This window comes from Streptomyces noursei, assembly GCF_016917755.1.
In the GTDB taxonomy this organism is placed as follows: domain Bacteria; phylum Actinomycetota; class Actinomycetes; order Streptomycetales; family Streptomycetaceae; genus Streptomyces; species Streptomyces yunnanensis.
The window spans coordinates 3,528,341-3,643,157 of the sequence record NZ_CP070326.1 but is presented as its reverse complement, the minus strand read 5'-3'; the positions used below and the strand labels follow the sequence as shown (position 1 = coordinate 3,643,157).

At 72.0% G+C, this 114,817-nt stretch carries 99 protein-coding genes, 3 tRNA genes and 5 pseudogenes (2 of these 107 cut by a window edge); 57 read left to right on the top strand and 50 right to left on the bottom strand.

The window, feature by feature from the left end:
• Positions 1–1,078, top strand: the 3' portion of a protein-coding gene (dusB, locus tag JNO44_RS16120) for a tRNA dihydrouridine synthase DusB (RefSeq protein ID WP_102924067.1). Its footprint begins 59 nt before the window's first position; only the last 1,078 of its 1,137 coding nucleotides appear in the window; its start codon lies off the left edge, out of view; its stop codon occupies positions 1,076–1,078.
• On the opposite strand, the gene JNO44_RS16115 is transcribed toward dusB, so the two are convergent.
• Positions 1,024–2,037, bottom strand: coding sequence for a helix-turn-helix transcriptional regulator (locus JNO44_RS16115; protein WP_240167558.1), 1,014 nt, complete (start codon positions 2,035–2,037; stop codon positions 1,024–1,026). The genes dusB and JNO44_RS16115 overlap by 55 nt on opposite strands.
• A 30-nt stretch (positions 2,038–2,067) precedes the next feature.
• Between JNO44_RS16115 and JNO44_RS16110 the strand changes: the two genes are divergently transcribed.
• The 3 genes from JNO44_RS16110 (at position 2,068) to ppdK (ending at position 7,546) form a co-directional block, all read left to right on the top strand.
• Positions 2,068–3,612 (top strand): MFS transporter, encoded by a 1,545-nt coding sequence (locus JNO44_RS16110; RefSeq protein WP_240167557.1) that lies wholly within the window; start codon positions 2,068–2,070, stop codon positions 3,610–3,612.
• A gap of 116 nt (positions 3,613–3,728) precedes the next feature.
• Positions 3,729–3,872, top strand: a complete 144-nt coding sequence (locus JNO44_RS16105) for a hypothetical protein (protein ID WP_205364858.1) — start codon at positions 3,729–3,731, stop codon at positions 3,870–3,872.
• A gap of 938 nt (positions 3,873–4,810) precedes the next feature.
• On the top strand, positions 4,811–7,546 hold the full coding sequence (gene ppdK, locus JNO44_RS16100; RefSeq protein WP_205364857.1) for a pyruvate, phosphate dikinase: 2,736 nt from the start codon (positions 4,811–4,813) through the stop codon (positions 7,544–7,546).
• Positions 7,547–7,776: 230 nt separating this feature from the next.
• On the opposite strand, the gene JNO44_RS16095 is transcribed toward ppdK, so the two are convergent.
• From JNO44_RS16095 to JNO44_RS16085, 3 genes are all read right to left on the bottom strand, one after another.
• Positions 7,777–8,355: a GNAT family N-acetyltransferase gene (locus tag JNO44_RS16095; protein ID WP_205364856.1), complete on the bottom strand. Its 579-nt coding sequence runs from the start codon at positions 8,353–8,355 to the stop codon at positions 7,777–7,779.
• A 10-nt stretch (positions 8,356–8,365) separates the two neighbouring features.
• Entirely contained in the window at positions 8,366–9,628 is a 1,263-nt protein-coding gene (locus JNO44_RS16090) for an NsdA family TPR-like regulatory protein (RefSeq protein WP_205364855.1), read from the bottom strand.
• A gap of 122 nt (positions 9,629–9,750) precedes the next feature.
• On the bottom strand, positions 9,751–9,999 hold the full coding sequence (locus JNO44_RS16085) for a hypothetical protein (protein ID WP_205364854.1): 249 nt from the start codon (positions 9,997–9,999) through the stop codon (positions 9,751–9,753).
• A 412-nt stretch (positions 10,000–10,411) separates the two neighbouring features.
• Here JNO44_RS16085 and JNO44_RS16080 point away from each other — a divergent pair, with 412 nt between their 5' ends.
• From JNO44_RS16080 to JNO44_RS16055, 6 genes are all read left to right on the top strand, one after another.
• Complete coding sequence (locus JNO44_RS16080; protein ID WP_205364852.1) at positions 10,412–10,948, top strand: class IV adenylate cyclase; 537 nt, start codon at positions 10,412–10,414, stop codon at positions 10,946–10,948.
• Positions 10,949–11,003: 55 nt separating this feature from the next.
• Complete coding sequence (locus tag JNO44_RS16075) at positions 11,004–12,113, top strand: radical SAM protein (protein ID WP_205364851.1); 1,110 nt, start codon at positions 11,004–11,006, stop codon at positions 12,111–12,113.
• Positions 12,114–12,297: 184 nt separating this feature from the next.
• On the top strand, positions 12,298–13,185 hold the full coding sequence (locus tag JNO44_RS16070; protein WP_205364850.1) for a helix-turn-helix transcriptional regulator: 888 nt from the start codon (positions 12,298–12,300) through the stop codon (positions 13,183–13,185).
• Between the two features lie 111 nt (positions 13,186–13,296).
• Positions 13,297–14,064 (top strand): SDR family NAD(P)-dependent oxidoreductase, encoded by a 768-nt coding sequence (locus JNO44_RS16065; RefSeq protein ID WP_205364849.1) that lies wholly within the window; start codon positions 13,297–13,299, stop codon positions 14,062–14,064.
• A gap of 71 nt (positions 14,065–14,135) precedes the next feature.
• Positions 14,136–15,725 carry an MFS transporter gene (locus tag JNO44_RS16060; protein WP_205364848.1) on the top strand — a complete coding sequence of 530 codons (1,590 nt, stop codon included), beginning with the start codon at positions 14,136–14,138 and terminating at the stop codon, positions 15,723–15,725.
• Between the two features lie 493 nt (positions 15,726–16,218).
• A complete protein-coding gene (locus tag JNO44_RS16055; protein WP_205364847.1) occupies positions 16,219–17,055 on the top strand; it encodes an ArsR/SmtB family transcription factor in 837 nt (278 codons plus the stop codon).
• 30 nt (positions 17,056–17,085) lie between these two features.
• On the opposite strand, the gene JNO44_RS16050 is transcribed toward JNO44_RS16055, so the two are convergent.
• The 4 genes from JNO44_RS16050 to JNO44_RS16035 form a co-directional block, all read right to left on the bottom strand.
• A complete protein-coding gene (locus tag JNO44_RS16050; RefSeq protein ID WP_205364846.1) occupies positions 17,086–18,033 on the bottom strand; it encodes a TauD/TfdA dioxygenase family protein in 948 nt (315 codons plus the stop codon).
• 300 nt (positions 18,034–18,333) lie between these two features.
• The gene (locus tag JNO44_RS16045) at positions 18,334–19,170 is read right to left on the bottom strand and encodes a carbohydrate ABC transporter permease (protein WP_205364844.1); all 837 of its coding nucleotides are present in this window, start codon (positions 19,168–19,170) and stop codon (positions 18,334–18,336) included.
• Between the two features lie 6 nt (positions 19,171–19,176).
• Positions 19,177–20,100 (bottom strand): carbohydrate ABC transporter permease, encoded by a 924-nt coding sequence (locus JNO44_RS16040; protein WP_205364843.1) that lies wholly within the window; start codon positions 20,098–20,100, stop codon positions 19,177–19,179.
• A complete protein-coding gene (locus JNO44_RS16035) occupies positions 20,097–21,353 on the bottom strand; it encodes an ABC transporter substrate-binding protein (RefSeq protein ID WP_180990168.1) in 1,257 nt (418 codons plus the stop codon). The genes JNO44_RS16040 and JNO44_RS16035 overlap by 4 nt, the downstream gene beginning before the upstream one ends.
• 345 nt (positions 21,354–21,698) lie before the next feature.
• Between JNO44_RS16035 and JNO44_RS16030 the strand changes: the two genes are divergently transcribed.
• Complete coding sequence (locus tag JNO44_RS16030; protein WP_205364842.1) at positions 21,699–22,253, top strand: DEAD/DEAH box helicase family protein; 555 nt, start codon at positions 21,699–21,701, stop codon at positions 22,251–22,253.
• 137 nt (positions 22,254–22,390) lie between these two features.
• Here JNO44_RS16030 and JNO44_RS16025 read toward each other — a convergent pair whose 3' ends face one another.
• The 5 genes from JNO44_RS16025 to JNO44_RS16005 all read right to left on the bottom strand — a co-directional run bounded on the left by JNO44_RS16025 (position 22,391) and on the right by JNO44_RS16005 (position 29,782).
• Entirely contained in the window at positions 22,391–24,277 is a 1,887-nt protein-coding gene (locus tag JNO44_RS16025; protein WP_205364841.1) for an APC family permease, read from the bottom strand.
• A 202-nt stretch (positions 24,278–24,479) separates the two neighbouring features.
• The gene (locus JNO44_RS16020) at positions 24,480–25,418 is read right to left on the bottom strand and encodes an oxidoreductase (protein ID WP_205364840.1); all 939 of its coding nucleotides are present in this window, start codon (positions 25,416–25,418) and stop codon (positions 24,480–24,482) included.
• A gap of 40 nt (positions 25,419–25,458) precedes the next feature.
• Positions 25,459–25,815, bottom strand: coding sequence for a nitrite reductase small subunit NirD (gene nirD, locus JNO44_RS16015; RefSeq protein WP_205364839.1), 357 nt, complete (start codon positions 25,813–25,815; stop codon positions 25,459–25,461).
• Positions 25,812–28,442 carry a nitrite reductase large subunit NirB gene (gene nirB, locus JNO44_RS16010; RefSeq protein ID WP_205364838.1) on the bottom strand — a complete coding sequence of 877 codons (2,631 nt, stop codon included), beginning with the start codon at positions 28,440–28,442 and terminating at the stop codon, positions 25,812–25,814. Before nirB ends, nirD begins: the two co-directional genes overlap by 4 nt.
• Positions 28,442–29,782 (bottom strand): NAD(P)/FAD-dependent oxidoreductase, encoded by a 1,341-nt coding sequence (locus JNO44_RS16005; RefSeq protein ID WP_205364837.1) that lies wholly within the window; start codon positions 29,780–29,782, stop codon positions 28,442–28,444. Before JNO44_RS16005 ends, nirB begins: the two co-directional genes overlap by 1 nt.
• A 109-nt stretch (positions 29,783–29,891) precedes the next feature.
• Between JNO44_RS16005 and JNO44_RS16000 the strand changes: the two genes are divergently transcribed.
• Positions 29,892–31,283 (top strand): sensor histidine kinase, encoded by a 1,392-nt coding sequence (locus JNO44_RS16000; RefSeq protein WP_205364836.1) that lies wholly within the window; start codon positions 29,892–29,894, stop codon positions 31,281–31,283.
• A gap of 35 nt (positions 31,284–31,318) precedes the next feature.
• Complete coding sequence (locus JNO44_RS15995) at positions 31,319–31,984, top strand: response regulator transcription factor (RefSeq protein WP_073442163.1); 666 nt, start codon at positions 31,319–31,321, stop codon at positions 31,982–31,984.
• A gap of 81 nt (positions 31,985–32,065) precedes the next feature.
• Here the strand turns inward: JNO44_RS15995 and JNO44_RS15990 are convergent, their stop codons facing one another.
• The 4 genes from JNO44_RS15990 to JNO44_RS15975 form a co-directional block, all read right to left on the bottom strand.
• On the bottom strand, positions 32,066–34,054 hold the full coding sequence (locus JNO44_RS15990; protein WP_205364834.1) for a glycoside hydrolase: 1,989 nt from the start codon (positions 34,052–34,054) through the stop codon (positions 32,066–32,068).
• A gap of 205 nt (positions 34,055–34,259) precedes the next feature.
• The gene (locus JNO44_RS15985; RefSeq protein WP_205364832.1) at positions 34,260–35,450 is read right to left on the bottom strand and encodes a M20 metallopeptidase family protein; all 1,191 of its coding nucleotides are present in this window, start codon (positions 35,448–35,450) and stop codon (positions 34,260–34,262) included.
• Between the two features lie 12 nt (positions 35,451–35,462).
• Positions 35,463–35,684, bottom strand: coding sequence for a DUF397 domain-containing protein (locus JNO44_RS15980; protein WP_205364830.1), 222 nt, complete (start codon positions 35,682–35,684; stop codon positions 35,463–35,465).
• The gene (locus JNO44_RS15975) at positions 35,681–36,511 is read right to left on the bottom strand and encodes a helix-turn-helix domain-containing protein (protein ID WP_205364828.1); all 831 of its coding nucleotides are present in this window, start codon (positions 36,509–36,511) and stop codon (positions 35,681–35,683) included. The genes JNO44_RS15980 and JNO44_RS15975 overlap by 4 nt, the downstream gene beginning before the upstream one ends.
• A gap of 210 nt (positions 36,512–36,721) precedes the next feature.
• Here JNO44_RS15975 and JNO44_RS15970 point away from each other — a divergent pair, with 210 nt between their 5' ends.
• Complete coding sequence (locus JNO44_RS15970; protein ID WP_205364826.1) at positions 36,722–37,024, top strand: hypothetical protein; 303 nt, start codon at positions 36,722–36,724, stop codon at positions 37,022–37,024.
• A 56-nt stretch (positions 37,025–37,080) separates the two neighbouring features.
• Here the strand turns inward: JNO44_RS15970 and JNO44_RS15965 are convergent, their stop codons facing one another.
• Positions 37,081–37,392 carry a hypothetical protein gene (locus JNO44_RS15965; RefSeq protein WP_205364824.1) on the bottom strand — a complete coding sequence of 104 codons (312 nt, stop codon included), beginning with the start codon at positions 37,390–37,392 and terminating at the stop codon, positions 37,081–37,083.
• Positions 37,393–37,525: 133 nt separating this feature from the next.
• A complete protein-coding gene (locus tag JNO44_RS15960; protein ID WP_205369884.1) occupies positions 37,526–38,446 on the bottom strand; it encodes an aldo/keto reductase in 921 nt (306 codons plus the stop codon).
• Between the two features lie 124 nt (positions 38,447–38,570).
• Between JNO44_RS15960 and JNO44_RS15955 the strand changes: the two genes are divergently transcribed.
• Positions 38,571–39,359, top strand: coding sequence for a sulfite exporter TauE/SafE family protein (locus tag JNO44_RS15955; RefSeq protein WP_205364822.1), 789 nt, complete (start codon positions 38,571–38,573; stop codon positions 39,357–39,359).
• A 64-nt stretch (positions 39,360–39,423) separates the two neighbouring features.
• On the opposite strand, the gene JNO44_RS15950 is transcribed toward JNO44_RS15955, so the two are convergent.
• Positions 39,424–40,221, bottom strand: a complete 798-nt coding sequence (locus JNO44_RS15950; RefSeq protein ID WP_240167556.1) for a class I SAM-dependent methyltransferase — start codon at positions 40,219–40,221, stop codon at positions 39,424–39,426.
• Positions 40,222–40,461: 240 nt separating this feature from the next.
• Positions 40,462–40,827: a cupin domain-containing protein gene (locus JNO44_RS15945; protein WP_205364818.1), complete on the bottom strand. Its 366-nt coding sequence runs from the start codon at positions 40,825–40,827 to the stop codon at positions 40,462–40,464.
• A 313-nt stretch (positions 40,828–41,140) separates the two neighbouring features.
• Here JNO44_RS15945 and cutA point away from each other — a divergent pair, with 313 nt between their 5' ends.
• Positions 41,141–41,515 (top strand): divalent-cation tolerance protein CutA, encoded by a 375-nt coding sequence (gene cutA, locus JNO44_RS15940; RefSeq protein ID WP_203232580.1) that lies wholly within the window; start codon positions 41,141–41,143, stop codon positions 41,513–41,515.
• A gap of 226 nt (positions 41,516–41,741) precedes the next feature.
• Positions 41,742–42,683 carry a trypsin-like serine peptidase gene (locus JNO44_RS15935; protein WP_205364816.1) on the top strand — a complete coding sequence of 314 codons (942 nt, stop codon included), beginning with the start codon at positions 41,742–41,744 and terminating at the stop codon, positions 42,681–42,683.
• Between the two features lie 39 nt (positions 42,684–42,722).
• Here the strand turns inward: JNO44_RS15935 and JNO44_RS15930 are convergent, their stop codons facing one another.
• Positions 42,723–43,415, bottom strand: coding sequence for a SanA/YdcF family protein (locus tag JNO44_RS15930; protein WP_205364813.1), 693 nt, complete (start codon positions 43,413–43,415; stop codon positions 42,723–42,725).
• 216 nt (positions 43,416–43,631) lie between these two features.
• On the opposite strand from JNO44_RS15930, the gene JNO44_RS15925 reads away from it, so the two are divergent.
• Positions 43,632–44,087 carry a gamma-glutamylcyclotransferase family protein gene (locus tag JNO44_RS15925; RefSeq protein WP_205364811.1) on the top strand — a complete coding sequence of 152 codons (456 nt, stop codon included), beginning with the start codon at positions 43,632–43,634 and terminating at the stop codon, positions 44,085–44,087.
• Between the two features lie 108 nt (positions 44,088–44,195).
• On the top strand, positions 44,196–45,206 hold the full coding sequence (locus tag JNO44_RS15920) for an adenosine deaminase (RefSeq protein ID WP_052286905.1): 1,011 nt from the start codon (positions 44,196–44,198) through the stop codon (positions 45,204–45,206).
• Positions 45,207–45,223: 17 nt separating this feature from the next.
• Here the strand turns inward: JNO44_RS15920 and JNO44_RS15915 are convergent, their stop codons facing one another.
• Positions 45,224–47,476, bottom strand: coding sequence for a molybdopterin oxidoreductase family protein (locus JNO44_RS15915; protein ID WP_205364809.1), 2,253 nt, complete (start codon positions 47,474–47,476; stop codon positions 45,224–45,226).
• A gap of 161 nt (positions 47,477–47,637) precedes the next feature.
• Here JNO44_RS15915 and JNO44_RS15910 point away from each other — a divergent pair, with 161 nt between their 5' ends.
• The 6 genes from JNO44_RS15910 to JNO44_RS15885 all read left to right on the top strand — a co-directional run bounded on the left by JNO44_RS15910 (position 47,638) and on the right by JNO44_RS15885 (position 56,247).
• Complete coding sequence (locus JNO44_RS15910) at positions 47,638–48,705, top strand: sirohydrochlorin chelatase (protein ID WP_205364806.1); 1,068 nt, start codon at positions 47,638–47,640, stop codon at positions 48,703–48,705.
• 162 nt (positions 48,706–48,867) lie between these two features.
• On the top strand, positions 48,868–50,202 hold the full coding sequence (locus tag JNO44_RS15905) for a deoxyguanosinetriphosphate triphosphohydrolase (protein ID WP_205364804.1): 1,335 nt from the start codon (positions 48,868–48,870) through the stop codon (positions 50,200–50,202).
• A gap of 224 nt (positions 50,203–50,426) precedes the next feature.
• Positions 50,427–51,689 (top strand): NAD(P)/FAD-dependent oxidoreductase, encoded by a 1,263-nt coding sequence (locus tag JNO44_RS15900; RefSeq protein WP_205364803.1) that lies wholly within the window; start codon positions 50,427–50,429, stop codon positions 51,687–51,689.
• A 9-nt stretch (positions 51,690–51,698) separates the two neighbouring features.
• Positions 51,699–52,751, top strand: a complete 1,053-nt coding sequence (locus JNO44_RS15895; protein WP_205364802.1) for a pyridoxal-phosphate dependent enzyme — start codon at positions 51,699–51,701, stop codon at positions 52,749–52,751.
• A 75-nt stretch (positions 52,752–52,826) separates the two neighbouring features.
• On the top strand, positions 52,827–54,743 hold the full coding sequence (gene dnaG, locus JNO44_RS15890; RefSeq protein ID WP_205364801.1) for a DNA primase: 1,917 nt from the start codon (positions 52,827–52,829) through the stop codon (positions 54,741–54,743).
• A 298-nt stretch (positions 54,744–55,041) separates the two neighbouring features.
• Complete coding sequence (locus JNO44_RS15885) at positions 55,042–56,247, top strand: RNA polymerase sigma factor (protein ID WP_205369882.1); 1,206 nt, start codon at positions 55,042–55,044, stop codon at positions 56,245–56,247.
• A 22-nt stretch (positions 56,248–56,269) separates the two neighbouring features.
• Here JNO44_RS15885 and JNO44_RS15880 read toward each other — a convergent pair whose 3' ends face one another.
• Together JNO44_RS15880 and JNO44_RS15875 are read right to left on the bottom strand one after the other, a co-directional pair.
• A complete protein-coding gene (locus tag JNO44_RS15880) occupies positions 56,270–57,739 on the bottom strand; it encodes an FGGY family carbohydrate kinase (RefSeq protein ID WP_205364800.1) in 1,470 nt (489 codons plus the stop codon).
• A 66-nt stretch (positions 57,740–57,805) separates the two neighbouring features.
• Complete coding sequence (locus JNO44_RS15875) at positions 57,806–58,105, bottom strand: YtxH domain-containing protein (protein WP_205364799.1); 300 nt, start codon at positions 58,103–58,105, stop codon at positions 57,806–57,808.
• Between the two features lie 215 nt (positions 58,106–58,320).
• On the opposite strand from JNO44_RS15875, the gene JNO44_RS15870 reads away from it, so the two are divergent.
• The 3 genes from JNO44_RS15870 (at position 58,321) to JNO44_RS15860 (ending at position 58,727) form a co-directional block, all read left to right on the top strand.
• A tRNA-Asn gene (locus JNO44_RS15870) sits at positions 58,321–58,393 on the top strand.
• A 5-nt stretch (positions 58,394–58,398) separates the two neighbouring features.
• Positions 58,399–58,471, top strand: a tRNA-Asn gene (locus tag JNO44_RS15865).
• A gap of 179 nt (positions 58,472–58,650) precedes the next feature.
• A tRNA-Ile gene (locus JNO44_RS15860) sits at positions 58,651–58,727 on the top strand.
• Positions 58,728–58,899: 172 nt separating this feature from the next.
• On the opposite strand, the gene JNO44_RS15855 is transcribed toward JNO44_RS15860, so the two are convergent.
• Positions 58,900–59,166, bottom strand: a complete 267-nt coding sequence (locus JNO44_RS15855; protein WP_205364798.1) for a hypothetical protein — start codon at positions 59,164–59,166, stop codon at positions 58,900–58,902.
• Here JNO44_RS15855 and JNO44_RS45160 point away from each other — a divergent pair.
• Positions 59,158–59,667, top strand: a pseudogene (locus JNO44_RS45160) (putative antirestriction adenine methyltransferase); the annotation flags it as partial. The gene JNO44_RS15855 and the pseudogene JNO44_RS45160 sit on opposite strands and share 9 nt — an antisense overlap.
• A gap of 104 nt (positions 59,668–59,771) precedes the next feature.
• The gene (locus JNO44_RS15850) at positions 59,772–60,209 is read left to right on the top strand and encodes a hypothetical protein (RefSeq protein WP_205364797.1); all 438 of its coding nucleotides are present in this window, start codon (positions 59,772–59,774) and stop codon (positions 60,207–60,209) included.
• Between the two features lie 206 nt (positions 60,210–60,415).
• Here JNO44_RS15850 and JNO44_RS15845 read toward each other — a convergent pair whose 3' ends face one another.
• The gene (locus tag JNO44_RS15845; protein WP_205364795.1) at positions 60,416–60,835 is read right to left on the bottom strand and encodes a DUF6841 family protein; all 420 of its coding nucleotides are present in this window, start codon (positions 60,833–60,835) and stop codon (positions 60,416–60,418) included.
• Between the two features lie 101 nt (positions 60,836–60,936).
• Positions 60,937–61,779 carry an SDR family oxidoreductase gene (locus JNO44_RS15840; protein WP_205364794.1) on the bottom strand — a complete coding sequence of 281 codons (843 nt, stop codon included), beginning with the start codon at positions 61,777–61,779 and terminating at the stop codon, positions 60,937–60,939.
• Between the two features lie 110 nt (positions 61,780–61,889).
• On the opposite strand from JNO44_RS15840, the gene JNO44_RS15835 reads away from it, so the two are divergent.
• The 16 genes and pseudogenes from JNO44_RS15835 to JNO44_RS15765 all read left to right on the top strand — a co-directional run bounded on the left by JNO44_RS15835 (position 61,890) and on the right by JNO44_RS15765 (position 78,001).
• The gene (locus JNO44_RS15835) at positions 61,890–62,483 is read left to right on the top strand and encodes a TetR/AcrR family transcriptional regulator (RefSeq protein WP_420882649.1); all 594 of its coding nucleotides are present in this window, start codon (positions 61,890–61,892) and stop codon (positions 62,481–62,483) included.
• A gap of 201 nt (positions 62,484–62,684) precedes the next feature.
• Positions 62,685–63,056 (top strand): annotated as a pseudogene (locus JNO44_RS15830) (SDR family NAD(P)-dependent oxidoreductase); the annotation flags it as partial.
• 764 nt (positions 63,057–63,820) lie between these two features.
• A pseudogene (locus JNO44_RS43470) lies at positions 63,821–63,975 on the top strand (IS5/IS1182 family transposase); the annotation flags it as partial.
• Between the two features lie 598 nt (positions 63,976–64,573).
• Positions 64,574–64,960, top strand: coding sequence for a peptidase inhibitor family I36 protein (locus JNO44_RS15825; protein ID WP_205364793.1), 387 nt, complete (start codon positions 64,574–64,576; stop codon positions 64,958–64,960).
• A 1,161-nt stretch (positions 64,961–66,121) separates the two neighbouring features.
• Positions 66,122–66,493 carry a beta/gamma crystallin domain-containing protein gene (locus JNO44_RS15820; protein WP_205364792.1) on the top strand — a complete coding sequence of 124 codons (372 nt, stop codon included), beginning with the start codon at positions 66,122–66,124 and terminating at the stop codon, positions 66,491–66,493.
• 216 nt (positions 66,494–66,709) lie between these two features.
• A complete protein-coding gene (locus JNO44_RS15815) occupies positions 66,710–67,267 on the top strand; it encodes a transposase domain-containing protein (protein ID WP_205364791.1) in 558 nt (185 codons plus the stop codon).
• On the top strand, positions 67,264–67,593 hold the full coding sequence (locus tag JNO44_RS15810) for a hypothetical protein (protein ID WP_205364790.1): 330 nt from the start codon (positions 67,264–67,266) through the stop codon (positions 67,591–67,593). Before JNO44_RS15815 ends, JNO44_RS15810 begins: the two co-directional genes overlap by 4 nt.
• A gap of 260 nt (positions 67,594–67,853) precedes the next feature.
• Positions 67,854–68,093, top strand: coding sequence for a hypothetical protein (locus JNO44_RS15805; RefSeq protein ID WP_205364789.1), 240 nt, complete (start codon positions 67,854–67,856; stop codon positions 68,091–68,093).
• Between the two features lie 507 nt (positions 68,094–68,600).
• Positions 68,601–70,442 carry an IPT/TIG domain-containing protein gene (locus JNO44_RS15800; RefSeq protein WP_338058568.1) on the top strand — a complete coding sequence of 614 codons (1,842 nt, stop codon included), beginning with the start codon at positions 68,601–68,603 and terminating at the stop codon, positions 70,440–70,442.
• A 378-nt stretch (positions 70,443–70,820) separates the two neighbouring features.
• Positions 70,821–71,747 carry a hypothetical protein gene (locus tag JNO44_RS15795; protein WP_205364787.1) on the top strand — a complete coding sequence of 309 codons (927 nt, stop codon included), beginning with the start codon at positions 70,821–70,823 and terminating at the stop codon, positions 71,745–71,747.
• Positions 71,748–71,999: 252 nt separating this feature from the next.
• Positions 72,000–72,824: an IS5 family transposase gene (locus JNO44_RS15790; RefSeq protein ID WP_240167555.1), complete on the top strand. Its 825-nt coding sequence runs from the start codon at positions 72,000–72,002 to the stop codon at positions 72,822–72,824.
• A gap of 302 nt (positions 72,825–73,126) precedes the next feature.
• Positions 73,127–73,597: a hypothetical protein gene (locus JNO44_RS15785; protein ID WP_205364786.1), complete on the top strand. Its 471-nt coding sequence runs from the start codon at positions 73,127–73,129 to the stop codon at positions 73,595–73,597.
• Positions 73,598–73,644: 47 nt separating this feature from the next.
• Positions 73,645–74,289, top strand: a complete 645-nt coding sequence (locus JNO44_RS15780) for a hypothetical protein (protein ID WP_240167554.1) — start codon at positions 73,645–73,647, stop codon at positions 74,287–74,289.
• A 307-nt stretch (positions 74,290–74,596) separates the two neighbouring features.
• Positions 74,597–75,247 carry a hypothetical protein gene (locus JNO44_RS15775; protein WP_205364785.1) on the top strand — a complete coding sequence of 217 codons (651 nt, stop codon included), beginning with the start codon at positions 74,597–74,599 and terminating at the stop codon, positions 75,245–75,247.
• 617 nt (positions 75,248–75,864) lie between these two features.
• The gene (locus JNO44_RS44445) at positions 75,865–77,157 is read left to right on the top strand and encodes a hypothetical protein (protein WP_205364784.1); all 1,293 of its coding nucleotides are present in this window, start codon (positions 75,865–75,867) and stop codon (positions 77,155–77,157) included.
• A gap of 427 nt (positions 77,158–77,584) precedes the next feature.
• On the top strand, positions 77,585–78,001 hold the full coding sequence (locus JNO44_RS15765; RefSeq protein WP_205364783.1) for a hypothetical protein: 417 nt from the start codon (positions 77,585–77,587) through the stop codon (positions 77,999–78,001).
• A 76-nt stretch (positions 78,002–78,077) separates the two neighbouring features.
• Here the strand turns inward: JNO44_RS15765 and JNO44_RS15760 are convergent, their stop codons facing one another.
• Positions 78,078–79,070 (bottom strand): helix-turn-helix transcriptional regulator, encoded by a 993-nt coding sequence (locus JNO44_RS15760; RefSeq protein WP_205364782.1) that lies wholly within the window; start codon positions 79,068–79,070, stop codon positions 78,078–78,080.
• A 94-nt stretch (positions 79,071–79,164) separates the two neighbouring features.
• Here JNO44_RS15760 and JNO44_RS15755 point away from each other — a divergent pair, with 94 nt between their 5' ends.
• Together JNO44_RS15755 and JNO44_RS15750 are read left to right on the top strand one after the other, a co-directional pair.
• Positions 79,165–80,694: an MFS transporter gene (locus JNO44_RS15755; RefSeq protein ID WP_205364780.1), complete on the top strand. Its 1,530-nt coding sequence runs from the start codon at positions 79,165–79,167 to the stop codon at positions 80,692–80,694.
• A 183-nt stretch (positions 80,695–80,877) separates the two neighbouring features.
• A pseudogene (locus JNO44_RS15750) lies at positions 80,878–81,213 on the top strand (IS5/IS1182 family transposase); the annotation flags it as partial.
• Between the two features lie 99 nt (positions 81,214–81,312).
• Here JNO44_RS15750 and JNO44_RS15745 read toward each other — a convergent pair.
• On the bottom strand, positions 81,313–82,143 hold the full coding sequence (locus JNO44_RS15745; protein WP_205364779.1) for a helix-turn-helix transcriptional regulator: 831 nt from the start codon (positions 82,141–82,143) through the stop codon (positions 81,313–81,315).
• A gap of 104 nt (positions 82,144–82,247) precedes the next feature.
• On the opposite strand from JNO44_RS15745, the gene JNO44_RS15740 reads away from it, so the two are divergent.
• On the top strand, positions 82,248–82,619 hold the full coding sequence (locus JNO44_RS15740; RefSeq protein ID WP_205364778.1) for a cupin domain-containing protein: 372 nt from the start codon (positions 82,248–82,250) through the stop codon (positions 82,617–82,619).
• A 386-nt stretch (positions 82,620–83,005) separates the two neighbouring features.
• On the opposite strand, the gene JNO44_RS15735 is transcribed toward JNO44_RS15740, so the two are convergent.
• The 6 genes from JNO44_RS15735 to JNO44_RS15710 all read right to left on the bottom strand — a co-directional run bounded on the left by JNO44_RS15735 (position 83,006) and on the right by JNO44_RS15710 (position 90,061).
• Entirely contained in the window at positions 83,006–84,796 is a 1,791-nt protein-coding gene (locus JNO44_RS15735) for a WD40 repeat domain-containing protein (RefSeq protein ID WP_205364777.1), read from the bottom strand.
• A 23-nt stretch (positions 84,797–84,819) separates the two neighbouring features.
• Positions 84,820–85,650, bottom strand: a complete 831-nt coding sequence (locus JNO44_RS15730) for a nucleic acid/nucleotide deaminase domain-containing protein (protein ID WP_205364776.1) — start codon at positions 85,648–85,650, stop codon at positions 84,820–84,822.
• A 12-nt stretch (positions 85,651–85,662) separates the two neighbouring features.
• Complete coding sequence (locus tag JNO44_RS15725; protein ID WP_205364775.1) at positions 85,663–86,292, bottom strand: SUKH-4 family immunity protein; 630 nt, start codon at positions 86,290–86,292, stop codon at positions 85,663–85,665.
• A 68-nt stretch (positions 86,293–86,360) separates the two neighbouring features.
• The gene (locus JNO44_RS15720) at positions 86,361–88,046 is read right to left on the bottom strand and encodes a nucleic acid/nucleotide deaminase domain-containing protein (RefSeq protein ID WP_205364774.1); all 1,686 of its coding nucleotides are present in this window, start codon (positions 88,044–88,046) and stop codon (positions 86,361–86,363) included.
• Between the two features lie 180 nt (positions 88,047–88,226).
• On the bottom strand, positions 88,227–89,102 hold the full coding sequence (locus JNO44_RS15715) for a glycosyltransferase family 2 protein (protein WP_205364772.1): 876 nt from the start codon (positions 89,100–89,102) through the stop codon (positions 88,227–88,229).
• A gap of 167 nt (positions 89,103–89,269) precedes the next feature.
• On the bottom strand, positions 89,270–90,061 hold the full coding sequence (locus JNO44_RS15710; RefSeq protein ID WP_073442136.1) for an oxygen-binding di-iron domain-containing protein: 792 nt from the start codon (positions 90,059–90,061) through the stop codon (positions 89,270–89,272).
• Positions 90,062–90,588: 527 nt separating this feature from the next.
• On the opposite strand from JNO44_RS15710, the gene trxA reads away from it, so the two are divergent.
• Entirely contained in the window at positions 90,589–90,993 is a 405-nt protein-coding gene (trxA, locus tag JNO44_RS15705) for a thioredoxin (protein WP_205364770.1), read from the top strand.
• A gap of 22 nt (positions 90,994–91,015) precedes the next feature.
• Entirely contained in the window at positions 91,016–91,612 is a 597-nt protein-coding gene (locus JNO44_RS15700; protein ID WP_205364768.1) for a histidine phosphatase family protein, read from the top strand.
• A 104-nt stretch (positions 91,613–91,716) separates the two neighbouring features.
• On the opposite strand, the gene mreB is transcribed toward JNO44_RS15700, so the two are convergent.
• On the bottom strand, positions 91,717–92,748 hold the full coding sequence (mreB, locus tag JNO44_RS15695; protein WP_039636803.1) for a rod shape-determining protein: 1,032 nt from the start codon (positions 92,746–92,748) through the stop codon (positions 91,717–91,719).
• Between the two features lie 324 nt (positions 92,749–93,072).
• Between mreB and JNO44_RS15690 the strand changes: the two genes are divergently transcribed.
• On the top strand, positions 93,073–93,210 hold the full coding sequence (locus tag JNO44_RS15690; protein ID WP_205364767.1) for a hypothetical protein: 138 nt from the start codon (positions 93,073–93,075) through the stop codon (positions 93,208–93,210).
• Positions 93,211–93,346: 136 nt separating this feature from the next.
• Here JNO44_RS15690 and JNO44_RS15685 read toward each other — a convergent pair whose 3' ends face one another.
• From JNO44_RS15685 to pgfA, 10 genes and pseudogenes are all read right to left on the bottom strand, one after another.
• Complete coding sequence (locus tag JNO44_RS15685) at positions 93,347–93,961, bottom strand: hypothetical protein (RefSeq protein WP_205364765.1); 615 nt, start codon at positions 93,959–93,961, stop codon at positions 93,347–93,349.
• Positions 93,945–94,802, bottom strand: a complete 858-nt coding sequence (locus tag JNO44_RS15680) for an FkbM family methyltransferase (RefSeq protein WP_205364763.1) — start codon at positions 94,800–94,802, stop codon at positions 93,945–93,947. The genes JNO44_RS15685 and JNO44_RS15680 overlap by 17 nt, the downstream gene beginning before the upstream one ends.
• A gap of 323 nt (positions 94,803–95,125) precedes the next feature.
• Positions 95,126–95,311, bottom strand: a pseudogene (locus JNO44_RS15675) (Trm112 family protein); the annotation flags it as partial.
• A gap of 123 nt (positions 95,312–95,434) precedes the next feature.
• On the bottom strand, positions 95,435–96,583 hold the full coding sequence (locus tag JNO44_RS15670; protein WP_240167553.1) for a DMT family transporter: 1,149 nt from the start codon (positions 96,581–96,583) through the stop codon (positions 95,435–95,437).
• A 283-nt stretch (positions 96,584–96,866) separates the two neighbouring features.
• Positions 96,867–97,676 carry a class I SAM-dependent methyltransferase gene (locus tag JNO44_RS15665; protein WP_205364761.1) on the bottom strand — a complete coding sequence of 270 codons (810 nt, stop codon included), beginning with the start codon at positions 97,674–97,676 and terminating at the stop codon, positions 96,867–96,869.
• Positions 97,673–99,427: a condensation protein gene (locus JNO44_RS15660; protein ID WP_420882648.1), complete on the bottom strand. Its 1,755-nt coding sequence runs from the start codon at positions 99,425–99,427 to the stop codon at positions 97,673–97,675. Before JNO44_RS15660 ends, JNO44_RS15665 begins: the two co-directional genes overlap by 4 nt.
• Complete coding sequence (locus tag JNO44_RS15655; protein ID WP_205364757.1) at positions 99,424–103,875, bottom strand: alpha-(1->3)-arabinofuranosyltransferase domain-containing protein; 4,452 nt, start codon at positions 103,873–103,875, stop codon at positions 99,424–99,426. Before JNO44_RS15655 ends, JNO44_RS15660 begins: the two co-directional genes overlap by 4 nt.
• Positions 103,872–104,597 (bottom strand): class I SAM-dependent methyltransferase, encoded by a 726-nt coding sequence (locus JNO44_RS15650; RefSeq protein ID WP_205364755.1) that lies wholly within the window; start codon positions 104,595–104,597, stop codon positions 103,872–103,874. Before JNO44_RS15650 ends, JNO44_RS15655 begins: the two co-directional genes overlap by 4 nt.
• A 7-nt stretch (positions 104,598–104,604) precedes the next feature.
• Positions 104,605–105,786, bottom strand: coding sequence for a glycosyltransferase family 4 protein (locus tag JNO44_RS15645; protein ID WP_205364753.1), 1,182 nt, complete (start codon positions 105,784–105,786; stop codon positions 104,605–104,607).
• A gap of 257 nt (positions 105,787–106,043) precedes the next feature.
• The gene (pgfA, locus tag JNO44_RS15640; protein ID WP_420882647.1) at positions 106,044–107,060 is read right to left on the bottom strand and encodes a cell envelope lipid trafficking protein PgfA; all 1,017 of its coding nucleotides are present in this window, start codon (positions 107,058–107,060) and stop codon (positions 106,044–106,046) included.
• A 329-nt stretch (positions 107,061–107,389) separates the two neighbouring features.
• Between pgfA and JNO44_RS15635 the strand changes: the two genes are divergently transcribed.
• Both JNO44_RS15635 and JNO44_RS15630 read left to right on the top strand, forming a co-directional pair.
• The gene (locus JNO44_RS15635) at positions 107,390–107,536 is read left to right on the top strand and encodes a hypothetical protein (RefSeq protein WP_180990165.1); all 147 of its coding nucleotides are present in this window, start codon (positions 107,390–107,392) and stop codon (positions 107,534–107,536) included.
• A gap of 11 nt (positions 107,537–107,547) precedes the next feature.
• The gene (locus tag JNO44_RS15630; protein WP_205364751.1) at positions 107,548–108,852 is read left to right on the top strand and encodes a PucR-like N-terminal domain-containing protein; all 1,305 of its coding nucleotides are present in this window, start codon (positions 107,548–107,550) and stop codon (positions 108,850–108,852) included.
• A gap of 178 nt (positions 108,853–109,030) precedes the next feature.
• Here JNO44_RS15630 and JNO44_RS15625 read toward each other — a convergent pair whose 3' ends face one another.
• Entirely contained in the window at positions 109,031–110,044 is a 1,014-nt protein-coding gene (locus JNO44_RS15625; RefSeq protein ID WP_205364749.1) for a TetR/AcrR family transcriptional regulator, read from the bottom strand.
• A gap of 180 nt (positions 110,045–110,224) precedes the next feature.
• Between JNO44_RS15625 and JNO44_RS15620 the strand changes: the two genes are divergently transcribed.
• Positions 110,225–111,841, top strand: a complete 1,617-nt coding sequence (locus JNO44_RS15620; protein ID WP_205364747.1) for an MFS transporter — start codon at positions 110,225–110,227, stop codon at positions 111,839–111,841.
• 2 nt (positions 111,842–111,843) lie between these two features.
• Here JNO44_RS15620 and JNO44_RS15615 read toward each other — a convergent pair whose 3' ends face one another.
• Positions 111,844–112,467 (bottom strand): mycothiol-dependent nitroreductase Rv2466c family protein, encoded by a 624-nt coding sequence (locus tag JNO44_RS15615; protein WP_067351929.1) that lies wholly within the window; start codon positions 112,465–112,467, stop codon positions 111,844–111,846.
• Between the two features lie 160 nt (positions 112,468–112,627).
• Positions 112,628–113,116 carry a MarR family winged helix-turn-helix transcriptional regulator gene (locus tag JNO44_RS15610; RefSeq protein WP_073442501.1) on the bottom strand — a complete coding sequence of 163 codons (489 nt, stop codon included), beginning with the start codon at positions 113,114–113,116 and terminating at the stop codon, positions 112,628–112,630.
• An 88-nt stretch (positions 113,117–113,204) separates the two neighbouring features.
• Here JNO44_RS15610 and JNO44_RS15605 point away from each other — a divergent pair, with 88 nt between their 5' ends.
• The gene (locus JNO44_RS15605) at positions 113,205–114,227 is read left to right on the top strand and encodes an NADP-dependent oxidoreductase (RefSeq protein WP_205364745.1); all 1,023 of its coding nucleotides are present in this window, start codon (positions 113,205–113,207) and stop codon (positions 114,225–114,227) included.
• A gap of 138 nt (positions 114,228–114,365) precedes the next feature.
• A protein-coding gene (locus JNO44_RS15600) for an ankyrin repeat domain-containing protein (protein ID WP_205364743.1) crosses the window boundary here: on the top strand, positions 114,366–114,817 show its 5' portion. It continues 13 nt past the right edge of the window; the window shows 452 of its 465 coding nt (coding positions 1–452); it begins with the start codon at positions 114,366–114,368; the stop codon falls past the right edge of the window.

Here is a 114,817-nt window from a genome sequence, read left to right as displayed (position 1 = left end):
GGCACCCATGGCCGGGATCACCAACGCCCCGTTCCGGACGCTGTGCCGGGAGTTCAGTGGCGGCAAGGGCCTCTTCGTCAGCGAGATGATCACCACCCGGGCGCTGGTCGAACGCAACGAGAAGACCATGCAGCTGATCCACTTCGACGCCAGCGAGCGTCCGCGGTCGATCCAGCTGTACGGCGTCGACCCGGTCACCGTCGGCAAGGCCGTCCGCATGATCGTCGAAGAGGACCTGGCCGACCACATCGACCTCAACTTCGGCTGCCCGGTCCCCAAGGTCACGCGCAAGGGCGGCGGCTCCGCCCTCCCGTACAAGCGGCCCCTGCTGCGCGCCATCCTGCGGGAGGCGGTCACCGGCGCCGGCGCGCTGCCGGTGACGATGAAGATGCGCAAGGGCATCGACGACGACCACCTCACCTTCCTCGACGCCGGCCGGATCGCCGTCGAGGAGGGCGTCACCGCCATCGCCCTGCACGGCCGCACCACCGCCCAGCACTACGGCGGCACCGCTGACTGGGACGCCATCGCCCGCCTGAAGGAGCACGTCCCGGAGATCCCGGTGCTCGGCAACGGCGACATCTGGTCGGCGGAGGACGCGGTGCGGATGATGCGGGAGACCGGCTGCGACGGTGTCGTGGTCGGCCGCGGCTGCCTGGGCCGTCCCTGGCTCTTCGGCGACCTGGTGGCCGCCTTCGAGGGCACCGGCGCCCCCAAGGCCCCCGGTCTGCGGGAGGTCGCGGACGTCATGGTGCGGCACGCCACCCTGCTCGGCGAGTGGTTGGGCGACGAGGCCCGCGGGGTGATCGACTTCCGCAAGCACGTCGCCTGGTACCTCAAGGGCTTCGCGGTCGGCTCCGAGATGCGCAAGCGGCTGGCGATCAGCTCGTCGCTCGCCGAGTTGGAAGCGGGGCTGCACGAGCTCGACCTGGACCAGCCCTGGCCGGCCGGCGCCGACGGCCCGCGCGGCCGGACGTCCGGCAACAACCGCGTGGTGCTCCCCGACGGCTGGCTGCGCGACCCCTACGACTGCGCCGGCGTCGGCGAGGACGCCGAGCTGGACACCTCCGGCGGCTGACCGACGCCGGCCGGCCGCTGCGCGGAGGGCCGGACCTCCGTGGGCGCCCGGTCCGCCGCCCCGGTGAGCAGGCCGGCCGCCCCGACCGCCCGGTAGCGGGCCAGCAGTTCACCGAGCACCCGCGCCGCGTCCGGGTCCGCCGGCGTGTAGATCCACAGCTTGGCGTCCGGCGCCTCGGCGCGGGTGAAGCCGGTCGCGACGATCGCCACCCGTCGGCCGTCGGCGGTCCGGAACGTCTTGCGGTGCGCGGCCGGCGCGGAGACGTCATGGCGCGCCCACATCTCCGCGAACCGCGGGGAGGCCGCACAGAGCCGGTGGACATACGCCTGCCACCGCGGATCATGGAGCCGGCGGCCGAATTCGTTCCGCAGGTGCCCCAGCATGAAGGACACCTCGTGTTCCCAGTCCACCAGTGGCTGGGATTCCTCGTCCGCGGTGAACAGCCGCCACAGCACGTTCCGTTCCGACGGCGGCAGCAGCGCCATCCGCGGATCGAGCGCGGCATAGGCGTCGTTGAAGGCGAGGACGTCGTAACGGGCGTCGACCAGGCCCGCCGGCAGCGGGTTCAGCGCGTCGAGGATCGTCTGGAGCGTCCCCTCGCCGGGCGGCGGGTCGGCGGGGGCGGGCGCGGCGGAGGCGGCGCCGGGGACGGCCGCGAGCCGGTGCAGATGCGCGCGCTCCGCCGGGTCGAGCAGCAGCGCCCGGGCGATCGCGTCCAGCACCTGCACGCTGGGGTTGATCGGGCGGCCCTGCTCCAGCCACGTGTACCAGGCCACCCCGACACCCGCGCGCTCGGCGACCTCCTCGCGGCGCAGCCCCGGGGTGCGGCGGCGCGGGCCGACGGGCAGCCCCACGTCCTGAGGGGCGAGGCGTTCCCGGCGGAGCCGGAGGAACGCGGCGAGTTCACCGCGCCGGGCGGCGGCGGTGACGGCGGAGCGGGCGGTGGGCGGCGCGGACACCGCACCATCATCGAGGACGCCCGCGGACGCGTGCCAGATACCACCGGTACCAGGATCACCGCGTCCTGGTACCGGCATCCGCCGCCGCTGATGATCGCCGTCATGAGCGGAACAACACACGTCCCCGGCAAGGGAATTGTCGACACCCCGCGGAATGCGCCGACGGCGCCGGACCGCGGGGCCGGAATTCTCGTCGTCGTCCTCGGCGCGGTCTTCATGGCGCTGCTGGACGCCACCGTCGTCAATGTCGCGACCCCGGCCATCCACCGCGAGCTGCGCACCACCGGCTCCGCGCTCCAACTGGTCGTCTCCGGCTACACCATGGCGTACGCGGCGCTGCTGATCACCGGCGCCCGGCTCGGCGCCCGGCACGGCTTCCGGACCGTCTTCCTGCTGGGCCTGGCCGTCTTCACCCTCGCCTCGGCCGCGTGCGGGCTGGCGCCGGGGGCGGCGGCGCTGATCGGTGCCCGGGTGGTGCAGGGGCTCGGCGCCGGGTTGATGGTGCCGCAGATATACAGCCTGATCCAGCTCACCTTCGAAGGGCGGGCCCGGGCCCGGGCGTTGAGCCTGTATGCGACGGCGATCGCGGCGGCCGTGGTGGTCGGGCAGGTCGCCGGCGGGCTCCTGGTCAGCGCGGACCTGTTCGGCACCGGCTGGCGCCCGGTCTTCCTGATCAACGTGCCGGTCGGGGCGGCGCTGCTGGCCGCCGCGGCCCGACTGCTGCCGCGCGAGTCGGCCCGGACGGCCGCGGGACTGGACCTGCCGGGGCTGGTGACGCTGACCGGCACGCTGCTGTTGCTGGTGGTGCCGCTGGTGCTGGGGCGCGAGCAGCACTGGCCGCGGTGGGCCGGGGTGTGCCTGGCCGCGGTGGTCCCGGCGGCCGGGCTGTTCGTCCTGGTCGAGCGGGCGGTGGCCCGGCGCGGAGGCACACCGCTGGTGCCCGGACGGGTGCTGAGCTCGCCGGACCTGGTGTGCGGCGCGGCGGCCCTGTTCTTCTGCATGGCAGGCTACGCGGGCTTCCTGTTCGCCCTCTCCCAGCACCTCCAGACGGGCCTGGGGGAGTCCGCGGTGCACGCCGGGCTGACCTTCGCCCCGTTGGCGGTGGGCGTGGCGGTGGGCAGCCTGACCTGGCAGCGGCTGCCCGCCCGGTGGCACCTGCCGATGATCGCCGCGGCCTGCGCCCTGGCCGCGGTGGGCTATCTCGGCCTCGGCGCGGCCCTGCGCGGCGGTGGTACCGGCGGCCCGGTCGTGCTGCTGCTCCAGCTGCTCTGGGGGCTGGGCATGGGCTTCACCACCAGCCCGCTGCTGACCCTGGCGCTGTCCGGGATCGCCCCGGCCGACGCCGCCGGCGCCAGCGGGGTGCTGACCACCGTCCCGCAGCTGGCCCAGGTGATCGGCGTCGCCGGCTACGGCAGCGTCTTCCTGGCCGGGGCGGCGGGCCCCGGTGGCCGGGCGGCGGCCTCGGCCGGCGCCCTGTGCGCGACCGCGCTCCCGGTGGCGGTCGGCAGCCTGCTCGCCGGGCTGGCGGTGCTGCCGCTGCTGCGGCGCCGGCGCCTTCCGGGCGGGGGCCGCTGAGCGGCGGCACGCGCACGGGGGACCGGAAGCGGGCTCTGCCCACGACGGGCCGTCAGTCCCGCGCCACCGGCGGAAAGTGACGGCCGTGCGCGCTCCCGGCCGTCGCGCACGACCACATGTCCGGTGTCGGCCACGTCGGCGAGCGGCCGGTCGAGCGGGGCCGTCGGCTCGACGAGCTGCCGGTCGTGCCGGCCGCGCGGTATACGACTCCGGACGCCGAGGTGGCGTTCCCGCCGGCGGCGAACTATGGCCTGAACTGACGCTCGGTGCGCCGGGGTCGGTGGCCCGCCGCAACGCCCGGATCGAGGCGGAACCGAGGCGGAACCGAGGCGGAACCGGCACTGCCGCGCACCGCCCACGCCGCCGGTGTCCGGGTGCCGGGGATCCGCTCCGGCGGGCAGGCGCCGGCCGCCGCGTCGGGCGGGACGTGGAGCCGGCACCCCACTTCGAGCTGGGCCGGAGCCGGATCACCACCGACGCGCCCGAACGGGTGCGGCCCGGGCCGTGGTTCCCGCTCCAGGGGGACCGCTGGCGGCTGCGCCGGTGCCCGGGAGCCGGCCCGTAGCGAGGTCGGCTCGCGGGCTCTCCCACTCTCGGTTCCGTTCTGGCGGGAGGTACCCCCACGTCCGTGGCCGGTCGCCGGGCGCGCGGTGCCACCTGGAACCGACGTCGGAGGCGCTGCGGGCCTGGTTCGAGGGGGTCGGTCCCGTGCTCCCGGTCCGCGCCGGCGCCGACCCGGAGCGGCGGGTGGCCGAATCGCGCGCCGCGCTGCCCACCGCGCGCGAACGGGCCCGCGTTCCGGTCGACGCGTTCCTTGATCACATCGCCGTGGCGGGTCCAAATGATGGGACCACCTCACACATGAGCGCGTGATTCTCGCCACCCCTGATAGGGGTTGCGCTCAGATGAGCGCCAGCGAGCGGGCTCCACCTCTCGCAAAGGTGGCACCCGGTGCCACCCTCCGTCCGTTCAATCCATCAAGTGAAACGTAGCGGTCAGTAGCAATCATTGCCCGTTCGACTGCGGTGCGCAGTGATGCGTTCAGGTAGTAAACGATGGTCGAAATGCTTGATCACTTTCGATCTGCTGGCTGACGCCCGGTTACGCACACATGTCGACCAAGTGGACGTACCCATACGCCTTCGATCTGGGTATGTTCCTCGCCGTCAGGGCAGCCCGTCGGCGAGGAGTCAGACCCGTGCCGGAAACACAAGATCCCCACGTAAGCCAGTCTTCTTCCGTGAAGTTCGTCTACGACTTCACCGAGGGCAACAAGGACCTCAAAGACCTCCTCGGTGGCAAGGGCGCCAACCTTGCGGAGATGACCAACCTGGGGCTTCCCGTCCCGCCCGGCTTCACCATCACCACCGAAGCCTGCAAGGTCTACCTGGAGAGCGGCAGCGAGCCCGCGGCACTGCGTGCCGAGGTCTCCGAGCACCTCGACGCCCTTGAGCAGAGGATGGGGAAGAAGCTCGGCCAGGCCGACGACCCCCTGCTGGTATCGGTGCGTTCCGGTGCGAAGTTCTCCATGCCCGGCATGATGGACACCGTCCTCAACATCGGCCTCTCCGATGCGTCGGTTTCCGGCCTCGCCACGCAGGCCGGCGACGAGCGTTTCGCGTGGGACTCCTACCGCCGCCTCATCCAGATGTTCGGCAAGACCGTGCTGGGCGTCGACGGCGAGCTCTTCGAGGAGGCCCTGGAGAACGCCAAGCACACCAAGGGCGTCACCGTCGACGTGGACCTGGACGCCGCCGACCTGTGCGCGCTCGTCGACAGCTTCAAGCAGATCGTCACCAAGGAGACCGGCCGGGACTTCCCGCAGGACCCCCGCGAGCAGATGGACCTCGCCGTCCGCGCGGTCTTCGACTCCTGGAACACCGACCGCGCCAAGCTCTACCGCCGCCAGGAGCGCATCCCCGGCGACCTCGGCACCGCGGTCAACGTCTGCTCCATGGTCTTCGGCAACCTCGGCCCCGACTCCGGCACCGGCGTCGCCTTCACCCGCGACCCGGCCAGCGGCCACCAGGGCGTCTACGGCGACTACCTGCAGAACGCGCAGGGCGAGGACGTCGTCGCCGGCATCCGCAACACGGTCCCGCTCGCGGACCTGGAGTCGATCGACAAGGCGTCGTACGACGAGCTGATGCAGATCATGGAGACGCTCGAAACGCACTACAAGGACCTGTGCGACATCGAGTTCACCATCGAGCGCGGCAAGCTGTGGATGCTGCAGACCCGGGTCGGCAAGCGCACCGCCGGTGCCGCCTTCCGGATCGCCACCCAGCTCGTCGACCAGGGCCTGATCGACGAGGCCGAGGCCCTCCAGCGGGTCACCGGCGGGCAGCTGGCGCAGCTGATGTTCCCCCGCTTCGACCTGGACGCCAAGTCCGAGCTGATCGGCCGCGGCATCGCCGCCTCCCCGGGCGCGGCGGTCGGCAAGGCCGTCTTCGACTCCTACACGGCCGTCAAGTGGTCCCGCTCCGGCGAGAAGGTCATCCTGATCCGCCGCGAGACCAACCCCGACGACCTCAACGGCATGATCGCCGCCGAGGGCATCCTCACCTCCCGCGGCGGCAAGACCTCGCACGCCGCCGTCGTCGCCCGCGGCATGGGCAAGACCTGTGTCTGCGGCGCCGAGGAGCTGGAGGTCGACACCAAGACCCGCAAGCTGACCACCAAGGACGGCACCGTCATCGAGGAGGGTGACGTCGTCTCCATCGACGGCTCCACCGGCAAGGTCTACGCCGGTGAGGTCCCGGTCGTGCCGTCCCCGGTCGTCGAGTACTTCGAGGGCCGGATGCACGCCGGCGCCGAGGACGCCGACGAGCTGGTCAAGGCCGTCCACCGGATCATGGCGTACGCGGACCGGGTCCGCCGCCTGCGCGTCCGGGCCAACGCCGACAACGCCGAGGACGCCGCCCGCGCCCGCCGGTTCGGCGCCCAGGGCATCGGCCTGTGCCGCACCGAGCACATGTTCCTCGGTGAGCGCCGGGAGATGGTCGAGCGGCTGATCCTGGCCGACACCGACGCCGACAAGGAAGCCGCCCTCGCCGAGCTGCTGCCGCTCCAGAAGGCCGACTTCACCGAGCTGTTCGAGGCGATGGACGGCCTGCCGGTGACGGTCCGCCTGCTCGACCCGCCGCTGCACGAGTTCCTGCCCGACATCACCGACCTCTCGGTCCGGGTCGCGCTCGCCGAGGCCCGCAAGGAGCCGCACGAGAACGACCTCCGGCTCCTCCAGGCCGTGCACAAGCTGCACGAGCAGAACCCGATGCTGGGCCTGCGCGGCGTCCGCCTCGGCCTGGTCATCCCCGGCCTGTTCGCCATGCAGGTACGGGCCATCGCCGAGGCCGCCGCCGAGCGCAAGAACGCCAAGGGCGACCCGCGGGCCGAGATCATGATCCCGCTGGTCGGCACCGTCCAGGAGCTGGAGATCGTCCGCGAGGAGGCCGAGCAGGTCATCGCCGAGGTCGAGCAGGCCCGCGGGGTCAACCTCAAGCTCACCCTCGGCACCATGATCGAGCTGCCCCGCGCCGCCCTCACGGCCGGTCAGATCGCCGAGTCCGCGGACTTCTTCTCCTTCGGCACCAACGACCTGACCCAGACCGTCTGGGGCTTCTCCCGGGACGACGTGGAGGCCAGCTTCTTCACCGCCTACCTGGAGAAGGGCATCTTCGGCGTCAGCCCCTTCGAGACCATCGACAAGGACGGCGTCGGCTCCCTGGTCCGCAGCGCAGCGGCGGCCGGTCGGGCCACCCGCCCCGACCTCAAGCTCGGTGTCTGCGGCGAGCACGGCGGCGACCCGGACTCGGTCCACTTCTTCCACGAGGTCGGCCTGGACTACGTCTCCTGCTCCCCGTTCCGCATCCCGGTCGCACGGCTGGAAGCGGGCCGGGCGGCGGCCGAATCCCAGGGCAGCGACAGCCGCTGACCCCCCGGGGCCCACGCCCCACGATCTCCCGGAACCGGCGGCGGGCGCCCTTCGACCCTCAAAGCCCGCCACCACTCCGGCACCCCAACGAGGGCGGCACCTGTGCGGAGGTGCCGCCCTCGGTTTTGTGGGCTGCGGGTACCGAGAGCGGCACACGACGCCCCGGCCCGTCGCGACGAGCGGCGGGCCGGGCCGTATCCGTTGCGGGTGCTGTGAGGTGCGGTGCCGACCTACGCCGGCGGGTGGGGCAAGTCGAGAACCATGACGTCGTGGAGATCGGCACCGGCCCAGGGGCGAGCATCACCGACCTTGCGGTAGCCCCACGACCGGTAGGCCGCCCCCGCTGCCTCACTCGCCGGATGGACGTTGAGCACCACTCGCTCGGCTTCGATGCCGTGGAGGAGAGTCTCGTGCAGGCGGCGGGCGATGCCGTGTCCGCGCCATGGCAGGCGTACGGCCAGCTCCATCAGTCCGAAGGTGCGGTGGCCGTCCTCGCGGCGCATCTCGTCGGACACGGGCTCGGTGAGCGAGTCCCACCAGCCCGTCTTCGGCCCGAGGGGGCAGCCGTAGGCCATGCCGACGGGCGTGCCGTCGGGTGTGCCGTCGGGTGTGCGGGCCAGGGCAGCCCGGAAGGCGCGTTTCCGTGTCTGGGAGCGGAAACGCCGGAAGGTGGCCACGACGTCGTCCTCGGTCTCGCGGTAGGGCGGCTCGGCGAATACCTCGGCGTAGACGAGCGTGAAGTCACCTTCGGCCTCCTCCGCGGCCGGGCCGTCCAGGCGTGCGACGGTGATGCCTTCGGGTTGGGTCATGTGGTGCCCCTCAGACGGTCTCGCGGATGCGGGCGCCACACTCGCGGGCGACCGCCGTGTCGATCACGGCGACGGCGCGCTGGAACTCCCGAATCTTGTCCAGCAACCGCGGCGACGAGATCCCTCCACACACCTGAAGTGCGGTGGCCATCTCGGCGCATGCCTCCTCGGCTTCCCCCGCCTCAAGGAGTACACCCGCGAGTTTTACGCGGTACGAGGCGCTGTTGCGGAGCAGGTCACCACCGATACCGGTCACCGCAGCACGCAGAAAGGGAACGGCGCGCTTGGGTTGCTCCGCCCGGACATACATGTCTGCCGTGGCGTAGTCCACCTCGAACGGTCCGACGAACTGGGCCCAGTTGGGTACCTCGGTGTCCGCATCGACTCGGCCTTGGTGGCTGACGGCACGGCTCAAGGCACGGCGCGCTCCGGACAGGTCTCCCACATGGGTAGCCACGTTGGCGGCACGCAGCGCGATCACGAGGTGCACGGTGTGCCCGGCGCCGGCGCGTTGGGCGAGCCGGTAGGCGTTCTCGACGGCGCTCGCGGCTTCCCATGCCCGTTCGGCCCTGATGGCGAGCAGCACGAGCGTTTCCAGGACGGAGACTTGAAGGAGGGGGCTGTCGACGAGCTGGGCCGCGGCCAGCGCTTCCATGCATGCCGCTCGCCCCTCGGCGATCCGCCCACCGTCGTAGCCGTACCAAGCTCGGTGCCCGTGCAGCTCGGCCAGCATCGTCTGAAGCTCGCGCCCGACGCGGCTGGTGTACGAAGCCGCGCTGAGCGCTCCCGTGATCTCGTTCTCGATCCGGCGCGCTTTGGTCATGGCCGGCACGCTGCCCTCGCTGTGGTCTGTCTGGTACAGACCGTCGAGTCGCTCGCGCAGCAGGCCGAGGTCACCGACACCGATCCGAGGTCCTGGCCGAGAAGACACCAGAGCCGTTGCGGCAAGCACACCGGCGTCGGCGACGAATGTCCTCCGATTCACCCCTTCAGGATCGCCGATCGGCGCGGACACCGACAGGCGATGGTCTGGAACATCGAACCCCATCTCGTAGAGAGGGACCCCGAACATTGCTTCCAGGACGGTCTGTTGACTCGGGTGGGGCAGAGGCGGAGGGGTCTCGCATTCCCAGCGGCGCAGCTGCCGAACGCTCAACGATGCATCAATGCCGAGACGTAGGGCTTCGTGCCTGAACGCTTTGACGAACGCCTGCTGCGTGTACCCCGCGGACTGCCGTAACTGCGCCAGTCTGTTGCCACCGATGCCCACCATGCGCTTCCCCTTGCGGCTGCGGTTGGTCCTCCCACCGTAACGAGCGGGCCGTGGCGGCGGATGAAAACGTCCGCCTGAACGTCCGCCTCCGCGGCGCCGGAAGCGCTCCAACTCGCAGTGGACTAGAGGCTCACCGCTTCATCGGCGAGGCATCGAGGAGGCAAGGCGTGAGCAGATGCACCCCCACGTACGTCGAGCAGAAGAACCTGCAACGGGATGACATGGATGAAGGAACCGTCGGTCGTGAAGAGTCCGGTGAGCGCCCCGTGGGCATGCCGAAGTGGGTCTTCATCGGGGCTCGCGTGCTTGACACCGCCAAGGAGCGCGAGGCCGTCGTCCACGGGATCGGACAGCCTTATGCGCTCCACCACGAGCAGCCGTCCTGCGTGTGGCTGCGCCCGCCGGGCGGTGGGTTGGAGTGGTGCGTGGAGGGCAGTGCCATGAGACCGCTTGAGGAGGAGCCGTGCCCCGCCGGGGCCGGTCCGCAGACGCCGTCGCCCGAGGGCCCGGCGTCCCGCCGATGCCGCGCTGACGACACATCACATCAGAACGCCCTCGCCCCTCCGCCGTCAAGGCGGTCAAAGCTGACGCTCGCCGGATCGGGTTCAGTGGCCAGGAAGCCGCTCTGCGCAAGGCGCTCATGCATGAGGTTGGAGGCGACGAGCGCAGGCAGATCCGCCGGGACGCAACTCAGGGAGACACGGGCGCGACCGCAACGCGTAAGCGCCCTACCGGCAGGCTCATGCTCTGACGCACAACACGCGGCATACGAAAAGGAGATACATGCACACCATCGAGTACGAAGCGAAGGCGCTGGGGATCGATCCGGATGCCATGGCCGAGCGCATCAAGGTGGCTGGCGGAAGCTTCCAGGGCGAGCGACTTATGCGCCGCTACGTGTACGACACGGTCCCCGCTGTGAGCGGGCGCTGGGTGCGCCTGCGGGACTCCGGCGGCGCAGTGACCCTGTGCGTGAAGACGATCAGCTCGGACGCGATCGATGGCACCCGGGAGACCGAGACAACGGTCGGCTCGTTCGAGGACACGCACGCGCTGCTCGGGCTCATGGGGCTCACGCACCGCAGCTACCAGGAGAACCGGCGCTCGTCCTGGCTGTTGGACGGTGTGCGGCTGGAGATCGACGAATGGCCGCGTATCCCGCCCTATCTGGAGATCGAGGGCGACACCGAGGAACAGGTGTGGGCGACCGCCGAATGCCTCTCCATCCCCCGATCCGACCTGACCAGCGAGAACACGACGAAGGTGTTCGCACGGTACGGAATCGACCTCGACTCGATCAGCGAACTCCGATTCGCCTAGACCTCTCTACTGCGCGTCGGCGGGGTCACCAGGCCCCGCCGGCTAGGAGGCGACTATGACCGACACTGACACGAACGCCTTACCGATCACGGTAGTGCCAGACCGGACCCTGCGCGTCAAGATCATTGACGCCTGCGGACTCGCCTGCACCTTCTGTCACAACGAAGGCACCCCGGTCACGACGGACAACCTCGGCCGCGAGGCCGGCCAGTTCACCGGGACGGCCGGCCGATCCGGTCGGGTCTCGATCTACCTCGCAACGAACAGTGCAAGCTTCCTGCCGGAGCGGATCAAGGCCGATTCCGACTTTGCCTTGGCCCTGGCGGCAGTGCGCGGCAGCCTCCCGACTACCGAGGTTCACTTCACGGGCGGGGAGCCAACTCTGCACCCGGAGTTGCCGGCGCTCGTCCGCATCGCGCGACGCCTCGGCCTGACGGTGGGACTCACCAGCAACGGCGAGAACGGAGCGGCCGTTCTGCCCGAGTGTGCGGCGGCCGGGCTCGACCGGATCAACCTGTCCGTATTCGGAACAACGCCCGAGGAACTTGCCGCCGTCCAGGCGCCGCGCTTCGCTTCACCGAAGCTGGCGGCACGGAAGCTGGACGCTCTCGCCGCCACGATCGACACCGCCTCCCGGCACGGGGTGAAGGTGTCGGCGAACATCGTGATCCCGGACCATGACCACGTGGCACGGGTGCTCCGCATTATCGAGGAGCACGGGCGGGCCGTCACCGTACGGATGCTTGTGAACCTTGAGGACGACGGGGCGTCACTCGCTGCCATGCAAGAGGTTGTGGATCATCTCGGGGCGGTTGCGGTCCGCCGGATCGTCACGGCAGGCGCTTCCGATCAGCGCACCCGCTACCGGCTCCCCGACGGCCGGGCGCTGTATGCCAAGAGCATCCGGTCCGTCCGGCTGCCGGACACCTGCGCTGGGTGCCGGTTCAACAACGACCGGGACTGTCAGGAGGGGTACTACGGCGTGCGCATGTACCGGGCGCGGGGCGGCCCGTTCATGGTCGGCGTGTGCATTCAGCGCATGGACCTGTGCCTGACGTTGGGCGAGTTCGTGATGAGCCAGCGGTGCGCCGAAGTACGGGACTTCCGCGAGGAGGAAACCGCCCGGCTCATGGCTCTCCATAAGACGGCCGCAGTGTCCCGCTGACAGCGAGGACGACACCGCGGACATCATCGACGGCGTTCTGGCCTGATGCGCCCCCAGAGTGCCCTACTGGCCGATCAGTTCAACATCTACGCAGGTCAACCCAACAAGGGCGGCACCTGTGCGGAGGTGCCGCCCTCGGTTTTGTGGTGGGCGTGGGGGTGCGGGGGCTGCCTAGCATGGGCGGATGGACATCTCGCGACTTCCCACCGAGGCACGGCAGCGGCGGCGTGCCGAGATCAGGGCGTTCCTGCGGTCGCGGCGGGCGCGGGTGACGCCCGCCGAGGTGGGGATGCCGGCGGGCGGCGGGCGGCGTACCAGCGGGCTGCGGCGGGAGGAGGTCGCGGTGCTCGCCGGGGTCGGGGTCTCCTGGTACACGTGGCTGGAGCAGGGGCGCGAGATCAACGTCTCGGGCGAGGTGCTGGACGCCATCGCGCGGGTGCTGCGGTTGGACCCGTCCGAGCGCGCGCATCTGTACCTGCTGGCCGGGCTCAACCCGCCGCCGGTGGACGCCGGGGCGGACGCCGGGCCGGCGGTGGTGCCGGACGCGCTGCGGCGGGTGGTGGACGGGTGGCTGCCGCGGCCGGCCTATCTGATCGACCGGCACTGGAACTTCGTGGCGGTCAACGACGCCGCGCGTGCCGTGTTCGGGTACGGCGTGGGGGACCACAACTGCCTGGTCAGTTTCTTCACGAGTGCGGCGACGCGGTCGTCGTTGTGCCACTGGCAGGACGCGGCGCGCGCCATCGTCGGGCAGTTCCGGGCGGATGCCGCGCGGTACCCCGACGACCCGTGGTTCGGTCGGCTCGCCGCCGACATGTGCGCCGCCAGCCCGGCCTTCGCCGACCTGTGGGCGGAGCACCAAGTGGGCAGCGCCGCCCAGGGGTTGAAGGCGCTGCGGCACGAGGCGGTGGGGGAGTTGGTGTTCGAGTACACGACGTTGCCGCTGCCGGATCTGCCGGGGCACCGGCTGATGCTCTACACGCCCGCGCCGGGCGGGGACACGGGCGCGCGGCTGGCCCGGCTGTTGGAGACGGGCGGGGCGGTCGGCGCGGAGGCCGGGGCGCGGTCGTAGCGGGCCGCGGCGGGGAGCCGGCGTGCCGGCCGGTCCCGCGAAGGTGGTGGTGGCAGACCCAGGTGTGACCGGCACTGCGCGCGGGGCGCGTACCGGCCGACGATCGTCGGTATGGAGCGATTCACCAACAAGACCGTCCTGATCACGGGCGGTGCCACCGGCATCGGCCTGGCCACCGCCCGCCGCCTGCTGGAGGAGGGCGCGTACGTCGTCCTGGCCGGCCGCCGGCCGGAGCGGCTGGAGGCGGCGGCCCGCGCGCTCGACGCCGACGGCGGCCGGGTGGCGACGGTCCCCGCCGACGTCGCCGAACCCGCCGACCTGGACCGGCTGATGCGGCGCATCGAGACCTGGCGCGGCGGGCTGAACGCGGTCTTCGCCAATGCCGGCGTCGGCGTCTTCGGGCCGAGCGGGCAACTGAGCGCGGACGACCTCGATCGGATTCTCGACGTCAATGTGAAGGGGGTGTTCCGCACCGTCGGGAAGGCGCTGCCGCTGATGGGTGACGGCGGCGCGTTCGTGCTCAACGCCTCCTGGACCCTGCACCGCGGGCTGCCGGTCGCCGCGGCCTACGCCGCGAGCAAGGCGGCGGTGCACAACCTGGCCCGCACCTTCGCCGCGGAACTCGCCCCGGCCGGCATCCGCGTCAACTCCGTCAGCCCCGGTTACATCGACACCGAGATGTACCGCGCCGCCAACCCCGGGCCGGACGCCGAGGCCCGGGACGCCGCGCAGGTGCCGCTGGGCGCTCTGGGCCACCCCGACGAGGTCGCCGCGGCGGTGGCCTTCCTGGCGTCCGACGACGCCGCGTACATCACCGGGCAGGACCTGATCGTCGACGGTGGGCTGGTGGCGGCGGTGCCGACGGGGGCGGAGAAGTGACGGGGCGCGGGATACGGCGGACGAGCGGACGGGGCGGGCGGGGGCCGCGTCCGGCGGTCACCGTGGTGGCGGTGCTGCTGACGCTGGTGATCCTGCCGACCTCGGTCACCGGGTCCGGCGTGGCGCTGCCGCACATCGGCCGGGACACCGGAGCGCCGCTGGACACCCTCCAGTGGGTGGTGCACGCCTACAACCTCGCCTTCGCCTGCGCCATGCTCGCCTGCGGCTCGCTGGCCGATCTCCTGGGCCGGCGCCGGCTGTTCGCGGCCGGGGCGGCGCTGTTCGCGGGTGCCTCGCTGGCGAGCGCCGCCGGGGTGGGTGTGCTGCTGCTCGACGTACTGCGGGCACTGGCCGGCGTCGGCGCCGCCGCCCTGCTGACCAGCGGCAGCTCGATCCTGGCCACCGCCTTCGAGGGCGCCGCCCGCACCCGGGTGTTCGCCGCGGTCGGCATCGCCACCGGCGGTGGCCTCGCGCTGGGCGCCACGGTCGCCGGCACCCTCGCCGACACGGTGGGCTGGCGCTGGTTCTTCGCCGCCCACGGCGTGCTGATGGTGGTCGTGCTGTGCGCGGTGCCCGGCATGCCGGAGTCGCGCCGGGCCGGCGCGAGCGGTCTCGACGTGCCGGGCACCGCGGCCTTCGTCGGTGGCCTGTTCCTGGTGATGCTGGGCATGGTGGAGGGGCCGCAGTGGGGGTGGGGCAGCCCGTGGGTGCTGGGCATGCTGGCCGGAGCGGTGCTGCTGGCGGTGGTGTTCGTCCGAGTGGAACGGCGCAGCCGGCACCCGATGCTCGACCTGGGGCTGCTGCGCAACCGGCGCTTCCTGGCGCTGTGCCTGATCCCGGTGGCGGTCTCCTGCTCGTTCGTGATCCTGCTGCCGCTGCTGCCCAACTACCTGACGGTCGTGGACGGAATGACCAGCCGGGCCGCGGGCGGGGTGCTGCTGTTGATGACCGCGCCCGTGCTGCTGGCCCCGCCGCTGGCCGGCCGGCTGATCGCCCGGGGGCTCTCGCAGCGCGCCGTGTTCACGCTCAGCCTGGCCTGTCTGACGCTGGGCGTCGCCGGGCTCGCCGTCGTCCTGCGCCCCGGGGCCGGGGCGGGCGCGCTGGCCGCGCCGCTGCTCGTCCTCGGGGTGGGTCTGGGGCTCAACTTCGGCCTGGTCGACGGGGCGGTGCTGACGGTGGTCGCACCGGACGCCACCGGCACCGCCGCCGGCCTGCTCAACACCCTCCGGCTGGGCAGCGAGGCGGTCGCCATCGCCGCCGCCGGCGCCGCGCTGACCGGCCTGACCCGGCTGCAACTGCACGACGGGCTGCCGCGCTTCCCCGCCTACCGGGAGGGTGCCGCGGCCCTCGCCAACAGCGTCAACGCCGGTGATCTGAGCGGCCCGGCCGCGGCGGTGCCGGCGGCCGCCCGGCCCGGCTTCACGGCGTTCGCCGCCCAGGGGTTCACCACCGCCTGGCAGTTCGTGCTCGGCGTCGCCGCGGTGCTGTGTGCGGTGTTGTGGCTGGTGATCCATCGGATGTTGGCACCGGTTGCGGAGGCGCCGTCCGGGCCGGTTCCGGCCGATCCCCGCACCGATGCCCGGGCCGATCCCGGGACCGATCTCCGGACCGAGCCCGGGGCTGCCACCGCGGGCGGTCGTCCGGCGGGGAGGGCGGGGTAGCGTCCGGCCCGTACGGCGGCGAGGGCGGCACCCGTGCACGGGTGCCGCCCTCGCTTTTCTCCGGACTCCCCCCTCGGGAGCTGCCGCCCTCCCAGTCGGCGTGGGAGGCGGCCTCCAACGGGGCGCCACGCGGCCGGTTGTTTGCCCATCACCCCCCACGGGATCGAGCAATCCGTGCCGTGCACACCGTCGTTGAATTGCCTCCAGCATTCCGTCCCGGCGGTGCCCCGCGCGACCCTTTTCAACTCTGGCCAAAAGGGCATGGTGACCGCGCGTGAGGGCGTGCATACTCAGGCGTGCCGGGGGCCGACGGAGATAACCAAAGAGTGGGGGTTCGGTGTTACGCGTCCATTTCAGTGGACTCGATCTGGCCCGCGTGCGGATTGCCGCACGCCCCGATGCCTTGTGGGAGACGGTCTTAAGCTTTCACCGGCTTCGCGACAGGCGTGACGATTCCACGTTCGGCGGTTGGCGATCGGAAACCCGCGGAAGGTTGAATGGCGAAGCGCGTCTGCTGGCGCCACTGGTGCCCAGTCGGGGCTATTTCCCTGATTTCCTGACGCCCGCCGAGGGCCTGCTCGGCATGGACGAGGCGCTCGCCGCGCTGCGCGAGACCCCGGCCGCCAGGCTGCACGCCGAACTCGCCCGGCTGGCGCCCGTGGGCCGCCCGCTACCCGCGTGGATACGGGCCATGGCCGACGGTGAGACCCGCTCGCTGGGCCGGCTCGCCGGGATACTCCAGCGGTACCACGACGCGGCCGTCGCCCCGTACTGGCACCGCGTGCAGAGCCGCATAGAGGCCGACCGGGCGGCCCGCGGCCGGGCCCTGCTGGACGGCGGCGCGGACCGGCTGCTGGCCTCGCTGCCGCCGATGATGCGCTGGCGCGCGCCGGTGCTGGAGGCCGAGTACCCGGTCGACCGGGACCTGTACCTCGGCGGTCGGGGGCTGCTCCTGCTGCCCTCGTACTTCTGCCGCCGCACCCCGGTCACGTTCTACAACCCGGACCTGACGCCCGTCCTGGTGTACCCGGTCGAGCACCCGGCCCCGCGCCTGACCCCGCCGGTCCCGGCCGCCCGTTCGCTGGGGCGCCTCGTGGGCCAGACCCGCTCGGCGATACTGCAGGGCATCGGCGTCGGCTGCACCACCAGCGAACTCGCCCGCCGGGTCGACGTCTCGCTGGCCTCCGCCAGCCAGCACGCCACCGTCCTGCGGGACGCCGGCCTGCTGTCCACCCTGCGCCAGGGCAACGCGGTGCTGCACACCCTGACGCCGCTGGGCGCCGCCCTGCTGCGCGGCGGCGCCCAACTGGACGGGACGGCGGCGTCCTAGGGCCTGCCCGAAGGGTCATGGCCGGGGCCGCTAGTACGGCCGGTCCCCGGCGATCGCCACCCGCTCCGCGACCCGCCGCCGCGCGCCGTAGTCGCACACCGCGTAGTGCTGGGTGGCGCGGTTGTCCCAGAACGCGACGTCCCCGGCCCGCCAGCGGAACCGCACCTGGAACTCCGGTACGTGCGCCTGCTGGAACAACAGCCGCAGCAGCCGGTCGCTCTCCGCCTCCGGCAGCCCCACGATCCGGGTGGTGAAGGAGGCGTTGACAAACAGCATCCGTCGCCCGGTCTCCGGGTGCCGGCGCACCACCGGATGCTCCACCGGCGGGAACTCCGCCTGGAATCTAGCGAGTTGAGCCGGCGAGTAGAAGCGGGAGAACCCCGGGAGATAGTCGTGGACCGCTCGCGCGTAATCCATCCGTGCCCGGATTTTCGGCGGCAAATTGTCGTAGGCCGCTGCCATGTCGGCCCACAGGGTGTCCCCGCCCGACGGCGGGACCTCGCGGAGCTGCAACACCGCGCCCATCGCCGGCCGCGCGCGGAAGGTTACGTCCGTGTGCCATACGTTCTCGAACGTCGGTACGCCTCCGGCCGCCTTGTCAAACCTCACCACCTCCTTCGAGTCGCCCCGGGCGAGCAGCGGGTTGGTCTCCAACTGCCCCCAATTGGCGGCGAATTGACGTTGTGCGGCGGAGGTCAGATGCTGCCCGCGGAAGAACAGCACCTTCCACTCCAGCAGCGCCCGGTTCAGCTCCGCGCGCAGCGCCGTGGACAGTGGACGCGACAGATCCAGCCCCCGGATCTCCGCCCCGATGGTGGCGGCCTGCGGGACGACCTCGAACAGCTCGTAGGGCCGGTCCCGCCAGCCGTCCGGGGTGCGGCGCAGGATCCGCCGGCCCTCGTGGAGCCCATCGGCGGGGATGCGGTGGGGGCGCAATGCGGGCGTGGGGGTGGAAGGGTCGTCGGCACGGGTGGTCAACGTGGCCTCCTTCGAAGGGCGTCGGGGGCGCGTGGCTGCGCGTCGGCCGGGACGGGAGGGGTGCGGCGGTATCCGGGACGGCGCCGGGGCGCGGGTCCTTCAGGACACGCCGGGACAGTCGGCCGGGGGCGAACCCACCCGGCCGCGGCGGCGCAGGAAGCTCAGGCCGCGGGGTGCGCACGCGCCGTGAGGGCCGCGATCGCGCGGCGCCGCCTCACGGAAGACCGGGTACGTGCACATGGCACGCACCGTAGCGCATCCCCGGCCCGCTGCCCATGGTGCGCGGACCGTCGGCGGTGCTCAGTCGTCGATGCCGCTGCGCTCCACGCCGGCCACGATGTACCGCTGGAGCAGCAGGAAGACCACCACCAGCGGGACGATCGAGACGCCCGCGGCGACGAACAGCTCATGCAGGTTGAGGTTCTGTGCGGTGGTGAACGTGGACAGCGCCACCTGCACCGTCCAGGCCGACTGGTCCTGGCCGATCACCAGCGGCCACAGGAAGGAGTTCCACGCGCCGATGAAGACGATGGTGCCGACCGCCGCGAACACCGGCCGCGCGTTGGGCACCACGATCCGCCAGTACGTCCGCCAGTACCCCAGGCCGTCCACCCGCGCCGCGTCCTCCAACTCCTTGGGGAAGCCGAGGAAGTACTGCCGGAAGACAAAACAGGCGAAGGCGCTGAAGAGCGTCGGGATCACCAGGCCGCGGAGGGTCGAGATCCAGCCGAGTGTGGACACCAGGACGAAGCTGGGGACGAAGGTCACGGCCGCCGGGACCATCAGCGTGCCGAGGATCGCGTAGAAGACCACCGAGGCGTGACGGTAGGGGATACGCGCCAGGCCGTAGCCGGCCATGGAGGCCAGCACCACCGTGCCCACGGTCGTCGAGACGGCGATCAGCGTCGAGTTGAGCAGCGCCCGGGCCAGCGGCAGGTCCGGGTCGGAGAACACCTCGGTCAGGTTCGACCAGTGCAGTTCGCGCGGGAAGAACGCCCAGGTGGGCGCCGTGATGTCGGCCTCGCCCGCCAGTCCGTTGCGGACCAGCAGATAGAACGGGACGAGGAACAGCAGCGCCAGCGCGACCAACAGCACCACCCGCAGCGCCCGGCCGGCCCGGGTCAGGGCATCGTGCATCTCCGCTCAGTCCTCCTTGCGGCCGAGGCCGAACCAGCGGGCCTGGACCACCGTCGCCACCGCGATGATCAGGGCCAGGATCACCGCGCCCGCGCTGCCCAGCCCCAGGTTCTGGTCCCGCCCGAGCGCGGTGTAGTACAGGTACACCAGCGGCGGCCGGGCGTACGGCGGATAGCCGCGGGCGTCGCTCAGCAGGTTGTAGAACTCGTCGAACGCCTGGAAGGCGTTGATCACCAGGAGCAGCAGCACCGCCACCGACGTGGCCCGCAGCTGGGGGAAGGTGATGTGCCGGAAGACCTGCCAGCCCGGCCGGGCCCCGTCCATCGCCGCCGCCTCGTACAACTGCGGGGAGATCCGCTGGAGACCGGCCAGGAAGAGGATCATGTAGAAGCCGGCCTGCAGCCACAGCCGTACGGTCACGATGACCAGCCAGTACCACGGCGGGCTGGTCGTGGACAGCCACGCCGTCTGGTCCGTCCCGAACCAGCCGAGCACGGTGTTCGCCAGCCCGAACCGCACCCCGTTGAAAAGCGACAGTTTCCAGATCAACGACGCCACGACATAGGAGCACGCGGTCGGCAGAAAGAAGACCGACCGGAAGAAAGCCTGGGCGAAGCGGAGTCGGTTCACCATCAATGCCAGCGACAGCGACAGCGCGAAAGTGGCGGGCACGATGAATGCCGTGAAGAGGAGGAAGGTGCCCAGACTTCCGAGGAATGCGTCGTCGCCCAGCATCGCGGTGTAGTTTCCCAGTCCGACGAATTCCGTCGGATTCACCGTGTTGTGCGCGTTGAAGAAGCTGAGGTACACGCTCCACAGCAGCGGGACGTAGGTGAACAGCCCGAGCCCGACCGCGAACGGCCCGACGAACACCCAGAACCACAGATTCCGCCGGTGCGGGCCCAGCAACCGGGCCGTGCGCGCGCTCACTTCTTCTTGACCCGCTGGAGCTCGGCGTCGACCTTCCGCAGCACCGCCCTCAGCTCGGTCTCCGGATTCGCCCCGTCCTTGATGATCCGGCTCAGCGCGTCCTGATAGGCGTTGCGGTCCGCGCTGGTCCACAACAGCGGTTCGGCATATCCGTGTTCGGTGGCGAACCGCACGGCGTCCGCGGCCGGCCCCTGCTGGAGTCGCTCGGCCTTCTTCGCCAGCGAAATCCGGGCCGGGATGTGGAATCCGTACGACAGCGCGAAGTCCTGCTGGAAATCGGTCCGGTCGATCCACAGCCACTTGGCGAATTCCTTCGCCGCCGCGGTCTGCTTACTGCGCCCGCTCACCGCTGAGGCGTACGCCCCCACCGGCACCGTCGGCTTCCCGCCCGCCCCGTCCTTCGGGAACGGCAGCACCCCGAAGTCGTCCCCCAGCGCCTTCGCGATCTGCGGCAGCGCCCACAGTCCCGACCACTGCATCGCGGTCAGCCCCTGGACGAAGGCCGCCGGGTCGGACCAGTCCGTGGGCGCCCCCAGCAGCAGCGACTTGTCGACGTACAGCTGGCGGATCTTCGCCAGCACCCGGGCGGCGGCCGGGTCGTCGAAACCGGCCTTGCCGTCCTCGGTGATCAGGCTCAGCCCGGCGGCGAACAGCGGCGTCCCGCCGAGCACCCCGACCCCGCCGTCGTTGCCGAGGAAGAGCCCCTTGACCTTGCCGGTGGTGAGCTTCTTCGCGGCGTCCACCAACGCATCGACGCTCTGCGGCGGTTGCACCCCGGCGTCCTTGAGCAGGCTCTTGCGGTAGTAGAGCAGCTGGGTGTCGACGGCCTGCGGGATGCCCCAGATCTTGTCCTGCCAGATCTTCGGCGCCAGCACCGCCTGGTTGAAGTCGTCCTTGACCGGCGCGACGAGGTCGGTCAGATCGGCTACCTGACCGCTCTGGATCTGATCCAGCAGCGGCCCGTTGACCTCGAAGACGTCCGGCCCGGAGTCGGTCAGCAGCGCCGCCGCGGTCTGCCGGTCGTAGTCGCCCGGCCGCCACTGGACGGTGACGTGCGCCTTCTTGTACGCGGCGGCGTAGCGTTTCACCGCCTGCTGGGTGCCCGGTTCGCCGTACTGGTGGTACCACTGCGCCAGCGCCGGCCCCGAACCGCTGCCGCCCCGGCCGGTGTTGGAGCCGCACGCCGTCAGCGCGCCCGCGAGTGCGATGCCGCCTCCGGCGGCGAGGAGCCGTCTTCTGCCGATCACCGTCATGGACGGTACTTTGCCGTAACTGGCGGAGCCGCGCACGACGTTGTCGGCATTCCCGCCGTGGGGGTTGCGGTTTCCTCCCGCCTTCGGCGGGAGGGGGTTGCGGGGCGGGGCGCCGCAGGTGTGTGGTGGGTGCCGGGTGCGGGGCCTCCGGGGTGGGTGGTTCGGACTGCTGCGCTTTACGTCCGAACCACCCACCCCTGCGGCCCCGCACCCTCCCCGCCGTCGTCGTCCGCGGCGGCCCCGCCCCCTGTGGGGTGATGAGGGGCGGTGGGGGCGCGAAATTGGTTCGTCTGCGCGTGGTGGGCCCTGGCACCCTGGCGGTTGAGGTGACAGGGAGGGCAGTACGTGACGGAGAGCGGCGGCGGGGCGGCCGAGGTGTTGCTGATCGGGGGGCGGGCCGGGGTCGGCAAGACGACGGTGGGGTGGGAGGTCTCCGCCCTGTTGCGCGCGGCGGACGTCGGGCACGCCGTCATGGACGGGGACTTCATGGGGCAGCTCCATCCGGCCCCGCAGGGCGATCCGACGCGGGCCGGGATCGTCACCCGGAACCTGGCCGCGGTGTGGGCGAACTACGCCCGGGTCGGCTGCCGGCGGCTGGTGTACACCAACACCGTCAGCGTGCTGCCGGAGAGCGCCGGGATCTTCGAAACGGCTCTGGGGCCCGGTGTGCGGATCGTACGGGTGCTGCTCACCGCCACCGACGCCACCGCCACCGAGCGGCTCACCGGCCGGGAGCGCGGCTCCGAACTGGCCCAGGAGTTGGCGAGCAGCGCCCGCAAGGCCCGGATGCTGGACCGCCACGTGGGGGCCGACACGCTACGGGTGGCGACCGACGGCCGTTCCGTACCGGACATCGCCGCCGAGGTAGTCGCCAAGACGGGCTGGGCGCCACGAGCGTGATCGCCCCGAGAGCCCCAGGCTCTTGCTTGTACCTCTCCCCACACCCGGCACCCACCGAACAGCCGGCGCCCCGCCCCACAAACCCCCGCCGAAGGCGGAAACCCCACCACGGCGGGACAGCCGACAACCTGGGGAAACTACGGCGCCAGCCGGAACCGAAGCCGGCAGATCACCGCATCCGTATCGCGCCGGAGCGCGTGCGCGACCACCGCGCCGCGCTGGTTCTGGAGCACCCGCTGCCACAGGTGGGCGGGCTCGGCCTCGGGGATCAGCACGGTGACCCGGGCGTCCGGCCGACGGTCGGTCAGATCCCGGACGTAGGAGGCGATCGGGCGGCCCAGGGAACGGGTGGGGGAGGGCAGTTCCAGCAGGTCCACGCCCGGGTTCCACAGTTCCCAGTCGCGGCGCAGCGCCTCGACGCCCGGGCGCTCCTCGGTGCCGTAGGTGACGGTCACGGCGATCACCTCGTCGCCCATCGACACCGCCGCGTTGAGCGCCTCGCCGGTCAGCCGGGACAGGTGCGAGACCGGGACGACGACGAGCGAGCGGGCGCGCCGCGGCGGCTCGGGCACCCGGCCCAGGCCGAGCCGGTCACCGATCCGCCCGTACGCCCGGTGCACGGCCTCGAAGGAGAGGACCAGCAGCGGCAGCGCGATGACGATCAGCCAGGCGCCCTCGGTGAACTTGGTGGCGGTGACGACCACCGCGGCGGCGGCGGTGAGCACCGCGCCGAAGCCGTTGAGCAGCGCCTTGCCGAGCCAGCCGGCCGACCGTTCCCGGTGCCAGTGGCGGACCATCCCGGTCTGGCAGAGCGTGAAGCCGACGAACACTCCGATGGCGAACAACGGCACCAGGGTGTTGACGTCACCGCCGGAGAAGACCAGCAGCGCGGCGGCGACCGCGGCCAGCGCCAGCACGCCGTGGCGGTGCACCTGGCGGTCGGCCTTCAGGCTGAAGACGTGCGGCAGGTAGTTGTCGCGGGCCAGCAGGCCCATCAGCACCGGCAGCCCGCCGAAGGAGGTGTTGGCGGCCAGCGCGAGCAGCACCATGGTGGCGAACTGGACGACGTAGAAGGCCCAGTTGTGGCCGAGCGAGGCGTCCGCGAGCTGGGCGAGGACGGTGACGCCCTCGACCGGCTGGAGGTGGAAGCGGCCGATGAGCAGCGACAGGCCGATCAGCATGACGCCGAGCAGGGCGCCGAGCGCGACCTCGGTGCGCTGGGCGCGCCGGGTGGCGGGGGCGCGGAAGGACGGGACAGCGTTGGCGACCGCCTCCACGCCGGTCAGCGCCGAGCAGCCGGACGCGAACGCCTTCAGGAGCAGCAGCGCGCCGACGGAGGTGGCGTTCTGGGCGAGGACGGAGGCGTGCCCGGCGGCGGTGGCGGTGGACGCCGGTGCGTCGCGGAACAGCCCGACCACGATCATCGCCATGATCGAGGCGACGAAGACGGCGGTGGGCAGCAGGAACGCCCGCGCCGAGTCGGCGATCCCGCGCAGGTTGATCGCGGTCACCAGGACCAGCACGGCCAGGCAGATCCACACCCGGTCGGCGTAGAGGCCGGGGAAGGCGGAGGTCAGCGCGGCGACCCCGGCGGTCACCGACACCGCGACGTTGAGGATGTAGTCCAGGACCAGGGAGGCCGCGGCGATCAGGGCCGAGCGGCGCCCGAGGTGGGTCTTGGCCACCGCGTAGGAGCCGCCGCCGTTGGGGAAGGCGGCGATGACCTGGCGGTAGGACGCCACCAGGACGGCCAGCAGCGCGGCGATGGCGAGCGTGACGGGGAGGGTGAACCCCAGGCCGTGGGCGCCGGCCGCGGCCAGCACCAGCACGATCGACTCCGGCCCGTACGCGACGGAGGCCATCGCGTCGAGGGAGAGGGCGGCCAGGCCCTGGAGGGCGGTCAGGCGGTGCCGGTCACCGGCGGGGTCGGGGCCGGCGGCCGGGCCCGGGGCGGCACCGGTGTCGGTGACGGTCGCCGGGGGCGGCTGTTCGGGCCGGTTTGCGGGCTGCGACACCGTCGACATGGATCGTCGTACCTCCGTGCGGCACTGGGTGGGACCAGCCCAGCGTGGGGGCCGTCGAGGTGGACGGCGAGCGGCCTTGGCGCGCCCTTGGCGGGCGACGGGGCGATCTTCACGCGATTTTGACGGCGCACCCGGGCGCACGCGCCCCATCAGGCACGCGGGCGCTCCTCGCCTGTCGCGGGAGCGCCCGTCGTGCCGGGGCTCACGCCCCCGGGGCGATGAAGTCGTACCGCACCTTGGTGAGCTCCTCCGAGGCCGTCCACAGGCGCGCGGCGGTGCTGTCCTTCAGCGTCCAGGGGGCGCGGAAGGAGCGGGCCGGGGCGCCGCGGAGCCCGTTGCGCGGGCCGATGAAGGCGTTCGACCGCATGTGCGGGGCGGTGGCCGCGCACAGCGTGCCCAGCGCCCCGCCGTCCGCGGACTGGGCGATCAGGCGGTTGCCCAGCTCCACCACGCGCTCGGCGGACCGGCGGCCCTCCATCCGCACTCCCGCGGTCTGGAGGTTGGTGTGCGCGTAGCCGGGGTGCGCGGCGGCGGCGACGATCTGCGAGCCGGCCGCGGCCAGCCGCCGGGTCAGCTCGTGGGTGAAGAGCAGATTGGCGCTCTTGGACCGGCCGTAGGCGATCCAGCGGTGGTAGGAGCGGGTGCTGTTGAGGTCGTCGAGGTCCACGTCGGCCAGGGCGTGCAGCATGCTGGAGACCGTCACGATCCGCGCGCCGGGCGTCGCCAGGAGCTTGGGCAGCAGCATCCCGGTGAGCGCGAAGTGCCCCAGGTGGTTGGTGCCGAACTGCATCTCGAAGCCGTCCGCGGTGGTGCGCTGCGGCAGCGCCATCACGCCCGCGTTGTTGATCAGCAGGTCGAGCCGGTCGCCGCAGAAGTCGTCCAGGTCGTCGGCGAACTGCCGCACCGACGCCAGGTCGGCCAGGTCCAGCGGCCGGAACTCCGCCTCGGCGGCCGGGACTTCGGACCGCAGCCGGGCCAGCGCGGCCCCGCCCCGTTCGGCGCTGCGGCAGGCCAGCACCACGCGGGCGCCGCGCCGCGCCAGCTCACGGGCGGTGATGTAGCCCAGACCGCTGTTGGCGCCGGTGACGACGACCGCGCGGCCGGTCTGATCGGGGATGTGGCTGGTGTTCCACCGGGTCACGCCGTACTCCTCGGTAGGGGAGATCCAGCGTACGCCCGCCTCACACCGCCCACTTGCGCACCCGGTAGGCCGGGACGGACACCGACGGATCGTCCAGGCAGCCCCCGGTCTCCAGGTCGAACCGCTGCTTGAGCAGCGGCGACGCCACGAACGGGCGGCCGTCGGCGGTGCCGGTCAGCCCCCGGGCGAGGACCGGGGCGCCGGTGAACGGGTCGCGGTTGTCGATGCCGTACAGCCGGTCCTCCCGGTCCCGGAACAGCGCCACCTGGCGGCCGTCCGGCAGCAGGGCTGCGACCCCGCGGCCGGGGGCCAGCCGGTGCAGGTCGCAGACCGTGAACCAGCCCTCCGCCAGCCGGAGCTGGACCTGGAGGTCGGTGGTCTCGGGTGCCATGGTCATCGCGGGGTGCTTCCTTCCAGTGCGTCTTCCAGGGGACGGCGGCCGATGGCGAGCAGCGGCAGGTCGGGCTTCATCTGGTCGCGCTCGGGGACGAACGCGACCACCGGGTCGGGGGTGTCCGGGGCGTTCACGAAGGACACGAAGCGGGCGAGCTTCTCGGGGTCGTCGAGGGTCTCGGCCCACTCGTCCCGGTAGTGCGCGACGTGGGCCGCCATCAGCTCCTCCAGCTCCGCGCAGATGCCGAGCGCGTCGTGCACCACCACGTCCCGCACGTGGTCCAGGCCGCCCGGGATCCGCTCCAGCCAGGTCGAGGTGCGCTCCAGCCGGTCCGCGGTGCGGATGTAGAACATCAGGAAGCGGTCGATCAGGCGGATCAGCTCGGCGTCGGAGAGGTCCTGGGCGAGCAGGTCCGCGTGGCGCGGGGTCGCGCCGCCGTTGCCGCCGATGTAGAGGTTCCAGCCGTTGGACGTGGCGATGACGCCGAAGTCCTTGGACTGGGCCTCCGCGCACTCACGGGCGCAGCCGGAGACGGCGGACTTGAGCTTGTGCGGGGACCGCAGCCCCCGGTAGCGCAGCTCCAGGTCGATCGCCATGCGGACCGAGTCCTGCACGCCGTAGCGGCACCAGGTCCGGCCCACGCAGGACTTCACCGTGCGCAGCGACTTGCCGTACGCGTGCCCGGACTCGAAGCCCGCCGCCACCAACCGCGACCAGATCACCGGGAGTTGCTCCACCCGGGCGCCGAACATGTCGATCCGCTGGCCGCCGGTGATCTTCGTGTAGAGGCCGAAGTCCCGGGCGATCTCGCCGATCACGATCAGCTTCTCGGGTGCGATCTCCCCGCCGGGGATGCGCGGCACGACCGAGTACGAGCCGTTCTTCTGGAGGTTGGCGAGGAAGTGGTCGTTGGTGTCCTGGAGGGCCGCCTGCTCGCCGTCCAGGACGTAGCCGCTCGCGCCGATCGTCGGGGCGAGGGAGGCGATGATCGAGCCGACGGCCGGCTTGCACACCTCGCAGCCGTCGCCGCCCCGGGCGCCCTCGCGGCCGTGGCCGTCCAGCAGCTCCCGGTACGAGGTGACGCGCAGGGCGAGGACGATCTCGTACAGCTCCTCGCGGGTCTGCGCGAAGCAGCCGCACAGGCCCTTGTCGACCTCGACGCCGGACGCCTCCAGCTCCGCGGTGACCAGCTGGCCGAGCGCCTTCACGCAACTGCCGCAGCCGGTGCCGGCCTTGGTGCACTTCTTCACCTCGGGCACGGTGGTGCACCGGTGCTCGGTGACCGCGCCCCGGATGGTGCCCTTGCTGACGTTGTGGCAGGAGCAGACGATCGCATCGTCCGGGAGGGCGGAGGGGCCGAGCTGGGCCCCCGGGTCCGCGCCGGCGGGCAGGACGAGGGACTCGGGGGAGACCGGGGGCACCGACCCCGTCAGTGCCCGCAGCGTGCCGTACGCCTCCGCGTCGCCGACCAGGATGCCGCCGAGCAGCGTGCCGTCGCGGCCGACGACCAGTTTCTTGTACAGGCCGGCGCGGGAGTCGGAGTAGACGACGTCCAGGCAGTCCTCGGTGGCGCCGTGCGCGTCGCCGAAGGACGCGACGTCGACGCCGAGCAGCTTCAGCTTGGTGGACAGGTCGGCGCCGGTGAAGGCCAACTGCTCCGTCCTGTCGGCGGCGAGGGCGGCCGCGGCGGTCTGCGCCTGCTCGTAGCCGGGGGCCACCAGGCCGTACACCCGGCCGTCCGCCGCCAGCGCGCACTCGCCGATCGCGAACACGTGCGGGTCGGTGACCGTGCGGCACTGTTCGTCGACGGTGATGCCGCCGCGCTCGCCGACCGCCAGGCCGCAGGCGCGGGCCAGCTGGTCGCGGGGGCGGACGCCGGCGCTGAACACCACCATGTCGGTGGCGAGTTCGGAGCCGTCGGAGAGCCTCATCCCGCTGACCGCGCCGTCCGTGCCGATCACGATCTCCTGCGTGCCCACGCCGGTGTGGACGGTCAGGCCCATCTCCTCGATGGTGCGCCGCAGCGCGGCGCCGCCGCCGTCGTCGACCTGCACGGGCATCAGCCGGGGCGCGAACTCCACGATGTGGGCGCGCAGCCCGAGCCCCTTCAGGGCGCCCGCGGCCTCCAGGCCGAGCAGGCCGCCGCCGACCACCGCCCCCGTCGTCGCCCGCGACTTCGCGTACGCCTCGATCGCGAGCAGGTCCTCGATCGTGCGGTAGACGAAGCAGCCCTCGGCGTCCTTGCGGGGGACCGGCGGCACGAAGGGGTAGGAGCCGGTGGCGAGCACCAGGGCGTCGTACGCGAAGACCCGGCCGGACGCGGCCGTGACCGTCCGCGCCGTGCGGTCGATCGTCTCCGCCGCGTCGCCGACGTACAGCTCGATGCCGTGCTCGGCGAGGAACTCCCGGTCGGTCAGGGAGAGTTCCTCGGGTGTGCGGCCCGCGAAGTACGAGGTGAGCTGGACCCGGTCGTAGGCCGGGCGCGGCTCCTCGCACAGGACGACCACGCGGTGCGTGGCGGTCAGGCCGCGCTCGGCGAGCGCCTCCAGGAAGCGTTGGCCGACCATGCCGTGGCCGACGAGCACGATCGTGGGGCGGGGCCGCTCCCCGACAGGTGCGGTCGTGGACATCAGGAGCCTCCGTCGTTGGTGAGCAGATGGAGCAGGGGGCCGTCGTCGGGGAGCGGCTCTGCTCCCTCCCAGGCGCGGGCGAGCGCGCCGACGGTGCCGAGTTCGCCGACGAGGACCCCGCCGACCAGGCGGTCGTCGCGGACGACGACCTTGCGGTAGGTGCCCCGGGTGGCGTCGGCGAGTTGCACGACGTCGTCGCCGGGGCGGGCCTCGGTCTCGCCGAACGCGGCGAGGTCGAAGGGGGACCCGGGGCCGGTGAGGGTCAGCCGGGTCAGGGAGCGGGTGCCGGTGTAGCGGGCGCCCTCGTCGCCCGCGAGGAACCCGGCGAGGGCGTCGGCCTGTTCGAGGGCCGGGGCGGCGAGGCCGTAGACGGTGCCGTCGTGCTGGGCGCAGTCGCCGATGGCGTGGATGTGCGGGTCCGAGGTGCGCAGCGCGTCGTCGACGAGGACGCCCTTGTCCACGGTGAGTCCCGCCTGCGCCGCCGGTCCCGTGCGCGGTCGCACGCCGCAGGCGAGCACCACCAGGTCGGCGTCGAGGGCGTACCCGTCGGCCAGTTCCACCGAGCGGACCGCGCCGCCGACCGCCCGCACGTCCCGCACCCGGCACTCGGTGTGCACCTCGACGCCGAGGTCCTCCAGGTGCCGCAGCACCAGCCGGGAGGCGTTCGGGTCGAGCTGGCGCTCCATGAGCCGCTCGGCCTGCTGGGCGAGCACCACCTGCGCGCCGCGCGCGGCGAGCGCACGGGCCGCGGAGACCCCGAGCAGCCCGCCGCCGATGACGACCGCCCGCGCGCCGGGCCGCACCGCCCGGGACAGGCCCAGGCAGTCGTCCATCGTGCGGAACGCGTGCACGCCCTCGGGGAGCCGGCGGTCCGACGTGAACAGGCCGCGCAGCGGCGGCAGCACCGGATTGGCGCCGGTCGCCAGCACCAGCGTGTCGTAGCCGAACTCCCGCCCGTCCGCGCACCGCACCCGCCGCGCGGCCCGGTCGATGTGCACCACCTGGGCGCCGCCGTGCCAGGCCACCCCGGCGGCCGGCGCCGGCAGTGCGATCACCGGCGTCGGATAGCGGCCGGCGAGGACCTCGGCGAGCAGCACCCGGTTGTACGGCGGGTGCGGCTCCTCGGCGAGGACGGTCACCCGGAGCGGACGCCGGGCCGGGCGGGCGGGAGCCGGCGACCCCGCCCCGTCCGCCGCCGCGGCCAGTTGGTGGACGAGCCGGGCGGCGGCCATCCCGCCGCCGACCACCACGACCCGCGCCGCCGGGGGCGCCGGCGCGGGACCGGTGCGCGTGGTGTCCCGGGGCGCGGTGCCCGGGAGCGGTATGCCCGTCAGCGTCATGCCCGACAGCCTGCGGCGCCGCTGTTACCCGCCCGCATCGCCCGCGTTTCCCCGGCGGAACGCGGCCCTCAGCGACCCGCCGGCCGCACTGTGAGGGGATGCTGGGGGCATGCCCCGCCCCGCCCGCACCACGGCCGCCCCACCCGCCACGGCCGCCCCACCCGCCACGGCGGCCCGGACCGCCACCCGCCCGGTCCGCCGGGCCCGCGCCGCGCTGGCCGCCCCCTTCGCGCCCCGGGCCCTCGCCGCCCTGCTGCACGCCCTGGTCGCACCGGTGCTCGCGCTGCCGGGCGCCGTCCTGGTGCTGGTCGGGCTGGGCGTCGGCGCGGTGCTGTCCTGGACGGCGCTCGGCCCCTGGCTGCTGGCCCTGACCGTACGCGGCGCACTGGCCCTCGGCGACCTCCAACGGGCCCTGGCGGGGCGCCTGTCGGGGGAGCCGGTCGCGGCGGCCGGGCGGCGCAGCGCGCCCGGCGTCTTCGGCTGGCGGCGGGCGCTGCTCGGCGACCCGGCCGGCTGGCGGGCGGTGGCCGCCGCACTGCTCGCCCCGTTCACCGCCCTCCCGCCGCTGCTCGCCGTCACCCTCGGCTACGTCTACGGCGTGCTGGCACTGGCCCACCCCGTGCTGCGCCACTGGAACTACTTCACCGTCCACGACCGGGACGGCACCGTCCGCCACGTGGGGCTGCTGATCCACGGCGTCGAGTTCGACAGCTGGCCGCGCTGGGCGGTCGTGGTCGCGGCCGGCGCGCTGCTGGTGCTGCTCGCGCCGCGGCTGGTGCGGTGGGCCGGCGCCCCGCACCGGCTGCTGCTGCGCGCCCTGCTCGGCCCGAGCGCCGCCGACGCCCGGATCCGCACCCTGGAGGAGACCCGGGCGCACGCCGTCGAGGACGCCGCCGCCACCCTCCGCCGGATCGAACGCGATCTGCACGACGGCACCCAGGCCCGCCTGGTCGGCCTGGGCATGCAACTCACCCTGATCCGCGAACTCCTCACCCGGGACGCCGACCGGGACCGTCTGCTGGCGACCGTGACCCACGCCCAGGACAACGCCACCCGGGCCATCGCCGACCTGCGCCACCTGGTCCGCGGCATCCACCCGCCCGCGCTCGACGAGGGCCTGGAGACCGCCCTGGCCACCCTCGCCGCCGACGCCCCGCTCCCGGTCGCCCTGCGCGCCCGGATCTCCCACCGCCCCAGCCCCGCCCTGGAGTCCATCGCCTACTTCTGCGCCGCCGAACTCCTCGCCAACGCCGTCAAGCACAGCGGCGCCGCCGAAGCCGCCGTCGAGGTGTGCGGCGACGACCGCGCCCTGCGGCTCTCCGTACGGGACGACGGGCGCGGCGGCGCGGTGATCGGCGCGGGCAGCGGCCTGACCGGCCTGCTCGGCCGGATCCGCACCGTGGACGGCACCCTGACCTGCGACAGCCCGCCCGGAGGGCCTACCGTGGCGGTGGTCCACCTTCCGTACCCGACCGCGTACGAGGCCCACCCGGCCGGGTGACCCCTCGCCCCGCCCCCTCCCCACAGGCAGGAACCATGCGTGTCGTCATCGCCGAGGACTCCGCGATCCTGCGCGAGGGCCTGGTCCAGCTGCTGGAGCTGCGCGAGGTGCGGGTGGTGGCCGCGGTCGCCGACGCCGAGGCGCTGCTCGCGGCCGTGGACGAGCACCGGCCGGACGTCGCCGTGATCGACATCCGGTTGCCGCCCGGCCACCGCGACGAGGGCCTGCGCGCCGCCGTCACCCTGCGGCAGCGGCATCCCGGCACGGGGGTGCTGATCTTCTCCCAGTACGTGGAGACCGCCTACGCGGACCGGCTGTTCGGTTCCGGCGCCGGCTTCGCGGGCGTCGGCTACCTCCTCAAGGAACGGGTGGTGGACATCGCCGAGTTCGTCGACGCGCTGCACCGGGTGGCCGCCGGCGGCACCGCCCTCGACCCGGACGTGGTCACCCAGCTGTTCGGCGCGGTCCGCCGCGCCACCGCCCTGGACGCCCTGACCCCGCGCGAGCGGGAGGTGCTGGCCCTGATGGCCCAGGGCCGCACCAACCGCTCCATCGCCGGCGCGCTGACCGTCACCGAGCGGGCCGTCGAGAAGCACATCGCCAACCTCTTCGGCAAGCTCGACCTGCCGACCTCGGACGCCGGCAACCGTCGCGTCCTGGCCGTCCTGCGCTACCTGGAGGCGGCCCGCCGGCCGTCCTGACCACCGGACCGCCGCCCCTCGACCTCCGTGCGGAGATCAGCTGCCGCTGAATCAGTTCTTGCTGTATCAGATGGTGCTGTGTCAGCTGTTGACGTGCGCCGGGCACAGCCGCCGCGGCTGCGTCTCACCCCGCAGTCGGGCGTCCACACAGCTGCCCGGCAGTCCGTCGTGCGCCGTGCTGCCGAAGTTCGCGGTGACGGTCAACGTCCCGTCCCCGAACACCGTCCGCTGCACGCTCCGGTCCTCGGTCAGCCACCGGAACGACGTCATCCGCTCGGTTCCGGCGGCGCGGTGCAGCGGCGCGAAGTACCGCTGCAGCGCGGCGAGTTCCTTGCCGTCCTTCTCCAGCGACGGCCCGCTGAGCGCGAAGTTCAGCGGGGTGTTGTACAGCATCGCCAGCAGCGCCCGGGTGGTCTTCTGGTCCGGCAGCTTGTCGTAGGACAGCTCCCACCGCTCCACGTTGACCAGCGACTCGTGCAGCGCCGTCTCGTACAGCGGGACCCGGTACTTCGGGTCGTACATCGCGGTGGCCAGGTCCGCCGGCAGCGACACCGGCTGGAAGGCGTTCTTCGGGGCGTTCTGCGGGAAGTAGCCGCCCCACTTCTCCTTGTCCCGCTCCAGCTTCCACAGTCCGTCGGCGACCGGCGTGCCCGAGCCGTGGTCGAAGGCGAGCGCCGAGTTCGCCCACGGCTGCGCCGACTCCGATCCCAGGACGAAGCGCTCGGCGATCCGCCGCATCCGGGCGAGCCGGTTCTCCCGGTCCCCCGCCTTGGTCATCTCATGGCCCGCGCCGTGGTCGCGGAACACCTCACCGGTCGCGTCCACGTCCAGGAAGTAGCTGTTCGCCCCGTTGGAGGTCATCGCCCGGGTGCGGTCCGCGAGGTAGTGCGCGCCCGGCTCGGCCTTCTCGAACGCCCGCGAACTCAAGTAGCAGCCCCGGTTGCCGAACCCGGTCTGCGGCGTCCCGTCCGCCTTCCGCACGCAGAAGTCCGGGTAGACCTTCCCCGGCCACGCCGAGGTGGGGCTGTCCGCCGTCTTCGGATCCTGCCCGTTGGCGAACGTGTCGTACGGCCCGACGAGGTACCCCGCCTTCTTCGCGGCCCGCACGGCATCGGCCTTCATCGGGTCCGGTCCGGAGTCGTAGCCGAGCCACATCCGGTCCATGCCCAGCTTCTTCAGCTTCTCGACCCCGGCCGCGGTCCGCGCCTCGCCCCACAGATAGGCGTGGAACGCCCCGAGCAGCTTCCCGGTCTCCGGGTTCTTCGCGATCTTCGCCCGCAGGCTGCTCAACTGCCCGTGCTGCGCGAGGTACGACCGGTAGTCGGCCGCCGGTGCGACCGGATCGCCGTCCGTCAGTGCGAACGACACCTCGTAGTCCCGCGTCCGGTCCCCGCCGTTGAAGTCGTGCGCGGCCGTCGCCCGCAGCGCTCCGCCCTTCGTGGCGAACGCCAACGACGTCCCGATGTCCGTGGGCGTCAGATAGCTCACCCCGTGCCGCGCGGTGCCGCCCTTCGGGCCGCTCCCGCCGCCGCCCATCGCATACCCCCACAGCGGCAGCGACAGATCCGCCCCCACGTCCACCGTGCTCCCGGCCAGCCCGCCCGGCCCGGAGTTCCAGAACGCGTCCCGCACCGGGATGTCCAACCCCTCCCCGCGCGGCAGCTGCACGGACGACGCCGCCCGGTCGGTCCCGGTCACCGGCCAGCTCACCGACTGGTCCCGGTCCGCCCGGATCCCGATCCGCAGCCGTCCCCGGTCCGAACGCGCCGTCACCGTCAGGCCCTTGGCCGGATACGTCCAGCTCGCCCCCTCGGCGGTACGCGTCACCGGACCGGGCGCGCCCAGCCCGCTCCCGGCCGCCTCCGACAGCACCAGCGGTGTGCCGTCCTCGGCCCGTGCGCTGACCGCCAGCGTGGCGGTGTCGACGGTGGCGGTCCCGCCGGCGACCGGGAGCGTCAGCCGGCCGCCGTCAAGGGTCCCCGCCTCGGCCGTCCCGCACCCGGAGAGCCCGACGGACGCGGCCGTCAGCGCCAACGAGGCGGCGATTACTCGTGTGAGCTTCGATGTCATGTCCCTGTAGATAGTGGGGCGGCTTAAGAACCTTCTAAGAGCCCGGCGCGCGCGGCTCGGTGCGGTCCGCACCGTCAGCACCGTCCGCGCCGCGGGGCCGCCCTCCTGCTCGCGCACCCCGGAATCCTCCTGCGGCCCGCAGGAAACCACGCTGAATCAGCCGACGAATACCGGCACTTCACCCGTCGCCGCCGGGCAGCGTCCGCTACCCCTTCGCCAACCTCCGCACCGCCAACTCCGCGTACACCGCCGCCCCGTCCGCCAGTACCGCGTCGTCGAATTCGGCCAGCGGCGAGTGGTTGTTGGCGCTCCGCTCCGGATCCGCCCCGACCGGCGGCGCCCCCAGCATCATCAGCGCACCCGGTACCTCGTTCAGCACCCGTGAGAAGTCCTCCGACGCCGGCAGCGGATTCGGCCGCGGCGCGAACCGCTCCTCGCCCAGCGCCTCACGGACCGTGTGCGCCGCGAACTCCGCCTCCGCCGCGTCGTTCACGGTCACCGGATACGTCTCCACGAACTCCGCGTCCACCGCCACCTCGTGGGCCGCCGCGACGCCCCGGCACACCTCCACCGTGCCGTCCTTGACCCGGGCCTGGGCCGCGGCCGAGAAGCTCCGCACCGTCGCCTCGAAGACCGCGGTCTCCGGGATCACGTTCTGCTGCGTGCCCGCGTGGAACGTGCCCACCGACAGGATCACCGGGTCGAAGACGTCGAACGACCGTGTGATCCACGCCTGCAACGCCGTCACCATCGCGCAGCCCGCCTGCACCGGGTCCTTGGCGCGGTGCGGCATCGAGCCGTGCCCGCCCGCCCCGCGCACCGTCACCCGCAGCACATTGGACGCCGACATCATCGGCCCGCCGCGCGCCCCGAACACCCCGCGGTCCTGCCCCGCCGACAGCACGTGCAGCGCGTACGCGGCCACCGGCCGCCGCCCGGCCGCCTCCAGCAGCCCTTCCGCGAGCATGTGCCGGGCGCCGTCGAAGCCCTCCTCGCCGGGCTGGAACATGAACACCACGTCGCCCGCGAGCCGGTTCCGGTGCGCGGACAGCAGCTTCGCCGCCCCGGTGAGCATGCTGGTGTGCAGATCGTGGCCGCAGGCGTGCATCCGCCCGTTGTCCGCGGCGAAGTCCGCACCGGTGCGCTCGGCGACCGGCAGCGCGTCCATGTCACCGCGCAACAGCACCACGGGCCCGGACCCGGCACCCCGCAGCACCGCCGTCACCGAACTCAGCCCCGCGCCCGTGCTCACCTCCAGCGGCAGCCCGTCCAACTCGGCCAGCACCGCCTCCTGCGTCCGGGGCAGATCGAGCCCGGTCTCCGGGATCCGGTGCAGCGCCCGCCGCAGCCGGACCAACTCGTCGGACAGGGCACGGGCATCGTCACGCAGATCCACGGGTGCTCCTCCTCAGACGGCGAACTCCCCATTCTTGACCGCCGAGACGAAGGAGGACCACCCCGCCACGGGGACGGTGATCACGGGGCCGTGGGGGAGTTTGCTGTCGCGGAGGGGGACGAGGGCGTGGGTGCGGGCCTGCGCCGGGGAGAATTCGAGGCACATCCCTCCGTTTCCTTCACTGTAAGACGACTTGATCCACTGCACTCTGGTGAGATCCAAGGCTGGACTCATGCGCGGTACTCCTTCAGCAAGGTCTTGATCAGGGGCAGTGATTCATCTGGGGACAACGCATGCGCCCTGAGCAGGTCGTAGTCATCCAAGGCGGCACCGACCGTTTGTTCGGATTCATGCATCCTGCCTCCTACCCGTGTCTCCGTGTAGAGCACCGTGGGGGCGTGCGTGAAACGCAACACAGTGAAGGGCATTGTCGACGTGGCGGGGATGCCGGCTGAGAACGGCATGACCTGGAGCTCGACATGTGGTGACGCGGCTACCGTCAGCAGGTGGTCAAGCTGCCCGGCCATCACCTCTGCACCGCCGACGACGGTTCGCATGCAGGCTTCATGAAGGATGACCCACAGGCGAGGTGGAGCTTTCTGCTCGAACATCTCACGCCGCCGTAGCCGCGCCGCAACCTTGTCTTCGATCCCCTCCGCCGTTGCCAGGGGGTTGGATGCGCGGAAGACGGCCCGAGCGTAGTCGTCCGTCTGGACCATTCCTGCCACGAGGTTGGTCTCATAGTTCAGGATCCGCGACGCCTTGCGCTCCAGATTCAGGTACGGCACGAACCACGACGGGTGGTCCCCCTCGTCGATCCTCCGCAGCATCCCCGCGAACAACTCGCCCGTACCGAAGGCCAAGTCGCAGCCAATGGCGAACTTCTGGCTCGGCCTGGGCAGCAGCGTCCCCGACTCGACCTTGCTGACGTAGCCGTCGGTGTAGCCCGTCGCCTTGGCCAGATGCTTCTGCGTGAGCTTGCGCGCCAGGCGGACCTGTTTGATGTCACGGCCGAAGCGCTGGAGTGGATTCAAGTGTTCAGGTGCGATCGTCTCGTCCAACGCTATGACCTCTCGTCATGTGGGCGCACGTCGGCATCACGGCAGGTCGCAACATTGAACCCTGCCCTTCAACCGCACCAATTCTATTGCCGGTTGCGTTGCCAGGGTGACCAATTGACTACACCCGGTACTCATCTCGCCGCGAGCGAAACCCCGTAACCGATGCGCGTCGGTCCGGGGCGTGGCCACCGACCCCTGGAGGTTGACGACATGACCGACGCCGTCCCGCGGCTTCTGCCGTGGTCGAGCCCCGACGGCAAGCCCTGCTTCGTCGTCGGCGACGGGACTGGCCGCGTGTCCCGTATGGCCGACGACATCGAGGAGGCCCAACTCGTCCTCGCCGGCGGGCTGATCGCGGACGCCCGTCGGCTGCTCGACGCCCGCAGCTGGACTTCCGGCGAACTCCACCTCCTCACCGTGGAGTTGACCGAGTCCCTGACGGAGATCCGCCGCGTCGCCAAGAGCCGCGGTGCCCGCCTACGGGCCCTCGCCCCGGCGGAACGCCCGACCTGACGTCGACGCCGACGTCGGCACCGTAGCCGTAGCCGTAGCCGTAGCCGCGGAGCCCGTTACGCCTGTGCCTCGCGCTGCCTGCGGAAGAGGGCGATGGCCGATTCGGTGGGCAGGTTGGGCACGGTGACCGTCTCGCCGGTGGCCTTCACGACGATGACCTTCGAGCCGCCGGGCGGCGCGGGCTGCGGCTGCCCCGACGCGTCGGTGGCCGCGGGGTACGAGGGGTACACCAGGTAGCCGGCGTCGAACTCGTGGACGTGCAGCGGCGCCGGGGAGCCGTCGGCGAGCTTGGGTTCCGCATAGCGGCTCCGGACGATGGCGACTGCTTCCTCGGGGGTGCTCGGCGGGGTCGGGTTTTCCTGCGGCACGGTCGGTCTCTCCTGGTGGGTGTGGTGTGTGCGGGCGTACGGGCATGGTGTCCGGTTGCTCGGAGGACTCGTCCACCGTAAGGCGCCCGCCCTTGTCCCGGTGTCCCGTTAAGTCGGCTTCATGCGGTTCGTCTTATTCGTTCGGGGCGTCGCCCAGCGCGTCGAGTTGTGCCAACTGCTGTGCCGTGAGGGTGATCCGGGCCGCCGACAGGTTCTCGTCGAGGTGGGCGGGGGAGCTGGTGCCGGGGGTCGGGAGCAGGGCGGGGGAGTGGTGGAGGAGCCAGGCCAGGGCGATCTGGCCGGACGTCGCGCCGTGTGCCGCGGCGATCGGGGCCAGGGTGTCGGTGGCGGGGTGGCCGGGGTTCCCGCCGCCGGTCAGTGTGCCGTTGCCCAGCGGGAACCACGGCAGGAACGCCGTCCCGGTCCGCTCGCAGAGCCGCAGTACGTCCTCGGAGGCGCGGTCCAGCAGGTTGTAGCGGTTCTGCACGGAGGCGATCGGGGCCAGCTCCCGGGCCCGGGTCAGCTCGGCTGCGCTGATGCTGTCCAGGCCGATGTGGCGGATCTTCCCGGCCTGTTGGAGCTCCAGCAGGGCGCCCAGCTGGTCCGCCATCGGGACGTCGGGGTCCAGCCGGTGCAGCTGGTAGAGGTCGATGGTGTCCGTCCTGAGCCGCCGCAGGCTCGCCTCGCACATGGCGCGCAGCTGCTCCGGGCGGCCGGCGACGTGCCAGATGTTCGGGCCGGTGCGGACGACTCCGCCCTTCGTCGCGATCACCAGCCCGGCCGGATACGGATGCAGGGCGCGGGCCACCAACTCCTCGGCCACGTCCGGGCCGTAGTTGTCGGCGGTGTCGATCAGCGTCACGTCGCGGTCCACGGCCCGTCGCAGCACCGCAAGCGACCGCTCCGGGTCGTCGTGCCGCGGCCCCCAGTACCCGGGGCCGACCAGACCGCCGGTCCCGAACCCCAACCGCCCCACGGTCAGCGTCCCCCCGAGGGAGAAGGCCGCCCGGGCCCTCTCGCCCGCTGTGGGCTCCCCGTGCGGCCCGTAGCTCATGGGCGCCTCGGGGCCCGTCGAGGCGTCGGGGCCCGTGGGGACGTCGGGGCTCGGCTGCGTATCCATGCCCCGGAGCATAGACAGCACGCCGGCGGACACCGGGACTCCTTCATAAGATCACCTGGTGCCCACTGACATATCGCTGTTCACGCTGGCCCTGCTCGCTCTGGCCGCCCTCGCCGCGGGATGGATCGACGCGGTGGTGGGCGGCGGCGGGCTGTTGTTGCTCCCGGCCCTCCTGGTGGGCCTTCCGCAGGTGCCGACCGTGTTCGTCCTCGGCACCAACAAATCGACCGCGGTCGTCGGCACCGCCGCGGCCGCCATCACCTACGTCCGCAAGGCGCCGATCGACGTCGGCACCGCACTGCGCATCGGTGTCGCGGCGATGGCCGGTTCGTTGGGCGGGGCGTTCTTCGCGGCCGGGATCAACAGCCAGGTGCTGCGACCGCTGATCATGGCCGTTCTGCTCGGCGTGCTCGTCTTCGTCCTCGTCCGCCCGACCTTCGGGACCGCCGTCGCGCCGTCGGGCCCGGTCTCCCGGCGCCGTGTGCTGGCGGCGATCCTCGTGGCGGGGCTGGTGATCGGCTTCTACGACGGCCTGATCGGCCCTGGTACCGGCGCCTTCCTGGTCATCGCGCTCGCCGCGGTGCTCCACATGGACCTGGTCACCTCGTCCGCCACCGCCAAGGTCGTCAACGTCTGCACCAACATCGGCGCCCTGACGATGTTCGCCCTCCAGGGCACGATCCTGTGGCAACTGGGGGCGTTGCTCGGCCTCTTCAACCTCGTCGGCGGCATGGTCGGCGCCAGGATGGCCCTCAAGCGGGGCACCGGCTTCGTCCGCGGGGTGCTCGTCCTCGTCGTCATCGTCCTCCTGTGCAAGCTGGCCTACGACCAGTGGCTCGCCGCCTGAGAGGGCGCGGAGGTCCGCAGTCGGCTCGGAGGCCCGGGGTCCGAGGTGCGGGACAAGGAGGCGTTCAGAAGCGGCAGTTGTAGAGCCGGGACATCTCCCGGACGCCGGGTATGAGGGCCGCGAGTCGGGCCACGGTCCGATAGCGCGCGGGGATCCTGGTGATGTCCGGTATCTCCACGGAGCTGAAGGTCTCGACGATCTCCAGCCCGGGGTGCAGCTGGGCGATGTCCGCGGGGCCGCCGCCCCAGTGGAGCGTCGAGCCGGTCCGGATGATGACGGTGTTGAGGCGCGCCGCGCGGACCGCGAAGCGGCTGAGGAAGTCGAACGCCAGCCCGCCGCCGGGTGCGTGCGCCATCAGTCGGCGGAGCAGCGCGGTGCCGTCCCGCTCGGTGAGGTACATCAGCAGTCCCTCGGCCACGACGAGGGTGGGCCGGTCCGCGGGGATGTCGGTCACCCAGGCCGGGTCGGTGACGGACGAGGGAACGGCGGTGTATCCCGGCGGCGCGGTGAAGAGCTGCGCCCTGAGCTCGATGACCTCGGGGAAGTCGACGTCGAACCACCGCACCCCGGGGCCGGGGGCGAGGCGCTGGACCCGGGTGTCGAGGCCGCAGCCGAGGTGCAGCACCGTCGCGTCCGGGTGTTCGGCGAGGAAGCGGGCCGTCCAGCGGTCCAACTGCCGGGCGCGGAGGGCGACTGCGGCCGCGGCGCCGGGCCCCACCCGCAGTTTCCTGAAGTCGTAGTCGAGCTGCCGCACGGCGTCGACGGCCAACCGGTCGCCGAGGATCGGCCGTGGCGCGCGGCAGTCGAGGGCGCGGCCGTAGAGCGTCGCGAGCAGGGTCTCCCTGGCTCCGGTCAACTGCACGGCGCGCCGGGCACGGGGCGCCGGCGGGCCGTGCCGACGCCGCGGACTCGGTGGCTGCCGCGGACTTGGCGGATCCGGCCGGTTCGGTGGGTCCGGTCGGTTCGGCGGGACGGGTCGCTTCAGGCTGCTCATGAATCGATGGTACGGAACATTCGGAAAAACATGAAGGGTCGAAATCTTGCTGTGGAGACCGCCGTGGAGATCACCGTGTCGCTGTGGGGATCGCCGTGGCGGCCGTCGTCAGGTGCGGGCCGCCGCGCCCACCGCGACGCCCCGTGCCCGCTCGCGCACCTCCGTGACGGCCGTCAGCAGCACCACGGAGTCCTCGATCGCCTGCAGGCCGTGCCGCGCGTGCGGGATCGCCGTGACATTGCCGGCGATCAGTTCCTGGCCGCCGCCCTGGCCGGTCAGCCGGACCCGGCCGCACAGGATCTGAAGGCTCGCCGCCGGCGGCGTGTTGTGCTCGTCCAGCGAGGTGCCCGCGAGCAGCGCGATCACGGTCTGCCGCAGCGGCCCGTCGTGGATGAACAGATGGGCGCTGCGCCCGTGTGCGGAGGCTCTGGCGTCGTCGAGCTGGTCGCGGACGAGTGTTTCGAGATTCACCATCGCGCTCGCCTTTCGGATGCGGACCGGCCGGCTTTCGCGCCTGGACCGACGGCCGGGCTTCCCCTCCCATCGTTCTCCGTGCCCCGCACGGCGCAACCGGGACGTTCCATGGCGGTGTCGGTGGATCCGGGACGCAATGGGACGTCCGGGTGCTTGCCGGTAACAGGCGGCCCGCCGTGCGCTAGTTGATCTCCACGGTCCGTACGATGCGAGGCGATCCCTTGATCGAAAGATTGATAGATCGACGGGCCGGAGGCCGAATCGTGCGACCCACCAGTCCCACCCCCACACCGACCGTGAAGGCTGTGTAACCGTGGCCGACCCCACCGCGTTGAACGAACCCTCCGCCGCATCCGCCCCGGACGGGCCCGCGGCGCGGTTCCTGACCGTGATGACGACCACCGACAGCGAGCAGAAGGCGGAGCGGCTGGCACGCGGGGCCATCGAGGGCCGGCTCGCCGCCTGCGCCCAGATCAGCGCGCCGGTGACCTCGGTGTTCCGCTGGGACGGCGCCGTGGAGACCAACCAGGAGTGGCAGGTGCTGTTCAAGACGGCGAGCGCGCGCTACGCGGCGCTGGAGGCGTACCTCCTCGACGCGCACGACTACGAGACCCCGGAGATCATCGCGACCCCGGTCACCCACGGTGGCGCCGGATACCTCGCCTGGGTCGCAGAGGAGACGAGCTGACGTGCCGAGGGCAGCTGACGTGCCGAGGGCGGTCGACGTGTCGAGGGCGGCCGACGTGTCCAGGACGGCGGGCGAGTTGAAGGCGGCCGATCCGCGGAGGGCAACTGACGTGTCGAGGACAACTGGCGGGCCGCGGGCAACTGACGGGCCGGATGCGGCCGATGTGCCGAGACCGCCCCGCGGGCGGCACCGGGCCGACGTCCGGGCGCGCCGACGGAGCAGGGCGGTGACCATCGCCCTGGGCATGGCCTTCGGCCTCGCCACCTCCCCGGTGAGCCACGCGGCCGAGACCGACCCCGGTGCCCACGGCACCCAGTCCACCTTCACCCACGAGTCCCAACCCCGTGCCACCTGGACCAACAAGGACGCCAAGGCGTTCTGGACCCCGCGGCGGATGGCCGAGGCCGCCCCGCCCGTGCGCGGCACCGGGCGGCCCAGCGCGTCCAACCAACTCGCGCCGACCGCCGAGCACTTCGACGGCATCCCGTCCGTCGGCGTGCTGTTCTCCGTGGACGGGGAGGCCCGCGAGCACCACTGCACCGCCAGTGTGGTGCACAGCCCGCGCGGCAACCTGCTCCTCACCGCCGGGCACTGCAACCCGGGAGCGCGCGCCGCGTTCGTCCCCCAGTACCAGTCGGGGGTGGACACCCAGCCCTACGGGGTGTGGGCCATCGAGGACAGCTTCGCCTACGCCGACCGCGGCACCACCGGCACCGGTGCCGACCTCGACTTCGCCTTCGCCACCGTCGCCCCGGACGACTCCGGCCGGCGCATCGAGGACGTCACCGGTGGCAACGTCCTGACCGCGACGCCCGGTTACCGCAACCAGGTGAGCGTCATCGGCTACCCCAGCGTCCACAGCGACCCGCAGGACCGGGCCGTGCGCTGCTCCGCCACCACCGCGCGCCTGGAGGGCACCCGCCAACTCCGCATGGAGTGCAACGGGTTCTACGGGGGCACCTCGGGCGGCCCCTGGCTGACCAACATCGACCCGCAAACCCACACCGGCCAGGTCATCGGCGTCATCGGCGGCGTCAACGGCGGCGGCCCCAGCGGCCCGCACAGCGACCGGACCTCCTACAGCCCGTACTTCGGGAAGGAGATCCTCGACCTCTACGACCGCGCCACCCAGGCCCAGCAGGAGGGGGCGAGCGGGACGAGCGGATAGCAGCCCCCCCGCCACTGAGGAGGGCCGGGTGGTGGCGCCCTAACGGAGCGCCGCCGTCAGGCCCTTCTCCTTGGGGCCGAGGAAGTGCGGATCGGGCCGCAGCACCGCCTCCGCGGTCGCCTTGCCCGCCGCGAAGATCTCCCGCACCCCGCCGTACGCCCAGGTCACGTCGTGGTCGGCGGCGACCCCCACGCCGTACGCGTCGATCCCGGCCGCCGTGCACAGCGCCAGCGCCCGCCGGATGTGGAATCCCTGGCTGACCAGCACCGCCCGGTCCACCCCGAAGATCCGATGGGCGCGCGTGCAGGAGTCCCAGGTGTCGAAGCCCGCGTAGTCGCTGACGATCTTGTGGGCCGGGACGCCGTGCCGCACCAGATAGCCGCGCATCGCGTCCGGCTCGTCGTAGTCATGGCGGCTGTTGTCGCCGGTGACCAGGACGGCGCGCACCCGGCCGCCCTGGTAGAGCCGGATGGCGGCGTCCAGCCGATGGGCCAGGTACGGCGACGGTTCGCCGTTCCACAGGCCCGCGCCGAAGACCACCGCCACCGGGGCGGCCGGCACATCGGCGACCGTGCGGACGCGCGGGCCGGCGGTGGCGTTCAGCCAGGTCGCCGGCAGCAGCGCGAGCACCGTCAGCGCCACGAGCACCTGGAACGCCCGCCGCTGCCCGCGCCGGCTCCGCGGCAGCCGCACGCGCCGTATCCACCCGAGACGCGCCCACAGCCCCCGCATGTCGTGCCCCCGTTCCCCTGGTGCCCGTCGCCCGGAGCGCCGGAAACCGTTCACGTGATCGATGTCGCAAGCTCCGACGTGACGCGGGCTGGCATGGTTGCAGTGGGGGAGCGCCGTGGACAACGTCACAGCGGGACGCACCGCCTGGGACGACACCGCCCGCGCCGACGTCCCCGTCGGCGACACCACACCCGCCCCACCCGTGGAGGGCCCGCGATGACCACCGAGGCCGAGCGCCTGCCGTTCTTCGTCTACGGCACGCTGCGCCCGGGCGAGGCCAACTACGCCCGCACCCTGCGCGGCCGGACCGCCGCCGAGGAACCGGCCCGGATCGCCGGCGCGCTGCTCTACGAGGGCCCCGGATACCCGTACGCCACCGCCGGGCCCGCCGACGCGGTGGTGCACGGCGCACTGGTCCGCCCCCGCGACGCCGAGTACGACGCCGTCCGCGCCGCGCTGGACCGGCTGGAGGGCTACACCCCGGGTTCCCCGGCGGGCGCCGGCAACCTCTACGAGCGGGTGGCCACCGAGGCGGTCTGCCCGGACGGCAGGACCGTCCGGGCCTGGGTCTACCTGGCTGCCGAACCCCTCGCCACCCGCCTGCGGGCCGCCGGCACGCCGATCGCCTGCGGAGAGTGGACCGGCCGCGCCGCCCGCAGGTCCCCCGGATAACCTGGACGACTCGTCCCGTACGGGCGACTCGTCCAGTAAGGCGCACGTCGCTTCGCACGGCCCGAGCAGGAACCCCGTCCGGCAGCACAGCAGAACAGGTGTGACCCCGTGCCCTCCACCCCCGCGAGCGCCCCCGCCCACCGCCCCCTCCCCAAGGCCGAGCTGCACCTCCACATCGAGGGCACCCTGGAGCCCGGCCTGGCCTTCACGCTCGCCGAACGCAACGGCGTCACGCTGCCCTACGCCACCGAGGACGAGCTCCGCCGCGCCTACTCCTTCAGCGACCTGCAGTCCTTCCTGAACCTCTACTACGCGCTGATGGAGGTGCTGCGCACCGAGGACGACTTCGCCGACCTCGCGCACGCCTACCTGGCGCGCGCCAAGGAGCAGGGCGTACGGCACGCCGAGATCTTCTTCGACCCGCAGGCGCACACCTCCCGCGGTGTCCCCCTCGGCACGGTCATCCGCGGCCTGGCCCGGGCCCTGGACGCCGCCCCGGAGGCGTACGGCATCACCACCCGGCTGATCATGTGCTTCCTGCGCGACGAGAGCGCCGAGTCGGCCCTGGCGACCTTCGAGGCGGCCCGCCCCTACCTGGACCGGATCACCGCCGTCGGCCTGGACTCGGCCGAGGTCGGCCACCCGCCGTCGAAGTTCCAGGAGGTCTTCGCGCTGGCCCGGGAAGCCGGCCTCAAGTGCGTGGCCCACGCGGGCGAGGAGGGCCCGGCGGCATACGTGTGGGAGGCGCTGGACCTCCTGGGCGTGGACCGGGTCGACCACGGGGTGCGCTGCATGGAGGACGAGCGCCTGGTCGCCCGCCTGGTGGCCGACCGGATCCCGCTCACCGTCTGCCCGCTGTCCAACGTCCGGCTCCGGGTGGTCGACGACCTCGCCGACCACCCGCTGCCCGCCATGCTGGACGCCGGGCTGCTGGTCACCGTCAACTCCGACGACCCGGCCTACTTCGGCGGGTACGCCGACGACAACTTCACCGCCGTGCGGGACGCCCTCGGCCTGGACGACGCGACGCTGCGGACGCTCGCCCGCAACTCCTTCCTGGCGTCCTTCCTCGACGAGGAGACCCGCGCCGCCTACCTGAAGGAACTGGACGCTTGCTGACCGGCGCACCCGTACGCCTACCGCTCCAGCCGCTCGATCCGTACGGCGCACACCTTGAACTCCGGCATCCGGGACACCGGGTCGAGCGCCGGGTTGGTGAGGCTGTTGGCACGGCCCTCGCCCGGCCAGTGGAACGGCATGAACACCGTGTCCGGGCGGATCGCCGGGCTCACCCGGGCCGGCGCCACCGCCCGGCCGCGCCGGGAGACCACCGCGACCGGCTCGCCGTCGGCGACGCCGAGCCGGTCCGCCAGCCTCGGGTGGAGCTCGACGTAGGGGCCGGGCTCGGCGGCGTTCAGCGCGGCCACCCGGCGGGTCTGGGCCCCCGACTGGTACTGGGCCAGCACCCGCCCCGTCGTCAGCACCACCGGATACCCGGCGTCGGTCTCCTCGTCCGCCGGGCGGTGCGTGACGGGCACGAACCGGGCCCGGCCGTCGGGCGTCGCGAACCGCTCCAGGAAGAGCCGGGGCGTGCCGGGGTGGATCGGGAGTCCGACCGGGTCCCCGACGGCCGCCTGTGCCCCCGTCACGGCCCGCGCCGCGGCTTCCGGGGCGGCCGCCGCGGTGGCCGATGACGCGACCTGCGCGCCGGCCCGCGCCGCGGCCTCCGGCGCGGTCGCCGTCCCCGCCGCGTCCGCCCGTTCCGCCGGGCACGGCCAGAACACCCCGTCCCCCGCCGCGAGTCGGGCGTAGGTGATGCCCGAGTAGTCCGCCGGACCGCCCGCCGACGCGCGCCGCAGCTCCTCGAAGACCTCCGCCGGCTCGGTCGGGAAGCCCACCGGGTGCCCCAGGCGCGCCGCCAGCCCGCCGAGCACCGCCAGGTCCGTGCGGACCCCGGGCGGCGGGTCCAGGGCCCGGCGGCGCAGCAGCACCCGGCCCTCCAGATTGGTCGTCGTCCCGGTCTCCTCCGCCCACTGGGCGACGGGCAGCACCACGTCCGCCAGCGCCGCCGTCTCGGACAGCACCACGTCCGCCACCGCCAGGAAGTCCAGCGCCCGGATCCGCTCCTCCACATGGGCGGCGTGCGGCGCGGACACCACCGGGTTGGACCCCATCAGCAGCAGCGCCCGGACGTCCCCGCCCAGCGCGTCCAGGAGCTCGTAGGCGCTGCGGCCCGGCCCGGGGAGCGCGTCGGGGTCCACTCCCCACACCGCCGCCACATGGCGGCGGGCCGCCGGATCGTCCAGCCGCCGGTAGCCGGGCAACTGGTCCGCCTTCTGGCCGTGTTCCCGGCCTCCCTGACCGTTGCCCTGACCGGTCAGGCAGCCGTAACCGGACAGCTCCCGGCCCGCCCGCCCGGTGGCCAGGCACAGGTTGATCCACGCCCCTACGGTGTCGGTGCCCTTCGCCTGCTGTTCCGGGCCGCGCGCGGTCAGCACCATCGAGGACGGTGCGTCGCAGAACATCCGCACGGCCTCGCGGAGTTGCGGCACCGGTATGCCGGTGAGGCGCTCGACCAGTTCCGGCCAGTGCGCCATCGCGGCGGCCCGCGCCGCCGGCCAGCCGGTGGTGCGCCCGGCGACGAACTCCTCGTCCACGCGCCCCTCGGCGACCACCAGGTGCAGCAGCCCCAACGCCAGCGCCAGGTCCGTGCCCGGACGCGGCGCCAGATGCAGATCGGCCTGCTCGGCAGTGCGGGTCCGGCGCGGATCGACGACGATCAGCCGACCGCCGTTCTCCTTCAGCTCGGTCAGGTAGCGCAACGCCGGCGGCATGGTCTCCGCCAGGTTGGAGCCGACCAGCAGCACGCACCCGGTACGCGCCACATCGGCCAGCGGGAACGGCAGCCCCCGGTCCAGCCCGAACGCGCGGCCCTGCGCCGCCGCGGCCGACGACATGCAGAACCGGCCGTTGTAGTCGATCTGCGAGGTGCCCAGCACCACCCGGGCGAACTTCCCCAGCGCATATGCCTTCTCGTTGGTCAGCCCGCCACCGCCGAACACCCCGACCGCGTCCCGCCCGTACACCGCCCCGGCCCGCCGCAGCCCCTCCGCGACCCGGTCCAGGGCGGTGTCCCAACCGGCCGGCACCAGCTCCCCGGTGTCCGGGTCGCGCACCAGAGGGGAGACCAACCGCGCCCCGGGTGCGAGCAGTTCGGACGCGGTCCGCCCCTTGCCGCACAGCGCGCCCCGGTTGACGGGGAAGTCAGGGCGCTCCACGACCTCCACGGGCGGACCGTCCACCCCGGTGGTGGGCCGCAGTCCCATGCCGCACTGAAGGGCGCAGTAGGGGCAGTGGGTCTCGACCGTGGCGGTGTCGGCGGCAGTCATGCCGGTCAGCGTGGAACGGGCGTGTTGCGCCGGCACGTCGCCCCGGTTTCCGGCGCGCGGCGGAGTCCTCCCACGGGCCGGGAGGCCGGCAGCAGGGCCGCGGTACACGGAGTTCCCCGGCGGGAAACGGAACCGCAACGACCGGCTGCCAGCCTCGGCCCATGACGGCGTCGACAGCGAACCAGCCCGCACCGGAACCGAGCCCCGCCACCTCCCCGCAGGTACCCGGCCCGCACCCCGCGCCCTGCGCACCCGTGGGCGCCGCCGGCCTCGCCGCCGAGATCACCGCCGAACTCAGCAACCGGCTCCGCACCGTCCGGCTGCACGCCCGCCGCCGCCCCGCCGCACCACCCCCCGCCCTCGTGGCCGTCGCGCACGGCAGCCGCCACCCCGGGGCCGCCCCCACCGTGCGGGCCCTCCTCGCCGCGATCCGCGCGCTCCGCCCCGGCCTCCCCGTCCGCCTCGGCCACATCGAGCTCGACCGGCCGCTGCTCGCCGACACCCTCGCCGGGCTGCGCGACGAGGGCATCGGCGAGGTCGTCCTGGTGCCGCTGCTCTTCGGCCGCGGCCACCACGTCACCCACGACCTGCCCGCCGCGCTCGCCGCCGCCCCGCACCTCAGCGGCCTGATAGCGGCCCCGCTGGGCCCGCACGCCCTCCTGGCGGAGGCACTGCACGGCCGCCTCCTGGAGGCCGGCTTCCCCGCCCGCCCCCACGACACCGGCCGCCCCGCCGTCGTCCTGGCCGCCGCCGGCTCCCGCGCCCCCCGCTCCGCCCTGGACACCGCCCGCACCGCCGAACTGCTCTCCGCCCGCCTAGGCGGCGTCCCCGTCCTGCCCGCCTTCGCCCACCCGTCGCCCGCCACCGCCCCGGACGGAGACGCTTCGCGTCGCCCCTCCCGGATTGCCGCCGCCCTGACCGTCCCCGATGCCGTCCGCGCGCTGGCCGACCGCGGCCACCGCCCCCGCGACATCGCCGTCGCCGCCTGCTTCGCCGCCCCCGGCCGCTTCGCCGACCGCTGCGCGGCGCTCGCCCCCGGCCCCGCCGCCGCGCCCCTGGGCGACCACCCGGCGCTGGCCCGCCTCGTACTGCACCGCTACGACCAGGCGCTGCGCGCCCGCACCGGATCCCGCACCGAGGGCCCATGGCCTGCCCGGCGGACGGGGGTCACGGCCGGGACCGCGGCGTCCGGTACGGCGCCTCGCCGCGTTGCCGCACCGTCCCGATAGCTCCTCCCGCAGCTCCTCCCGCGGCCGAAGGGCAGGGGAGGAGCCCCGCTCGGGCCGTCCCGGCGCCCCGCGAGGCACCGCACCGGACGTCGCGGGACGCCGGGGCGGCCTGCCCCGACCCTGATCCACCGGACAGGCCCCGAGGGCGGCTACCGTCGCGGTATGACGGGCACAACACGGGCAACTCCTCCCAGCCCCGGCCAGGATCCGCACGCGGCGCTCCCCGGTTACACCGCGGCGGACACCGAACGCTGGGTCCCCGAACCGGACAAACGCCCCGGGCGCACCGCCTTCCAACGCGACCGCGCCCGGGTCCTGCACTCCGCCGCACTGCGCCGGCTCGCCGGCAAGACCCAGGTCGTCACCCCCGGCAGCGCCACCCAGGCGTGGGACGCCAGCCCCCGCACCCGGTTGACGCACTCCCTGGAGTGCGCCCAGGTGGGCCGCGAACTGGGCGCCGCCCTCGGCTGCGACCCGGACCTGGTCGAGGCCGCCTGCCTGGCGCACGACCTCGGCCACCCACCCTTCGGGCACAACGGCGAACAGGCCCTCAACGAGGTCGCCGCGCCCTGCGGCGGCTTCGAGGGCAACGCCCAGTCGCTGCGCCTCCTGGCCCGCCTGGAGCCCAAACGGTTCGTGCCCGCCCCGGACGGCGCCCCGGTCAGCGTCGGCCTCAACCTCACCCGCGCCGCCCTGGACGCCGCCACCAAGTACCCCTGGCCGCGCGGCGCGCACCCCGACGGACCGGCCGCCGCGAAATTCGGTGTCTACGCCGACGACCTGCCGGTGTTCGCGTGGTTCCGACAGGGCGCACCGTCCGGCCGGCGCAGCTTCGAGGCGCAGGTCATGGACTGGGCCGACGACGTCGCCTACTCGGTGCACGACGTCGAGGACGGGCTGCACGCCGGCCACCTGGACCCCAACGTCCTGCTCGCCGACCCCGAACGCGCCGAGATCTTCGCGGTCGCCGCGGAGCGCTACGCCCCCGGCGCCGGCGAGGCGGACCTCGCCGCCGCCCTGGACCGCCTCCTGGAGCAGGTGTGGTGGCCGCACGGCTACGACGGCTCGGCGCTCGCCCAGGCCCGCCTCAAGGACGCCACCAGCCAACTCATCGGCCGTTTCTGCCTGGCCGCCGAGGGCGCGACGCGGGCCCGCCACGGCAGCGGGCGGCTCACGCGGTACGCGGCGGAGCTGGTGGTTCCGGCCGAAACCCGCCTGGAATGCGCCGTTCTCAAGGCCGTCGCCGACCGCTACGTGATACAGCGCCCGGACCAGGAGGCGCTCCGCGCCGACCAGCGCGTGGTGATCGCCGAACTCGCCGAGGCGCTGCTCGCCCGGGCCCCTGACGGCCTTGATCCACAGTTCCGTTCGCTGTTCGATACGGCCCCCGACGACGGGGCCCGGATGCGCGCCGTGATCGACCAGATCGCCGCACTCACCGACGCCTCCGCGCGTACTCTTCACGCCCGCCTCACACGTCCCCCTGGTAACGGTTAGGGCAACCCAGGGTGACCCTAGGGGGGCGGCCCCTCTTCCCCCCTCACGCTCCGTGCGGGACGCTCGTCCCCGCACGAACGCACGGGAACCCGAAATCCGTCGAACGCATCAAGGGAGCGAGGGGAAACGGGGGCACCGGAAACGGGGGTACCAACGGGGGGCACCAACGGGGGCGTTCACGGACGCTGACGCGGACGTACGGCACCGCAACGAGGAGGAAGCAAGTGGTCGACACGCACCAGACGTTCGTCATCGTCGGGGGTGGCCTGGCCGGAGCGAAGGCCGCGGAGACGCTCCGCGGGGAAGGGTTCACCGGCCGGGTGATCCTCATCTGTGACGAACGCGACCACCCCTACGAGCGCCCCCCGCTCTCCAAGGGGTACCTGCTCGGCAAGGAAGAACGGGACAGCGTCTTCGTCCACGAACCCGCCTTCTACGCCCAGGCCCGGATCGAGCTCCACCTGGGCCAGCCCGCCGTCCACCTGGACCCCGCGGGCCGCACCGTCCGCCTGGGCGACGGCACCCTCATCGCCTACGACAAGCTGCTGCTGGCCACCGGCGCCGAACCCCGCCGCCTGGACATCCCCGGCACCGGCCTGGCCGGCGTGCACCACCTGCGCCGCCTCGCCCACGCCGAACGACTGCGCGGCGTCCTCGCCTCCCTGGGCCGCGAGAACGGCCACCTGGTCATCGCAGGCGCCGGCTGGATCGGCCTCGAAGTCGCCGCCGCGGCCCGCTCCTACGGCGCCGAGGTCACCATCGTCGGGCCCGACCCGACCCCCCTGCACGGCATCCTCGGGCCCGAACTCGGCGCCCTCTTCGCCGACCTGCACCGCGATCACGGCGTCCGCTTCCACTTCGGCGCCCGCCTCACCGAGATCGTCGGCCAGGACGGCATGGTGGTCTCGGTCCGCACCGACGACGGCGAGGAGCACCCCGCCCACGACGTGCTCGCCGCCATCGGTGCCGCCCCCCGCACCGCCCTCGCCGAACAGGCCGGCCTCGACGTCGTCGACCGCGCCGACGGCGGCGGGATCGCCGTGGACGCCGCGCTGCGCACCTCCGACCCGTACATCTACGCCGCCGGCGACGCGGCCGCCGCCGACCATCCCCTCCTGGACACCCGCCTGCGCGTCGAGCACTGGGCCAACGCCCTCAACGGCGGCCCGGCAGCCGCCCGCGCCATGCTCGGCCAGGACGTCAGCTACGACCGCCTCCCGTACTTCTTCTCCGACCAGTACGACCTCGGCATGGAGTACTCCGGCTACGCCCCGCCCGGCTCCTACGACCAGGTCGTCTGCCGCGGCGACGTCGGCAAGCGGGAGTTCATCGCCTTCTGGCTCCGCGAGGGGCGCGTCCTGGCCGGCATGAACGTCAACGTCTGGGACGTCGCCGAACAGATCCAGCAACTCATCCGCGCCGGCGCCCCGTTGGCGCCCGAGCGGCTGGCCGATCCCACCATTCCGCTGGCCTCATTGCTCCCGTAACGTGCAGGTATGACCCCTGGCCACACGAGCCCCACCAGCTCCGAGGGCAGCGCCGTCCCCGACGGAAGCGGCACCCCGGGCGTCACCCTCGACGACGTCCGGGACGCCGCCCGCCGGCTCTCCGGCGTGGCCCACCGCACCCCCGTGCTGCGCTCCCGCACCCTTGACGCGCGGACCGGTACCCGGGCGTTCCTCAAGTGCGAGAACTTCCAGCGGGCCGGCGCCTTCAAGTTCCGCGGCGCCTATCACGCCCTCTCCCACCTCACCCCCGAGCAGCTCGCCCGTGGGGTCGTCGCCCACTCCTCCGGCAACCACGCCCAGGCCCTGGCCCTCGCCGCCCGGGAACGCGGCACCCACGCCGTCATCGTGATGCCCGCCGACGCGCCGCGCTCCAAACGGGACGCCACCGCCGGCTACGGCGCCGAGATCGTCACCTACGACCGCTACACCGAGGACCGCGAGGCCATCAGCCGCCGGATCTCCGAGGAGCGCGGCCTGACCGTCGTCCCCCCGTACGACCACCCGCACATCATCGCCGGACAGGGCACCACCGCCCTGGAGCTCCTGGAGGAGACCGGCCCGCTCGACGTCCTCCTGGTGCCCGTCGGCGGCGGCGGACTGATGGCCGGCGCCGCCACCGCCGCGACGGCCCTGGCCCCCGGTATCCGCATGATCGGCGTCGAACCCGAGGCCGGCGACGACACCCGCCGCTCCCTGGCCGCCGGCCACCGCGTCGCCGTCCCCGTGCCCCGCACCATCGCCGACGGCCAGGCCGTCGAGACCCCCGGCAAGCTGACCTTCGCGATCAACCGGCGCCTGGTCGACTCGGTGGTCCTGGTCACCGACGACGAGATCCGCGCCGCCATGGCCTTCGCCTTCGAACGCCTCAAGATCGTCATCGAGCCCAGCGGCGCCAGCGCCCTGGCCGCCCTGCTCGCCGGCCGCCTGGGCCCTCCGCCGGCGCCCGCACGGCCCGCGGGGGACCCCCGGCCGGCCCGCACCGGCGTGATCGTCTCCGGCGGCAACATCGGCGTGGACCGCTTCCGGGAACTGCTCGGCTGAGCCCGGCAGCGCCGCCCCGCCCCCGGCGGGACTCGCCCGCCGGGGACTGTCCGACCCCCACCGTAGAATTCACCCGTGGCAGGCAGGATCAACGATGACGATGTGAAGGCGGTACGGGACGCGGTCCCGATCGACGCCGTCGTGTCCGAGTACCTCCAGCTCCGCAACGCCGGCGGTGGCAATCTCAAGGGCCTGTGCCCCTTCCACGACGAGAAGTCCCCGTCCTTCCACGTGAGCCCCGCCAAGGGCCTCTACCACTGCTTCGGCTGCCAAGAGGGCGGCGACACCGTCGACTTCGTCATGAAGATCGACCACCTCTCCTTCGCCGAGACCATCGAGCGCCTCGCCGCCCAGGCCGGCATCACCCTCCGCTACGAGGAGGGCGGCTACACCCCCGGCCGCCAGCAGGGCGAGCGCACCCGCCTGGTCGAGGCCCACAAGGCCGCCGCCCAGTACTACACCGACCAGCTGGAGAGCCCCGAGGCGGAGATCGCCCGGCGGTTCCTCGCCGAGCGCGGCTTCGCCCAGGACGCCGCCCAGCACTTCGGCGTCGGCTACAGCCCCGCCGGCTGGGACCACCTCACCCGCTACCTCCGCGGCCGTGGCTTCACCGACAAGGAACTGGTCCTCTCCGGCCTCTCCCAGGAGGGCCGCCGCGGCCCCATCGACCGCTTCCGCGGCCGCCTGATGTGGCCCATCCGCGACATCGCCGGCGAGGTCGTCGGCTTCGGCGCCCGCAAGCTCCGCGACGACGACAACGGCCCCAAGTACCTCAACACCCCCGAGACCCCCCTCTACCGCAAGTCCCAGGTCCTCTACGGCATCGACCTCGCCAAGAAGGAGATCGCCAAGAGCAGCCGCGCGGTGGTCGTCGAGGGCTACACCGACGTCATGGCCTGCCACCTCGCCGGGATCACCACCGCCATCGCCACCTGCGGCACCGCCTTCGGCGAGGGCCACATCAAGATCCTCCGCCGGCTGCTGATGGACAACTCCGGCTCCGAGGTGGTCTTCACCTTCGACGGCGACGCCGCCGGCCAGAAGGCCGCCCTGCGCGCCTTCGAGGACGACCAGAAGTTCGCCGCCGAGACCTCCATCGCCATCACCCCCGGCGGCATGGACCCCTGCGACCTGCGGCTCGCCAAGGGCGACCAGGCCGTCGCCGACCTCGTCGAGTCCCGCACCCCGCTCTTCGAGTTCGCGCTCCGCCAGGTCGTCTCCCGGCACAACCTCGACACCCCCGTCGGCCGGGCCGCCGCCCTCGACGAGGCCGCCCCCATCGTCGCCCGCATCAAGAACAGCGCCATCCAGCACGAGTCCGCCGTCCAGTTGGCCGGCATTCTCGGCATCCTGGACACCCAGTTCGTCGTCCGCCGAGTCGCCCAGCTCGCCCGCTGGGCCCGCGAGCGCGGTCGCGACGGCGGCCCCGGTCAGGGCCGCCCGCAGCGCCACGACGCACCCCCCGCCGCCGAGCCGCAGCGCCCCGCGCCCGGCGCCGGCGGCCCCGCCCTCAACCTCCGCAGCCCCGCCCACCGCGTCGAACGCGAACTCCTCAAGCTCGCCCTCCAGCGCCCCGACCTGGTCTCCCCGGCCTTCGACGCCTACGGCGCCGACGAGTTCACCGCACCCCCGTACGCCGTCGTCCGGCAGTGCATCGAGGAGGCCGGCGGCGCCTCCGCCGGATCCGCCGACGGCGACTATCTGGCCCGGGTGCGCGACGCCGCCCCCGACGACACCGTCCGCGCCATGGTCACCGAGCTGGCCGTGGAACCGCTGCACACCCGCCGCGACCCCGACGAGGCGTACGCCGGCGTCCAGTTGGTCGCCGTCCGCCTCGCCGCCGTCAACCAACGCGTCACGGAGATCCGCGGGACCCTCCAGCGGCTGGGCCCGCGCGCCGACCCCCAGCAACTCGCCGCCGTCCAGAACGAACTCTGGGTCCTCCAGCAGTACGGCCAGTCCCTCCGCGAACGCGGCGCCGCCGCCCTCTGAGCCCCACTCCGTACGACCGCCCCACCCGCCCCGGGAACCCCGCCGCCCCCCTCCGCCACCTCCGGGTAGCCATTCGGTCACGGACCGGACTCAAAAAGTGCTCGCACGCCCCTCGTGGCGGACATGTGTCGTACTCCACACTGAGGAGCGGTGCCGTAAGTCCCCGGAGCGCGGCACATCCGCCCGTACGCGCCGCCGTGCGGGCCGTGAGCCCCCGCGCCGCCGCGTGTGACCGTGCGGCGGCTCCGGCGGCTCGGCCGCCTCCGCCCGGTCCTCGTGCCGCCCCAGCCGCGATCACCTGGAGGTCGCCCCCGTGCAGACCCGGACCCTCTCCGCCGCACCTGCCGGCGACGCACCGGCCGCCCCGCCCGATACCGGCCTGCTGACCGCGCCCGTCACGGTGCCGCAGCAGGCCGAACCCCCCGCCGCCGAACTCCTCGCCGCGGAGATCCCCCCGGAGCACCCCGACGCCCCGGACCCGACCGACGCCGCTGAACAGGCCGACGCGACCGACGCGACCGACGCGACCGACCCCACGGACACCGCGGACTCCACGGACACCGCGGACCCCGCGCCCCGCCCGGACACCGGCGGCCCCTCCTCCGACCTCTTCCGCCAGTACCTCCGCGAGATCGGCCGGATCCCGCTGCTCACCGCCGCCGAGGAAGTCGACCTGGCCCGCCGCGTCGAAGCCGGCCTCTTCGCCGAGGAGAAACTCACCCGCACCCCCGACCTCGACTCCCAACTCGCCCACGACCTCGACACGTTGGTGGTCCGCGGCCGGATCGCCAAACGCCGCCTGATCGAGTCCAACCTGCGGCTGGTGGTCTCCGTCGCCAAACGCTACGTCGGCCGCGGCCTGACCATGCTCGACCTCGTCCAGGAGGGCAACCTCGGACTGATCCGCGCCGTCGAGAAGTTCGACTACGCCCGCGGCTACAAGTTCTCCACCTACGCGACCTGGTGGATCCGCCAGGCGATGTCCCGCGCCCTCGCCGACCAGGCCCGCACCATCCGCGTCCCGGTCCACGTCGTCGAACTGATCAACCGCGTCGTCCGGGTCCAGCGCAGGATGCTCCAGGAACGCGGCTACGAACCCACCCCCGAGGAGGTGGCCGCCCACCTCGGCCTCACCCCCGAACGTGTCATCGACGTCCTGCGGCTGGCCCAGGAACCGGTCTCCCTGCACGCCCCCGTCGGCGAGGAGGACGACGTCGCCCTCGGCGACCTCATCGAGGACGGCGACGCCGCCTCACCCGTGGAATCCGCCGCGTTCCTGCTGCTCCGCGAACACCTCGACGCGGTCCTGTCCACCCTCGGCGAACGCGAACGCAAGGTCGTCCAGCTCCGCTACGGCCTCGCCGACGGCCGCCCCCGCACCCTGGAGGAGATAGGCCGGATCTTCGGCGTCACCCGCGAACGCATCCGGCAGATCGAATCCAAGACCCTCGGAAAACTCCGCGACCACGCCTTCGCCGACCAGCTCCGCGGCTACCTCGACTGAGGCCGAACCGGCCGCCCGCGACTCACCCCTCCCGCTGGAACGCCCCCGGATGGGCCTCGTCCCGCACCGCCGCGTACTGCTGCCGCACGGCCTGCCACACCGGCAGCTCCTCGCCCGGTTCGAAGACCTGGCTCGCCGCGGCCGGCCACCGCGGCGGCTCCGGATACCCCGCACCGCCGTCCCCACCGGCGGCCGGGACGGCCGTCCCGTGCGCCACCTGCCACGCCCACGCCGCCTGCCGGGCCGCGCCCAGCGCCGCGTACTCGGCCGGCTGCGGCACCACGACCTGCGCCCCGAACAGCCCCGGCGCGGCCGTCTGCACCGCACCCAGCTCCGCCGCCGCCCCCAGCAGGAACACCCGGCGCACCGCCACCCCCCGGGCCCGCAGCACGTCCAGCGCGTCCGCGAGCCCGCACAGCATGCCCTCCACGGCCGCCCGCGCCAGATGCTCCGGCTTCATGCTCTCCCGCCGCATCCCGTGCAACGACCCCGCGGTGTGCGGCAGATGCGGCGTCCGCTCGCCCTCCAGATACGGCAGCAGCACCATCCCGTACGCGCCCGGCGACGACTGCAGCGCCAGCTCCGAGAGCCCCGCCAGATCCGTCCCCAGCATCTCCGCGGTACCGCGCAGCACCCGCACCGCATTGGTGGTGTGCACCACCGGCAGATGCCGCCCGGTCGCGTCGGCGAACGACGTGATCGTCCCGGACGGGTCCGCCGGCGCCTCGTCGTGGATGGCGAACACCGACCCCGAGGCACCCAGCGACACCACCGCGTCGCCCACCCCGACCCCCAGCCCGAAGGCGGCGGCCATGGTCTCGCCGGTCCCGGCCGAGATCAGCAGCCCCTCCGGCGTGAAACCCGCCGTCCCCGACGGACCCAGCACCTCCGGCAGCCGCACCTGGTGCCCCAGCGCCAGCTCCACCAGATCCGGCCGGTACGCGCCGGTCGCCGCCGACCAGTAGCCGGTCGCCGAGGCCCCGCCCCGGTCCGTCGTGCGCCGCGCCGGCCGGCCCAGCAACTGCCAGGCCAGCCAGTCGTGCGGCGTCATGACCTCCGCGATCCGGGCCGCGTTCGCCGGCTCGGTGCGCGCCAGCCACCGCAGCTTGGTCACCGCGTGCTGCGCCTGCGGCACCGACCCGACGGCCTGCGCCCAGGCCGCCCGCCCGCCCAGCGCGTCCACCAGGTCCGCCGCCGCGCTCTGCGCCCGCTTGTCGTTGCCCACCAGCGCCGGCCGCACCGGATTCCCGTCGGCGTCCAGCGCCACCAGCCCGTGCTGCTGCGCCGCCACACCGATCGCCTGGACGCCCTCCAGCAGCCCGTTCCCCGCGGCCTCGCCGAGCGACATCAGCCACGCCTGCGGATCGACCTCGGGCCCCTTCTCGACGGGGTGCGGCGCGTACCCCTGCCTGATGACGGCACCCGTGTCCGCATCGCAGACGACGATCCGTGTGCTCTCGGACGAACTGTCCAACCCGGCGACTATCCCCATGGCCCCAGATGATGCCCCATGCACGCCATGGGGAGAGAGTCAGGGTTTGCCCACCGGGCCCCGGGCTCACGTATTGCTGGTGCCCCAGTCGTCCTCGTCGGCCGCGCGCTGCTCCCGCAGCGACCGCACCCGCTCGGCCACCGGGCCCGGCAGCCGGTCCCCGACCTTGTCGGACACCACGGCGAACGCCTTCGACGCGGCCTGCCGCCCGCCCAGTGCGGCCGACTCCGCGGTATTGCGGACGGCGGGATTCTGCACGATCCGCTGGGCACTCTTGCGGAGCTGCTCGTACCGCTCCCGCCCGGCCCGGGTGCCGAGCACGTATCCCACCGCCAGTCCCGCGATGAACGTGAGCCGGTAGCGCATCGCTCCACCTTTCCCTTGCCGCTCGATCCCGTCCGGTGCCGGCCGGCACCGGACGCCGGGCTGGGCACCTGCCCACCGGCCCCGGAGCCGGCCGTGGCGACCTCCGGGGATACCGATTGGCGGAGCACCCCCCTGCTTGCGCTAATGTATGTGTCGCAGCGAGCGCCCGCCGTCCGGAGCCCCGGACAGCGATGCATTCGAGGCAAGCAGAGCAATCCCCTGTAGCTCAATTGGCAGAGCAGCCGGCTGTTAACCGGCAGGTTACTGGTTCGAGTCCAGTCGGGGGAGCTCAATCCCCTGTAGCTCAATTGGCAGAGCATTCGGCTGTTAACCGGAGGGTTACTGGTTCGAGTCCAGTCGGGGGAGCAGAGGGAACGAGGACCCCGGGAGGGGTCCTTTTTCTTATGTCCGGGAACCGAACCCGGGGTGATCGAAGTCCTCTTGGACGTGCAAGGTCGCCGGACGGCAGCCCGCACGGGCAGCAGATCGTATGAGCGGCTATGCTGCGGCAGACGGCGCGCACAAATGTGCGCGACGCGCCGTGAGGGGCGGTAGCTCAGCCGGTTAGAGCAGCGGACTCATAATCCGTCGGCCGTGGGTTCGAGTCCCACCCGCCCCACCACGGAGCAGGTATATAGAAGAACCTTCTACCTGCAGAAACGTTAGAACGGGGGTCACCACACCAGCGTGGTGACCCCCGTTCATTCGTTCAGACCAAGATCCAGGGGACACACAGGGGACACGGGACCGCCTCAGGGGACCGGCAACCCCTCAAAGGGGACAGAGCACCCCCCTCACGCCGCCTTCCGGCGCTCCTTCGGGGCCCGGCGAGGGGCACGGGCCGAGGCGGGCGGCAGGCCCGCCGGCAGCGCCCGACCATCGACGCCCGGAGTCTCGGAGCGGACGACCGTGAACCGCGTGAGCGAGACCTGGGCGACGAGGACGGCGATGTCGGCCTGCCAGGCTGACTCGGGGATCTCCAGCGGGACACGTACCTCGAAGGGAACGTCGCGGGGGACGACGGCCATGACCGACTCGGGCTCGAAGAGAGCATGGACCAACTTGGTTGGCTGGCCGACTCCTTGGATGACAGTGTCGCAACCGTCGCCACGCTCATGCTCGGGACGCGGTTTCTGGCCAGCGCCGGTCGCGAAGGGCTGTGGCACGAGCGGGTGGTGCGCTCCTACCGCGATCAGTGGAAGGCCAAGCACGCCGAGACCGTCGAGCGGCTGTCCCGCGCTGACGTGGCGCTGGCCTCCTACGAGGCCGAAGACGTGCGTACGTGGCTCCAGCAGGTGCCCCGCGGGGCCCCGGTGTGCAGCTTTCCTCCCTTCTACGGAAGCGGATACGAGAAGCTGTATGAGCCGCTGAACGCGCACTTCACCTGGGACGCACCCGAGTACGCGCCGCTGTCGGAGGCAGACGTGGTCGGTGTCCTCGGTGCGATCACCGACCGGCCGTACTGGCTGACGGCCTCCAATCACGACGTGCCCGAGCTGCACCAGTACCTGCGCGGCGTCGTCAAGGCCACTCCGCGGGCAGCTCCCTTCTACGTCTACGCGAGCGAGGCGCCGACGCGGGTCGTCGCGCCCCGCCAACCGATCGAGCCGGTCAAAGCCCCCGGCTGCGGGCCGGCGAGCAGCTGGTCGGTCCGCGGAGGCTGTCGATGCTCAAGCCGGGCCAGTTCAACGCCCTGCGCTCCCGGTACCTCAATCCGCGCGTCGCGCCGGGCGCGGCCAACCTCGCAGTCGCGGTTAAGGACGGCACCGGCAAGATCCTCGGTGTCTTCGCCATGTCGCCGAGCAGCTACACGACGAGGCGCTACGGCTGGGTGGCCACCTACGACGCGGTGCTGACCGCCCTGATGATCTGCGCGCACATTTGGTACGGCGACGGGCGCGGGCTCACCGACGTGTTCGGCGTCTGGAACACCTGGGACAGCCGCGTCCACCACCTCATCCCGTTCGACCGGGAGAAGCGGGACTACATCGCCTACAGCACCTCGAAGCTGTTCGCCGTGGTCTATCCCGAGGTCGTCACCCTCGCACCGCTGATCGCCTCGCCCTACCCGTCCTTCTCCGGGACCGCGAACCCCGATACGTGAAGTGGGAAGGCACCATCTGGCACAGCGGCCGCACCGACGACCTCATGAAGGAAGAGGTCGCACGGCGACGCAACGAACTCCGAGCTGGGGCACCACACTTGCGGCATCAGCGAGCCGGAAGTCGGGTATCGCCGAGGTAAGGCGGGCCGTCAGCCTCGGTTCGTCGTCATGCGCCGGCGAGACCGTTGATGGCGACTGGGGGCCGCTCAGGGGGCGAGGACCGAGGCGGCGGTGATGCGCCAGCCATCAGCGGTCCGTGCGACCAGGTAGAGGACCCGGGTGCGCTGGAACTCGCTGCCCGACCGGTTGTAGCGGGCCCAGGTCACCTCGATGAGCACTGAGCGGTCGTTGAGCGCGCGGACCACCTGGTCGAGCGCCTGGCTGCTGCCGTAGTCGGCTTCGCGCAGTGCGATGAGTTCCTGGCCGAGTGCCGCGGTCAGCTGCTCCGTCGTGGTGAGGGTCAGGTGAGCGGCGGAGGTGGTCATCGTGAGGGGGACCGCGAAGTACCCGAGCAACGAGGCCGCCTGGGTCGCGCCGGAACCCGCGAGCTCGATGAAGGTCGTCGCATACCGCTCGAACCACTGCTGGGCGCTCTCTTCGACGGACGAGCGGTCTGTACGGGACAAGGTGAACATCTCCTCGGTGTGATGGGCTTCGGGCCGCCCCGGCCGGCGTGGCGAACGCGCCAGACCCCGGCAGCGGTTATCTCTTCGCGCTGAAGTTCCAGCTAGGCGATCCACGCGCGGGTGAGCGTCTGGACGGCCGAGCCGTCGCCGTCGTTGAGCTTCACTGCGGTGAACGCGCGGGCGGCCTCGGAGGTCTGCACCCGGAAGGCGGGCTGGTCGGTCTCCAGCAGTTCGACGATGCTCGCTGCCGCGCCCTGCGGTGTCTGCGCGGCGGCGAAGGCGTCGCGGGAACGGGCCAGGTAGGCGCTCAGCGCGGGCGCGTACGGGCCGGCCTGCTCCAGCGCGGCATCACGGCCGCCCACGTTGCTGACGAACTCACTGGCCACCGCGCCCGGCTCGACCACGCTGACGGCCACGCCGGCCGTCGCCGCGACCGGGGCGAGGGACTCCATGAAGCCCTCGACGGCGAACTTGGCCGCGCAGTACGCCTCGTTGAACGGCTGGCCGATCACGCCGCCCACGCTGGTCACGGTCACCACGCGGCCCTTGCTCGCCCGCAGCAGGGGCAGCACCGCCTTGGTGACGTTCAGGACGCCGAAGAAGTTGACCTCCATCACGGCGCGCACGTCCTGGACGCTCTCCTGCTCCAGCGTGCCGAGGTGGCCCGCGCCGGCGTTGTTGACCAGCGCATCCAGGCGGCCGTGCTCGGCGATCACCTCGTCCAGACAGGTGGCGATGCTCTCAGGGTCGGCCACGTCCAGCCGCTTGACCTGGATATGGTCGGCGACGTCGTTCTCGGCGGCGGCCTTGAGCAGGGCGTCGGCCTTGCCCGTGTCGCGCATGGTGGCGGCGACGGACCAGCCGGCCCGGGCTGCGCCGATCGCGGTGGCCAGGCCGATACCGGAGGACGTGCCGGTAATCAGGACCGTCTTCTCGCTGGTCATCAAGGGTTCTCCCGTCAAGGGCAGCTGACATCGACAATAACCGGGGAACTCTCCGGTTCGTCGCAAAGGTAACTGGGGAACTCCCCGGTTGTCTAGTTAGACTGCTTCACATGACGAAAGAAGATGCCTTGACCACCCAGCCGAGCCCGCTGCGTGCCGACGCCCGCCGCAACCGCGAGCGCATCCTCGAAGCGGCCGTACGCGCCTTTTCCGACAGGGGTGCGGACGTCCCGATCGACGCGATTGCCAAGGCCGCGGGCGTCGGCTCGGCCACGCTCTACCGCCACTTCCCCACCCGCGAGGCACTCATCGAAGCGGCCTACCGCAACGAGCTGGCCCGCGTCTGCGACAGTGCCGCCGAACTGCTGGCCGACAACCCGCCGGATGAGGCGATGCGCCTGTGGATGGACCGGTTCATCGACTACCTGGCCACCAAGCAGGGCATGGCCGACGCCCTGCGCGCCGCGGTCGCCTCTGGCGCGGACCCCTTCGCCGAGTCCCTCGACAAGCTGAGCACCGCGATCGGCACCCTGCTGCACGCCGGCACCGAAGCCGGTCTCCTGCGCTCGGACATCGAGCCCATCGACGTCGGCCTCAGCCTCTCCGGCATCGCACTGGTCACCAGCTCGCCCGCCCAGCGTGGACGGGCCGGACGCCTCCTCGACCTGCTCCTCGACGGGCTCCGCTGCGGCGCAGGCCGATAACCCACCCCCGGGCGCACGCTGCACAGACCCGGCACTGGACATCGGTGCCGGGGGGGGCTCGGCTGGGCGGTCATGGTTGCCCCTGGTCAGGTGATCGGCCTCACTGGACAACCGGGGAGTTCCCCGGTTACGTTTGGAGAGAACCGGGGAGTCTCCCGTTTGCTGTCTGTATCAGCTCACCTTGACGAGGGAGAACCCTTGATGACCAGCGAGAACACGACCCTGATCACCGGCACGTCCTCCGGATTCGGCGCCACCAGCACCGCCGACGACGTCCTGCAGGGCATCGACCTGACGGGAAAGCTCGCCCTCGTCACCGGCGGATACTCGGGGATCGGCCTGGAGACCACCCGGGCGCTCGTCAAGGCCGGCGCCCACGTGGTCGTGCCCGCCCGCCGCCCGGCCGCCGCCGAACAGGCGCTGGCCGACATCCCCGGAGTCGAACTGGACGAGCTGGACCTCGCCGACCTGGAGAGCGTGCGCCGTTTCGCCGAGCGGTTCCTGGCCTCCGGACGCACCATCGACATCGTCATCGACAACGCCGCGATCATGGCGAGCCCGGAGACGCGGGTGGTTGACGATCCCGACTTCGCCGAGGACATTGACGTTCAAGTCGTATGACCGGCACTGGTTTCCCTGTCTGATGCCGGATTCGCTGCCCCCATGTCCGCCCATCCTGGTGGCATGTACCGTTCCGGCACCGAGGGTCCCAATGACCCCAAAAGCGGCGAACGCAACGGCAGCCTTGTGAAGCTTACGCATTTTTCTCCATAGATTGAGGCTGATGCGATCAACGGTTGATCGAACCACTGTGATAGCGAAAGATTAATGGCCCTATCTATCGGTTAACCGTGACAAGGAATCGCCAAATATTTGGCCGCCCACAAGAAGAACCAAGCGAGATCTCGCGGGCTAGTAATATCGTTCTTGATGGGTGTGAGACAGGGTTTTTAGGCGTGATCCCGAAGATTTCCCGGGGTTTGCCACGGCGCCAGGCATTGAATTGCCTCCACCAGAGGTATATGCGCGTTTCGCCGCTATCATTGAAGTGTCGTTCCCTAAGGTCAGGCAAAGGCCCGGTTTGGCCGTCGTCCCAACGGGCCGCGTGCCGCGCTGGGGTGTGTACTCGGGGTATGCGGCCTGCGTGAATGCATTTCTGCCCCCGGCTGGCGCTGGACTTCCCGACAGTGCGAGTCGGGGGCCGGCATGCAACCTTAATCTTTGCAGCTTGATGTGTGGCGGCGAAAGATCCGCCCCTGCTTAAACGTGCCGCCTAAGTGGCAGTGCATCACGGGGCGGTGCTTAAGACGTCATCTCATTTAGAGTTCGTGTGCCACCGTCGGTTCACCGGGTGGACCGCCGTCCGAGTCTGGGCGAAGCTCCGCCGGCTCATCCTTGACGATCTCAGTGCGCGATGGTCTGGACTGGTCGCACTGCGCGGGAACTGACAGGTCCGAATCCTGTCAACCGGGGCACGAAGGGGTCGAAGATCACTTCCTGGCCTTCACTGCCTTGGCCTGCAGCTTCACCTGCTACCGCAGACTGACCATGCCCGCCTGGCTGACCGCCAAGCTTCTGGCGGCCTGAGTGGGTTGTTTCTTCGCGCGAGGGGCTTGCGCTTTTCGTCGATACGCTCACTGCGGATTTCATCGCGGCGATGCCGCTGGTGAAGAAGCCGGCAGAGGGGGAGGGGCGGTGGTCTTGGGGCGCATCGTTGTTGTGTGGCTGGGCATCTATGCCGAGCTGGTTCGAGGCTTGGTGCGGTCGCCGAGGTTGGAATGGTGAGCCTTAGATGGGCAGGCCAGTGGGGCGGCGCGGGACGTTCGGATGCTTGATGAAACGTCACTTCAGCGGAATGGAATGTCTGATGTTTGCGGGGCTACCGTGACGATTGCGGCGAACGCTCATTCGGGCGTTTATTCATCGTTTATTTTTCGCCGTCATGATTGCCGGTGTCGTGCTTGCGGGTAGGGTTCGATGCGCTTGACGGATTCGCTCTTCGCCGGCAGCAGAGCACGGCTGAGAAACCCGTTCGGGGTGCCCTGGATTCGGAATTTGGCATTCTGGGGTCCAATGCTGAAGGAGACGTCATGCCCGTTTTACGCAAGTTCGTGGTCGCAGCTGCGGTCCTGGCTGGAACAGTCATCAGCGCCTATCCGGCGTCCGCTCAGCCGCTCGCGTCCTCGTCCTCTCACTCCTCCACCGGCCATGCCCGTCTGACAGGTGGTAGCTGGACGGCCTACTCCGAGAAGGACTGGTCCGGTCCGAATACGACGTTCTCCGGAGACGTCGGGGACTGCCACTACGTCGGCGACAACTGGAACGACAAAATCCGCTCCGCCCGCGCCAACGGCGCCAACGTCAAGGTGGAGCTGTGGGACAACTACGACTGCACCGGGGGGTCGATCACCATCGACGGGTCCGGCTACCACGAGATCGGCGCTTGGGTCAGCGCCTACCGCGTCACCGCTGCCTGACCCGCGGTGTTCTCGATCGAGCGGTCGGGACGTCGGCGAGCTGCCGGAATCAACTGAGACAGCACGCTTGACCTGCGGCTTCGTGCCGGGCCCGGGGGCTCGCCGCCATGCCGCTTCGATCCTCCGCCCCGATAGGCGTTGAGCCTGCTGGTGAGCAGCTGCGGCCCGCAAGTACCTGATGTGCTTGCGGGCCGCAGCGATGCGCACTGTGTCGTTGCGTTGGACCCTGTCCACCAGTTCTAACCATCCAGAGCCTGGCTGCTCTGTGGAGACATGAGCGTCAGAGAAGACGTGGGTGCAACCTGATGCGATCAGCTCGGCAGCCTGGCCGTCACTCTCGGCGGAGGCGGCCTTCGCGTATCCGTAGACGGTCATACGCCTAGCGCACTTGCGGCAATCAGGAGGGTTTCCTGATTGATTCGAGGAGGTTGCGTGGTCTGGCCCGACAGTGACCGTCGCTCCTGTCTCCCAGCGGACCGGGTGGTCCGTCGCCTGTCCGTGTTGAGGTGCGACGGCTTCCGGTGCGTGGCCATCCTGTGGGACACAAAGGCGCGGGCGGAGTCACAGGTGCATCGCCACGCGGGGCGCAACGGTGGAGGTAACTCGGCGTCACCGGGAGCACGTGGTCCTTCCGGGCGAGCAGGGGCTCGCGGCCGGCTCCGGGGCATTCGGGTCCGCTCCCCGGATGCCCCGGCGAGAACACACCCCCGGCCGTCTCGACGGTGCGCGCGATGACGGACTTCCCCTGTAACGGGACTCCTTCTTGGTCAACACGCCTGGCAGCAAGTTGATCTCGAGGGGTCCCATTGTCGCTTTTCAGGGCGCAACGACCCGAGAACCAAGGACCAAAGCCCCTCGAACAACCCAATCACCACGTAACGCAACGGTGTTGACGGAGACACCAACGCCGCTGCGTTTAACGTGGTGATCGGGATGCAAGTCTGTGACGTCGCCGAGGACCCCTCGCATGCCTTCGGTATCGGGCCGCCAACTCCCGCCCGCTCGCCGCCTCAGTAGACGACGGCTCTCGTGCGAGGGTCGGATAGCGAACGGTGGCCGGAGACAGATGGCCGAGATGGATCTCGCGTCCGGGGGGCTCGATTGAGGAAGATCCTGTCGCTCGTACCGGAAGTAACGGGATCGACTCAGGGAAGGTTCCTCATGTTCAAGCGCATGATCGGGATAGCCACCGCATCGATCGCACTCGGCCTCGCCGTTGCCGCACCCGCTATGGCCCAGGAGAGCACTGGCACAACCGGTGGCCTGACGGCACGGCCCGCCATCACCAACCCCGTCTGCGACGGCAGTGACTATGTCACCGTGTACTCCGACTCCGGTTCCACCTGCTACGCCAATGCCGGCAGCACCCACCCCAACATCCACAACGTCCAGCGGGTGTGCAGCGGGAACAACGACATCACCGTCACCTTCGGCTCAGGCGGGCCGGTGGACCAGTTCATCCAACGGCACGACTGCTACTCCCTCATGGGCTGGGCTGGCGACTCTTACCTCACCTATCTGTGGATCCACTGAACAGCACACGGCCAGCGTCAGCCGGGTAGCCGCTGCCCTCTGGGGGTGAACGGGCTGATTGACGCCCCGTTCATGTGGGCAGTCGCAGGTCAAGGGGGTTGAGGGAGGCAACGGGACGCCTGTGGATCAACGATCGGCGAAGTAAGTCGATCAAGGTCAGGGGTCCCGTCGCGGGAGAAGTCGGTCACCTTACGGCTAGTCGAGGTAGCGGCCGGGGTGTTCGCGCCGGGGCATCTGGGCGAGCTCACGCAGGTGGTGGACTTCGCGCTGGTGGACGCGGTACTCACGGAAACCCGAGCGGTGCAGCGGCGGGTCCGCCTGCTGCCTGCCCGGGTGGTGGTGTACTTCGTCCTCGCACTGGCCCTGTTCGAGGACTGCGGGTACCGGGCGGTGTGGGACGAGCTCACCGCCGGCCTGGCCGGGGTACCCCTGGTGCGTCCGCACACCTCCTCGCTGTCGCGGGCCTGCCGCCGGCTGGCGGCGGCTCCGCTGAGGGCCCTGTTCGAGGCCCTGGCCGGAGCGGTGGCCTGGCGGGGCGGGCCGGGCGCCGACTGGCGCGGGATGCGCACGGTCGCCTTCGACGGCACCGGCCTGCAACTGCCCGACCGTGAGCCGGTCACCACCCGCTTCCCCAAGCGGCGCGCGAGCAGCGCGAGTTCGGCTACCCGCTGCTCCGGTCCATCACGCTGGTCGAGACCGGCGCCCGCGCGATACTGGACGGCGCGTTCGGGCCCGAGGCTGACGGTGAACTCGCCTACACCACCCTCCTGTTGAACCGCCTGGAGCCGCGGATGCTGGTGCTCGCGAACGCCGCCTTCGCCGCCATCGCCTTCCTGCGCGACGTCCGCGCCACCGGCGCCCACTTCCTGGTGCGCTCTTCCGCCCGCCGCAGCACTCTCGTCCAGCGGCTGCTGCCGGATGGGTCCTACCTGGCCTGTCTGTCCGGCCCCTACCGGGCCGGGTACGGCTACCAGCCTCTGACCGTTCGCGTGATCGAGGCGTGGATCACCGTCACCCTGGTCACGGGACCGTCCGCCGCGAGCCCTGGCGGCTGGTCACCAGCCTCCTCGACCACAAACGCCACTCCGCCGACCCGCTAGTGACGCTCTATCGCGAGAGGTGGTAGGCGGAGACCTGTTACGCAAGCTTGAAGGCGACCCTGCTGGACGGCCGGGTCCTACGCTCCGGACACACCCCGCAGACCTGGAACGGGAGATCTGGGGCATCCTCGCTGTCTACCAGGCACTCATCCGCACCGCCGCGGACGCCGCGGCCGGACGGCCGGGCCTGGACATGGACCGGCTCGGCTTCACCGTCGCTCTCCACGCCGCCCGCGACCAGGTTGACCCTGGCCGCCGGCGTGCTGCCCGAGGAGCCCGTCCGCCTGGTCGGCGCAACCGGGCACGCGCTGCTGGACAACCTGCTGCCCCCACGCCACCGTCAGCGGCTGAAGGCCCGCAGCCTGAAGAGCGCCAGCAAGTACATCCCGAACATCGGCAAGCACCCCGCCACCACCCAGAACTACACCCTCCACATCGAGACCACGGTCATGGAAAACGGAGTTGCGCCCCGCCCGCAACGCTCAATGCAGCGGCGTTGACGGAGACATGCATGCACGATCTTCGCGCAGTGCTGGAGCGATGGAACCGGGAGATCAAACGCAGGGCCGACGTCGTGCCCCGCGAGCGCGCAAGAAGTGGCAACGCGACCTGGACTGCGGTGGGTTGGGAGTGGAGCAAACTCTTCGTTGCACCATCATCTGCATCCGCGCACGATCGGATGACCTGGGGGCGTGATTCGTTTCTCGCGCGCCCACACCGTCCCCCCTGAATGCCCGATTTTATCCACCTGCGCCCCGCAGTGGCCTCTTACGGTGAAAGGTCGGAAACATGCATGATATTCGCGGCGAGCAAGACCGGCCCACCGTGACCGGCCCACCGGAATCTTCCTGATGGACGTCCGTGCCCTCGCCAGCCCTCAGCCATGGTCACAACTCAGCACGGGATGCATTCGAGGCATCCCGCGAACTCTCTTGCCGGCAGGCCGGAAGGCAACGCTGCCTTAAGGCCGGCTTGTCGGCCAACCAGGTCTTCCACGGGGCGACTTCGTGTGCGGACCGGTAGGTGACGGCACGCCGGAGACTGGGGGCCACCGTCTCGATCGGGGTGCCGACCCATGCCGGGGCGTCGGGTCGCCGTGTCACAGAGAGGTGTCATCGATGTCCTTGGTCTACGTCGCCAATCTGCGGGGGAATTCGGTCTCGGCGATTGATCCGACGACCGATACGGTCGTCGCGACCATCCCCGTGGGCCGGTTTCCCGAAGGGGTAGCGGTCTCCCCGGACGGCGCCCACGCCTACGTCACCAACGATGCGGACAGCACCGTGTCGGTGATCGACACCGCCGCGAACACCGTCACCGCCCTCATCCCGGTCGGCCGGTTCCCGAACCCGGTGGCGTTCTCCCCCGACGGCGCCCACGCCTACGTCGGCCGCTTCGTCAGCCCGGGCATCGGCGGCGTCGACGTCATCGACACGAGCACGAACACGGTCACCGCCACCGTCCAGGTCGGCAACCAGCCGTTCGGCATCGCGGTGACCCCGGACGGCACCCACGTCTACGTGGCGTGCTTCGTCGGCAGCAGCGTGTCGGTGATCGACACCGCCACGAACACCGTCACCGCCACCATCAGCAGTCCCAGCGCGAGGACCCCGGCCGGCATCGCGATCACCCCGGACGGGTCCCACGCCTACACGGCCAACTTCAACAGCAACAACGTGTCCGTCATCGACACCGCGACGAACACCATCACCACGCTCATCCCCGTGGGAAGCGGCCCGGAGGGCATCGCCATCAGCCCGGACGGCACCCACGTCTACGTGGCGGACGCCAACGCAAACAGCGTCGCAGTGATCGACACCGCGACCAACACCGTCACCGCCACCATCGCGGTCGGCGCCTCACCGGTCGCCGTCCTGGTCGACCCGGCCGGCACAACCGCCTACGTCAGCAACGCCGGCGCCAACACCGTCTCCGTCATCGACACGGCAACGAACACCGTCACCGCCACCGTCGCCGTCGGAAACACCCCGTTCGGCCTCGCCGAGGCCACCGCCCCGCCGACCGTCACCGCACTCAACCCCACCCACGGCCCGGAAGCAGGCGGCGGAACGATCACGATCGCCGGCACCCACCTGGCCGGCACCCAAGCCGTCACCTTCGGCACGACCCCCGCCACCGACGTCACCGTCGCCAACGACTTCACCGTCACGGCGACGATCCCGGCACACACCGACGGCACCGTGGACGTCACGGTGACCACGCCCGCCGGCACCAGCGCCACCAGCCCCGCCGACCTCTACACCTACGACGAGCCCGCCCCGACCGTCACCGCCCTGAACCCGACTCACGGATTCGCCTCCGGCGGCACCAGCGTCACCATCACCGGCACCGACCTGCTCGGCGCCACCGCTGTCACCTTCGGCACCACCCCGGCCACGTCCTTCGCCGTCAACGACGACACCTCGATCACCGCGACAGCTCCGGCCGGCACCGGCACCGTGGACGTCACGGTGACCACGCCCGCCGGCACCAGCGCCACCAGCCCCGCCGACCTCTACACCTACGACCCCGACACCACCAACCTCACCGCCCACCCGATCGTGGCCTCCGTCACCCCGCCCGGCCCGCCGGACATCTTCCTCGACCTCTCCGCCACACTCACCGACACCATCACCGGACAACCCGCCCCAGGCCAAACCATCAACTTCACCGTCGGCACCCACACCGTGTGCACCGCGGTCACCGACAGCACCGGCACCGCAACCTGCCACAGCCGGGTCGCCTTCGTGGAAGCAGTACGCCACAGGCAGTACACCGCCACCTTCGCCGGCACCCCCGCCCTCGCCCCCGCCACCGACACCGCTCCCCTCATCCTGATCCACACCTGAGACCGGACCAACCGAACCTCACCATCCCGGCGCGGTGCCGGCCCCACCGCGCCGGGACAACAACGACAAGGACCTCCCGGTACTCCGCCGATTCGCATCGCCGAGCTACCAGGAGGCCCGGTCTTAGTACGACCGGCAAATGGCGGTTGTGGGAGGTCAAGGACTGACGGCCGGGCCGCTGCGAAAGGCCATCTGCCGGCCCGTCACTGACCACGGTTGCCATTGGAGTTACGTACACTTGGTGATGATTGCGCCACTTACCGTCATCTCCTTGATGGCTTGGATGCGCAATTCGGCCGGAATGGTGATCATCGGATGAATGGGAAATTGATCATGCGTCGTATTCTCGCTTCGGGTGACACCGTTCGGATCTATGACATGGATGATTCCGATTGGCTCTGGGAGTTCGACCACAAGGTCGACTCGCGGTTCCAGAAGGGCGGTGAATACGCAGGATTCAATGGCCCGAACGACTCGAAGATGCGTCAGGACGTAAACGGGAACGAGTACATCGTCCTGACCGGTGGCGGGTTCGCCATGGTGATCGGCTATCACGACCGCCCGTATCAGCCCAGCGATCTCCTGCGTATCGTCAAGACTGGCGGGGGGCCGCACGCCGTGGAAGTGCTGCCGGACTGGAGCCTTGTCAGCGCGTCTCCCGGTGGCGACGAAGTCCGGGTTCACCGAAGTGGACAGGACGACTGGACCCATAGGCTCGACGATGCCCACGGGCTTCTCTGGGATGACACCGCGGAGATTCTGTGGGCCCTCGGCCGACACGGGAGCCCCAGGAAGTCGGGCGGACACGGTGTGCTCCGGGCGTACAGGTACCTGGGCTCCGAAGCCCAGGAGCCCCTGAAGCAGGTCGGCGAGCACAAGGTGCCCACCTATCCCGAGCAGCTCAAGGAGCTCGCGAGTAAGTACGACCGCGAGGAATGGAAGCAGTTGGGGGCATACGACGGCTGGTGGGAGTCACCTCACGACATCACGCCGATTCCGGGGTCTCGATCCTTCTACATCACCACGGACGCCCGGGTGTTCAGATTCGATCTCGACGCCGGGGGGATTGAGGACGTCTCTCCCAAGTTCGAGTACCTCCCCGAGATCAAGGGCCTGAGCGTGCATCCCGATAACGGCGAGATCGCCGTGCTCAAGAATGACGTCCCCGGCGGATACACCTCTGAGTACATCCGGTTCTTCGACCCCCGAGGGGAACGGAAGGTCGGAGCGCACGGAGACTATAAAGTCCGTTGGGCGGACAACGACCCGAAGTGGACCCCCGCCCTGAAGCAAGCTCCTGTGTGAACATTTCCGGCGCCACCAGGGCTGTCGGTCGTCGGAGTCCCGTTGCGTGGCAGCGCGGTTGGGCGCACGCGGCCGATCCGAATGTGAGTCGTTTGGCTCAGACCAACCGGCAAGAGGCGTCCGAGAGATAGGACGGGTATCAGAGCGGTCACAGGTCCACATGGTCACGGAGTTCTCTACTGTCAGTGATCACGAAGGACAGCCGTGCCCGCGTTGCCATCTTGCCTTTTCGAACCCGTCTGGGACTAGTTCGTGGCTCTCCTACCTGATCGGAAGGAGTTTGCGTCTGGCCACCCGCTCGGCTGCCACCGCCGCAGAGTCCCCGACCGGACGGTGTTTGAGCACGTGCTGCTCGCGCTGGTCCACGGCTCGGTCTATAAGCGGATCTCCAGCCCTGGATGCTCCGACCGCACCATCCGCCGACGCGTCAAAGAGTGGGCTGAGCGCGGGATATCCGAAGCGGTCCACGTCCTCGCCCTGGAGGCGTACGACCGCGTGATCGGCTTGGAACTGTCCGAGGTGTCCGTGGACGGCTGCATCACCAAGGCCCCGTGCGGAGGCCAGAGCGGGGGCCGGTCCCCACTGGACCGTGGGAAGCAGGGGCTGAAGCGGTCGATCGCCACTGACGCGGGCGGCGTCCCGCTCGGCCTAGTCGCGGCGGGGGCCAACCGCCACGACTCGCCACTTCTCGGACCTACCCTTCAGGCGGCCATGGACCAGGTCGGCCCGCTGCCGGACGACGTGAACGCCAATCTCGACAGGGGCTACGACAGCGACAAGTCCCGGATTCTGCTGGTGGAGTTGGGCTTCACCGGTGGGATCGCCCGCAAGGGCATGCCCGCCCCGATGCAGGCCGGCAAGCGAGGGGTCGTGGAACGAACGCACTCGTGGATGAACGGATACGGCAAGCTGCGGCGCTGCACCGAGAAGAACAGCACCATCGTGGATTTCTACCTTCACCTGGCCGCCGCGCTCGTCACACTCCGCAGGCTGATCCGCCGAGCCACCACCCGCTACCGCTGGGACGGACGCCCACTGCACGCCGCCTCATGTGATCCATTTGCCGGTCGGCCTTAGGTTCCGTTTCTTCGATCACGAACGGAGCCGGATGAGGAGTGCGGCGGCGGTGACGGTGCCGAGGAAGACGTACCCGCGCTTGATGCCCCTATGGGCCCCGTGCATCGTGAAATCGCAGGTCACGGGTCTGGTGTGAGTGACGATGCGGGCACTCTCGCCGGTCGGCGGCGGATGACCGTGGCGTAGATCATCGGGCAGGTCCGGTGTCGGTGGTCTGCCGGGTTCGGCTGCGCCCACGGCCGACCGCCGCCTACGATCCGTCAGCAGCTCGACACGCCATGAGATCGCGGGAGGCTGCGAAGATGCAGGAGCGGCAGTGGATCACCGCGCGCCGGAGCGAACTGGACACCCTTGCCGAGCAGTTGACCAAGCAGCTGCGCGAGGTCCGGGTCGAGCGGAACGAACTGGCGGTCGCGGAGTGGGCGTTGAACCGCCTGGCCGAGCAGGCTGAACAGGCTCGGGCTGACTCCGGGGCTGCCGATCCGGTATCGGCGAAGGTGGCCGGGCGGGCGGTCCTGCTCATCCCGCACCGCACCGCACCGCACCGCAGCGACGCGGCCGACGAGGATGCGTTGCCCGGCGATTACCGCAAGATCCTGACGATCGTGCGGGCGGCCGACGGCCCGATGCAGGTCAGGGCGGTCGGCGAGCGGCTGGGCCTGGACGCCCCGGTGCGCGGCAAGCTGGAGCCGTTGCGGGCGCAGATGGCCAAGCTCGCTGACCGCGGCTGGCTGCACAAGCGGCCCGACGGGAAGTTCACCGTACGTCCGTGACCACGCGGGGCTTAACTGGCAGGCGGTCAACGGTAGTTGAGCCGGGCGTGAAGAAGTGCAACCACACAGCCGAGGGCCCTGACGGTCTTGTCCACACCGCCCGCCTGCCGCTGTCGAGCGCCACCTTGAACTATCTCGCCGACCTGATGCGCGGCCATCTGAAGAAGATCGACTCCCGGTGGCGGGCGCTGCCCGCCGGGAAGATCGCCACCATCGTGCTGGCGGTCCCGCGCTGTGACCAGCGGCCCGGCGATCTGGCCGGCGGGAACGGGGTGCACCGCACCACCGAGATCACCACCTGCCGCCACGACAAACTCACCGCCCACCTGCGGGCGGCCGGTCTCGGTGCCATCGCCGACCGGGGGGTCGTCGGCCTCGACGACAGCGGACCGGACACCGACCCCGCGGTGATCACCGGCTGCAAGGCCGCCCGGAAGCGGCCCTTGACGCGAAGTCAGAATCTCTCCAACAAGGCATTGGCGGTTGTCCGGTCGACGGTAATCGGATGTGGACGGCGGAACAGCCCCTACCCCTGGGATTCGTCCGACGGGTCGCTCTGGGCGCGGACGGGCTTCCGCGCCCAGAGTGGTGCGTTCGCTACTCGTCGCCGTCGTAGTGCTCGTACCGGCCGTGATGGATCACGATGCGCTCGGACATGGCGGCACCTCCTCTCCGCAGGCGCGGGTGAGTGACTCCTATGCTGCTCTGCCACATCCGCGAGCGCACCTTGCCCCTGCCGCTGCAGTATGTGATTCGGCCGCTCCACTGAGCGACGCGACGCCGATGGATGGGATGGCATGCGAACAAGGCACCGAGCCCATCCCAGGGAAGTGGCAGCCCTGGGGGCAGAGGGCCCGTCGGACACGCCTTAGGCGACATCGTCAATCCTGCGTTGGCACGCCATCTGGATGGTCCGCAGGTCTTCGAGTAGTTCTTTGTGGGCGGCCTCAGTTGGTGGCTCAGCGGGAGTACCCGTGGGAGTCGGGACGGCCGTCGCGGATGACGTGCTTCCTGACGGACGCGGAGTGGCTGCCGGAGGACCTGGGGCGGGGGCAGACGCTGAACGGGTTGCCGATGGACAAGGCCGCCTTCCGGGTGCGGCCTGATGGCACGGAGCTGAACCGGCTGGACTGGTGGATCGACTTCGTGCCGGTGGTGCATATCGCGAACACGATTCCGCACGGCGGGGAGCACTGGGGGCAGCCGGTTGTCGCGAAGGTGCTCCAGGGCCTGGATGAGCTGGCGGCTACCGATTCGGACAGTGCGGCGGCGTCGGCGACGACGGGGACGCCGATCATCGGGCTGGCGGGGGCGCGGCTGCCGGTGGACCGCACGACGGGCAAGCCGCAGCAGCTGACGGCTGCCGAGGAAGTGGCGCGCATCCGGGTGGCCACGGTGCAGGACCAGCAGCAGGCCACGATGCAGGCAACGGCGCCTGGAGCGGACGGCGGCGTGGCGTGGAGCGTGGTTGATCTGCTCGAATTCCTGCGGTCTCTCGCTGGTCGCGAGCTGTTGGTCAAGCTGGGCTGCGGGCTGCGGGCTGCGGGCCGGAGCGGAAAGCCACCGCGCCAGTCCCCGACCCTACTAAGAAGCCGTATCTCTATCGATCATGAGGACGGTTCTGATGGAACAGGGTCCCTGGACGGGTGATCTCGACCGGGTGGACGCACGAGAACAGGGCCCCTTGGTAGCTCGGGGTTGCAACACCGACACGAGCACCATGGAGGCCCTGTTGTTCCGGTCTTGCCTGCCGGTCCCCGTCCCGTCCAACTCCCGCGTGTCGTTGTGCGATTGCCTCGCGCACCGATTCGGGAACGCGTCCGACCGTCCAGACCGGTGGCCGGTAATCCGGTGTCGTGGAGGGAGGTAGTCCACACACAGCCGCTCGGCTGGGGCATGCCCGGCGGTGTAGTCGCGCGCGGACAGACACGCAATCAGGCAACGGCGGCCCTGCGGCATGCTTCTGACGTATTCCGGTTGGCCTCCAGCTTCAGCCCCTTGGCCTGCTCTGCAGCACCTGTCTGGCCGTACATGTCGACGAGGGGGCCTGCGTTCTCCATCCAGGTCAGGGTGCAGCCCCAGCCATCGGCGCTGCGACGGCTTTGAACGACGTCTGCGACATGCGGTCGCGCAGGGCGGAACATGGCTTGTTCTGTCATCGCTCGTGCGGGTGGTGCGGTGAGTGGCTACGTGCGGCGCGGGCAGCTATGCGAGGCGATTGGGGAGCACGAACGTCACCCCAACTTCCGTTCTCCATAGGGGTTTTCATGCGCATCTACCGCAGGCCCGAAGCCGGACTCCCACCCCGGCCGACGGGCCGACGCCTGTTCGCCACCGGGAAGGCGACAGTTCTCGCCGCAGGGCTACTGCCGCTCGTCCTCGCTGGCCCGGCCGACGCGGCGCCGCCGCAGGACCTGCGCTGCGGCGAGAAGAACTGTGAGTACTTCTACCCCGCCGGGCAACGCGAATGGCTGCTCACCGACGTGAAGACCCTGACGGTCTTCCTCTGGGGCGGCGCCGGCGGTGGCGGCGGGGCCGGCGCTGGTGCGGGTGGCGCCGGTGGGGGCGGAGGATCGGGCCTGGAGAACTTCGGTGCCGGCGGTGGTGGCGGCGGTGGTGGCGGTGGGGCCGGCGGTGGTGGCGGAGGAGGGACCGCCGGCACGTACGTCAAGTGCACCTACACCTTCGACAAGCCGACCACGCTGGACTTCAACATCACCATCGGCCGGGGTGGCACCGCAGGCGCGCCCGGCACACCCGGTGGCGAGCCCGGCCGGGGCGGGCGCGGCGAAGCTGACGGCGGCAGGGGCGAGCAAGGCGTCGACGGCCTGGCCTCCACCGGCGAGGGCACAGCCGGCGGTGAGGGCGAGGCCAGCGTGATCAAGACCAAGGCCGACTCGCCGGCCTCCCTGGAAGTCCGGGCCCCCGGCGGCATCGGTGGTCTGGGCGGTAAGCCCGGCGCCGGCGGCAAGGGCGGCTGGCTGGGCAATGGGCTTGCCGAAGGCGGTGATGGGGGTGTGGGCGGCCAGGGTGGTGCAGCTGGCGCGGCCGGCACCGCCAAGGCCACCTGTACTCCGGCGAACCTGACCGATCAGGTGGCCGAGCCGACTGCCCTCGGCACAGCCGGAAAGGATGGTGGTGCGGGAGCCAAGGGCGGCAGCAAGAGCGGCAAGAACGGCGGCTCGGGAGGCAACGGCGGCGACAGTGGCGCCGATGGCCTCGGCGGCGAGGCCACGGCCACCCCCGACCTGGCGGTGCTCAGGGGCGGTCACGGTGGCGACGGCGGTGCGGGCGGTGGTGGCGGTGGTGGCGGCGGCTACGGCTGGGGCTTCACCAACGGAAACGGTGGCACCGCCGGAAAGGGCGGCAGCTGCAGCTTCACCTCCTGCGCTGGCGCCATGGGCACCAACGGCACCAACGCCTCCGGCGGCAGCGGCAAGGACGGCGGCGGGGGCGGTAAGGGCGCCGGCGCCAACCCGGTCGGGCGGGCCTCCGGTGCGAGCAGCGGGCACAACGGGGCGCTTGTCCTCGGCTGGACCACCTTTGGCCAGCCACAGTAAGAAGCCGTATCTCTATCGATCATGAGGACGGTTCTGATGGAACAGGGTCCCTGGACGGGTGATCTCGACCGGGTGGACGCATGAGGACAGGGCCTCTTGGTAGCTCGGGGTTGCAACACCGACACGAGCACCATGGGGCACGATGGCCCCCGTCACCGGGACCCTGGCCACTGCGCTCCCCGGTGCCAGATCGGGCGCTCCTCGACGGTGGCGTGCAAATCCCGGTCATTCTGGAGGTTCGCGATCTGAGCCCAGGGCGCGGTGGTTTAGAACGTCGTGGCCCGGATCTCGCGGTTCCTCTCTTCGACAGTCCCAGCAAGGTGATCTGTCCTTCTTCGACTCCTCTGGGGGAACAATGGCGTCCAGGCAATGGGCGGTTGGCGCCTGCCGGACCGCAGTCCGATTCGTGCTCTGCGCGGTAACGGCAATGGTGGTCGCGCTGAGCGGGATCAACCCCGCGGCTGCCGCCGAGCCACAGGACTTCCACGTGACTTACCAAAGCGGCACCGGTAGCACCACCCGCAACTCGTACTGGGTGGACATCACGGGTACGGTCACCCGGATCGGTGATCAGTACGAACTGTCAGGCGTCGTAAGGTCCCGGTGCCACCGCGATTCGGGGCCGAATCAGTCATGGAGCCTGGCTTTCGGATCCAGCGCCGAAAGCTGGCGGTATGTGCAACGCCCTTGCGGCGAAAGCGGCATGGAGCAGTACAACACAGAGAAGATCACGGAGGCAGGCCCTTTGCGCCCGGACGGGCGCGTATACCTGCAGGCAGGCGCGTACGGTGGAGAGGGGTTCGGCAGCTGGGGCTGGGGAACCCAGCGAAGCGTCTGGGTGTGACCGCGATGGCGTCAGCGCGATGGACAGCGGGGGCGGCCTGCCCGCTCCCGGCGACGGGGGCCGGGGCTTGCCTTTCTCACTCCTGCGTCGGGCCGCCGCCCTCGTACCGGGCGAGCATCTCGGCGAGTGTGGCCCGCATCCTCTCCCGCAACTCAGGCGGCCCCACCACCTCGGCACCCACGCCCAGTAGCAGCAGCTTGGGGAGAGCCTGTTCACAGGACTCGATGGGGACGACCACCCGCGTCCAGCCGTCGGCGTCGGGCGCCGCCGCCGACTCCTCGGCGGCCCGGGCCGCCGAGGAGTCGAGTATCTGCCCGATGTCCGCGAGAGCCTCGGGCGACAGGCGGAGCACCGCCTGGTCCCGGTATCGGCGTGTGTCGAAGGACGTCAGGTACTCGCGCCAGTGCGTCGCCAGATCGAATCCGGCAGGCCACGTGAACGTCCCGGCCAGGGGCTCCAGTTCGGTGATCCGGGACACCCGGTAGGTCCGCACGCCGTGCGCGGACCCGGCCACCAGGTACCAGCGGCCGGCCTTGAGGACCACTCCGTAGGAGTCCACGGTCCTGGTCACTTCGTGCGGGGTGGCCCAGCGTTCGTACCGGATCCGCACCTGCTGCTGGTTCCAGACCGCGCTTGCCACCGCGGACAGCCAGGGCGTCTCCTCGGAGTCCTGGTACCAGGCGGGGATGTCGATGTGGATCCGCTGCCGGGCCTGTTCGGCGCGTTCGCGCATCTCGGGTGGCAGGGCGGCGGTCAGCTTCAGTTGCGTCTCGGCGGCCACGGCCCCGAGCCCGAGGTCGGCTGCAGCTGCGGGCAGGCCGGTCAGGAACAGGGCCCTGGCCTCGTCGGCGGTGAGCCCGGTGAGCCGTGTCCGGTAGCCGTCGAGCAGTTGGTATCCGCCGTCCGGGCCGGCCTCGCCGTACAGCGGGATGCCGGAGGCGACGAGCGACTCCATGTCCCGGTAGACGGTGCGGACCGACACCTCGAGGGTCTCTGCCACTTGCCGCGCGGTCATCCGGCCGCGCGTCTGGAGGAGTAAAAGGATGCTCACCAACCGACTAGCCCGCATGGAGGAAAAGTATCCGGGTCACTGACAGTAGATGTCAGTGACCCGGATCTAGCCTCGGACCCGTTCATTCGACCCGAGGATGGAAGACCCTGACATGACCAGTCCGCAGACTGCCGGCCGTGCGGCCGAGCCCACGTCCTGGGCGCCCTTAGCCGTCGTCCTGATCGGCGGCTTCATCGCCTTTCTGGACTTCTTCATCACCAACGTCGCCATCCCTTCGATCCAGAGCGACCTGGACGCCGGCGCACCTGAGACACAGCTCGTCATGGTGGGTTACGGCGCGGCCCTGTGCGTAGGACTCATCACCGGCGGTCGGATGGGTGACATCTTCGGCCCTCGCCGGATGTTCGTGATCGGCCTGGCGTTCTTCACCGCCGCATCGGCGGCCTGTGGCTTCGCGCCCAGCATCTGGTTCCTGATCGTCGCCCGTGTCATCCAGGGCCTCTCCTCGGCGATGCTGACCCCGCAGGTGCTCGCCGTCGTGAGCCACGTCTACACCGGTGAGGCGCGGGGCCGTGCCTTCAGCGCATACGGATTGATGCTGGGTCTGTCCGGGCTGTGCGGGCAGCTCATCGGCGGCATGCTGATCGCCCTCGATGTCGCCGGGCTCGACTGGCGAACCGTCTTCCTGATCAACATCCCGATCGGCCTGGTGATCCTGGCCCTGACGCCGCGGATCGTCCCCCACATCCGCACCGGGACCGGCGCCAAGCTGGACCTGCCGGGTGCCGCCCTGGCCATCGTGAGCTTCGCCGCGGTGATGCTGCCGCTGTTGGAGGGCAGGGAACAGGGCTGGCCACTGTGGGCGTGGCTGTCGCTGATCGCGGCCGTGCCGTTGTTCGTCCTGTTCATTACGCACCAGCGGCGACTGGCCGCGCGCGACGCGGCGCCGCTGATCGACCCAGGGCTGTTCCGCGAGCGGGGATTCACCGTCGGCGTCAGCGCGTACTTCGTGTACTTCATGTCGATGGGTTCCTTCTTCCTGCTGTTCGCGATCTACATGCAGGAAGGCAGGGGCTGGGACCCGCTCCCCTCGGGGCTGCTCTTCACCACGATGAGCGCCGGCTTCTTCGGCTCGTCGTTCCTCGCGCGGAAGCTCGCCGCACGCATCGGCAACCAGGTCATCGCCCTGGGCGCCGGGTTGGTCGCCGTCGGCTACGGGATGGTCGGACTGATCGTCGCGCACATCGGCACGGCCGGCACGGCCGGCTGGGTCGCGCCCGGACTGCTGGTCGCCGGCTTCGGCATGGGCCTGGTGGCCGCGCCGCTGCCCGCCGCGGCCCTGGCCGGCATCGACCCGAAGCACGCCTCCTCGGCCTCCGGCGTGCTGTCCACGGCGATGGAGGGCGGCGCGGCGCTCGGCGTATCGCTCGTCGGCGTCGTCTTCTTCGGCGCACTCGGCGACTCGCCTGCACTGGACAACTACCCCAAGGCGTTCTACCTCAGCATCGCGGTCATCGTGGCGTTCCCGGTCATCGTCACCCTGCTCGTCCAGGCACTACCCAAGCCGGCCTCGGCCGTCGCGGGCGAGGGCCAGGGGCAGGGGCAGGGGCAGGGGGAGGAAGCCAGCGCGGTGGAGCAGCCGGTGCGTAAGACCGACCGGCAATACGCATCCGAACGCTGACCGGGTAGCAGAACGGGCACGGATCTACGTGATCGTGGAGCTCTCTACGCTCTGCGATCGCGAAGGACAGTCGTGCCCGCACTGCCATCATGCCTGCTCGCCCCCCTCCGGGGGCAGTTCGCCGCGCTCCTGCCGGCCCGGGGGAGTTCGCCACGAACCAACCGCTTGGCTGCCACCGCTGCCGTTGGCCTCCTGCCGGACGACGTGAACGTCAACCTCAACCGGGGCTACGACAACGACAAGTCCCGCATCCTCCTCCAGGAGTTGGGCTTCACGGGCGAGATCGCCTGCAAGGGCGTACCTGCCCCGATCCAGGCCGGCAAGCGGTGGACTGTAGAGCGGACGCACTCGTGGATGAACGGCTACGGCAAGCTGCGGCGCTGTACTGAGAAGAACGGCGCCGTCGTGGAGTTCTACCTCCACCTGGCAGCCGCACTCGTCACGCTTCGCATACTGATCCGCCGAGCCACCACCCACTACCGATGGGACGGTCGTCCCACCACGCGCCGCCTCAAGTGATCCATTTGCCGGTCGGCCTTAGGGCGATTCTGACCGCATGGGTTCGCCGGGTTGATCGTCAAAGGCGGAGGCGTTTGAGGCGAGCATCCGATGCGGGGCTCAGGAGGTGGTTGGGTACGAACCGGTGCGAGTGCGCTGGTAGCGCGCGGGGGTGGTGCCGACGTGGCGTGTGAAGTGTCGGTTGAGGTGGGCCTGGTCGTGCAATCCGATGGTTGTGGCGACCTCGGCGGGTCGGTGGCCGTCGAGGAGGAGGCGACGGGCGTGTTCGATCCGCTTGCCGGTGAGGTAGGCGTGTGGCGGAAGGCCGTAGGTCTGCTTGAAGCAGCGGATCAGGTGGGTGGGGTGGGCGTGCAGGGTGGCTGCGGCCTCGTGCAGGGAAAGGCCGACGTGGGTGCGGGAGTCCAGAAGTTCCCGCAGCTCAGCGGCGAGCCGGTTTGCCTCGCGCCCCGGAGCGCGGGGCTGGAGCCTGGCGAGGTGGAAGTGGAGCCGTTCTCGGATGAACGAGAGGCGGGACTCGGCTTCGAAGCCGTCTCCGGGATGGACGAGTGCGGCGTGCAGCTGGTCGATCCGGCCGCGCAGCAGTCCATCCTTGAGGACCGGAGTGTCCACCGCCCGGCCGGCCAAATGCTGCGGGAGTACGGAGCCGTCGAGGTAGAGGTTGCGCTTGCGGAACCCGGACTCGGTGACGGTCCGCCCGTCATGGGGCACGCCGGGAGGCAGCAGGAGGACGCTGGTGCTGCCGGTCGCCCCGTGGCGGTGACGGTCGAGTGCGAAGTCCACGGAGCCGTCGTCGAGGATCATCAGGTCCCACGTGTCGTGGGTGTGGGCCGGGTATGCGTGGTCGGTGAAGTGGGCGTGGAAGACCTCGGTGATCCCGGGGACCGGCGGCCGCCAGGCGCTGATGGACGTGTGGGGGCGATCAGAGGCCATGCCAGGAACGTACAAGACGTGCGGAGTCGGGGCGCGGCAGGCTCGTAGCACCGGCCGGGGGTGAGAAGCCGCTCCCGGTGCCCGGCCTTGAGGAAGGAAGCCGTATGTCCACGTCAGCAGCTCCCGTCAACCTCACCGACAGGCTCGCGCAGTTCAGCGACTTGTGGTCGCAGAAGAAGGTGGCGGCGCTCAACGACTACGAGGTCAAGCTGGCCAAACTGAAGGGGGAGTTCGTCTGGCACAGCCACGAGGACACCGATGAATTGATCATGGTCATCAGTGGGAGGCTCACCATCCGGCTCAGGGATGGCGATGTGGTGTTGGAACCCGGCGAGCTGTTCGTAGTTCCCCGCGGGGTCGAGCACTGCACCGTGGCCGACGAGGAGACCGCGATCCTGTTGCTCGAACCGGCGGGAACCATGAACACCGGTGGCGCAGGAGGACCGATGACCAAGGCGGCCGAGATCCTCGACTGACGCGGGGCGTCAGGCCGCGGCGTTGAGTGGCCGTCCATCCCAGCGGACACCCTTCTCACTGCGGGCGCGGGCGCGTTCGCGTCGTTGGGCAGCCAGCACGGCCGAAAACGGTCCACGGGCCGCACAAGGCCATACGGGGGACACCCGCGGGCCCGCACCGGGGCGCGGAGCCCGCGGCGCGGTCGAGGCGTGTGCGGCGACGCCAGGGCCGGCGACGGGCCCGGAAACCTCGCGCGTGGCGTCGTCCCGCGATGAGCCGCCGGCGCCGCTGCGGGAACTGGTCGCCGGGAGCCCGGAGTTGCGCGGCTCGTCGACCTGCTGCGCGGGAACTGGGGCCCGGGGGCGGGCCGATGGCCGTCCCCGGCCGACCCGTGGGGCGGGTGCGATCAGTTCCAGAGGCGGTCGAGGGCGAGTTGCAGGGTGTGCAGGCCGTCGGGGCCGCTGAGGGTCAGACGGCCGGAGGGGGAGAGCGTCAGGGCGTTGCAGCGGTACAGCAGCGGCAGGGTGCGGACGGTCCCGCTGGTGAGGTGCCAGAGGTGCAGCTCGGCGTCGTTCCAGGCGGCGGCCAGGAGCGGGCCGGCGGGGGTGTCGGCGGCGGCGAGGGCCGTGACGAGGGCCGGGCGCTGCTCCACGGGGCCCGCCATCGGTTCCCCGGACGTCTCCCACAGACGGATCGAGCCGTCGAGGGCGGCGCTGAAGACGAGGGTGAGGTCGTCGTCGGGCAACCGCAGGCAGGTGACGGCGGTGACGGGGACGCTGTGCAGACGGCGGGAGTGCGGCAGGGGCCGGTAGGCGGTCAGGGACCACACGTGGACGGCTCCACCGGCGTCGCCGACGACGGCCGTCGGCGACCGGCCGTCGGCGCCGAGCGCGGTGGGCCGGGAGGGCGCGGCGCTGAGCGCCGCGGTGCCGTGGTGGGCGGCGATGTGCCCCAGTACGGTGCCGGCCGGGCCCTCCTCGTCGGGGGTGAGGGGGAAGAGCGGCCCGCTGCCGTCGAACAGCAGCACCGCCTCCGGGTCGGCGGCGGCGAGGCCGAAGGGGCGGAGCCCGGCGGGTGTGGGCACCACGCCGGTGCGTTCGCCGGTGCCCGCGTCGTGGCGGTGGAGCCGGCCCAGGGCGTCCGCGACGAGCAGGGTGCCGTCCTGTTGCGGGAGGTGGCAGTGGGCGGCCGCCGGGACGTCGTGGCGCGCCCAGACCGCGGTCCACAGATGGCGTTCGGCCAGCGGGCGCAGGTATTCGGTGAGGGTGGCGCTGGTGGTCAGGGCGGCGGCGTGCAGGACGGCGGCGCGGGCCAGGTCGTCGTCCGCGGAACCGGACAGGTGGGGCGCGGCGCGGTCCCAGATGGCATGTAGGCCCGCGGGGGCGACGGTGGCCGGATCGCGGAGTGCCGCGGTGATGGCCGTGGCGGAGCCGTGGAGGAGGAAGCCGGGGTCGGCGAGCAGGGAGCCCGCCGCGGTGCCGCCGTCCTCGGTGCCGAGAACGGCGTCGAGGACGTGCTCGCGGGCGGCCGGCGGCGCCTCGTCCCACCGCGCCCTGCCGTCGGCGGTGCGCGGAACGGCGGCGAGCAGGGCCGCGGCGTCCGCGTCCGGGGCCTCCTCGGACGGGGCGGGCGGGGGCGCGGCGTCGGGCCAGGGGGCCTCGCCGAGGTCGATGACGTGGGGGTCCGTGTCGTCGAGGAGGCCGGTGGTGCCGGTCTCCGCGACGGCGCGCACGTGCGGGAGCTCCAGGAGCGGGACGAGGAACTCGTCGACGAGCGTGCCGGGGTCCGCCGGGGCGTGGTCGGCCGGTCCGCGGCCGGCGAGGTGCAGATCGGGCAGGAGGAGCAGCAGCGGCCGGGCGTCGGCGGCGACGCGGTCCAGGAGGCGGTGCGGGGGCAGCGGGCCGTAGCCGAGCTGGCGGCCCAGCTCCCAGGCGACGGAGTCGGCGATGAGCCCGGCGGCGGGGACCGTGGCGTGGACGGTGGTCCGCTGGTCGGTGCCCGCCCCGGCGAGGAACCAGGCGAGCAGATGGCTCTTGCCGCTGGCCCGGCCGCCGCGGACCAGGCAGAGCCGCGACAGCTCGCCGTCGGCCGCGGCGGCCCAGTCGAGCAGGGCCCGGCCGGCCGCCGCGTGGCGGTCGTCCAGCGCCGGCCAGGCCGCCGTCCCGGGCGCCTGCTCAGGGTGTGCGGTGGTCGTCATCGACGGTTCTCCCCCTGCCGCTGTCACTGCTGGGCGGCCGCCTCGCGAAGGAGGCGGATCCCCTCTGCCCGGGATTCGGCGCTCTCGCCGTAGGGGAAGTTGTGGGTCAACTCGGCGTCCGGGAACATCTGGGCCAGCCACAGCGAGCAGTAGTGGCCGGGCAGGAAGCACGCCTCCAACTCCGTGTGGATCCGCGTCACCTGGGACGGCTCGACGCCCGCGCCGCGCAGCGCGGACCACAGGCTCTCCTCGGGGTGCAGGGCGATGCCCCCGGCGCGGGTCACCACCTGCTTCTCGCCGTCGTCGCCGACGTACTCGAAGGCCGCGTACCACTCCGTGCCGGCGGTGTCCCGGATGTCGTCGAGGACCAGTGGCCACCAGTTCTCCCGGTCGGCGAAGGCCGCCGGGTCCGTGGCGCGCAGCTGCCGCTCCGCCGCGGCGAACGCCTCCGCGGCGGCCTCCGGCCGGTCGGTGCCGAGGATGACGCGCAGCGCCCGGTCCAGTTCGAGCAGGGACTGGGCGAACTGCTCGGGCGAGGAGCTCACGAACCGGGGCGGCTCCTGGTAGCCGAGCAGTACCGCCCGCACCTCGCCCCCGGGAGCGGCGCAGAGCTCGTAGCCGCGGTCGGTGCCCAGGCGCGCCCACTGCCGCTGCTCCTCGCGGGCCACCTCCGTCCCGACGGACTCCGCATAGGCGTCCAGCACGACGGGGTCGTCGGGGGAGGTGGAGAAATAGGGGCCGACCGTCCAGGGGACGGCGACCTGCACCAGCCGGCGGACGCTCTCCGGGACCGCGAACGGATCGCCCGCCGCCTCCGGTCCGAACGTCCGCAGTTCACCCTCGGGCACTGTCATGGACGACTCCGCCTAACCCACCGTCTCGTACACGTCTGAGAGGACACCGTCCCACGTCGGAACGGGCGCGGTGTCCTCGGCCTCCCCGTCGGCCTCCTCCGACCAGACGGGCTCCACCCCTTCGAACGGCAGCGGATCGGCGTTTCGCATGCGCTCCCGGAGGGACTCCGCCAGCGCCTCGGGGTCGGGCAGGTCCTCCGACACCGTGGCGTCGTAGCCGGGGCGCTCCAGTTCGAGGAGGTAGAGGAAATAGAGGAAGGAGTCCAGGCTCTGATTCAGCGGACGGGACGTGAACTCCCCGTCCGGCAGGGCGTGGACGGCACCGGAGAGCGGGTCCAGCACCACCACGTCGTAGTGGATCTCGCCCAGCACCAGCCACTCCGCCCAGCCCTCCGGCATGTCGTGGTACTCGGAGAAATGGCTGAGTTGCGCGCACCGGCGGAACCGGTCGGGGGTTTCCCCGGTGAAGAGGCCGCCGTCGAGCACGAAAAAGGAACTCCGGTCGTCCGGCAGGCCCGTGGCGGTCAGCAGCGCACGTGTCGTCGCATCGATTTCCGCCGGCAGCTTCGCTTCCTCCAGCGTGACGAGATTTTCCGGAGGGAATACCGACTCCATCATCGACCGGTCGGTGAGCTGGGGCATCTTCTGTCCTGTCGGTAAGGTGCGGGAATCCGGTGATCTTATCGGAGGCGACTTCTCCGCGTCAATCGCTACTTCTTGCGTCTATTAATGCCGTTGAGATACTTTTCCATTTCGTCGTTTCCCTTCTTCTTGGACTCCGCGGTGTCGCCGTACTCGACGGTGTGCGAAACCTTGACGTCGCTCGGGAGATGGTGCGACATCCAGGCGCTGCAGTCCCTGGTGCCGGGCCCGGTGGTGCAGGGCTCACGCTCGGTATAGAGCTCGGACATGCCCTTCGATTTTCCGGAGTCCAGGAACGGAATGCCGACCTGACGTTCGGAGTGCATTCCCGGCCATTTACTGCGGCCGACGAGCACGAATTCATCATCGGCGCCGCGTTCGCCATACCGCGCCGCGGCGTAGTTCCGACTGGAGAATTTCCCCTTGCTGACCCGCCCGTAATCTCCCTGCTTGCTGCCCGCGCCAGTGTTGGCGTGCCGCGCCAGCTGGGTGGCCTGTGACAGGTCCGTACTCCCGAACGCAACCTGCTGGGAGGGTTTCCGCTTGCGCTCGTCCGCCGGTGGCAGCGGATATTTTCCGGCCTCCCGCCGCGGAACGTGGTCGTCGCTCAGAAGTCCTATCGGCGTGAGCCGCTTCCGGTCCTCGGCGGTGAGGTCCTTGTGCCCTTCGGTGGTGAGACGGGTGACCTTCCCCTTGTCGCTGACGTTGTACACCGGCGCATTGCCGTGCGAATTCTTGCCGATGTTCTTGAGGTCGGTCGCGATACCTTCGTCGTTCTCACGATGGTTCAGCTTCATCTTCTTGACGCCGTTGACCATCTTGTCGTCGAGATGGTCCGCCGTCCGCTTGACGCCGGTCTCCAGCCCCTCCAGCGCCTTGTCGATCATCGGGGCGGCGGCGTTGGCGATGGCGTCCTTGCCGCGGGTCCGACCGTGATGGCTCTTGGCCCGCCCGAGCTTGCCGCCGGCCCCGCTGCGGAAGGTGCCGCCGGCGCTCTGCAGGCCGGTGACCACACTGTCGTGGGCGTCCGGATCAAAGGTGAAGCCGCCGCCGCCCCCACCGCCTCCGCTGCCGCCTTCCCCGCCGGCGCTGAGCAACTGCATCGCACCGGCCGCGGACTTCCCCGCCTCCTTGCCGGCCTGGGCCGCATGGCCGACGTCGATGCCCTTCTGCACCCCGAGGGCATTGGCCCCCACCTGGACCACCAGGTCGCCGACCATCGCCCCGAGCGCCTCCTCGATCGGCGACAGCGCGACGCTGACGACCTGCTCGACGACCTGCTCGCAGACCTCCTTGATGATCTTTTTCACGGCGATCCGGGTCGCCTGCGTACCTGCCAGCGCCCCCACTTCGGACAGGCCGAAGGTGAACGGCGCCGCCGCCTGGGCCGCGATCACCTCCGCGGCCAGGATGGCGAGTTGGGCGATGGCCGCGATCTTGGCGCCCTCGACGAGGCCGGCGACGACGTCCATGGCGGTCCCCGCCATGCGCCCGCACTCCGCGAGCCCCTTCAGGTGCTTGCCGTTGACCTTGCCCCAGTGGGCGTTGAGGGCCGCCACCCCCAGCGAACCCCCCGCCGTGCCCACCAGGCTCTCGATCACCTGATGCGCCTGGTTCGCCCCGTGTTCGATGTCGTCCGCGAATCCCCTCAAGGAATCGGCCATCGCGCGATAGTCGTCCTCGTCCACATTCGGCCACGAGACGCCGATGATGTCGAGGATCTCGTCGGCCCAACCCGGAAGTACCACGCCCACGCGAACACGCCCCTAACTGCCGTCCCCACTCGCCGGATCGAGCAGTTCCCCACCGGTTCGTAAAGTTCGTACGGGAAGACGCCCTCGGAAAGTTGACGGTTCCTTAAAGGGAGCGGCAAAGATGCCAGAGAGCGTTCCGCTTCCGCGGTGACCGGACGACGGGCCAGCGGCGGACGGGCCCTAGATGACCGGCGGACGCCCCAGCCGGGTCATCCGCCACACCGTGCGCCAGCGCATCGGCCGGCGTCGGCCGCACGGGGTGCGCACCCCCTCGGCGAAGCCCGCGGCCCAGGCCCGCATGCCCGCCGCCGAGCGGCCGCGGACGGCCGTCAGCGCCGCCCACACCCCCAGATACACGGGGACCAGCACGGCCGGCAGATGGCGCTTCGCGAGCCAGACGCGGTTCCGGGCGACCATCCGGTGGTACACCGCGTGCCGGGTCGGCGAGGTGTACGGGTGCTGCAGCACGACCTCCGGGGCGTAACGGATGCGCCAGCCGTCGTCCAGCGCCCGCCAGGCCAGGTCGGTCTCCTCGTGGGCGTAGAAGAACGCGTCCGGCCAGCCGCCGATCCGGTCCAGCATCGGCACGGACAGTGCGTGCCCGCCGCCGAGGAACGTCGTGACCAGCCCGCCCTGCTGCGGATCGCCGACCCGCAGGCGCGGCACGTGGCGGCGCTGGGTGCGGCCCAGTTCGTCGGCGATGCGGAAGCTGACGATCCCCAACTTCGGGTCATCCGCGTAGAGTTCGGCGAGCCGGCTGAAGACGTCCGTGCTGATCAGCAGCCCGTCGTCGTCCAGATCGACCACCAGGTCCAGGTCGCCGAGCTTGCGCAGCTCATCCAGGGCGACGTTACGGCCACCGGAGACACCCAGGTTCTCGGTCAGCGACACACCGGTGACGCCGTCGGGCAGCGGGGGCAGCGGCGAGCCGTTGCCGACGACCACGATGTGCGTCGCGGGGAGGTCCTGCTTCGCCACCGAATCCAGCAGGTCCTGCAGCTCGGTGGGGCGGTTTCCCATGGTCAAGATGGCGACGCCCAGGCGCAGCTGACGCACAGATGAACACTCCGTTCTTGGCGGTCTCTTGAGCGATGCTAGCCGCCGCCGCAGACCACTGCGCACCACGACGCAGGCCCCGCGACATCCCGTCGGAACCCGACCCGGGGCGCCGGTGAACGGCCCGATCGGCGGTCCGAGCCCCCGGTTCGGCGGCGCGGACGCGGTCAGCCCTGTGGGGCGTTGGCGCCGGCCAGGGCACTCGGTCGGGCGGCGAACGCCAGTTCCGGGCCGAACCGCTCCTGATAGCCGTCGGCCAGCGCGCACAGCGCTGCCGCGCCGTCCCCGTCGTACGACGACCCGTGCATCACGGCCAGCGTCCGGGGCGAGAGCCGGGCCAGGGAACGCATGGTCTCCACCGCCGCCGTCAGACAGGACGTCTGGCGGAACATCTCCTCCGCGTCCAGTGCCGGCCCGACCAGGTCGCGTTCGGTGATCGGCGGGCCGTTGCCCAGATGAGTGAAAAGATCACCGCACAGCAGCGTGCCGGTGGTCTCCTCGAACAGCACCCGCGCCTCCCAATTGTGCGGCACATGCGGGGTGTTGAGGTGCATCACCCGGCGGCGCAACAGCTCCTTGCCACCCAGGTCCAGCGTCTCACCGTGCGCCAACGGGCGCGGCGGCCGGTCGGCGAGATCGTTGAGCGAGACCAGACACCCCTGGAGCCCGTGGGCCACCTCGGCGCGCGGGGCCGCGGCCAGGAACTCGTTCATCGCCCCGCACTCGTCGGCCTCCACGTGCCCGAACGCCAGCCAGCGCAGCTCCGCCACCGGAACCACCCTTCCCACGGCCTCCGAGACCGCGGGGAAGAGATGCCGCATGCCCGTGTGGAAGAGCAGCGGTTCCTCCGCGTCGATGAGGAACTGGTTGAACGTGAAGCCGGCCGGCGCGGCCACGTCGGGAACGTAGGTGGAGATCCGGTAGATCCCATCGGCGATCTCGTCGACGCGCGTCTCCATAGGGCCGACGCCTCCTTCCGGGCGGCCCCCCGTCCATCGTAGGGCGGGCGGGTGGACGGGGCGCGGCACGGTTCGCGGTGCCGGCGGTCGACACGGCAGCCGTTACGGCCGCGCAGGTTGAGGCGGCCGTCATGGCTGCCCGCTCCGCCCCGCTCCCGTAGGGGGTGATCTGGGCCACGGCATGTCTAGGACGGCGCGGTGTGGGCAGGGGAGCCGGGCGGTCCGGTGCGCGCGGAATCGCGGAATCGCGGAATCGCGGAAATGCGGAATACCGTGCGGGTTGGTCCTGTTACGGAAGCCGTGAGGGAAGCTGTGACGGGAGTCGGGCACCGGGCGGGCCGTCCGCCGGCGCCCGGCAGGCCGTCGGTGCGCCGCAGCGCCGCACGTCGAACCCAACCGAAACACCGAACCCAACCGAACAGCGGACACCGACCGGACAGCGGAAACCAGCCGCACACCACAGCCGCCCCGGAGGCCGAAGCGTCAGCCCGCCGAAGCCTCGACGAACCGGAAGCAGGGAAGCGCGTATGAGCACCGTGGAGCTCACCAAGGAAAACTTCGACGAGATCGTCTCCGGCAACGATTTCGTCCTGATCGACTTCTGGGCCGAATGGTGCGGCCCCTGCAAGCAGTTCGGGCCGGTCTTCGAGCGGTCGTCCGAGAAGCACGGCGACCTGCTCTTCGCCAAGGTCAACACGGAGAAGCAACCCGAACTCGCCGCCGCCTTCGACATCCGCTCCATCCCCACCCTGATGATCGTCCGGCAGAACATCGCGGTGTTCGCCCAGCCCGGGGCGCTCCCCGAGGCCGCTCTGGAGGACGTCATCGGCCAGGCCCGCGCCCTCGACATGGACGAGGTCCGCGCCTCGGTCGCCGACGCCCAGGAGCAGCAGACGCAGGACGGCGGCGGAGAGCAGGCGCAGGGCGCGTGAGCGAGCGAAGCGAGATCGCGGCATGAGCGAGCTCCTGCTGGTCCGGCACGGCGAGACCGAGTGGAGCCGGGACGGCCGGCACACCAGCTGGACCGACCTCCCCCTCACCGCCAACGGCGAGGAGCAGGCCCGCGCCCTCCGGCCGCTGCTGTCGGCGCGGAAGATCGCGCGGGTCTACGCCAGCCCGATGACGCGCGCGCTGCGCACCGCCGAACTGGCCGGGCTCCCCTCCCCGCACATCCTCGATGACCTGCGGGAATGGGACTACGGCGGGGACGAGGGGATCACCACCGCCGAGATCCACCGCAGCAGACCCGACTGGTACCTCTTCGACGACGGCGTCGCGCCGGGGCCGGCCGAGCACCCCGGGGAGTCACCCGAGGAGGTCGGGGCGCGCGCCGACCGCGTACTGGCGCTGATCGCGCCCCACCTTGAGGTCGACGAGGGCGATGTGGCGCTGGTGGCGCATGCGCACTTCCTGCGCGTACTGACCGCCCGCCGGCTGGGACTCCCGGCCGCCTCGGGCGGCCTGTTCACCTTCGGCACCGGCACGATCGGCATCCTGGGCGCCGAGCACGACCGGCCCGCGGTGATCGCCTGGAACGCCCGGAGCTTGTAGGCGGCCGGGCGCGCCTGGGGGCCAACGGGGCACCGGGCCAAGGGTCATCGGGTCACTGGGCCAGGGGTCATCGGGTCACCGGGCCGATAGGGCACGGCACCTGTTCAGGGGGCCATCGGGTCAAGGTGCAGGGGCTGCACCTTGCCCTCGATCATCGCGCCCAGCCCCTGCACCGCACAGGTGCTGGGCTGGTCCGCGATGTGCACCGGCATCGACGTGGCCTCATGGATCATCGGCTCCAGGCCCGGGATCAGCGCGCTGCCGCCCGCCAGCATGATGCCGCGCTCGCCGAGGTCGGCCACGAGGTCCGGCGGGCAGCGGCGGAGCACCGCACTGATGCCGTCGAGAATCGCCGTCAGCGGGGTGATGATGGCGCGCCGCACCCGCTCGGTGTCCACATGCACCGACCGGGCCAGCCCGCTGACCACGTCCCGCCCGTGCACCTCGGTGGAGCCGGGAGTGAGCTCCCCGTCCCCCGACAGCATCAGGTGCAGCGGACGCACGGACTGGTTCGGCAGCATCAGCTCGTGGTGCAGCCGAAGGTGCTGGATCACCGCGTGGTCGATGGCGTTGCCGCCCACGGGGACGGTCTCGGCGGCCACGATCGAGCCGAGCGAGAGCACCGCGACCTGCGTGGTCCCCGCACCGCACACCACGATCATGGTCGCTTCCGGCTGCTCCACCGGGAGCCCGCAACCGACGGCCGCGGCGACCAGTGTGTCGACCAGCTCGACCCGACGGGCGCCCAACCCGGTCAGCGTCTCCACGGCGGCCCGCTGCGCCAGCGGCTCACTGCCGTACGGGAGGCAGACCGCGGCCCGCATCGAGGGCCGCCGCCGCCATGTCTTGCGCAGCTTGTCGCCGACCAGGTGGCGCAGCAGGCGCTGGGCCAGGTCGATGTCCACGACCGTCCCGTTGGAGACCGGTCGGACCACGCGGATGTAGTCCGGCGTGCGGCCGTCCATCACCTCGGCTTGCGCGCCCACGGCCAGCATCGACCCGGTGCGGGTGTTGACCGCGGCGACGGTCGGTTCGTCGACGACCAGCCCCTGGTTCTTGACGTACACCCTGGTCCGGGCCGCTCCGAGGTCGACGGCGGCCGAGCAGCGGCGCAGTTGGGCGAGGCTGATGGTCATGGTGGATTCCTCCCCGATGGGCCGGTGCGAACGTCCCCGGCGGGCCGGTACTGGGCACGAGCGCCCGCACGTGAGCGCTCGTGCGCCATCCTCCGAGCCTCCACTGGGCCCCGCCCGCTGAGCGCGTCCGCTCGGGGGACGAGGGCGTGGGAGGGGCGGCGTTGGGGTGAGGGAGGGGCGGCCAGGGGCGCGCGGTGGCCTCTTGGAGGCCGGGACGGGGTGGGGCGGCCGGCGGGGGTCGGGTGCCGGGGGCCGGGCGTCGGGTGTACCCGGGTGCGTGCGAACAAGCTGACTCGGCGGCAGGGAAGGCGGAGGGGAGGGGGTTTGACCGTCAGTCAGGCTGGGACCGGAGCATTCGGGGCCGAGTCCGAGCCCGAGCCCGATCCCGAGGTCAAGGTCGAGTCCGAGCCCGATCCCGAGGTCAAGGCCGAGCCTGAGGCCGACTCCGAGGGGGCTGACTGAATGTCAGGCATCGGGGGCGGGAGTTGCGACCGGTCCTCTACAAGGCGTCGGTTCGGGCCCTTGGGCCTTGGCGAGCCATCGACTTCATCTCGTCGCTCCTCCTCCTGCTGCTCCTTCTCGTCCTCCTCGCTTTCGCTCACCCCTCCACTCGCCGCTGGAAAAGGCCCCAGGTGAACTCCGTGACGACGTCCTGGGGTGCGCCGTCCGGTCCGGGGGCGGTGCAGGCCAGGCGCCAGCGGGTGGGGGCGCTGCCCTCCATCGGGCGGACCGGGGGAAAGGCGCGGGCGACCTCGTCGACCGTGCACGACCAGGGGGCGAGGTCCGCGGTCGTCCGGAGGTCGGGTCCGGGGGCGCCGGGTGCGCGTACGAGCCAGGCGTTCCAGACGCCGCCCCCGGGCGCGCTGAGCACCTCGAACCGCAGGTCCGGCCAGAGGGGGATCGGCCAGGTCAGCGCCTCGCAGGTCAGGTCGCCGATGCGGCGGGTGGCGACGGTCTCCGGCGTACCGAGCAGCGCACGGTACGGCTGGACGCCGGCGCGCGCCCGCGGGCTGTGCATCCGGGCCTGCCAGCGGCGGTTGGCCTCGCGCATCTGGGCGCGGGTGACCCGTAGTTGGCGGAGGGCGTTCTCGACGAGGACGGGCTGGTGGTCGGCCATTCGACGCAGCAGTACGAGCTGGAAGGCGAGGGGGCCGGGAAGGTCGGAGGGGGTGCCGGAGCCGGCGGGCGGGGCATTGTCAGTGGCGGGGCTCATGATGGACATGGTCGTGGATGACGGCCGCGGGAGGTGCGGAGGCGGCAGTCGGCGCGGTGTGCGCGGGACCCGCGGTGTGCGCGGGACCGGGGCGGACGCCGTCGGGGAGGAAGAGTACGGAATTGACGTAGCGGCGGTGCGGGGCGAGGGAGCGGCGCAGCAGACCGTGTTCGGCGACGTAGGAGGTACGGGACTGATGGGCGGACAGATCGAAGTCGGCCAGCGGCAGCCAGTGGTCGTGTGGCAGGACCCAGCCGCGATATCCACGGGCGGCCGTCCACTCCAGGACGGGCGCCAGCGGTTGGATGCGGGTCTCCAACTCCACGAAGAGGGCCGGGAGTTCGCGCTCGATGGTGCGTGTCGCGCCGCGTAGTACCGCAAGCTCGCCGCCGTCCACATCGATCTTGATGAGGGTGACGGCGGTGAGGCGCAGCGCGTCCAGGGGGAGGCAGGGGACGTCCAGGGTGGCGGAGTGCACCTCACGGCGTACGAGTGAGGAGACCCCGCGGTCGCCGCGGCCGTCCGGAGGGAGCCAGAGCGTGGCGCAACCGGCGTGGTCGGTGGCCGCGGCGGATACGACGTCCACGTGCGCCGGCGTGGTCGAGGCGAGCAGGCGAGCCAGATGGGGGACGGGCTCGATGGTGACGACCCGGTCCGCGCGGCGTGCCAAGCGCCGGGTCCATGGGCCGTACCACCCTCCGACGTCCACGGCCGTACCACCTGCCGGACAGAAGTCGGGCAGTCGCCCCAGTTCCGGTTCGAACCGCGGGTAGAGCCCGGCCGCCAGCGCCGACACCATGCGCCCCGGCAACCAGGGCCCCACCCGCGCCGCGAACGTCATGACCCGGCCCCCGCACCGGGCCCCGACCCGGACGCCACCCTCTCCGGCCCGGGCCCCGCGACTCCTGCCGCTCCTCCGGCTCCTCCCGCGGTTCCACCTGGCGCGCCCCTCGTTTCCGCTCCTGCCTCCGTTCCTGACTCCGTCGTCCCCACCTCCTCGACCTCGTCCTCGATCTCGTCCGCGAGCCCGTCCGGTTTCCCGATCGTTCCGCCGGTCGCGCCGCTGAATTCGCTCCCGTTCTCGTTCTCGTTCCCGCTCCCGTTCTCGTTCCCGTTCCCGTTCTCGCTCCCGCTCTCGTGCCTGTCCTTGCTCTCGTGTACTGCGCGTTCGTGTTCGGCTTCCGAGACCTGCTCCCCGGAGGACGGGAGCAGCTGCGGAATCCCGTCGAGGATCGGATAGCGCCGACGCAGCCGCGGGTTGTAGAGCGCTTCCTCGGAGGTCAAGAGCACCAGGGGCCCCTTGTCTATCGGGCACGCCAGAATCTTCAACAGCGCATCGTCAGGCTTCACGATCCACTCCCTCCACGCACGGCACTCGACTCCCTCACGCTCGACTTCGTCACCGCGCATCGCGCGTGGCTCATCGCGTGGCTCATCGCGTGGCTCATTGCATGGCTCATTGCTTCGCTCGGCTCATCGCTCGGCCTCGCCATTGATCAATCCCTTCGCCGGGTGGTCACGCTGCATGTGGTGGGTGGTCACGTTGCTTGTGGTCAGGGGCGGTTGAGGGGTTCGGTGGGCTGCAGTCGCAGCCCTTGGGGCTGTCGGCGGGGGCGCGGTCGTCGCCGCCGGCTCGGGTGTGAGGGGTGCTCCCGGTGCGGAGGGTGCGGGTGTCTCCCTGCGTGGAAGTGCGGGTGGTGGTGTTGCCGTGGGGTGGGCGCGCCGCGGTGGGGCCGCGGGGGGTGCTTCGTGGCGCGGGAGTGCCAGGAGGACCGTGAGGGCCACGGCCGTGCCGCCGAGGCGCAGTGCCAGGCGCAGGGGGTCGCCGGGCAGTGGTTCGCCGAACGCCACGGTGCCGCAGGCGACGGTGAAGACGCAGGTCACCGTGGTGCAGACGGGCACGATCACCGAGGCTCGGCAGCGTTGCAGGGCGGTTTGGGACAGGACCAGGCCGGCGGCCCCGGTGACGAGGAGCAGGTACGGGTAGGGCGAGCGGAGGACGGCCAACGCGGCGGCCCGCAGGTCGTGGAAGTCGAGCAGGCCGGAGACGCCCTTGATGGCCAGCGAGCTGACGCCGTAGAGGAGCCCGACGGCCACCCCGTAGGGGACGCCGGCGGTTGGCCGGCGGTGGCGGCGGCGGGCGCGCAGCTCCGCCGAGCGGTACAGCAGCAGTCCCGTGGCCAGGGACGGTACGGCGATCGTGAGCAGCGTCGCGGGCGGGGCGGTGCGGGCGATGGCCTGGGCGTCGTCGTTCCGGAGGGAGGCGACGACCAGTACGAGTGCCATCAGGATCGCTGCTATGCCCTGCCGCTCCCGGCCGCTGGTGCGCTCGCCGAGCAGCGCCGAGGACATGAGCAGGAGCAGGACCAGCCCCGAGATGAAGATGCCCTGGGCGGCGGCTATGGGGAGGGTGCGGTAGACGGCGAGTTGGGCGGCGAAGCCCGCGGCCAGGGCGAGTGAGCCGCCCAGCCACAGGGGGCTGCTGAGGAGGTGGCGTATGAGGCGGGCGGGGCGGCGGGTGCTGAGGGCGGGGAGGGTGGCGAGTGCGCGTTTCTCCAGGACGAAGCCGGTGCTGTAGAGGACGTTGGCGAGCAGTGCGGACGCCACGCCCCACCAGAGCATGGGTCTACCTCCTTCTCGGGGGACTCGCGTGACTGGGGTGACTGGCTTGCTCGGGCTTGCTCGGGTGACTCGCTTTCTCGGAGGGCTCGCTTTTGACTGGCTTGCCCGGGTGACTCGCTTGCTCGGGTGGCTCGGACGGTCTTTGGTGGCTGGGCGGCTCCGGTGTTCTTCGGGGCTGGTCCTTGGTGGCTCGGGTGGGGTTTGGTCTGGGTGGTGGTGGTTCCGGGGTGGGGCCGGTGGGTGTGCCTTGCGGGGGCCTCCTTCCTTGCTATTACGGCAACGATTACGGAGTGTAGTTTTGTTCCCGGGTTCGTTGCAGAGCGTGATGGGTGGGGTGAGTGGGATGGGCGGGGTGGTTGTGGTGAGTGGGGTGGGGGCGGGCGTGGGCCAGGAGGATGGAGGCCAGGGGCGGGACGTGGCAGGCGGCGCGGTCGAAGGGGCGGAGCGGGCGGGGGACGTCGTGGTACGGGGCGCCGGCGATGCGGATGACGTCGAAGCCGGACGCGGTGAGGAAGGCGCGGAGCGCGCGGGCGGTGTAGAGGCGCAGGTGGCCGACGACCTGGCTGCCGGGGCGGCCGTGGATGGCGCGCAGGCTGACCTCCGAGAAGACGGGCTGGACACCGGCCAGCAGGAGGCCGCGGTTGTACCAGGCGGCGAGGTTCGGGGTGGAGAGCAGCAGATGGCCGCCCGGGCGTAGCACGCGGCGGAGTTCGTCGAGGGCGGCGTCGGGGTCGACGAGGTGCTCGATGACCTCGCTGAAGAGGACGGCGTCGGCCGAGCCGGTGGCGAACGGGAGTCCGCCGTCGGTGAGTTCGCCGCGTACGACGTGTCCTATGTGGGCGGCGGCGCGGCGGAGGGCGTCCTGGGACCAGTCGACGCCGATGACGCGGTGACCCGTGAGGACGTCGGCGGCGGTGGCCGCCGCGGTGCCGTCGCCGCAGCCGATGTCCAGGACGGTGGCGGGCGGCGCGCCGGCGTGTACGGGGCCGAGGGCGCGCGCCAGGAGCCGGGCCTGCCGTCGGCTGCGGGCGTCGCCGGACGCGACCGGCACCGCGGGGTTCTCGTAGAAGCTCCGAAGGGGGGTGGTGGTCATGGGGCGCCGCCTTCTTCCGCCGAGGGGACGGGTCCTGGTGCGGGGGCGGATCCCGGGGGCCAGGCGGTGGCGGCGGGGGGCCAGGCGGTGGCGGCGAGGGAGGACCGGAAGAGGTCGAGCAGGCGGCTGGCGGCGGCCTCGTCGAGGAGGGCGCGGGACCAGCGGAGGGCGAGGTGGATGCGGTCCCCGTCGCAGGTGGCGGCGGTGGTGATGCTCAGGCCGCGGGGCATCCGGGCCGGCGCGGAGAACCACACTGCGGTCGCCCGGCCGCCCGTTTCGCCGAAGTCCAGGGGGTACGGGACGCGGCCGATGTTGGAGAGGAGGGTGGTGGGCGTCCAGGCGGCGGCGAGGGAGCGGAGGGCACGGGTGAGGGCGCGGCGGGGTCCGACGGGGAGGGGGAGGGAGGTCAGCACGGCGGCGGGCAGGCCGAGCGGGGAGCGGGGAGCGGTCGACTTCAGGGCCCGGGTACGGGCGGAGGTCCGATGCAGGAGACGCGTGAGGGGGGTGGGGGCCGAGGTGGTGTGGGGAGCACCGCCCGGGCCGGTGTGTGGCGCGAGGGGCGGTGTGGTGGGCGGGAAGGGGACGGCGGCGAGGCGGGTGCCGTTGCCGATGGGCATGTGGGGGCCTCGCGGCCGGTCGTCGATGGGCATGGTGATGACGACGGGGGCGGCGGGGCGGTCGTGGAGCTGGTTCCAGCGGGCGGCCATCAGGTAGGTGGCGACCAGGAGTTGGTCGTTGACGGTGTAGACGGTGTAGGGGGGCCGTTCGCCGGTGGGGCGTGGGGGGCGGGTGGGGACGGGGAGTTCGGTGAGGAGCATGCCGTTGCCGTTGCCGTTGCCGCTGCCGCTGCCGTTGGTGCTGGTCGTCGGGTTGCTGGTCGTCGGGTTGCTGGTCGTCGGGTTGGTGGTTGGCGTGGAGTGGTCGGGGGCGAGGCGGGCCGGGCGGGTGAGGAGTCCCGGGCGGGAGTGGCCAGGCGGTTGCGGCGGATGGGGCGGATGAGGTGGATGGGGTGAATGGGGTAGACGAGGTGGGTGGGCGGGCGGCTCGTTCGGATTTGCCGACCTGGCTGGGCTTGTACAGCCCGCCGGTTCTGTTGACCCGGCCGGGCCTGTGGACCCGGCGTACAGTTCGGCGGCGGTGGCCAGGATGCGGAGGCAGGCCGGGCCGTCCAGGGCGGTGTGGTGGAGGGTGAGCAGCAGAACGGTGCCGGTGGAGGGGGCCACTGGTGGACGGCCGTCGGCGGGGGCGGCGTGCGCGGGCTCGATGACCTCCAGGCGTACGGGGGGCGAGGCGTCCAGGGGAGGGCAGTCGGTGAGTGCGCGGGCCCGGGCGTGGGCGAGGGCGTCGGGGCCCGGGGGCGGGAAGACGACCGGGTCCACGTCCGGGGCCGGGGTGAGCTGCCAGGTGTAGTGGCGGTGCCACCAGCGGGCCGGTACCTGGCGCATCAGGACGCGCGGATGGCGGGCGAGGGCCTGGTGGAACGCGGTGCGCAGCCGTTCGTGGTCGAGTCGGCCGGGGAGGTGCACCTCTATGTGGACGGTCTCCGGTTCGTCGTCCTCCAGGCAGTGCCGGGAGATCTCGTCCACCAGAGGGAACGGGATGCGCGTGGGGTGATGGGGACGGGTGGGGGAGGTGGTGCGGGGGTGGACGTCCCGGCTCCCCGGCGGGTCGTCTTGGACCGGTTGGACCGGTTGGACCGGTTGGACCGGTTGGACCGGTTGGACCGGTCGGGCTGGTTCCAGGGCGGTCATCGTGAGGTGTCCTCCTGGCTGGTGGCCGGGGGCCGGCCGGTGGCCGGGGGTGCCGTGCCGGCGTCCGGCGGTGGGACGGCAGTGTCCGGTGGTGGGACGGCAGCGTCCGGCGGTGGGGCGTCGGTCGCGGCGGAGGTGTCGGGCGCGGGCGTCGGCAGGGTGACGACGGCCGCCGCCAGTGCCAGCAGGGCCAGGGCCTGGGCGAGCCCGCTGAAGGCGCCCTCGCGGTCGGCGGCGGGGTGGCCCGCGCCGACGGCGGCGGTGATGCCGGCCGCGAGCATCGCGGTGCCGGCCAGCGGTACCAGTGCCCGCGGCCGGAGGCGGGCCACCAGGGCCAGCGGCGCGACGATCAGCGCGTACGGCCCGGCTGCCAGGGCCACCACCGCGGTCAGGGCCAGCGTGCCCAGGACCCAGGACGGGGCGGGCGGTTGCGGCGGTGCGGCGGGCGGGGTGCCCGGGGTCCGGCGGGTGCGGCGGATCAGGGCGGAGGCGAGGAGCGCGACGATGCCCAGCGCGCCGGCGACGAGGCCCACGTCGTAGGAGGTGGCCGGGGCGTAGGAGAGCGTGACGGTGCCGCCGGCGCCGGCCGGGACGAGGAACGCCTGTTGCCAGCCGTCCACGCGGAGCGGGGTGAGTTCCCGGCCGTTGAGGGTGGCGTGCCAGCCGTCGTTGGCGTTCTCGTGGAGTTGGAGGTAGGCGGCCGGGCCGGCGCCGATGGTGACGGTGCGGTGGTCGCCGGTCCAGTCTTTGGCGGCGACGGCCCGTGCGGTGTCGGGGGTTCGTGCGGTGTCGGGGGTCCGTGCCGCGCCGGGGGCGCCGGCGGACCGTGCGTCGGCAGGAGGCCGTAAGTCGGTGGCGGACCGCGATCCGGTGGAGGACCGCGATCCGGTGGAGGACCGCGCGTCGGCGGACGACCGGGTGTTCACCGAGGGCGACATGGCCGCGGCCGCCGGTCCTCGGCCCAATGTCACGTCCGTGATCGCCAACGGGCCCTGGTCGCCGGCCTCCACGCGGTGCTGGCCGGCGCGCAGGAGCAGCCGACCGTCGGTGACGGCCGGGCCGCAGAGCTGGACGTCGATGGGGCGGCGGTCGGTGAGGTCGCGGATCGAGCCGCTGGCCCGGCTGGCGTACAGGATGCCGTCGACGGCGAGCATCGGGCCCTGGCCGCAGGGGAGGGCGAAGCGCTTGTCGGGGGCCGGGCGCGGGGTGCGGTAGGCGTCGAGGGCGGGGATGTAGACCTCGCTGAGGCCGACGGGGAGTTGCAGGGCCTGGCCGGCGACGGGGTTGCTGAGGGTGAGTTCCTTGACCTTGCTGATGGTGATGTCGAGGCGGTCGGTGGTGATCGGGTCGAAGCGGGCCAGGCCGTTCTCGTCGACGCCTGCGGTGGCCGCGCCGTAGGGGGAGTTGAGCTGGATCTGCTCGGGGCGGGTGGAGATGCCGCCGGCGGCGGCCAGCACGATCTGGTCGATCTTCTTCTTGCCGGGCCAGCGCAGGTGGAGGGTGGGTTTGTCGCCGGCGATCCAGGCCGTCGTCAGGTCGCCGTCGACGAGGTTGCGGGGGCTGAGGGACTGGCCGAAGCCGAAGCTGGTGGAGTCTGCGGTGGCGGTGATGCGGTCCTTCTGCTCGGGGGCGATCTTGTCCAGGAGCCGGTCGAGGGCGGTGCTGGGGACGGCCAGCGCGGTGCCGGAGACGGTGTAGGGGGCGGTGCGGCCGGTGGTGAACTGGCGGTGCAGGCCGGTCTCGGCGGAGACGGGGGAGAGGCCGCCGGGGTCGCTGCCGCGGTGGAGGGAGATGACCTGGGAGGGGGAGTCGGATCGGGTGGCGTCCGTGGGGAGCTGGAGCAGCCGGGTGACCTGGACGCCGGGGATGGAGATCTCGGTGAAGCCGGCGCCGGAGAGGCCGGCGCGCGGGTTCTGCGAGCCGCGGATGGTGAGTTGGAGCCAGGTCGCCCTGCCCGGGGGCGCCTTGATCTGCTGGCGGGAGCCGTCGGGGCGGAGGGTGCTGTCGGCGCTGCCGCGGTCGGTCTGGACGCGGACGGCGGTGGGGGCGGCGCGGAGTCCGTCGCCGCGCAGCGGGGTGACGGAGAGGCTCGCGGGAAGGGTGGTGGGGTGGGTGAAGGCGATGCGGATCCACTGGCCGACGGGGTTGCCGGCGCTGCCCTCCGCCCAGGCGGTGTCGGGATTGCCGTCGAAGGCGTTGACCGGGTCGTACTGCGGCAGGTGGAAGAGCCAGTTGCCGCTGGAGGAGGCGGTGACGGAGGCGGCGCCGCGGAGGACCGCAGTGGTCTGGTGGTCGATGCCGGAGGTCGGGAGGATCTGCCGGGGTGGGCGGCCGGGGTCCTGGAGGCTGCCGGGGAGGTTGGTCTCGTCGGCGGTGTAGGTGTACGAGGTGTTGCTGTTGACCAGGCCGAAGCGGGTGTCGGCGCGGCGCAGCCCGTCGGCGGTGAGCTGGAGCGGCGGGGTGCCGAGGCCGGGGTGGCGGTCGCCGGACAGGACGGTGGCGCGGTTGCCCAGCGCGGGGTCGGCGGAGAGCTGGAGGAGGGCTTCCGGCCCGCCGCTGAGCTGGGCGGTGTCCGCGGTGGCGGGGGCGGTGACGGGGCCCGGTTCGGGGACGCCCTGTGGCCGGTAGACCTCGACGGAGCGTTGGCGCGGGTAGAGGCCCTGGACCTGGAGGGGGGCTTCGGCGGGGATCCGGCCGCCGGTGGTGAGCGGGCCGAAGGCGGCGGCCTTGCGGTAGCCGGACGCCTCCAGGGTGCGTTCGACGGTCTGCGGGGGGACGTAGCCGATCTGGTCGGGGTCGAGGTCGTTGCGGACGACGACGTCGTGGATGCCGGCCCGGTGCAGGTAGTCGCGCAGGCCGGGGACCTCGGCACCGGTGAGCAGCGCCTGTTCGACGGCGTCCAGGGTGCGCCGCGAGCCGGGGGTCCCGAAGGGCACGAAGTCGCGCTGCGTCCAGGGGGATCGGGCGAGTACGTCGAGGGGGTCGTCGATGGGGGAGCCCCAGGTGAACAGGCCGTGTGCGGTGGCGGGGACGACCAGGGAGCGGCTGCCGTGGGTGTGGTCCTTGAGCCAGTCGGCGGTCTGCCGCCAGTAGGTGGGGAGTTGGGTGAAGGCGCCGGGCTGGAGGACGTTGCCGTTGAGGTACGGCAGGGCGAGGGCCGGCAGGACCAGCAGCGCGGCGACGGCGGCGGGCAGTCGGCGGGCGGCCGGGCGGGTGGCGCGCCGCCCGGTGCCCGTCCACCGGACGGCGGCCAGCAGGTGGGTCAGGCCCAGGGCGAGGGCCAGCCCGAGGCCGGGGGTGAACTTGTAGATGTTGCGGAACGGGCGCAGCCAGCCGTTCAGCCAGTCCTGCCACGCGCCGTGCAGGGGGCCGCCGAGGGTGCCGCCGTAGCCGGCCAGGGTGATCAGGGCGACGGTCAGCACGGTGAGCAGCAGCCAGCGGCGTTCGGGCAGGTCGCGGCGGGCCAGGCCGGCCAGGCCCAGGGCGGCGGCCAGGGCCGAGCCGGCGACGGCGACGGCGTTGCCGGTCAGGGTCCAGCCGGCGGGCAGCCAGGGTTTGCCGAAGTTGAGGTAGCCGACCCAGTTGCCGGCGCCGCGCAGCAGTTCGGTGGCGGACATGGTGCCGGTGGTGGTGTCGGCCTGTTCGATGAACGGCATGAAGTTCTCGCCGTGCAGGCCCAGGAGGAGCAGCGGGATCGCCCACCAGGCGGTGGCCAGGACGACGCCCGGCAGCCACCAGGCGAGCAGGGCGCGGCGGCGCGGTCCCGTACGGGAGAGCAGATACAGCAGGGCGGGCAGCAGGGAGGCCAGGGTGGAGGCCGCGTTGACGCCGCCCATGCAGGGGATCAGCAGGGCCGAACGGGTCGCCGCGGTACGGGGGGTGAGCCGCGGGTCGGTGAGCGGCAGCAGCACCCAGGGCAGCACCGCGCCGGGCAGCGCGGCGGCGGAGGTGGAGCCGATGACGAGGGTGAAGGCGGGCCACAGGGCGTAGCAGGCGGCGCCCAGGAGCCGGGTCGGCGGGGTGCCGACCCGGAACCGTTCGGCGAGCCGCAGGGCGCCCCAGAAGGCGGTGGTGACGATCAGCGACATCCACAGCCGTTCGGCGAGCCAGACGGGCAGGTGGACGACGTGGGTCGCGCCGTAATACGGGAGGGAGGGGAAGGCGTAGCCGATGTACTGGTCGGCGAGGCCGCCGAAGCCGGCCCGGTCGTGCCACATGTGGCCGAGGTCGGCGAGGAACCGCCCGGGGTCGGCGGCCACCCCCAGCTTGGTCTCGAACGTCATCTTCCCCGGCGAGGGCGCCAGGAACGCGACCAGCACCGCGGCCCAGAACGCCAGCAGCCAGCGCCGGCGCCGCGGCGCGTCGGGCGGCGGCGCGGGGGCGGCGGCCGGGGTGCCGCCGGCGTCGGGCGCTCCGGGGGACGGGGACATCTTCAGCGTCTGGGTCATGGCAACCGCCGGAGGATGAGGAGGAGGTTCCAGGTGGCGATCTCGCGGACGCCGGGGAGGCGGGGGATGGTCTCGGCGAGGAACGGCGCGTAGCGGGAGCGGGCGGTGACCACCGCGACGTCGTCCCGGGCCCGGACCTGCCGCAGGGTGCGGCCGATGTGCACGGCGAAGAGGTTCTCGCCCAGGGTGTGCTTGGCGGGCCGGCCGGTGCGCCGGTGGTAGCGGCGGCGGGCCCGTTCGGCGCCGAGGTAGTGCCAGGGGGCGGTCTCGTGGCCGCCCCAGGGGGAGAGCCAGTTGGTGAACGCCACGTAGATCAGGCCGCCGGGGCGGGTGACCCGCACCAGTTCGCTGAGGAAGGTCTGCGGGTCGGCGACGTGCTCCAGGACGTTGGAGGAGAAGCAGACGTCGGCGGTGCCGTCGGCGAGCGGCAGCAGGTAGCCGTCGGCGAGCACCGCGCCGTCGGGGGTCCGGCCGCGGGCGGTGAGTTCGGCGGGGTCGGGTTCGAAGAGGTAGCCGTGGGCGCCGCGGCGGCGGAACTCCTCGGTGAAGTGGCCGCTGCCGCCGCCGACGTCGGCGACCACCGCGCCGTCCAGCGGGACATGGCGTTCGACCTGGTCGGCGGCGTCCCGGGCGAGCAGCCGGTAGCAGTGTTCGGGGTCGGTCGGTTCGTTCAGGAAGGCCCGGAAGAGGGCCAGGGACCTGCGCAGCGAGGGGTCGCGCACGGGGCGGTCACCGCCCGGGGAGCGGCCGCAGGTACGCCTCCGCGGCGACTGCCCGGAAGCTGCGGACGGTCCGGCTCCATCTGAAGCGGGCGGCGCGGTCGGCCGCCGCGGCGCCCAGCGCGTGCCGCCGGCGGGCGCTCAGGCCCAGGGTGCACCAGTGCGCGGCGAAGGCGCTCTCGCCGCGGGCCAGCAGTCCGGTGGTGCCGTCCTCGACGGAGTCCCGCAGGCCGGGGATGTCGAAGCCGATGGTGGGGGTGCGGCGCGCGGCGGCCTCCATCACCACCAGGCCCCAGCCCTCGACGAGGGAGGGGTGCAGCAACAGCCAGGCCGAGCACAGCAGTCGGTGTTTGCGCTGTTCGGAGATCCGGCCGGTGAAGGTGACGCCGGGGCCGGCCAGCGCGGTCAGCCGGGCGCGCTCCGGGCCGTCGCCGACGATCACCAGCCGGCCGCCGGTGACCGGACGGACCCGTTCCCACAGCCGCAGCAGCAGATCGATCCGCTTGTACTCGACGAGCCGGCCCATGGCCAGGAACAGCGGCTCGGGGGCCTCGGGGACGAGCGGACCGGGTTCCTCCACGCCGTTGTGGACGAGCCGGATCCGGTCGGGCGCGACGCCGAGTTCCTGGAGGGCGGCGGCCGTCGAGTCGGACACCGCGACCATCAGGTTGCCGCGGTGGGTGCCGGCCAGCGCCCAGTGCTCCAGGCGGCGGCCGAGCCGGGCGGCGGGCGCCGGGTAGCGCATCCGCCACAGGTCGGTGTGGACGTGGTTGACCAGGCACAGCGTCGGGCCGCGGTGCCACAGCGGCGCGAGGTAGGGCATGCCGTTGCAGACCTCGACCAGCAGGTCGCAGCCGCCGGCCCGGCGCGCCACCTGGCGGGGGACGCGCAGGAAGTGGCCGGCGTCGCCGCCCGCCGAGACGACCCGGTAGTCGCGGTCGGAGGCCGGTCCGCCGCACAGCAGGGTGACCTGGTGGCCGTGGCCGGTGAGCCCGTCGGCGATCCGGTCCACCAGCAGTTCGGAGCCGCCGGCGGCGGGATTGCCCAGGTCGCGGCGGGCCAGGAACACGATCCGGCGGGGGAGCGGGGCGGCGCCAGCGGCCGGAGCGGCGGCCGCGGACGGTGCGCGGGGGGCCGGCGGTGCCGGGGACGCGGCGGGCAGCGGAGGGGAGGGGGGTACATGCTGGGGCATGTGCGATCCAACTCGTCTCAGGGTGCGGTACCTGCGGTGGGGGACGTACTGCGTGCTGAGTCGTGCGGGTCGTGCGGGTCGTGCGGGTCGTGCGGGGACGGGTGGGTGTACGGGCGGGGGACGGGCGTGCAGGGGACGGTTGGTACGGGGGCGTGCAGGGGCGTGTTCCCGGTGGGAGGCACAGTGTTCGCGCCGGGGCGGGCCCGCGGCTACTCACCGGGGTGACAAAATCCGCTCCGCTCCCGCCCGTTGCGGCCTCACGCCGCTGAGAATCGGCCACCGCGCCGCCCGCGGGCCACCAGCACCCCGCCGGCCACCGCGAGCACCCCGCCGGCCGCGCCGGCGGCGGTCGGCAGCGTCCGTCCGACCAGGGCCAACTTCCCGCTGTCGGCCCGCGCCAGGGAGATCTGCGCCCGGCGGGTGGCGGGCGTGAACGCGAGGTTCCGGGCCCGCAGCAGCACGACCGCGTCCCGCCGGGCGCCGGGTGCCCGCAGCGTCTTGACCGGCGAGATCGACGCGTCGACGATCCGCCCGGTGCGCTCCTCGACGACCAGGTCGATCCCGGTGTTGGCGTACCACTCCTCGGCCTGGATCTGGCCCTGCCCCGGGCGGCCTACCAGCCGCCCGGGGACCTGCCGGGTGCCGGTCCGGGTGGCCGGCACGGTCCCGGTGAAGCGGTAGCCGGTGCTGCCCGGTAGCTGTGTGGTGCCGGCGAAGTGGAGCGGGACGGCCGCGCCGAGGGTGTCGTCCCACCAGCGGTAGGTCTTCTTCTCCATCGCGAAGGGGAACTTCAGGTAGGCGTCCCCGTCGAAGCGGGTGGGACTCTCCCCGCAGCAGTGCACCGGGGCGTTGCTGCGCCGGTCGGTGACCCAGCGGCCGGTGGTCCACTGGAACGCCCTGCGCGGGTCCTTCAGGGGCAGCGTCCGCGGGGTGTCGACCGTCGTGGACACGTCCCAGACCGCCCGCCCGCTCTGCTCGCTCGCCGCGACGTCGCCCAGCACGTGCCGGGTGATGGTGATCCGCTGCCCGTCCCGGGTGGTCAGCGCGTCGGTGTCGAAGTAGCTGCCGGTGCCGGTGAAGACCGTGGTGACGTCCACGTCGACGGGGGTGACCGCGGCCCGCGGCGTCACGTACCAGATCAACAGCGGGGCCAGCACCAGCAGGAACACGCCGGCGCCGAGGAGCGCCAGGGAGAGCGGCGAGGCGGTGCGGGGCACGGGGGAGGGCGGAGCGGAGTCGGCGGTGGAAGAGCCGGGATGTCTGGACGGACGCATACGAGCACTCCTGGAAGCGGTGGGGGAACACGCCCTGGTGCACGTGCGGCGCCGCGACGCGGCGCCATGGGCCGGGAACGTAAGCGAACCCTTGACAGCGCGTCAATGCCCTTCCACACTCGGCAGGCACCACGACCGAAGCGGCGCCGCGCGGTGGGAACGCGGCACCGCCGCCGGTCTTCCGAGCCGTTGGGCCCTGCGGGCCGCGGGGCCGCAGGGCCGTCCGCCCCGCGGCCGTACGCCTGCCGACGTGCTCCTCTGTTCCGCTCTCCCGGTACCGCTCGCGCCGCTCTCCCGGTACCGGCTGCCGACGAAGGGATCGCCGCGCCATGCACCGCATGCTCGCCGCCGCGCTGACCGCACTGGCCGCCGCCGCCCTGGCCGTGGGCGCCGCACTGGGCATCGTCGCCGCCCTGGAGACCACGCCCGAGCAGCCGAACGTACCGCTGGTGACCTTCGGCCGGCCCGGCGCGTAAGGGCCGCCGCAGTGGTGACCGCGGTCCGCTCGGCGTGGCGCGAGGTGCCGCCCTATCAGGTGCACCGGTTCGCCGCCCTGGCACTGGAGGAAGTGCCCGCGCTGGCGCAGGAGATCTTCCGGGAGATCCGTCGGGAGTACCCCCAACTCCCTTTGATCCCCGACGAGTCGGGGGAGCCGCGGGCCCTGGTCGGCATCCGGCAGTCCCTGGAGCAGTTCCTCGGGCACCTCACCGCCGGCCTGGACCGGCCGCACGTCCACCCGCGCGTCTTCCAGGAGTTCGGCCGCGGCGAGGTGATCCAGGGACGCAGCCTGGACGTCCTCCAGGCGATCTACCGGCTGGGCGTGCGCCTGGCCTGGCGGCGGCTGGCGGAGATCGGCCAGGAGGTCGCCATCCCCGCCCCCGCCATGTACGAACTGGCCGAGTCCGGCTTCGAGTACCTCGACGGGCTGGTCGCCGAGTCCGTCCGCGGCTACGCGGAGGCCGCGGCCCGTCAGGCCGGCGAGCGGCTGCGGATGCAGCGCCGCCTGATGGACCAGCTGTTCGCGGACCCCGATCACGCGACGCGGGACGGCCGTCGCCGCCACCGGGACGGCGCCCTGCCGGGCGTCCCGGACCCCGGCGAGCCCCCCCTCCCCGCCCCCGCGGCGGAACCGGGGGACCCCCGTCCGCTGCTCGCCGAACGGGCCCGGCTGGTCGGCTGGCCGCTGCCCGAACGGGTCGCGGTGGCGGTGCTGTTGCGCCCGGACCGGGAGGCGGTGGCGCCCGCGGTCGCGGACGGCATCCTGCTCGACATGGAGTGCGAACGGCCCCGCCTGGTGGTGCCGGACCCGGACGCCCCCGGCCGCAGCGAACTGCTGTCCCGCGCCGCGGCCGGCTGGTCGGGCGCCATCGGGCCCGCCGTGCCGCTGCTGGACGCCGGGAAGTCGCTGCGCTGGGCGGCCTCCGCGGTCGACCTGATGGAGCGCGGACTGCTGCCCGCCGGCGAGCTGCTGCGGTGCACCGAGCACACCGAGGCGCTGGTGCTGCTGCCGCCCGGCGAACTGATCGAGGACCTCACCCGCCGCCGCCTCGCCCCGCTGGAGCACTGCGGTCCCACCCACGGCCGGCGGCTCGCCGAGACCCTGCTCGCCTGGCTGGAGACCCGCGGCGGCGCCCCCGAGATCGCCGCCCGCCTCGGCGTCCATCCGCAGACCGTCCGCTACCGCCTCCGCCAGATCCGCGAACTGTGGGGCGACGACGTCGAGGACCCCGACCGCCGCTTCGAACTCGAACTGGTCCTGCGCGCCCAGCGGTTACGCGGCAAACTCGGCTGACGGCGGCCCGGGGGCGGGGGCCGGGGGCGGGGGATTGCCGGCGTACCTCCCCCCCCGCCGCGTCCCGCCGGAATACTGCCCCGCCGCGCCGCGTTCCGCCGGAATACCTCCCGGCCGCGCCGCGTTGTGGCCCCGCAGGGGGCGTCCGCATCCCCTACGGGATGTGTTCGCCCACCCCCTAGGCCCCACCCCCAGGCCCCCGCCCTCCCCCCGCCGCCCCTCGCGCCCGCCCCTCCACCAGCAACCCCATCCCGTCCAGCAGCCGCGCGAGCCCGAACTCGAAGAGGGTGTCCAGGGTCACCGCGTCCGATTCCAGTCCGTCCACCCCCGCGTACATCGGATACCCGCCGGATCGCAGGATGCGCTCGTAGGCCGGTTCCATGGCGGCCATCCACTGGTCCCGGTCCATCCCGGTGTGCTGCTCCGCCTCCAGGTCGTCCTCGAACACCGCGGCGGTGGCGCGCACGTGGTTCAGCAGCGTCACCGACATGTGCAGCAGCGTCGTCGGGTCCATCCCCTCGACCCGCGCCATGGTCCACTCGATGACCGCCATCGCCCGCGGCATCGGCTGCGGCCGGCTGATCGACAGATACTGGGCGAGCCAGGGGTGCCGCCGGTAGAGCGCCCACTGGAGTCGGGCGCCCGCCTCCATCCGGTCCCGCCAGCCGGTCGGCGCCGGTTCCGGCAGCCGCACCTCGGCGAACGCGGCGTCCGCCATCTGCATCACCAGCTCGTCCTTGCTGCCCACATGGCGGTAGAGCGCCATCGAGGAGACCCCGAACTCCGCCGCCACCCGGCGCATGGACAGCGCCCGCAGCCCCTCCCCGTCGGCGACCTCGATCCCGGCCCGGACGATCCGCTCGCGCGTCAGCGCGCCGTCGCCCTCCCGCGCGGACCGTCCCCGCGACGCGTCCCCGGGGGCCGCGTCCGTCCCGGATGGCCGGCCGTCAGGAGCGCTGCCTTGGCTGCCCCGTGCGGCGACCACCGTCCCCACTCCCGGTACGACGCGGACGACGCCCTCCTGGCGCAGTGCGGCGAGCGCCTTGGTGGCGGTCGCCATCGCCACGCCCCACTCCTGGGTGATCCGCCGGGTCGACGGCACCCGGTCGCCGGGGGCCAGTTCGCCGGCGTCGACGCGGGCCCGCACGGCGTCCGCGATCTGTCGGTAGGGCGGTGGTGCGGACTGGTTCACGCGGCGGCCTCCGTACTAGTGCACCGAGGGGTTCTCCCCGGGTTTTCCGCGCCGTCGAGCGTAGCAGCGGCGCCGCGGGCGCCCCTGTCCTCACCGAGGTGCACTAGTGTGACGAACCCCAAAACCCCAAGTGCCGCAAGGTGTTTGTGCCGTAAACCCCGGGTGCCTACGCTGTCCGCCATGTCGTTTACTGCGTATACCTCCAAGGTGCGGGGTGCGCCCGCGCCGAAGGCGGGCCGCCGGGAGTGGGTCGCCCTGGTCGTCCTCCTGCTGCCCTGCCTGCTCGTCTCGATGGACGTCTCGGTCCTCTATTTCGCCGTGCCGTTCCTGTCCGCCCAACTGGAGCCCAGCGCCGTCCAACAGCTGTGGATCCTCGACGTCTACGGCTTCGTCCTCGCCGGCCTGCTGATCACCATGGGAGCGCTCGGCGACCGCATCGGCCGCCGTCGACTGCTGCTGACCGGCGCCGTGCTCTTCGGCCTCGCCTCCTGCCTGGCCGCATACGCGCAGAGCGCCGAAATGCTCATCGCCGCACGGGCGTTGCTCGGTGTCGGCGGCGCCACCCTGATGCCGTCCACCCTCGCCATGATCCGCAACCTCTTCCCCGACGAGCGGCAGCGCGGCAAGGCCGTCGCCATCTGGTCGGCGGCGGTGACCGGCGGCATCGCCATCGGCCCGGTGCTCAGCGGGGCGCTGCTGGAGCACTTCTGGTGGGGCTCGGTCTTCCTGGTCAACACCCCCGCGATGGCGCTGCTGCTGATCTGCGGCCCGCTGCTGCTCCCGGAGTTCAGGAACCCGGCCGCCGGCCGCTTCGACCTCCTGGGGTCGGTGCTCTCCCTGGCGGCGATGCTGCCGGTCGTCTACGGCATCAAGGAGATCGCCCGGAACGGCGTGGCTGTGCTGCCGGTCGCCGCCCTGGTCGTCGGCGTGCTGGCGGCCGCGGCCTTCGTCCTGCGGCAGCGCACCGCCCGCCATCCGATGCTCGACCTGGAGCTGCTGCGGCACCGTGGGTTCAGCGGCTCGGTCCTGATGAACCTGCTGGCGATGTTCACGGTCGTCGGCTGTGCCGTGTTCCTGACCCAGTACCTCCAGACCATACGGGGCATGAGCCCGTTGCGGGCCGCGCTGTGGCACATGGTGCCGTCCCTCGCCGTCGGCGCGATCGCGCCGCTGTCCGCCGCGCTCGCCCGGCGCCTGGACCGCGCCTACCTGGTCGCCGCCGGTTTCGTCTTCGCGGCCGGCGGCTTCCTCTGGCTGTCCCGGCTGGAGGCGTCCTCGCCGCTGTGGTCCGTCCTGGGCGGCGCCGCGGTCTACGCCAGCGGCCTGGTGGCGGTGATGTCACTCGGCAACGAACTGGCCCTCGGCGCCGCCCCGCCCGAGCGCGCCGGTTCCGCCTCGGCGGTCCTGGAGTCGGGCACCGAACTGGGCGGCGCCCTGGGCATGGCGATCCTCGGCACCATCGGGAGCGCGGTCTACGGGGACGACATCGAGGGCGCGCTGCTCGCCGGCCTCCCGAAGGGGGCCGCCGGCGCGGCGCACGAGACTCTGGCCGGTGCCCTTCAGGTCGCCGCCCACCTGCCGGACCGGGTCGGCCACGCCCTGGTGTCCGCCGCCCGGGACGCCTTCATGCACGGGCTGCACGCCGCCGCCCTGTGCGCCGCGGGCGTGATGGCCGCGGCCGCGGTCCTGGCGGTGGTGCTGCTGCGCGGCCTGCGCACGCCGACGGACGAGGGTGGTAGGGCGGGCGCGGCGGCGGACGGCGCCCGTGAGGCCGCCGCACCCGCCGCCGTCAACTGACGTCAGCTGAAGTCGAATTCCCCGGTACGGGTCCGCTTGAGCTCGAAGAACCGGTCGTAGCCGGCGAGCAGGCGGACCCCGTCGAAGATCCGCACCGCGTCCTCGCCCCGGGGGATCGCCATCAGGACGGGGCCGAAGAACGCCACCCCGTCGATGTGGATGGTGGGCGTGCCGACGTCCTCGCCGACCGGGTCCATGCCCTCGTGGTGGCTCTTGCGCAGCGCGTCGTCGTAGGTGTCCTGCTCGGCGGCGCGGGCCAGCTCGGTGGGCAGCCCGACCTCGGCGAGCGCCTCCTCGATGACGGCCGCGGTGTCCTCCCGGCCCTCCTTGTGGATCCGGGTGCCGAGCGCGGTGTACAGGTCGCGCAGCACCTCTTCCCCGTGCTCCTGGGCGGCGGCGATGCACACCCGCACCGGGCCCCAGCCGGCGTCCAGTAGTTCGCGGTACTTCTCGGGGAGGTCCTCGCGGCCCTCGTTGAGCACGGACAGGCTCATCACCCGGAACCGCAGATCGATGTCCCGGAGGCTCTCCACCTCCAGGATCCAGCGGGAGGTGATCCAGGCGAACGGGCAGATGGGGTCGAAGTAGAAGTCGACGGTGGGGCGGCTGGGGTTCTGGTGCGTCATGCCGACCAGGTTAAGGCGTCACCGGCCCGGCCATCTGGGACACTCGGCCGTGCTGCGCCTGGGCCAATTCGGTCACCTGCCGTGGGCGCCGGCCGGTGCCGCGCGCACTCCGCCGGCCCGTTCCCCCGGCCCTGCCCGCCCCTCGGCCCCTGCCCGCTCCTCAGCCCTCGCTTCGGCGGCGCTCCCCGGCTTCCCGGCCCGTCCCGGGCGCCTCCGGCACCTCCGGTTCGACACCCAGCATCCGCTGGAGCAGCTGCTTGAGCAGGGTGCGCTCGGCGACCGTCAACCGGCCGAGCGGCTGGCGGGCGAAGTCCAGCGACGTGCGCAGCCGGTCGGCCGTCGCCCGGCCCTCGTCGGTGGGGACGGCCAGCTTGACCCGGCGGTCGGCCGGGTCGGGGCGGCGCTCCACCAGGCCGCGGGACTCCAGGCGGTCCACGATGCCGGTGACGTTGGACGGCTCGCACTTCAGGCACTGCGCGAGCTTGCGCATCGGCATCGGCTCCATCGCCAGCAGGCGCAGCAGCCGGGCCTGGGCGCCCGTGAGGGAGTGCTCGGCCGCGGCGCGCTCGTACTCCTCGTGGTAGCGGGCGACGACGGTGCCGATGAGGTCGACCACCTCGACGGTCAGAGGGTCTGGGCGCGCTGTCATACACACCAGGATACCCAATTACTTGACAGCATGAAATATTCAGGCTCATTATTGTTTCAGTAACTGAAACATTTGGAGGTTCACGCTCATGTCCGCACCGCTGCCGACGACCAGTCGCGAATGGCACCTCGTCGCCCGCCCGCAGGGCTGGCCCACCCCCGACGACTTCGCGCTGCGCGAGGCCGCGCTGCCCGAGCTCGCCGACGGCCAGATCCTCGTCAAGAACCTCCACTTCTCCGTCGACCCGTACATGCGCGGTCGGATGAACGACGTGAAGTCCTACGTCCCGCCCTTCCAGCTGGATCAGCCGATGGACGGCGGCGCGGTCGGCGAGGTCCTCGCCTCGCGCGCCGAGGGCTTCGCCGTCGGCGACCACGTCCTGCACGGCCTCGGCTGGCGCTCGCACGCCGTCCTCGGCGCCGACCGGGTCGCCAAGGTGGACGCCTCGCTCGCCCCGCTCACCGCCTACCTCGGCGTCCTCGGCATGCCGGGCCTGACCGCGTACGCGGGCCTGCTGGCGGTCGCCGGGTTCAAGGAGGGCGACGCCGTCTTCGTCTCCGGCGCGGCCGGCGCGGTGGGCAGCCAGGTCGGGCAGATCGCCCGCCTCAAGGGCGCCTCCCGGGTCATCGGCTCCGCCGGCTCCGACGAGAAGGTCCGCCTGCTCACCGAGGAGTACGGCTTCGACGCCGCCTTCAACTACAAGAACGGCGACGTCACCGAGCAGCTCAAGGCCGCCGCCCCCGACGGCATCGACGTCTACTTCGACAACGTCGGCGGCGACCACCTCGAAGCCGCCATCAGCGTGCTCAACGTCCATGGCCGGGCGGCCATTTGCGGCATGATCTCGATGTACAACGCCACCGAGCCGAGCCCCGCCCCGCGCAATCTGGCCCTGGTGATCGGCAAGCGCCTCCGGCTGGAGGGCCTGCTGGTGAGCGACCACCAGGCGCTCCAGCCGCAGTTCGTCGAGGAGGTCTCCGGCTGGATCCGTTCCGGTGAGCTGAAGTACTCCGAGACCAAGGTCTCGGGCATCGAGAACGGCGTCGAGGCGTTCCTCGGCATGCTCCGCGGCGCCAACACCGGGAAGATGATCGTGAGCCTGGCGGACTGAGGCCCGGACCGCGGGGGAGCGGGGCCGTCGACCGGTACGTCCGCGGTCGGACCCCGGGCACCGGGCCCCGGTCTGGTGCCCGGTGGACCGCCCCGCCCCCACGGGCGCCCGCCGGTCCGTGGTCGTAGCGTCGTGCCCATGAACAACCGGGAGCGCAAGAAGCTCGCCAACCGCCTTGTCGCGGCAGCGGCGTTGCGCGGGGCCGCCCAGGTGGCGGCGCTGCTGCGGGTCGGAGCCGATCCGGCGGCGGCCGACGCCGACGGCACCACCCCGCTGTACGCGGCGTCCGTGCACGGTGCCGCCGACACGGTCCGTGTGCTGCTGGCGGCGGGTGCGCCGCCCGACGCCGAGAGTGGACACGGCGGCGAGGGCACGCCGCTGTGCGCCGCGTCCTGCTGGGGCCATGCGGCGGCGGTGCGCGACCTCCTCGCGCACGGCGCCGATCCCCGGCTCCGGGAGGACCACGGCACGGGCCTCGCGCCGCTGGACTGGGCGCTGGCCGGTCCGCACCCGGAAACGGTCGCCCTGCTCCGGGCGGCCGGCGCCGTTCCCACCCGGGCTCCGTCCGGCCCGGTCGCCGCGACGGAGGG

Coding starts and splice junctions, on each gene's coding strand:
- JNO44_RS16105 (WP_205364858.1), top strand. CDS start 3,729: ATGTCCGGTGTCGGCCACGTCGGCGAGCGGCCGGTCGAGCGGGGCCGT.
- JNO44_RS16095 (WP_205364856.1), bottom strand. CDS start 8,355: ATGACCCAACCCGAAGGCATCACCGTCGCACGCCTGGACGGCCCGGCC.
- JNO44_RS16090 (WP_205364855.1), bottom strand. CDS start 9,628: ATGGTGGGCATCGGTGGCAACAGACTGGCGCAGTTACGGCAGTCCGCG.
- JNO44_RS16080 (WP_205364852.1), top strand. CDS start 10,412: ATGCACACCATCGAGTACGAAGCGAAGGCGCTGGGGATCGATCCGGAT.
- JNO44_RS16075 (WP_205364851.1), top strand. CDS start 11,004: ATGACCGACACTGACACGAACGCCTTACCGATCACGGTAGTGCCAGAC.
- JNO44_RS16070 (WP_205364850.1), top strand. CDS start 12,298: ATGGACATCTCGCGACTTCCCACCGAGGCACGGCAGCGGCGGCGTGCC.
- JNO44_RS16065 (WP_205364849.1), top strand. CDS start 13,297: ATGGAGCGATTCACCAACAAGACCGTCCTGATCACGGGCGGTGCCACC.
- JNO44_RS16045 (WP_205364844.1), bottom strand. CDS start 19,170: ATGCACGATGCCCTGACCCGGGCCGGCCGGGCGCTGCGGGTGGTGCTG.
- JNO44_RS16035 (WP_180990168.1), bottom strand. CDS start 21,353: ATGACGGTGATCGGCAGAAGACGGCTCCTCGCCGCCGGAGGCGGCATC.
- JNO44_RS16025 (WP_205364841.1), bottom strand. CDS start 24,277: ATGTCGACGGTGTCGCAGCCCGCAAACCGGCCCGAACAGCCGCCCCCG.
- nirD (WP_205364839.1), bottom strand. CDS start 25,815: ATGACCATGGCACCCGAGACCACCGACCTCCAGGTCCAGCTCCGGCTG.
- nirB (WP_205364838.1), bottom strand. CDS start 28,442: ATGTCCACGACCGCACCTGTCGGGGAGCGGCCCCGCCCCACGATCGTG.
- JNO44_RS16005 (WP_205364837.1), bottom strand. CDS start 29,782: ATGACGCTGACGGGCATACCGCTCCCGGGCACCGCGCCCCGGGACACC.
- JNO44_RS16000 (WP_205364836.1), top strand. CDS start 29,892: ATGCCCCGCCCCGCCCGCACCACGGCCGCCCCACCCGCCACGGCCGCC.
- JNO44_RS15995 (WP_073442163.1), top strand. CDS start 31,319: ATGCGTGTCGTCATCGCCGAGGACTCCGCGATCCTGCGCGAGGGCCTG.
- JNO44_RS15990 (WP_205364834.1), bottom strand. CDS start 34,054: ATGACATCGAAGCTCACACGAGTAATCGCCGCCTCGTTGGCGCTGACG.
- JNO44_RS15980 (WP_205364830.1), bottom strand. CDS start 35,684: ATGAGTCCAGCCTTGGATCTCACCAGAGTGCAGTGGATCAAGTCGTCT.
- JNO44_RS15970 (WP_205364826.1), top strand. CDS start 36,722: ATGACCGACGCCGTCCCGCGGCTTCTGCCGTGGTCGAGCCCCGACGGC.
- JNO44_RS15960 (WP_205369884.1), bottom strand. CDS start 38,446: ATGAGCTACGGGCCGCACGGGGAGCCCACAGCGGGCGAGAGGGCCCGG.
- JNO44_RS15945 (WP_205364818.1), bottom strand. CDS start 40,827: ATGGTGAATCTCGAAACACTCGTCCGCGACCAGCTCGACGACGCCAGA.
- JNO44_RS15930 (WP_205364813.1), bottom strand. CDS start 43,415: ATGCGGGGGCTGTGGGCGCGTCTCGGGTGGATACGGCGCGTGCGGCTG.
- JNO44_RS15925 (WP_205364811.1), top strand. CDS start 43,632: ATGACCACCGAGGCCGAGCGCCTGCCGTTCTTCGTCTACGGCACGCTG.
- JNO44_RS15915 (WP_205364809.1), bottom strand. CDS start 47,476: ATGACTGCCGCCGACACCGCCACGGTCGAGACCCACTGCCCCTACTGC.
- JNO44_RS15910 (WP_205364806.1), top strand. CDS start 47,638: ATGACGGCGTCGACAGCGAACCAGCCCGCACCGGAACCGAGCCCCGCC.
- JNO44_RS15905 (WP_205364804.1), top strand. CDS start 48,868: ATGACGGGCACAACACGGGCAACTCCTCCCAGCCCCGGCCAGGATCCG.
- JNO44_RS15895 (WP_205364802.1), top strand. CDS start 51,699: ATGACCCCTGGCCACACGAGCCCCACCAGCTCCGAGGGCAGCGCCGTC.
- JNO44_RS15880 (WP_205364800.1), bottom strand. CDS start 57,739: ATGGGGATAGTCGCCGGGTTGGACAGTTCGTCCGAGAGCACACGGATC.
- JNO44_RS15875 (WP_205364799.1), bottom strand. CDS start 58,105: ATGCGCTACCGGCTCACGTTCATCGCGGGACTGGCGGTGGGATACGTG.
- JNO44_RS15850 (WP_205364797.1), top strand. CDS start 59,772: ATGCTCAAGCCGGGCCAGTTCAACGCCCTGCGCTCCCGGTACCTCAAT.
- JNO44_RS15840 (WP_205364794.1), bottom strand. CDS start 61,779: ATGACCAGCGAGAAGACGGTCCTGATTACCGGCACGTCCTCCGGTATC.
- JNO44_RS15835 (WP_420882649.1), top strand. CDS start 61,890: ATGACGAAAGAAGATGCCTTGACCACCCAGCCGAGCCCGCTGCGTGCC.
- JNO44_RS15825 (WP_205364793.1), top strand. CDS start 64,574: ATGCCCGTTTTACGCAAGTTCGTGGTCGCAGCTGCGGTCCTGGCTGGA.
- JNO44_RS15820 (WP_205364792.1), top strand. CDS start 66,122: ATGTTCAAGCGCATGATCGGGATAGCCACCGCATCGATCGCACTCGGC.
- JNO44_RS15795 (WP_205364787.1), top strand. CDS start 70,821: ATGGATGATTCCGATTGGCTCTGGGAGTTCGACCACAAGGTCGACTCG.
- JNO44_RS15785 (WP_205364786.1), top strand. CDS start 73,127: ATGCAGGAGCGGCAGTGGATCACCGCGCGCCGGAGCGAACTGGACACC.
- JNO44_RS15775 (WP_205364785.1), top strand. CDS start 74,597: ATGACGTGCTTCCTGACGGACGCGGAGTGGCTGCCGGAGGACCTGGGG.
- JNO44_RS44445 (WP_205364784.1), top strand. CDS start 75,865: ATGCGCATCTACCGCAGGCCCGAAGCCGGACTCCCACCCCGGCCGACG.
- JNO44_RS15765 (WP_205364783.1), top strand. CDS start 77,585: ATGGTGGTCGCGCTGAGCGGGATCAACCCCGCGGCTGCCGCCGAGCCA.
- JNO44_RS15760 (WP_205364782.1), bottom strand. CDS start 79,070: ATGCGGGCTAGTCGGTTGGTGAGCATCCTTTTACTCCTCCAGACGCGC.
- JNO44_RS15755 (WP_205364780.1), top strand. CDS start 79,165: ATGACCAGTCCGCAGACTGCCGGCCGTGCGGCCGAGCCCACGTCCTGG.
- JNO44_RS15745 (WP_205364779.1), bottom strand. CDS start 82,143: ATGGCCTCTGATCGCCCCCACACGTCCATCAGCGCCTGGCGGCCGCCG.
- JNO44_RS15740 (WP_205364778.1), top strand. CDS start 82,248: ATGTCCACGTCAGCAGCTCCCGTCAACCTCACCGACAGGCTCGCGCAG.
- JNO44_RS15735 (WP_205364777.1), bottom strand. CDS start 84,796: ATGACGACCACCGCACACCCTGAGCAGGCGCCCGGGACGGCGGCCTGG.
- JNO44_RS15730 (WP_205364776.1), bottom strand. CDS start 85,650: ATGACAGTGCCCGAGGGTGAACTGCGGACGTTCGGACCGGAGGCGGCG.
- JNO44_RS15725 (WP_205364775.1), bottom strand. CDS start 86,292: ATGCCCCAGCTCACCGACCGGTCGATGATGGAGTCGGTATTCCCTCCG.
- JNO44_RS15710 (WP_073442136.1), bottom strand. CDS start 90,061: ATGGAGACGCGCGTCGACGAGATCGCCGATGGGATCTACCGGATCTCC.
- trxA (WP_205364770.1), top strand. CDS start 90,589: ATGAGCACCGTGGAGCTCACCAAGGAAAACTTCGACGAGATCGTCTCC.
- JNO44_RS15700 (WP_205364768.1), top strand. CDS start 91,016: ATGAGCGAGCTCCTGCTGGTCCGGCACGGCGAGACCGAGTGGAGCCGG.
- mreB (WP_039636803.1), bottom strand. CDS start 92,748: ATGACCATCAGCCTCGCCCAACTGCGCCGCTGCTCGGCCGCCGTCGAC.
- JNO44_RS15685 (WP_205364765.1), bottom strand. CDS start 93,961: ATGAGCCCCGCCACTGACAATGCCCCGCCCGCCGGCTCCGGCACCCCC.
- JNO44_RS15680 (WP_205364763.1), bottom strand. CDS start 94,802: ATGACGTTCGCGGCGCGGGTGGGGCCCTGGTTGCCGGGGCGCATGGTG.
- JNO44_RS15670 (WP_240167553.1), bottom strand. CDS start 96,583: ATGCTCTGGTGGGGCGTGGCGTCCGCACTGCTCGCCAACGTCCTCTAC.
- JNO44_RS15665 (WP_205364761.1), bottom strand. CDS start 97,676: ATGACCACCACCCCCCTTCGGAGCTTCTACGAGAACCCCGCGGTGCCG.
- JNO44_RS15660 (WP_420882648.1), bottom strand. CDS start 99,427: ATGACCGCCCTGGAACCAGCCCGACCGGTCCAACCGGTCCAACCGGTC.
- JNO44_RS15655 (WP_205364757.1), bottom strand. CDS start 103,875: ATGACCCAGACGCTGAAGATGTCCCCGTCCCCCGGAGCGCCCGACGCC.
- JNO44_RS15645 (WP_205364753.1), bottom strand. CDS start 105,786: ATGCCCCAGCATGTACCCCCCTCCCCTCCGCTGCCCGCCGCGTCCCCG.
- pgfA (WP_420882647.1), bottom strand. CDS start 107,060: ATGCGTCCGTCCAGACATCCCGGCTCTTCCACCGCCGACTCCGCTCCG.
- JNO44_RS15635 (WP_180990165.1), top strand. CDS start 107,390: ATGCACCGCATGCTCGCCGCCGCGCTGACCGCACTGGCCGCCGCCGCC.
- JNO44_RS15620 (WP_205364747.1), top strand. CDS start 110,225: ATGTCGTTTACTGCGTATACCTCCAAGGTGCGGGGTGCGCCCGCGCCG.
- JNO44_RS15615 (WP_067351929.1), bottom strand. CDS start 112,467: ATGACGCACCAGAACCCCAGCCGCCCCACCGTCGACTTCTACTTCGAC.
- JNO44_RS15610 (WP_073442501.1), bottom strand. CDS start 113,116: ATGACAGCGCGCCCAGACCCTCTGACCGTCGAGGTGGTCGACCTCATC.
- JNO44_RS15605 (WP_205364745.1), top strand. CDS start 113,205: ATGTCCGCACCGCTGCCGACGACCAGTCGCGAATGGCACCTCGTCGCC.